The 111700-nt window shown below is 65.3% G+C and carries 106 protein-coding genes, 4 tRNA genes and 2 pseudogenes (2 of these 112 cut by a window edge); 46 read left to right on the top strand and 66 right to left on the bottom strand.

What is annotated here, in order from left to right; translation table 11 throughout:
* Both HEQ16_13895 and HEQ16_13890 read right to left on the bottom strand, forming a co-directional pair.
* Positions 1-688, bottom strand: the 5' portion of a protein-coding gene (locus tag HEQ16_13895; GenBank protein ID MCO4055108.1) for an MBL fold metallo-hydrolase. 287 nt of this gene lie to the left of the window's left edge; only the first 688 of its 975 coding nucleotides appear in the window; the start codon lies at positions 686-688; its stop codon lies off the left edge, out of view.
* 147 nt (positions 689-835) lie between these two features.
* The gene (locus HEQ16_13890) at positions 836-2083 is read right to left on the bottom strand and encodes an FAD-binding oxidoreductase (protein ID MCO4055107.1); all 1248 of its coding nucleotides are present in this window, start codon (positions 2081-2083) and stop codon (positions 836-838) included.
* A gap of 190 nt (positions 2084-2273) precedes the next feature.
* Here HEQ16_13890 and HEQ16_13885 point away from each other — a divergent pair, with 190 nt between their 5' ends.
* From HEQ16_13885 to HEQ16_13870, 4 genes are all read left to right on the top strand, one after another.
* Positions 2274-3266, top strand: coding sequence for a hypothetical protein (locus HEQ16_13885; GenBank protein ID MCO4055106.1), 993 nt, complete (start codon positions 2274-2276; stop codon positions 3264-3266).
* A 76-nt stretch (positions 3267-3342) separates the two neighbouring features.
* Positions 3343-4026 carry a ribulose-phosphate 3-epimerase gene (locus HEQ16_13880; protein ID MCO4055105.1) on the top strand — a complete coding sequence of 228 codons (684 nt, stop codon included), beginning with the start codon at positions 3343-3345 and terminating at the stop codon, positions 4024-4026.
* Between the two features lie 103 nt (positions 4027-4129).
* Positions 4130-5437 carry an adenylosuccinate lyase gene (locus tag HEQ16_13875; protein MCO4055104.1) on the top strand — a complete coding sequence of 436 codons (1308 nt, stop codon included), beginning with the start codon at positions 4130-4132 and terminating at the stop codon, positions 5435-5437.
* Positions 5438-5442: 5 nt separating this feature from the next.
* Positions 5443-5997: an alpha/beta hydrolase gene (locus HEQ16_13870; protein ID MCO4055103.1), complete on the top strand. Its 555-nt coding sequence runs from the start codon at positions 5443-5445 to the stop codon at positions 5995-5997.
* Between the two features lie 103 nt (positions 5998-6100).
* Here the strand turns inward: HEQ16_13870 and HEQ16_13865 are convergent, their stop codons facing one another.
* A complete protein-coding gene (locus HEQ16_13865) occupies positions 6101-6430 on the bottom strand; it encodes a hypothetical protein (protein MCO4055102.1) in 330 nt (109 codons plus the stop codon).
* 138 nt (positions 6431-6568) lie between these two features.
* Between HEQ16_13865 and HEQ16_13860 the strand changes: the two genes are divergently transcribed.
* Positions 6569-7279 (top strand): hypothetical protein, encoded by a 711-nt coding sequence (locus HEQ16_13860; protein MCO4055101.1) that lies wholly within the window; start codon positions 6569-6571, stop codon positions 7277-7279.
* Between the two features lie 15 nt (positions 7280-7294).
* Here HEQ16_13860 and HEQ16_13855 read toward each other — a convergent pair whose 3' ends face one another.
* Positions 7295-7507 carry a DUF3126 family protein gene (locus tag HEQ16_13855; GenBank protein MCO4055100.1) on the bottom strand — a complete coding sequence of 71 codons (213 nt, stop codon included), beginning with the start codon at positions 7505-7507 and terminating at the stop codon, positions 7295-7297.
* Between the two features lie 107 nt (positions 7508-7614).
* The gene (gene cysE, locus HEQ16_13850; GenBank protein ID MCO4055099.1) at positions 7615-8451 is read right to left on the bottom strand and encodes a serine O-acetyltransferase; all 837 of its coding nucleotides are present in this window, start codon (positions 8449-8451) and stop codon (positions 7615-7617) included.
* A gap of 175 nt (positions 8452-8626) precedes the next feature.
* Here cysE and HEQ16_13845 point away from each other — a divergent pair, with 175 nt between their 5' ends.
* Positions 8627-9361 carry a cytochrome c biogenesis protein CcdA gene (locus HEQ16_13845; GenBank protein ID MCO4055098.1) on the top strand — a complete coding sequence of 245 codons (735 nt, stop codon included), beginning with the start codon at positions 8627-8629 and terminating at the stop codon, positions 9359-9361.
* Between the two features lie 288 nt (positions 9362-9649).
* Here HEQ16_13845 and HEQ16_13840 read toward each other — a convergent pair whose 3' ends face one another.
* From HEQ16_13840 to HEQ16_13805, 8 genes are all read right to left on the bottom strand, one after another.
* Positions 9650-10765, bottom strand: a complete 1116-nt coding sequence (locus tag HEQ16_13840; protein MCO4055097.1) for a branched-chain amino acid ABC transporter substrate-binding protein — start codon at positions 10763-10765, stop codon at positions 9650-9652.
* 176 nt (positions 10766-10941) lie between these two features.
* A complete protein-coding gene (locus HEQ16_13835) occupies positions 10942-11292 on the bottom strand; it encodes a hypothetical protein (protein MCO4055096.1) in 351 nt (116 codons plus the stop codon).
* A gap of 76 nt (positions 11293-11368) precedes the next feature.
* Positions 11369-12121, bottom strand: coding sequence for an ABC transporter ATP-binding protein (locus HEQ16_13830; GenBank protein MCO4055095.1), 753 nt, complete (start codon positions 12119-12121; stop codon positions 11369-11371).
* Between the two features lie 14 nt (positions 12122-12135).
* Positions 12136-12972: an ABC transporter ATP-binding protein gene (locus tag HEQ16_13825; protein ID MCO4055094.1), complete on the bottom strand. Its 837-nt coding sequence runs from the start codon at positions 12970-12972 to the stop codon at positions 12136-12138.
* Positions 12972-14393: a high-affinity branched-chain amino acid ABC transporter permease LivM gene (livM, locus tag HEQ16_13820; GenBank protein MCO4055093.1), complete on the bottom strand. Its 1422-nt coding sequence runs from the start codon at positions 14391-14393 to the stop codon at positions 12972-12974. The genes HEQ16_13825 and livM overlap by 1 nt, the downstream gene beginning before the upstream one ends.
* Positions 14393-15310, bottom strand: coding sequence for a branched-chain amino acid ABC transporter permease LivH (locus HEQ16_13815; protein ID MCO4055092.1), 918 nt, complete (start codon positions 15308-15310; stop codon positions 14393-14395). Before HEQ16_13815 ends, livM begins: the two co-directional genes overlap by 1 nt.
* Positions 15311-15710: 400 nt before the next feature.
* Positions 15711-16715 carry a 4-hydroxyproline epimerase gene (locus HEQ16_13810; protein MCO4055091.1) on the bottom strand — a complete coding sequence of 335 codons (1005 nt, stop codon included), beginning with the start codon at positions 16713-16715 and terminating at the stop codon, positions 15711-15713.
* A gap of 87 nt (positions 16716-16802) precedes the next feature.
* Positions 16803-18044 carry an FAD-binding oxidoreductase gene (locus HEQ16_13805; GenBank protein MCO4055090.1) on the bottom strand — a complete coding sequence of 414 codons (1242 nt, stop codon included), beginning with the start codon at positions 18042-18044 and terminating at the stop codon, positions 16803-16805.
* Between the two features lie 218 nt (positions 18045-18262).
* Here HEQ16_13805 and HEQ16_13800 point away from each other — a divergent pair, with 218 nt between their 5' ends.
* Positions 18263-18823, top strand: coding sequence for a flavin reductase family protein (locus HEQ16_13800; protein MCO4055089.1), 561 nt, complete (start codon positions 18263-18265; stop codon positions 18821-18823).
* A gap of 15 nt (positions 18824-18838) precedes the next feature.
* Here the strand turns inward: HEQ16_13800 and HEQ16_13795 are convergent, their stop codons facing one another.
* From HEQ16_13795 to pcaB, 3 genes are read right to left on the bottom strand one after another with little or no spacing between them, the layout of a single operon-like run.
* Complete coding sequence (locus tag HEQ16_13795) at positions 18839-19261, bottom strand: DUF126 domain-containing protein (protein ID MCO4055088.1); 423 nt, start codon at positions 19259-19261, stop codon at positions 18839-18841.
* The gene (locus tag HEQ16_13790; GenBank protein ID MCO4055087.1) at positions 19258-20511 is read right to left on the bottom strand and encodes a DUF521 domain-containing protein; all 1254 of its coding nucleotides are present in this window, start codon (positions 20509-20511) and stop codon (positions 19258-19260) included. The genes HEQ16_13795 and HEQ16_13790 overlap by 4 nt, the downstream gene beginning before the upstream one ends.
* Entirely contained in the window at positions 20508-21851 is a 1344-nt protein-coding gene (gene pcaB, locus HEQ16_13785; protein ID MCO4055086.1) for a 3-carboxy-cis,cis-muconate cycloisomerase, read from the bottom strand. The genes HEQ16_13790 and pcaB overlap by 4 nt, the downstream gene beginning before the upstream one ends.
* Positions 21852-22003: 152 nt before the next feature.
* Between pcaB and HEQ16_13780 the strand changes: the two genes are divergently transcribed.
* Positions 22004-22453 (top strand): carbon monoxide dehydrogenase subunit G, encoded by a 450-nt coding sequence (locus tag HEQ16_13780; protein ID MCO4055085.1) that lies wholly within the window; start codon positions 22004-22006, stop codon positions 22451-22453.
* On the opposite strand, the gene HEQ16_13775 is transcribed toward HEQ16_13780, so the two are convergent.
* Together HEQ16_13775 and HEQ16_13770 are read right to left on the bottom strand one after the other, a co-directional pair.
* A complete protein-coding gene (locus HEQ16_13775) occupies positions 22450-23667 on the bottom strand; it encodes a VWA domain-containing protein (GenBank protein MCO4055084.1) in 1218 nt (405 codons plus the stop codon). The genes HEQ16_13780 and HEQ16_13775 overlap by 4 nt on opposite strands.
* Positions 23667-24563 (bottom strand): MoxR family ATPase, encoded by an 897-nt coding sequence (locus HEQ16_13770; GenBank protein ID MCO4055083.1) that lies wholly within the window; start codon positions 24561-24563, stop codon positions 23667-23669. Before HEQ16_13770 ends, HEQ16_13775 begins: the two co-directional genes overlap by 1 nt.
* 134 nt (positions 24564-24697) lie before the next feature.
* Between HEQ16_13770 and HEQ16_13765 the strand changes: the two genes are divergently transcribed.
* Positions 24698-25051, top strand: a complete 354-nt coding sequence (locus HEQ16_13765) for a nuclear transport factor 2 family protein (GenBank protein MCO4055082.1) — start codon at positions 24698-24700, stop codon at positions 25049-25051.
* A 97-nt stretch (positions 25052-25148) separates the two neighbouring features.
* Here the strand turns inward: HEQ16_13765 and HEQ16_13760 are convergent, their stop codons facing one another.
* The 5 genes from HEQ16_13760 to HEQ16_13740 form a co-directional block, all read right to left on the bottom strand.
* Positions 25149-25952, bottom strand: coding sequence for a xanthine dehydrogenase family protein subunit M (locus tag HEQ16_13760; GenBank protein MCO4055081.1), 804 nt, complete (start codon positions 25950-25952; stop codon positions 25149-25151).
* A 162-nt stretch (positions 25953-26114) separates the two neighbouring features.
* The gene (locus HEQ16_13755) at positions 26115-28478 is read right to left on the bottom strand and encodes a xanthine dehydrogenase family protein molybdopterin-binding subunit (protein MCO4055080.1); all 2364 of its coding nucleotides are present in this window, start codon (positions 28476-28478) and stop codon (positions 26115-26117) included.
* 185 nt (positions 28479-28663) lie between these two features.
* Positions 28664-29161, bottom strand: coding sequence for a (2Fe-2S)-binding protein (locus tag HEQ16_13750; GenBank protein MCO4055079.1), 498 nt, complete (start codon positions 29159-29161; stop codon positions 28664-28666).
* 311 nt (positions 29162-29472) lie between these two features.
* Entirely contained in the window at positions 29473-29649 is a 177-nt protein-coding gene (locus HEQ16_13745; GenBank protein ID MCO4055078.1) for a hypothetical protein, read from the bottom strand.
* Positions 29650-29973: 324 nt separating this feature from the next.
* On the bottom strand, positions 29974-32322 hold the full coding sequence (locus HEQ16_13740) for a bifunctional salicylyl-CoA 5-hydroxylase/oxidoreductase (GenBank protein ID MCO4055077.1): 2349 nt from the start codon (positions 32320-32322) through the stop codon (positions 29974-29976).
* A gap of 243 nt (positions 32323-32565) precedes the next feature.
* Here HEQ16_13740 and HEQ16_13735 point away from each other — a divergent pair, with 243 nt between their 5' ends.
* Together HEQ16_13735 and HEQ16_13730 are read left to right on the top strand one after the other, a co-directional pair.
* Positions 32566-34713: an EAL domain-containing protein gene (locus HEQ16_13735; protein MCO4055076.1), complete on the top strand. Its 2148-nt coding sequence runs from the start codon at positions 32566-32568 to the stop codon at positions 34711-34713.
* 44 nt (positions 34714-34757) lie between these two features.
* Positions 34758-37322: a response regulator gene (locus tag HEQ16_13730; protein MCO4055075.1), complete on the top strand. Its 2565-nt coding sequence runs from the start codon at positions 34758-34760 to the stop codon at positions 37320-37322.
* A gap of 6 nt (positions 37323-37328) precedes the next feature.
* Here the strand turns inward: HEQ16_13730 and HEQ16_13725 are convergent, their stop codons facing one another.
* Entirely contained in the window at positions 37329-38252 is a 924-nt protein-coding gene (locus HEQ16_13725) for an enoyl-CoA hydratase (GenBank protein ID MCO4055074.1), read from the bottom strand.
* 288 nt (positions 38253-38540) lie between these two features.
* Between HEQ16_13725 and ugpC the strand changes: the two genes are divergently transcribed.
* Complete coding sequence (gene ugpC / locus HEQ16_13720; protein ID MCO4055073.1) at positions 38541-39599, top strand: sn-glycerol-3-phosphate ABC transporter ATP-binding protein UgpC; 1059 nt, start codon at positions 38541-38543, stop codon at positions 39597-39599.
* 180 nt (positions 39600-39779) lie between these two features.
* Positions 39780-39856 (top strand) — tRNA-Arg (locus HEQ16_13715).
* 68 nt (positions 39857-39924) lie between these two features.
* On the opposite strand, the gene HEQ16_13710 is transcribed toward HEQ16_13715, so the two are convergent.
* Genes HEQ16_13710 through HEQ16_13700 form a run of 3 tightly spaced genes read right to left on the bottom strand, consistent with a single transcriptional unit; the run spans position 39925 to position 43044 of the window.
* Entirely contained in the window at positions 39925-41079 is a 1155-nt protein-coding gene (locus HEQ16_13710) for a glycosyltransferase family 4 protein (GenBank protein MCO4055072.1), read from the bottom strand.
* Positions 41060-42079 carry a glycosyl transferase gene (locus HEQ16_13705; protein ID MCO4055071.1) on the bottom strand — a complete coding sequence of 340 codons (1020 nt, stop codon included), beginning with the start codon at positions 42077-42079 and terminating at the stop codon, positions 41060-41062. The genes HEQ16_13710 and HEQ16_13705 overlap by 20 nt, the downstream gene beginning before the upstream one ends.
* Positions 42070-43044, bottom strand: coding sequence for a polysaccharide biosynthesis protein (locus HEQ16_13700; protein MCO4055070.1), 975 nt, complete (start codon positions 43042-43044; stop codon positions 42070-42072). Before HEQ16_13700 ends, HEQ16_13705 begins: the two co-directional genes overlap by 10 nt.
* Positions 43045-44279: 1235 nt before the next feature.
* Here HEQ16_13700 and HEQ16_13695 point away from each other — a divergent pair.
* The 7 genes and pseudogenes from HEQ16_13695 to HEQ16_13665 all read left to right on the top strand — a co-directional run bounded on the left by HEQ16_13695 (position 44280) and on the right by HEQ16_13665 (position 49321).
* Positions 44280-44672: a hypothetical protein gene (locus HEQ16_13695; protein ID MCO4055069.1), complete on the top strand. Its 393-nt coding sequence runs from the start codon at positions 44280-44282 to the stop codon at positions 44670-44672.
* Entirely contained in the window at positions 44669-45943 is a 1275-nt protein-coding gene (locus HEQ16_13690) for an O-antigen ligase family protein (protein ID MCO4055068.1), read from the top strand. The genes HEQ16_13695 and HEQ16_13690 overlap by 4 nt, the downstream gene beginning before the upstream one ends.
* A 376-nt stretch (positions 45944-46319) precedes the next feature.
* Positions 46320-46466 (top strand): annotated as a pseudogene (locus tag HEQ16_13685) (IS256 family transposase).
* Positions 46467-46568: 102 nt separating this feature from the next.
* Positions 46569-46982, top strand: a complete 414-nt coding sequence (locus HEQ16_13680; protein ID MCO4055067.1) for a transposase — start codon at positions 46569-46571, stop codon at positions 46980-46982.
* Positions 46979-47341, top strand: a complete 363-nt coding sequence (tnpB, locus tag HEQ16_13675; GenBank protein ID MCO4055066.1) for an IS66 family insertion sequence element accessory protein TnpB — start codon at positions 46979-46981, stop codon at positions 47339-47341. Before HEQ16_13680 ends, tnpB begins: the two co-directional genes overlap by 4 nt.
* Positions 47342-47415: 74 nt before the next feature.
* Positions 47416-49020 carry an IS66 family transposase gene (locus tag HEQ16_13670; protein ID MCO4055065.1) on the top strand — a complete coding sequence of 535 codons (1605 nt, stop codon included), beginning with the start codon at positions 47416-47418 and terminating at the stop codon, positions 49018-49020.
* A 148-nt stretch (positions 49021-49168) separates the two neighbouring features.
* Positions 49169-49321: pseudogene (locus HEQ16_13665) on the top strand (IS110 family transposase).
* Positions 49322-49440: 119 nt separating this feature from the next.
* On the opposite strand, the gene HEQ16_13660 reads toward HEQ16_13665, so the two are convergent.
* The 18 genes from HEQ16_13660 to HEQ16_13575 all read right to left on the bottom strand — a co-directional run bounded on the left by HEQ16_13660 (position 49441) and on the right by HEQ16_13575 (position 71828).
* A complete protein-coding gene (locus tag HEQ16_13660) occupies positions 49441-50247 on the bottom strand; it encodes a phosphate/phosphite/phosphonate ABC transporter substrate-binding protein (GenBank protein ID MCO4055064.1) in 807 nt (268 codons plus the stop codon).
* Positions 50244-51245 carry an ornithine cyclodeaminase family protein gene (locus HEQ16_13655; protein MCO4055063.1) on the bottom strand — a complete coding sequence of 334 codons (1002 nt, stop codon included), beginning with the start codon at positions 51243-51245 and terminating at the stop codon, positions 50244-50246. Before HEQ16_13655 ends, HEQ16_13660 begins: the two co-directional genes overlap by 4 nt.
* Before the next feature lie 24 nt (positions 51246-51269).
* Complete coding sequence (locus tag HEQ16_13650) at positions 51270-52454, bottom strand: mandelate racemase/muconate lactonizing enzyme family protein (protein ID MCO4055062.1); 1185 nt, start codon at positions 52452-52454, stop codon at positions 51270-51272.
* A 63-nt stretch (positions 52455-52517) separates the two neighbouring features.
* A complete protein-coding gene (locus HEQ16_13645; GenBank protein ID MCO4055061.1) occupies positions 52518-53504 on the bottom strand; it encodes an Ldh family oxidoreductase in 987 nt (328 codons plus the stop codon).
* 5 nt (positions 53505-53509) lie between these two features.
* Positions 53510-54481 carry an ATP-binding cassette domain-containing protein gene (locus HEQ16_13640; protein ID MCO4055060.1) on the bottom strand — a complete coding sequence of 324 codons (972 nt, stop codon included), beginning with the start codon at positions 54479-54481 and terminating at the stop codon, positions 53510-53512.
* A complete protein-coding gene (locus tag HEQ16_13635) occupies positions 54478-55500 on the bottom strand; it encodes an ABC transporter ATP-binding protein (protein ID MCO4055059.1) in 1023 nt (340 codons plus the stop codon). The genes HEQ16_13640 and HEQ16_13635 overlap by 4 nt, the downstream gene beginning before the upstream one ends.
* Positions 55466-56341 carry an ABC transporter permease gene (locus HEQ16_13630; protein ID MCO4055058.1) on the bottom strand — a complete coding sequence of 292 codons (876 nt, stop codon included), beginning with the start codon at positions 56339-56341 and terminating at the stop codon, positions 55466-55468. The genes HEQ16_13635 and HEQ16_13630 overlap by 35 nt, the downstream gene beginning before the upstream one ends.
* A complete protein-coding gene (locus HEQ16_13625; protein MCO4055057.1) occupies positions 56338-57246 on the bottom strand; it encodes an ABC transporter permease in 909 nt (302 codons plus the stop codon). The genes HEQ16_13630 and HEQ16_13625 overlap by 4 nt, the downstream gene beginning before the upstream one ends.
* 91 nt (positions 57247-57337) lie before the next feature.
* The gene (locus HEQ16_13620; GenBank protein ID MCO4055056.1) at positions 57338-58885 is read right to left on the bottom strand and encodes an ABC transporter substrate-binding protein; all 1548 of its coding nucleotides are present in this window, start codon (positions 58883-58885) and stop codon (positions 57338-57340) included.
* Positions 58886-59028: 143 nt separating this feature from the next.
* Positions 59029-60507, bottom strand: coding sequence for a histidine ammonia-lyase (locus tag HEQ16_13615; protein ID MCO4055055.1), 1479 nt, complete (start codon positions 60505-60507; stop codon positions 59029-59031).
* A 62-nt stretch (positions 60508-60569) separates the two neighbouring features.
* Complete coding sequence (gene bmt, locus HEQ16_13610; protein ID MCO4055054.1) at positions 60570-63107, bottom strand: betaine--homocysteine S-methyltransferase; 2538 nt, start codon at positions 63105-63107, stop codon at positions 60570-60572.
* Entirely contained in the window at positions 63104-63319 is a 216-nt protein-coding gene (locus HEQ16_13605; GenBank protein MCO4055053.1) for a DUF1289 domain-containing protein, read from the bottom strand. The genes bmt and HEQ16_13605 overlap by 4 nt, the downstream gene beginning before the upstream one ends.
* Positions 63316-65730: an FAD-dependent oxidoreductase gene (locus HEQ16_13600; protein MCO4055052.1), complete on the bottom strand. Its 2415-nt coding sequence runs from the start codon at positions 65728-65730 to the stop codon at positions 63316-63318. Before HEQ16_13600 ends, HEQ16_13605 begins: the two co-directional genes overlap by 4 nt.
* Position 65731: 1 nt before the next feature.
* The gene (locus tag HEQ16_13595) at positions 65732-66340 is read right to left on the bottom strand and encodes a hypothetical protein (protein MCO4055051.1); all 609 of its coding nucleotides are present in this window, start codon (positions 66338-66340) and stop codon (positions 65732-65734) included.
* Positions 66327-69239: a sarcosine oxidase subunit alpha family protein gene (locus HEQ16_13590; GenBank protein ID MCO4055050.1), complete on the bottom strand. Its 2913-nt coding sequence runs from the start codon at positions 69237-69239 to the stop codon at positions 66327-66329. The genes HEQ16_13595 and HEQ16_13590 overlap by 14 nt, the downstream gene beginning before the upstream one ends.
* Positions 69236-69520: a sarcosine oxidase subunit delta gene (locus tag HEQ16_13585; protein ID MCO4055049.1), complete on the bottom strand. Its 285-nt coding sequence runs from the start codon at positions 69518-69520 to the stop codon at positions 69236-69238. The genes HEQ16_13590 and HEQ16_13585 overlap by 4 nt, the downstream gene beginning before the upstream one ends.
* A gap of 9 nt (positions 69521-69529) precedes the next feature.
* Positions 69530-70783 carry a sarcosine oxidase subunit beta family protein gene (locus tag HEQ16_13580; protein MCO4055048.1) on the bottom strand — a complete coding sequence of 418 codons (1254 nt, stop codon included), beginning with the start codon at positions 70781-70783 and terminating at the stop codon, positions 69530-69532.
* 91 nt (positions 70784-70874) lie between these two features.
* On the bottom strand, positions 70875-71828 hold the full coding sequence (locus tag HEQ16_13575) for a fatty acid desaturase (GenBank protein MCO4055047.1): 954 nt from the start codon (positions 71826-71828) through the stop codon (positions 70875-70877).
* A gap of 166 nt (positions 71829-71994) precedes the next feature.
* Here HEQ16_13575 and HEQ16_13570 point away from each other — a divergent pair, with 166 nt between their 5' ends.
* From HEQ16_13570 to HEQ16_13555, 4 genes are read left to right on the top strand one after another with little or no spacing between them, the layout of a single operon-like run.
* Positions 71995-72681: a cobalamin-binding protein gene (locus HEQ16_13570; GenBank protein ID MCO4055046.1), complete on the top strand. Its 687-nt coding sequence runs from the start codon at positions 71995-71997 to the stop codon at positions 72679-72681.
* Between the two features lie 59 nt (positions 72682-72740).
* Positions 72741-73265 (top strand): DUF1638 domain-containing protein, encoded by a 525-nt coding sequence (locus HEQ16_13565; protein ID MCO4055045.1) that lies wholly within the window; start codon positions 72741-72743, stop codon positions 73263-73265.
* Positions 73266-73268: 3 nt separating this feature from the next.
* Positions 73269-73574, top strand: coding sequence for a hypothetical protein (locus HEQ16_13560; GenBank protein ID MCO4055044.1), 306 nt, complete (start codon positions 73269-73271; stop codon positions 73572-73574).
* Entirely contained in the window at positions 73571-75568 is a 1998-nt protein-coding gene (locus HEQ16_13555) for a DUF4445 domain-containing protein (protein MCO4055043.1), read from the top strand. Before HEQ16_13560 ends, HEQ16_13555 begins: the two co-directional genes overlap by 4 nt.
* Before the next feature lie 378 nt (positions 75569-75946).
* Here HEQ16_13555 and HEQ16_13550 read toward each other — a convergent pair whose 3' ends face one another.
* Positions 75947-76888 (bottom strand): dihydrodipicolinate synthase family protein, encoded by a 942-nt coding sequence (locus HEQ16_13550; protein MCO4055042.1) that lies wholly within the window; start codon positions 76886-76888, stop codon positions 75947-75949.
* 141 nt (positions 76889-77029) lie between these two features.
* On the opposite strand from HEQ16_13550, the gene HEQ16_13545 reads away from it, so the two are divergent.
* The 3 genes from HEQ16_13545 (at position 77030) to HEQ16_13535 (ending at position 79065) form a co-directional block, all read left to right on the top strand.
* Positions 77030-77698 carry a GntR family transcriptional regulator gene (locus tag HEQ16_13545; protein MCO4055041.1) on the top strand — a complete coding sequence of 223 codons (669 nt, stop codon included), beginning with the start codon at positions 77030-77032 and terminating at the stop codon, positions 77696-77698.
* A 12-nt stretch (positions 77699-77710) separates the two neighbouring features.
* Positions 77711-77935, top strand: a complete 225-nt coding sequence (locus HEQ16_13540; protein ID MCO4055040.1) for an ATP-binding cassette domain-containing protein — start codon at positions 77711-77713, stop codon at positions 77933-77935.
* An 89-nt stretch (positions 77936-78024) separates the two neighbouring features.
* On the top strand, positions 78025-79065 hold the full coding sequence (locus tag HEQ16_13535) for an ArsJ-associated glyceraldehyde-3-phosphate dehydrogenase (protein MCO4055039.1): 1041 nt from the start codon (positions 78025-78027) through the stop codon (positions 79063-79065).
* 38 nt (positions 79066-79103) lie between these two features.
* Here HEQ16_13535 and HEQ16_13530 read toward each other — a convergent pair whose 3' ends face one another.
* Positions 79104-79271: a hypothetical protein gene (locus tag HEQ16_13530; GenBank protein ID MCO4055038.1), complete on the bottom strand. Its 168-nt coding sequence runs from the start codon at positions 79269-79271 to the stop codon at positions 79104-79106.
* 27 nt (positions 79272-79298) lie between these two features.
* Between HEQ16_13530 and HEQ16_13525 the strand changes: the two genes are divergently transcribed.
* Complete coding sequence (locus HEQ16_13525; GenBank protein ID MCO4055037.1) at positions 79299-79694, top strand: hypothetical protein; 396 nt, start codon at positions 79299-79301, stop codon at positions 79692-79694.
* A 15-nt stretch (positions 79695-79709) separates the two neighbouring features.
* Here the strand turns inward: HEQ16_13525 and HEQ16_13520 are convergent, their stop codons facing one another.
* The 4 genes from HEQ16_13520 to HEQ16_13505 are packed head-to-tail and all read right to left on the bottom strand — an operon-like array spanning position 79710 to position 84073.
* Entirely contained in the window at positions 79710-80465 is a 756-nt protein-coding gene (locus HEQ16_13520) for an SDR family oxidoreductase (GenBank protein ID MCO4055036.1), read from the bottom strand.
* The gene (locus tag HEQ16_13515) at positions 80449-81495 is read right to left on the bottom strand and encodes a ketopantoate reductase family protein (GenBank protein ID MCO4055035.1); all 1047 of its coding nucleotides are present in this window, start codon (positions 81493-81495) and stop codon (positions 80449-80451) included. Before HEQ16_13515 ends, HEQ16_13520 begins: the two co-directional genes overlap by 17 nt.
* The gene (locus HEQ16_13510) at positions 81492-82448 is read right to left on the bottom strand and encodes an isoaspartyl peptidase/L-asparaginase (protein MCO4055034.1); all 957 of its coding nucleotides are present in this window, start codon (positions 82446-82448) and stop codon (positions 81492-81494) included. Before HEQ16_13510 ends, HEQ16_13515 begins: the two co-directional genes overlap by 4 nt.
* Positions 82449-82453: 5 nt before the next feature.
* On the bottom strand, positions 82454-84073 hold the full coding sequence (locus tag HEQ16_13505) for an ABC transporter substrate-binding protein (GenBank protein ID MCO4055033.1): 1620 nt from the start codon (positions 84071-84073) through the stop codon (positions 82454-82456).
* A gap of 142 nt (positions 84074-84215) precedes the next feature.
* Between HEQ16_13505 and HEQ16_13500 the strand changes: the two genes are divergently transcribed.
* From HEQ16_13500 to HEQ16_13470, 7 genes are read left to right on the top strand one after another with little or no spacing between them, the layout of a single operon-like run.
* Entirely contained in the window at positions 84216-84791 is a 576-nt protein-coding gene (locus HEQ16_13500; protein MCO4055032.1) for a MarR family transcriptional regulator, read from the top strand.
* A 16-nt stretch (positions 84792-84807) separates the two neighbouring features.
* On the top strand, positions 84808-85509 hold the full coding sequence (locus HEQ16_13495) for a creatininase family protein (protein MCO4055031.1): 702 nt from the start codon (positions 84808-84810) through the stop codon (positions 85507-85509).
* A gap of 19 nt (positions 85510-85528) precedes the next feature.
* Positions 85529-86503 (top strand): ABC transporter permease, encoded by a 975-nt coding sequence (locus tag HEQ16_13490; GenBank protein ID MCO4055030.1) that lies wholly within the window; start codon positions 85529-85531, stop codon positions 86501-86503.
* Positions 86500-87381 (top strand): ABC transporter permease, encoded by an 882-nt coding sequence (locus HEQ16_13485; protein MCO4055029.1) that lies wholly within the window; start codon positions 86500-86502, stop codon positions 87379-87381. The genes HEQ16_13490 and HEQ16_13485 overlap by 4 nt, the downstream gene beginning before the upstream one ends.
* Positions 87378-88358, top strand: a complete 981-nt coding sequence (locus tag HEQ16_13480) for an ABC transporter ATP-binding protein (protein MCO4055028.1) — start codon at positions 87378-87380, stop codon at positions 88356-88358. The genes HEQ16_13485 and HEQ16_13480 overlap by 4 nt, the downstream gene beginning before the upstream one ends.
* Positions 88355-89371 carry an ABC transporter ATP-binding protein gene (locus HEQ16_13475; GenBank protein ID MCO4055027.1) on the top strand — a complete coding sequence of 339 codons (1017 nt, stop codon included), beginning with the start codon at positions 88355-88357 and terminating at the stop codon, positions 89369-89371. Before HEQ16_13480 ends, HEQ16_13475 begins: the two co-directional genes overlap by 4 nt.
* Entirely contained in the window at positions 89368-90282 is a 915-nt protein-coding gene (locus HEQ16_13470; GenBank protein ID MCO4055026.1) for a polysaccharide deacetylase, read from the top strand. Before HEQ16_13475 ends, HEQ16_13470 begins: the two co-directional genes overlap by 4 nt.
* Before the next feature lie 20 nt (positions 90283-90302).
* Here the strand turns inward: HEQ16_13470 and HEQ16_13465 are convergent.
* Together HEQ16_13465 and HEQ16_13460 are read right to left on the bottom strand one after the other, a co-directional pair.
* Positions 90303-90377, bottom strand: a tRNA-Thr gene (locus HEQ16_13465).
* A 131-nt stretch (positions 90378-90508) separates the two neighbouring features.
* Positions 90509-92167, bottom strand: coding sequence for an MHS family MFS transporter (locus HEQ16_13460; protein MCO4055025.1), 1659 nt, complete (start codon positions 92165-92167; stop codon positions 90509-90511).
* Between the two features lie 595 nt (positions 92168-92762).
* On the opposite strand from HEQ16_13460, the gene HEQ16_13455 reads away from it, so the two are divergent.
* Entirely contained in the window at positions 92763-92957 is a 195-nt protein-coding gene (locus HEQ16_13455; GenBank protein MCO4055024.1) for a hypothetical protein, read from the top strand.
* Positions 92958-92994: 37 nt separating this feature from the next.
* On the opposite strand, the gene HEQ16_13450 is transcribed toward HEQ16_13455, so the two are convergent.
* Positions 92995-93864: an RNA methyltransferase gene (locus HEQ16_13450; protein MCO4055023.1), complete on the bottom strand. Its 870-nt coding sequence runs from the start codon at positions 93862-93864 to the stop codon at positions 92995-92997.
* 187 nt (positions 93865-94051) lie between these two features.
* Between HEQ16_13450 and HEQ16_13445 the strand changes: the two genes are divergently transcribed.
* From HEQ16_13445 to HEQ16_13435, 3 genes are all read left to right on the top strand, one after another.
* A tRNA-Tyr gene (locus HEQ16_13445) sits at positions 94052-94136 on the top strand.
* A gap of 99 nt (positions 94137-94235) precedes the next feature.
* Positions 94236-94309, top strand: a tRNA-Gly gene (locus HEQ16_13440).
* Positions 94310-94546: 237 nt separating this feature from the next.
* Positions 94547-94768 carry a hypothetical protein gene (locus HEQ16_13435; protein MCO4055022.1) on the top strand — a complete coding sequence of 74 codons (222 nt, stop codon included), beginning with the start codon at positions 94547-94549 and terminating at the stop codon, positions 94766-94768.
* A 31-nt stretch (positions 94769-94799) separates the two neighbouring features.
* Here HEQ16_13435 and HEQ16_13430 read toward each other — a convergent pair whose 3' ends face one another.
* The gene (locus HEQ16_13430; GenBank protein ID MCO4055021.1) at positions 94800-95558 is read right to left on the bottom strand and encodes an SDR family oxidoreductase; all 759 of its coding nucleotides are present in this window, start codon (positions 95556-95558) and stop codon (positions 94800-94802) included.
* A gap of 21 nt (positions 95559-95579) precedes the next feature.
* Here HEQ16_13430 and HEQ16_13425 point away from each other — a divergent pair, with 21 nt between their 5' ends.
* Complete coding sequence (locus HEQ16_13425; protein ID MCO4055020.1) at positions 95580-96311, top strand: hypothetical protein; 732 nt, start codon at positions 95580-95582, stop codon at positions 96309-96311.
* Between the two features lie 5 nt (positions 96312-96316).
* Here the strand turns inward: HEQ16_13425 and HEQ16_13420 are convergent, their stop codons facing one another.
* Positions 96317-96982: a hypothetical protein gene (locus HEQ16_13420; protein MCO4055019.1), complete on the bottom strand. Its 666-nt coding sequence runs from the start codon at positions 96980-96982 to the stop codon at positions 96317-96319.
* Between the two features lie 12 nt (positions 96983-96994).
* A complete protein-coding gene (locus HEQ16_13415) occupies positions 96995-98614 on the bottom strand; it encodes an NAD(P)-binding protein (GenBank protein ID MCO4055018.1) in 1620 nt (539 codons plus the stop codon).
* Positions 98615-98740: 126 nt separating this feature from the next.
* Here HEQ16_13415 and HEQ16_13410 point away from each other — a divergent pair, with 126 nt between their 5' ends.
* From HEQ16_13410 to HEQ16_13400, 3 genes are read left to right on the top strand one after another with little or no spacing between them, the layout of a single operon-like run.
* Positions 98741-99802, top strand: a complete 1062-nt coding sequence (locus tag HEQ16_13410; protein ID MCO4055017.1) for an ABC transporter substrate-binding protein — start codon at positions 98741-98743, stop codon at positions 99800-99802.
* Between the two features lie 12 nt (positions 99803-99814).
* On the top strand, positions 99815-100591 hold the full coding sequence (locus tag HEQ16_13405; GenBank protein MCO4055016.1) for an ABC transporter ATP-binding protein: 777 nt from the start codon (positions 99815-99817) through the stop codon (positions 100589-100591).
* Complete coding sequence (locus HEQ16_13400) at positions 100591-101427, top strand: ABC transporter permease (protein ID MCO4055015.1); 837 nt, start codon at positions 100591-100593, stop codon at positions 101425-101427. The genes HEQ16_13405 and HEQ16_13400 overlap by 1 nt, the downstream gene beginning before the upstream one ends.
* 122 nt (positions 101428-101549) lie before the next feature.
* Here the strand turns inward: HEQ16_13400 and HEQ16_13395 are convergent, their stop codons facing one another.
* The 5 genes from HEQ16_13395 to HEQ16_13375 form a co-directional block, all read right to left on the bottom strand.
* The gene (locus HEQ16_13395; GenBank protein ID MCO4055014.1) at positions 101550-102239 is read right to left on the bottom strand and encodes a GntR family transcriptional regulator; all 690 of its coding nucleotides are present in this window, start codon (positions 102237-102239) and stop codon (positions 101550-101552) included.
* 11 nt (positions 102240-102250) lie between these two features.
* Complete coding sequence (locus HEQ16_13390; GenBank protein MCO4055013.1) at positions 102251-102541, bottom strand: hypothetical protein; 291 nt, start codon at positions 102539-102541, stop codon at positions 102251-102253.
* Positions 102542-102625: 84 nt separating this feature from the next.
* A complete protein-coding gene (locus HEQ16_13385) occupies positions 102626-102889 on the bottom strand; it encodes a hypothetical protein (protein ID MCO4055012.1) in 264 nt (87 codons plus the stop codon).
* 151 nt (positions 102890-103040) lie between these two features.
* Positions 103041-103736: a Crp/Fnr family transcriptional regulator gene (locus tag HEQ16_13380; protein ID MCO4055011.1), complete on the bottom strand. Its 696-nt coding sequence runs from the start codon at positions 103734-103736 to the stop codon at positions 103041-103043.
* Between the two features lie 95 nt (positions 103737-103831).
* Positions 103832-104542, bottom strand: a complete 711-nt coding sequence (locus HEQ16_13375) for a trypsin-like peptidase domain-containing protein (GenBank protein ID MCO4055010.1) — start codon at positions 104540-104542, stop codon at positions 103832-103834.
* Between the two features lie 275 nt (positions 104543-104817).
* On the opposite strand from HEQ16_13375, the gene HEQ16_13370 reads away from it, so the two are divergent.
* Together HEQ16_13370 and HEQ16_13365 are read left to right on the top strand one after the other, a co-directional pair.
* Positions 104818-105069: a hypothetical protein gene (locus tag HEQ16_13370; protein ID MCO4055009.1), complete on the top strand. Its 252-nt coding sequence runs from the start codon at positions 104818-104820 to the stop codon at positions 105067-105069.
* Positions 105070-105336: 267 nt separating this feature from the next.
* Positions 105337-107130 (top strand): hypothetical protein, encoded by a 1794-nt coding sequence (locus tag HEQ16_13365; GenBank protein ID MCO4055008.1) that lies wholly within the window; start codon positions 105337-105339, stop codon positions 107128-107130.
* Here HEQ16_13365 and HEQ16_13360 read toward each other — a convergent pair.
* On the bottom strand, positions 107034-107927 hold the full coding sequence (locus tag HEQ16_13360; GenBank protein MCO4055007.1) for an MBL fold metallo-hydrolase: 894 nt from the start codon (positions 107925-107927) through the stop codon (positions 107034-107036). The two genes, HEQ16_13365 and HEQ16_13360, sit on opposite strands and share 97 nt — an antisense overlap.
* A 184-nt stretch (positions 107928-108111) precedes the next feature.
* Positions 108112-108621, bottom strand: a complete 510-nt coding sequence (gene bfr, locus HEQ16_13355) for a bacterioferritin (protein ID MCO4055006.1) — start codon at positions 108619-108621, stop codon at positions 108112-108114.
* 204 nt (positions 108622-108825) lie between these two features.
* On the opposite strand from bfr, the gene HEQ16_13350 reads away from it, so the two are divergent.
* The gene (locus tag HEQ16_13350) at positions 108826-109794 is read left to right on the top strand and encodes an NAD(P)-dependent oxidoreductase (protein ID MCO4055005.1); all 969 of its coding nucleotides are present in this window, start codon (positions 108826-108828) and stop codon (positions 109792-109794) included.
* Positions 109795-110057: 263 nt separating this feature from the next.
* Here HEQ16_13350 and ccoS read toward each other — a convergent pair whose 3' ends face one another.
* Complete coding sequence (ccoS, locus tag HEQ16_13345) at positions 110058-110198, bottom strand: cbb3-type cytochrome oxidase assembly protein CcoS (protein ID MCO4055004.1); 141 nt, start codon at positions 110196-110198, stop codon at positions 110058-110060.
* Between the two features lie 39 nt (positions 110199-110237).
* A protein-coding gene (gene cadA, locus HEQ16_13340; protein ID MCO4055003.1) for a cadmium-translocating P-type ATPase crosses the window boundary here: on the bottom strand, positions 110238-111700 show its 3' portion. It continues 709 nt past the right edge of the window; the window shows 1463 of its 2172 coding nt (coding positions 710-2172); the start codon falls outside the window, past its right edge; the stop codon is at positions 110238-110240.

Genomic DNA, 111700 nt, shown 5'->3' with positions numbered 1-111700 from the left:
TATGGCCGAAGGCGGCGACCGAGGTGATCCCGGGGGCGACTTCCGCGCCGGGCTCGAAGCGCTTCACATTGGCGGCCACGGGCGCAAACACGCGCCGCACGTTCTGGAACGCGCCGCGCATGGCTTCCGGCGCGGAGCCCATGCGGGCGTCATCCATCCAGAAGGTCCATTCCGGCGCCGGCACGACCAGCTCGGCATTGGGGAACACCAGCGCGCCATCCTTCAGGCGCAGGCCGTTGATGTGGTCGCCATGGAAGTGGCTGAACACGACGCGGGTGACCTGTTCGGGCGTGAAGCCGGCCGCACGGAAATTGCGCATCCACACGGCCGAGGTCGGCGCGCCGCTGTCGCCGTTGCCGGTGTCGAGCAGCGTGAGCTGGGCGCCGTTCTGCACCACCAGCGTGGTGAAGCTGATCGGCAGCGCATCGGAGGGCAGGAAGGCGGCGGCCATGGCCGACTGCACGGCGGACAGCTCGGCATTGCGCACGAAGCCTTCGAGCGGCCGGCGGGCGAAGCCGTCATTGATGGCCGTGACCATCATGTCGCCGACCTTGTAGCGGTAGAACCCCGGCGCCTGAGACGTGGCGGCGGCCTGCGCGGCTGCGGGCTGGGACATGGCAGCGCCTCCGGATGCAAGGGTGACGGCGGCAGCGGTCATGAAGGCCTCGCGGCGTGACAGATCGATCATGGGGGAAGTTCCTCCTGTTATGTGAAACAGATGCTTCGGACAGGAGGGTAGGGCTGGCGGAGACGAATTCAACGCGCAGCCGTTGCGCTTTGGTCACGGCTTCGCGAGGCGCCGCGCATGATCCGACTTGCGCCCATGCAAATTCTCTCAGAACCGCGCCGGGCTGAACGGCGCCGGATCGACAAAGGGCGTCTCGTGGGTGACGATCTCGCCAACCATGCGGCCTGTCACAGCCGCCAGCGTCAGCCCGTGATGGGCGTGGCCGAAGGCAAAGGTGAGGTTCCTGTGTTTGGGCGCCCGGCCGATGATCGGCATCATGTCGGGCGTGCAGGGGCGGTTGCCGAGCCAGGGCTCCGGGTCCAGCCGCTCCGCGAGCGGGAAGAAGCTGCGCGCGATCGGCTCGGCGCGGGCCAGTTGCACCGGCGTCTTCGGCGCGTCGCGCAGCGCGAACTCCGCGCCCGTGGTCAGGCGGATGCCCTTGAGCATCGGAGCGAGGAAATAGCCGCGCTCGGAATCAAGGACCGGGTGGTTGAGCACGGCGTTGCCGGCGGCCCTGTAGTGCATGTGATAGCCGCGCTTGACCGCCAGCGGGAAGCGATAGCCCAGGTTCCTCGTCACGAGGTCTGACCATGGCCCAAGGCTCACCACGGCCTCGCTGGCCGAAACGATGGCGCCGTCGAAGCCCAGCGCCGTCCACGAACCGTCCTTGCCCTCGGCAAGCGTCGTCGCATCGCCGAGCATGAATTGCCCCCCCAGCGCCTTGAAGCGATCGAGATAGGCGATGCCCAGACCGTGCGGATCGCTGACCGACACCGGATCCGTCCAGTGCAGGCCGCCAATCAGGTCCGGTGTGATGTGGGGCTCGGTCTCGCGCAGCTCGGGCACGGAGAGCTTGCGGTGGTTGAGGCCGAATTCACGGTTCCAGCGATCGGCCTCCGCAAAGCGCAGGTCGCGTTCCGCCGCCGTTCGGAAAACCTTGATCCAGCCCTTGCGGCGCAGCAGATGCGTCGCGCCCGATTCTGCGGCGAGCGCCTCATGTTCCGTCACGCAATGCTCGATCAGCTTCGCATATTGCCGCGCGATCGCCTCGTGGCGGGACTGGCGTGAGTGCATCCAGTAGGACCACAGAAACGGCGCAAGCCTTGGCAAGGCGCTCAGGTGATAATGCGCGTCGATGGTGTTGTTCATGGCGTAACGCACGAGCGCGCCGAAATCATGCGGGAAGCCGTAAGGATAGACGCCCTCGCGCTGGATCAGGCCAGCATTGCCGAAGGAGGTCTCCTCCGCAACGCCGCGCCTGTCGAGCAGCACCGTGGATCGTCCACGCTTCTGCAGATGAACCGCGATGGATACGCCGACGATGCCGCCGCCCAAGACGATGCAATCCACGCGCATTGAACCTGTTCCCCATCTGAACTGTCAGGATAAGTGGATATGTTCGCAATGACCTGCCTAATTGTCTCATGCAATCGCAATAAAATATCAACAGCGGCCCGCTCGCGTTGGGCTCGCGCAACATGGAGCGTCTGCACGGCCGCCGGTTGCCGCCGCGTGGCAATCTGCTAGGGCTCGGATCGTCCGATCCATGCCGACGGCAAGCGCGCCGTCCGGCCTCGGCTGGAAGCCATCTGCCGTGAGCCTTGTCCTGTCAGCCTTGTCCCTGCTTGGCCGTTACGGCACGCAAGGATTTGCCGCGTCGATCTTCCTGGGCCTGGCGCTGCCGCAATTTGCCGCCGCGGCGCGGCCGCTCCTGCCGGTCACCATCTTCCTGTTCGTGGCCATGTCCTTCGCGCGGGCGGACTGGCCGGCGTTGAAGGCCGCCCTGCGCAAGCCTGCGGCGCTGCTCATCGGCGTGGCCTGGCTCTCGCTCGCCCCTGCGGCCATGGTGCTCACCGTGCTCGCCATATTCGGCCGAGAGGCGCTCGATCCGGGCCTGCTGCTCGGGCTGGTGATTGTGGCCGCTGCGCCGCCGATCATGTCGGGCCCGGCAGTGGCGATGATGCTCAACATCGAGCCGACGGTGCTGCTGGCAGCCACCATCATCACCACCACGGCCGCGCCCTTCGTGGCGCCGCCGCTGGCTGATTTCGTGCTGGGAGGCCACGTCCCGCTAGACCGGTCGGTGCTGATGCTGAGGCTGTTCGGCCTTGTCTTCGGGGCCATCGTGCTGGCGGGGCTGTTCCGCTGGCTTGTGGGCTATGCGCGGCTTGTGAAGCACAAGGCCTCTCTCGATGGCTTCGGAGTGATCATGTACTTCCTGTTCGCCATCGCCGCGATGGATGGCGTCACCAACGCCTTCCTCGAACGTCCGCGCACGGTGCTGCTGTTCCTGGCGATCGCGACTGCGATCGCGCTGATGGGCTTCGTGCTGGCCTGGGTGCTGCTCAGGCCCTTCGTCAAGCCAGGGGATCGTTTCCTGCTCGGCTATGGCACGGGACAGCGCAACATGGGCGTGTTGATCGCAGCGCTCGGCGCTGCGACGCCGGAGACGACCTTCCTGTTCTTCGCGCTGGCGCAGTTCCCGATCTACCTGATGCCCCAGATCATCAAGCCGCTGGCCAGGCGATTCGCGGCCTGAGCGGCGCGGCGCGCGCGATGGGGACAGCGTGCGCGCCGCGATTGCCCGGCGGGCGGCGGGGTGCTAACCCGCCCCCATGACGCGTCCGCTCATCATTTCGCCATCGATCCTGTCCGCCGATTTCGCGCGCCTCGGCGCCGAGGTCGCAGCCATAGACCGGGCCGGAGCGGACTGGATCCATTGCGACGTGATGGACGGGCGTTTCGTGCCGAACATCAGCTTCGGCCCCGACGTGCTGAAGGCGATCCGGCCGCACACGAATAAGCTCCTCGACGTGCACCTGATGATCGAGCCGGTGGACCCCTTCATCGAGGCCTTCGCCAAGGCTGGCGCGGACCTCATCTCCTTCCATGTCGAGGCGGGTCCGCACGCCCACCGCACGCTCAGGCTGATCCGCTCACTCGGCAAGAAGAGCGGCATCGTGCTGACGCCGCAGACACCTGCGAGCGCGGTGGAGCACCTCATCGACGAGGTCGACCTCGTGCTCGTGATGACGGTGAACCCTGGCTTTGGCGGTCAGTCCTTCATCGCCGGCATGATGCCCAAGGTCGAGCGCTTGCGCGCGCTGATCGGCGGCCGGCCCATCGACATCGAGATCGACGGCGGCGTCACGGCCGAGACGGCGCCCCTCTGCATCAGGGCCGGCGCCAATGTGCTCGTGGCCGGCTCCGCCGTGTTCAAGGGCGGCGAGGGCGCCTATGGCCCAAACATCGCCGGCATCCGCAATGCGGCTGAAGCCGCGCGGGGGGAACGGGCTTGAGAAGCCGCGCTTGCTTTGCGGTGTCATGTCCGGCGGCCCGCAGGGCCCGGAAGGGGATCCGCATAGGTGCGGCGATGTTCTGCGAACGCTCAATGAGGTCCACATGATCCCACGCTATTCCCGCCCGGACATGGTTGCGATCTGGGAGCCGCAGGCGCGCTTCCGCATCTGGTTCGAGATCGAGGCCCACGCCACCGACAAGCTGGCCGAACTCGGCGTGGTGCCCAGGGAGGCGGCGGCGACGATCTGGGCCAAGGCGAAGGATGCGACCTTCGATGTGGCGCGCATCGACGAGATCGAGCGCGTCACCAAGCATGACGTCATCGCCTTCCTGACCCATCTGGCCGAGATCGTCGGGTCCGAGGCGCGGTTCGTGCATCAGGGCATGACATCGTCGGATGTGCTGGACACGACGCTGGCCGTGCAACTGGCGCGCGCGGCGGACATCCTGATCGCCGATGTGGACGCGCTGCTTGCCGCTTTGAAGCGCCGGGCGATGGAGCACAAGTTCACGCCCACCATCGGCCGCTCCCACGGCATCCATGCCGAGCCGGTGACATTCGGCCTCAAGCTTGCGCAGGCCTATGCCGAGTTCTCGCGCTGCCGCGCCCGGCTGGTGACGGCGAGGGCAGAGGTGGCGACCTGCGCGATTTCGGGGGCTGTCGGCACCTTCGCCAACATCGACCCGGCGGTCGAGGCCCATGTGGCGGCGAAAATGGGCCTTGAGGTGGAGCCGATCTCGACGCAGGTGATCCCGCGCGACCGGCACGCCATGTTCTTCGCCACACTGGGCGTGGTGGCCTCCTGCGTCGAGCGTCTTGCCACCGAGATCAGGCATCTGCAGCGGACTGAAGTCTATGAAGCGGAGGAGTATTTCTCCCCCGGGCAGAAGGGCTCGTCGGCCATGCCGCACAAGCGCAACCCTGTGCTCACGGAAAACCTCACTGGCCTGGCCCGCCTCGTGCGCGGCATGGCGCTTCCCGCCATGGAAAATGTCGCGCTCTGGCACGAGCGGGACATCTCGCACTCCTCGGTAGAGCGCATGATCGGCCCCGATGCCACGATCACGCTCGATTTCGCGCTGGTGCGGCTCACCGGCGTGGTCGACAAGCTGCTGATCTATCCCGCCAACATGCGCAGGAACCTCGACCGGCTGGGCGGGCTTCACAACTCGCAGCGCGTGCTGCTGGCGCTGACGCAGGCCGGCGCGAGCCGCGAGGAGAGCTACAGCCTCGTGCAGCGCAACGCGATGCGCACATGGGAGCATGGCGAGGATTTCCTCACCAACCTCAGTGCCGATGCAGAGGTCAGCGCGCGGCTGTCGCGCGCCGAACTCGAGGCGATGTTCGACGAGGGCTATCACTTCAAGCATGTCGACACGATCTTCGCCCGCGTCTTTGGCGAGGGCTGAAGCCGATGCGGACCTCCGACGTCGACATTCTCATCATACCGGGCTGGGGCGGCTCGGGCCCCGAACACTGGCAGACGCGCTGGGAGGGCAAGCTCTCGACCGCACGCCGCATCATCCAGCCGGACTGGAACAAGCCTGACCGGCAGATCTGGGCTGCCAATATCGTGGCCGCCGTGCAGGCCGCGTCCCGCCCTGTCGTTCTGGTGGCGCACAGCGCCGGGAATTCATCTGTCGGCCATGCTGCCGCCGGGCTTGGCCACGGCAAGGTGGCCGGGGCCTTCCTGGTCGCGCCGGCTTCGGAGAAGGCGCTGCATGCCATCCCCGCCGTGCCCGCCGACTTCGCCCGGCATAGTCGCGCCAAGCTGCCGTTCAGGGCCGTGCTCGCGGCCAGCACGAGCGATCCTTATTGCACCGTGGACGAGGCGCAGGAGCTGGCGGGAGCCTGGGGCGCGGAGTTCTCCGATGCGGGCGACGCCGGCCACATCAACGTGGCATCGGGGCATGGGCCCTGGCCGGAGGGGTTGATGCGCTTTGCCGGGTTCCTGCGCTCGCTGGGCTGATCGGCGCCGGACCTTGGCTCGAAGCGCCTGCGAAACCGATTCAACGACCTCGCAAACTGAGTCCGCTTATCGTTTCAGGTAACTGGGATTGCAGGATATCGCCTCAGATGCCGAAGATGGGCGCTGCGAACTTCAGCACGACCTGGCCGCATGCCAGGCTCCAGAAGCCGGCGATGATGGTGGCGATCATCACAAAGGGGAAGGGCCTGCCTTCGATGGCGCTGCCGAGAACCGTGTTGCGCAGGATGATGAACGGCGCGGAGAAGACGACAACCGGGACGCTGGCCATCGCCAGCATGCCGCCGGTCTGCAGCAGGGTGAAGCTGGCCTTGCGCTGGGTGAACAGCTCGAAGGCGCTCGCTACGAGGCCCGCGAACGCGAAGCCGATGAAGAGGGCCTGGAAAGCCTGAATGGATTCGGGATCGAGCTGCACTCTCAGCGCCCCTTTTTCATCCGCGCCATCGTTAATGATCCGTTATCCGCCATCCTTAAGCAGGCGTTAAGCGCTTCATGCTGACATGATTAACGGCGCAGCCGCGCCTTCCTGCGCAATCCCGCTTACGGCCTGACCATGACGGCATACCAGATCATCAGCAGCGGCCGCGCCGCCGCAAACATGACGCGCAGCCGAAAGGCTGTCCCGGTTCGGCCCGTGCCGCGCGCCGATGGCATGATCTGGACCTTTGTCGCGCTGCTGCTGCTGATGGCCGGCGGCTGCCTCGCTGCCGGGCTGTGGTGGATCAACAGGCCCGCGCAGCCGCCCCAACTGCTCGACATGCGGATCGGCGGCGAGCGGCTCGTGATCCCCTCGAACTACAAGGGACCGCGCACCGCCGACATGGGGCGCGAGGTGGGCATGACGCGCCTGCGCGTGACGTGGCCCGGACTGCTCGCCGCGACGGCGGAGGAGGTGGCGCAGGTCCATATCACGCTGGGACCTTCCGACGCCTCAACGGATCCGGCGGCCCAATTCGCCACACTGGCGCGGTTCCTCACGCCCGGCGCATGGTCCAATCCGGGCGGGCTCGTGGTGCGGAACTTCAAGAAGGGTTCACCCTTCGAGAGCGAGGAGCTCTACATGTCACTGCCTGATGGCGCGGAGTTCTTCGCCCGCTGCACGGCGGATCTCGCCCGCATCGGTTTCGACGAGGGCTGCCGCGCCGTGATCAAGCATACCGGCATCGACATAAGGCTGCGCTTCCCGCGCGAGGCGCTGGCGGAGTGGCGCGCGCTTTCGGATGCGGTGAAGCAACTGGTCGACGGCTTCCGCCGGCCCGAGTGAGGGCAAGGCGCTCGATCAGTCCTCGAGATCGACGTCGAGGATTGCCATGGTGAAGTTGAACGAGCGGTCGCCGTCCTCGTCATCGACATGCAGGATGCCGATGTATTCGTCGCCGATATAGACCTCGGCGGAATCGTTCTTCTTGGGGCGTGCCTTCACGGCAATGCCGTGGTTCGAGAAGGTGCGGCGCAAGAAGCGCTCCAGCTTGGCGAGTTCGGTCTTGTCCACGGGTCAAATCCAGCGATGGAGGAGGGGTCGATTCAGAGCTGAGCGATGCCATGGCAGGCGCGCTAGGGCAAGGCAAGATAGCCCTTTGGAAAGCGCGAGGCCCGGGTTCAGCCCAGATCAGCGAGCAATTGGTCCATGGCCCTGGCAGGCTCGGCGCAGCCGGCCTCGCCGACCACGCGGGCCGGAACGCCGGCCACAGTGCTGTTGCGCGGCACGTTCGCCAGCACGACGGAACCAGCAGCCACGCGCGCGCACTCGCCGACCTCGATGTTGCCCAGGATCTTTGCGCCGGCGCCGATCAGCACGCCCGACCGGACCTTGGGGTGCCGGTCGCCTTTCTCCTTGCCGGTGCCGCCCAGGGTCACGTCCTGCAGCATCGAGACATTGTCGCCGATGATGGCGGTGGAGCCCACGACCAGCCCGGTGGCGTGATCGAGGAAGACGCCGCGGCCGATGCGGGCGGCAGGATGGATGTCGGTCTGGAACACCTCGGAGGATCGGCTCTGCAGGTAGAGCGCAAGGTCGACGCGGCCGCGGCTCCAGAGCCAGTGGGCGAGCCGGTGCGTCTGGATGGCATGGAAGCCCTTGAAGTAGAGCACAGGCTCGACCAGCCGGGTGCAGGCCGGATCACGATCCACCACAGCCACCATGTCGGCGCGGAACGCCTCGCGGATGCCGGGATCGGCGGCCAGCGCCTCGTCGAAACTCTGGGCGATGAGATCGGCCGGGACGACAGGATGGCCGAGCCGCGCGGCGACGCGGTGGGTTATGGCGGCATCGAGCGAAGGCTGGTTGATGATGGTGGACAGAACCAAGCCCGCCAGCGTCGGCTCCGTCTCCACGACGCGCTGCGCCTCCTGCCGCAAGCGCGCCCAGGCCGGATCGAAGTTGTCGACCTGGTTTGGGGTCCGTCCGATATGGGCCGCATTGCCGTGAGTTGTCATGTTCACCCGTCCATGTCGGATCGATCGGGGCCGAATCTAGCATGAGGGCAGCCCCATCGGCCAGACAGCAAGCGGCCCTGCGCGCTTGAAGAGCTCAGCATCGTGGCCAAAAGCGTGAAGCGCTGTGTGAGAGCGCACTAGGATTCATCCACAAACTCGCGCTATCAGCGCGAGCATGGCTGATGTCGGTTTTCTTGCGGCGCTGATCGCGGGCGTGCTCTCGTTCCTGAGCCCCTGCGTGCTGCCGCTCGTGCCTCCCTATCTGTGCTATCTGGCGGGCACCACTGTCGAGGAGATGCGGGAGGAGGGCGCGAACCGCATCGCGGCCCGCCGTGACGTGATGTTGGCTGCGTTCTCCTTCGTCGCGGGCTTCAGCACTGTCTTCGTGCTGCTGGGCGCCACGGCCAGCGCGCTGGGCCAGGTGCTGCGCGATTACATGTGGGCGCTGTCATGGGCCGCCGGCGCCGCCATCATCGTCATGGGTCTGCATTTCCTCGGAGTGTTCCGCCTTGCAATGCTCTACCGGGAAAAGCGGCTCGATGTCGCGACACCGGCCGGGCCGGGCGGGGCCTATCTCATGGGCCTTGCCTTCGCCTTCGGCTGGACGCCCTGCATCGGCCCGATCCTTGCCGCGATCCTGGCCGTGGCCGGCTCCACCGAGACCTTGTATCGCGGCATGTCGCTGTTGGCGGTCTATTCGCTGGGGCTTGGCATCCCCTTCATCATCGCCGCCTTCGGCATCGAGCGCTTCATCGGGGCGATGGCGGGCGTGAAGCCCCATTTCCGCAAGATCGAACTCGCCATGGGCGGGCTGCTGGTGGTGACAGGCGTGGCATTCCTCACGGGCGGAATGGAGCGCACGGCGTTCTGGCTGCTGGAAACCTTCCCGCAGCTCGCCACGCTGGGATAAGCGCTGCTCCGGTTCCTGACCCTTGGTTGCGGCTTGCGGCTCCGGTCAAGCCTTGCAGTGATGTCCGTAGCAAATGCGATTAGCCGACACCTTGAAAGGTGATGATTGATCCGAACCAAATGCGCTGGCGCTCACGGCCAGCCCCGACATGGTGCGCGGCGCCATGTGCCGCGTGATCGGCGCTGCCCGCGGCTGAACCGGATCAGGCCATGAAAAAACCCGCCCGGAATGAACCGGGCGGGTCAAGCCATGAGCCCGGGCGCATGGCCCGGGCCAAGCCTCCGGCGATCAATTCTCGATGTAAGTGATCTTGCCGTCAGCGCCTTTCTTCCAAGTGTACATGGTGTAGTCCGGACGGGTGATGTCACCCTTCTTGTCGAAGGAGAGTTCGCCGATCACGGTCTTGAACTTCGCGCCGGTCTTCATGAACTCGGCCATCTTCTTCGGATCGAGCGACTTCGCGCCTTCCGCAGCCTGCTTCATGACCTCGACAGCGGCATAGCTGTAGAGTGTGTAGGATTCGGGGTTGAAACGCTTGGATTCAAAGCGCTTCACCACGGCCGCCGCTTCCGGGCGCTTGCGCGGATCGGGCGGGAAGGTCATCAGCGTGCCTTCGACACCAGGACCGCCGATCGCGGCGAACTCGTCGGAGGTGATGCCGTCGCCCGACATCATGATGGTCTTGAGGCCCTGGTCGCGCATCTGCCGCACGATCAGACCGCCTTCGGTGTGCAGGCCGCCCCAGTACAGCACGTCCGCGCCGGAGGCCTTGATCTTGGAGACGAGCGCCGAGAAATCCTTCTCGCCGGCGTTCACGCCTTCATAGAGCACGTCGTTGACGCCAGCCGCGCGCATCGCCTTGCGGGTTTCGTCGGCAAGGCCCTGACCATAGGTGGTCTTGTCATGGGCGACGGCGATCTTCTTGCCCTTCAGATTCTTCGCGATGAAGTCGGCAGCCACCGCGCCCTGCTGGTCGTCACGGCCGCAGGTGCGGAACGCATTCCAAAGACCACGCTCGGTGATGCGCGGGTTGGTCGCCGAGGGCGAGATCATCAGGATGCCGTTCTCGGCGTAGACTTCCGAGGCCGGCATGACGACGCCGGAGTTGAAGTGCCCGACGACGAACTTGATGCCGTCAGCGGAGAACTTGTTGGCGACCGAGACGCCTTCCTTCGGGTCCGAGCGATCGTCTCCGATGGAGAGCGTGATGCGCTGGCCAAGGATGCCGCCAGCGGCGTTGATGTCTTCGACGGCCTGTTCGGTGCCGTTCTTGAGCTGTGCGCCGAAGGCGGCGTTGGGGCCGGTGATGGGGCCTGCGACGCCCATCTTGATCTGCGCCTGCGCGGCACCGGAAAACGCGATCATCGCACCAAGTGCAATGCCGCTCAACATGGTCTTCTTCATGGATACCTTCTCCCTCGTTTTTGACACGGTCCGCTCGCCATGAGGCGTGGCCCGTCCCGGCGCGTGAAACCACCGTGAGCCGCAGTCTTGCGCGTTTTCATGGGGATGTCACCCGTCAAGCTCGTGCAATGTGAACCTTTTTCTGGTTCCGGCCCGACCTGCCGTTGCGTTCTGCCTCAGCCGCCGCGTGGGGACCAGTTGAAGGGACCCTTGCGCTCGTAAAGCCAGCGATACTGCGTCGTCATCTGCGTGGTGCGGGTGTAGCGATAGCCCGCCAGCGCGAAGACAACCAGAAAGGCGGTGTCGATCATGTAGTAGTAGGTCGTCAGCAAGGTGCCGTGGAACAGCGCAAAGTGGATGAACCTGACGAACAACCCGAGGACGAGGATGTAGAGCGGCAGTTGCCAGAGCGGACGCCAGGTCAGCGCGATGGCGCGGCCCGTCATCCAGGCCGTCCAGCCGCCGATGATCAGGGTGACGAGCGCGAACAGCCAGACAGACTGTTCCTCATAAAGGATGCCCTGCATCACTCGGCTCCTTTGCTGCCGCTGGACGCGCCTGCCTTGCTGCGCGGGCGCTGCGGTGTTGTTGCGGTGCGCGTCATCAATGCCGTCCGCCTTCGAGATAGGCCGCGCGGACCTGCGGATTGGCGAGCAGTTCCTGGCCCGTCCCGCTCATGGTGACGACGCCGTTGACCATGACATAGCCGCGATGGGCGAGCTTGAGCGCATGGAAGGCGTTCTGCTCGACAAGGAAAACCGTCAGGCCTTCGGTGCGGTTGAGGTCGCGGATGGCGTCGAAGATCAGCTTGACGATGAGCGGGGCGAGGCCCAGCGAAGGCTCGTCCAGCAACAGCAGCCTGGGCCGGCTCATCAGCGCGCGGGCGATCGCCAGCATCTGCTGCTCGCCGCCCGAGAGCGTGCCGCCGCGCTGCTGCAGTCGCTCCTTTAGCCGGGGGAACAGCGTGCACACCCGCTCCAGATCCTGCTCGAAATGCGCGTAACCATCCACCGCCGCGCCCATCTGGAGATTCTCATGGACGGTCATGCGCGGGAAGATGCGCCGGCCCTCTGGCGACTGGGCGATGCCCAGGCGCGCGATCTCATGGGTGGGCATGGCGGTGATGTCCCGCCCGCCATAGGTGATGGAGCCTTCCCGCGCGCGGGGATTGCCGAAGATGGTCATCATCAGCGTTGACTTGCCCGCGCCGTTGGCGCCGATCAGCGTGACGATCTCGCCCTGGTTCACGTCGATGTCGACGCCCTTGAGCGCGATGATCGCGCCGTAATAGGTCTTGACGCCACGGACCTGGAGCATGGGCTGCACGGCGGCCTGGCTCAGGGGCGCGCCCGTCATGTCGGTGATCGTGTTCACAGGCCCACCTCGGCTTCCACGGCCTCGACCTCTTCATCCTCGACGCCGAGATACGCGGCGATGACCTTCGGGTCGTTCTGCACATGGGCAGGCGTCCCGTCGGAAATCTTGGTGCCGTAGTCGAGCACCACGACATGGTCGGAGATTTCCATCACGACGCTCATGTCATGCTCGATCAGCAGGATCGAGACGCCGTCATCCTTGCGGATCGAGCGAAGGAGGTTGTTCAGCTCAAGGCTTTCGCGCGGGTTGAGGCCCGCGGCCGGCTCGTCGAGGCAGAGCAGGATCGGATCGGTGCACATGGCGCGCGCGATCTCGAGGCGGCGCTGGTCGCCATAGGGCAGATCGCCGGCCGGATCGTCGGCGCGCTCGGTGAGGCGCGTCTTGTCCAGCCAGTACTTCGCCTTTTCGATCGAAGCGCGGGAGGCGGCCTTGTAGCCGCCGATCCCGAGCAGGCCCAGAATGGTATAGCCGGAGGCCTTCATCAGGACATTGTGCTGCGCGACAAGCAGGTTCTCCAGCACGGTCATGCCGGTGAACAGGCGGATGTTCTGGAAGGTGCGGGCCACGCGGGCTTCCGCCGCGATCCTGAAATCGGGCAGGCGCTCCAGCAGCAGTTGCCGCCCATCGTCGAAGCTGAGCGTCATCATGCCTTCGGTCGGCTTGTAAAAGCCCGTGATGCAGTTGAACACCGTGGTCTTGCCAGCGCCATTGGGGCCGATCAGGGCGGTGATGTCGCCCTTGTGGACATCGAAGGACAGGTCGTTGACGGCCACGAGGCCGCCAAAGCGCATGGTGAGATGCTCGACCCTGAGGAGGGGGGGCGTATCCATCAGCCGTGCCCCTCCTTGACGTGCGAACCCGAGACGGCCTTGCTTTGCTTCAGGAAGGCAGTCGGCTCGCGGGTCGAAATCAGCCCGCGCGGCTTCCAGATCATGATGACGACCATGGCGAGGCCGAACAGCAGCATGCGATATTGCGTGGGGTCGAACTCCGGCCCGAAGATCTGCTTGGTGAATTCCATCTCGCGCATCAGTTCGGGGCCGCCCGTCATGACGGCCGCCGCGATGGCGACACCCCAGAGCGAGCCCATGCCGCCGAGCACGACGATGGCCAGGATCACCGCCGATTCCATGAAGGTGAAGCTCTCGGGACTGATGAAGCCCTGCTTGGCCGCAAAGAAGGCGCCGGCGATCCCGCCAAAGCCCGCGCCCAGCGAAAAGGCGGTGAGCTTGGTGGTGGTGGTGTTGATGCCCAGCGAACGGCAGGCGATCTCATCTTCGCGAAGGGCTTCCCAGGCGCGGCCAACCGGCATGCGGCGCAGGCGGATGGTGACGAAGGCGGTGAGCAGCGCGAGCACCAGGATCACGTAATACAGGAAGATGGTGCGGTAGAGCGGCGTGAACTCAAGCCCGAAGGTCGCAGCAAAGCCTTTGTCGCTGGCGTTGAACGGAATGCCGAAGAAGCTCGGGCGCGGAATGCCGGAGATGCCCGCATAGCCGCCCGAGAAATCCACCCAGTTTATCAGCACGAGGCGGATCATCTCGCCAAAGGCAAGCGTGACGATGGCTAGGTAATCGCCCCGCAGGCGCAGCACGGGAAAGCCCAGCAATATGCCCCAGAAGGCCGCCAGGATGCCTGCAACGGGCAGACAGATCCAGAAGGCCCAGACGCCGAGCGCAGGGTAGGTCGCGGGAATGACGCTGGTGGCGAAGAGCGCATAGGAATAGGCGCCGACCGCGTAGAAAGCGACATAGCCCAGGTCCAGAAGGCCGGCGAGGCCCACCACGATGTTCAGACCCCAGCCGAGCATGACGTAGATCAGGATCTGCACACCGAAATTGTCGATCCACTTGGTCGAGCCCTGCCAACCCGAAAGCATGATGGAGATCACCGGGAAGGCGAAGAGAAAGCCGATGGCGATGGGGGCCAGCACAGGCGAGAGCCGGGCGAGGAAGGGCTTCACGGCTTGCGGCACGCGCATGATCGCCGCGCCGCCAGCCGCCCGGCGCTGGGTGTTCAGCGTCACCAGCAGGCGGCCTATGAACACGATGGCCACGGCCCAGGCGACCGCATCCCAGCGCGCGTCGAGGATGAGCCTGTTGTTGAGGTCCTGCCGGGTGCCGTAGGCGATGATGGGAATGCACAGCCCGAAGGTGATGAGCCCCGCGAAGGCCGCCTCCTTCAGCGCCGGGGCCAGGCCCGTCTTCACCGGCTTGCCCTGGTCCACGAGTTGTCCGCCAGCCTTGGCCATCACACCTTCTCCACTTCAGGCCGGCCAAGGATGCCGGAGGGCAGGAAGATGAGGGTGATCGCGAGGATCGAGAAGGCTGCCACGTCCTTGTAGTCAATCGAGAAGTAGGCTGACCAGAACACTTCGATCAGCCCGATGATGAGCCCGCCCAGAACCGCTCCGGGCAGCGAGCCGATGCCTCCAAGCACGGCGGCGGTGAAGGCCTTGACGCCCGGGATGAAGCCATCGGTGAAGCTGATAACGCCATATTGCAGCAGGTACATCACGCCCGCCACGGCCGCGAGCGCCGCGCCGATGACGAAGGTGATCGAGATCGTGCGGTCAACGTCGATGCCGAGCAGCGCGGCCATCTTGCGGTCCTGCTCGCAGGCGCGCTGGGCGCGGCCGAGCGAGGTCTTCTGCACGAGATACCAGAAGCCAAGCAGCAGCACTGCGGTCACGGCCATGATGACGATCTGCTTGTAGGCGAGGCGCACGGGGTAATCGCTCAGGGCGAAGAAGACGAAGCCGCCGTCGACGATGGGCGGGATCGACTTGTTGCGCGGGCCCTGCACGAGCTGGACGAAGTTCATCAGGAAGATCGACATGCCGATCGCCGAGATCAGCGGCGCGAGGCGGAAGGAGCCGCGCAGCGGGCGATAGGCCACGCGCTCGATCGTCCAGCTCCAGAGCGAGGTCAGCGCCATGCCGATGACCAGCACCAGCAGAAGCGCGACCACCACCATGCCGGCGCCCAGGGCCGCCGAGATCAGCATGAAAATGATGAGCGCGATGAAGCACGAGAGCATGAACACGTCGCCATGGGCGAAGTTCACCATCCCGATGATGCCGAAGACCATCGTGTAGCCAATGGCGATGAGGCCGTAGATCGACCCCAGGGTCAGCCCGTTGATGAGCTGCTGGAGAAAGATTTCCATGTAGACGCGCAACCCCTCTGTGGCTTGGCCCTGGCGGGTTCTTCTCGGCGCGGAATGCGCGCCGTTCGCCGCCCTGCGACCATGCCGACCATTGCTAGCAACGGCGCGGAACGCGAACAAGCCTTTCCGCAGGCGGGGCGTGAATAAGTGCCCACAAACTGTGCATATGGGCCGGCCGCTGCCGTGAAGCCTGCGCCAGCGAGCGCAGCCGCGCCCGCTCACTCGTTGTCATGCGGGATGATTCAAGGTGGACCAATTTGATGGGGTGGAACAGTTTTATGCTATCATGATAATCGATTGAGTGATGCAGGGGCGGCCTTGTTTGTGCCGGATTTCATTGCGGCACTCCGCCAGGCGCGTCCTGATCATGAAATGAGCAAGCAAGTGAAGTTGACCCCGCTCAGTCCCGCAGCTGGAAGCCGTGGGCGAGCGGATCGCGATCGTCGATGAGAATCGTGTTGTAGCCGGTGAGGCGCGCCCAACCCTCTATGGAGGGGATGATGGCGTCGAAGGCGCCGACCTTGGCAGCCGCCTCGACGCGGCCGCGGAACAGCGTGCCGATGATGCTTTCATGCACGAAATCATCGCCGACCTTCAGCTTTCCCTGCGCGGCCCATTGCGCCATGCGCGCGGAGGTGCCGGTGCCGCAGGGGCTGCGGTCGATGGCCTTGTCGCCATAGAACACGGCGTTGCGCGCATGGGCTTCGGGGTGCTGCGGCCGGCCGGTCCATTGCACATGGCTCAGACCGTTGATGGCCGGGTTCTCGGGATGGACGAAGCTGTAGCGGGCGCGGAAGGCCTCGCGGACCTTCGGGCTCCAGCGCAGCAGATCCGATGGCGTGACGTCGGCAATGTCGCAGAAGGCGGATTGCGGGTCGATGATCGCGTAAAAGTTGCCGCCATAGGCCACATCGGCCGTGATCTCGCCCAGCCCCTCCACATGCGCGGTGAGGCCGCTTGCGTGCAGGTAGGACGCGACATTGGTGATGCGCACGGAACTCACGTAAGGGCCGTCCTGGACGTAGGTGGCGGTGACGAGGCCCGCGGGCGTGTCGATCTTCAGAATGCCGGGGGTGCGGGGCGTCACCAGCCCGCGCTCGAGGGCCATGGTCACGGTGCCGATGGTGCCATGCCCGCACATGGGCAGGCAGCCCGACGTCTCGATGAAGAGGAAGGCGATGTCCGCATCGGGCCGCGTCGGCGGATAGAGGATCGCGCCCGACATCATGTCGTGGCCGCGCGGCTCGAACATCAGGCCTGTGCGGATCCAGTCGAACTCGGCGAGGAAATGGGCGCGTTTCTCGACCATGCTGGCGCCGTGCAGGTTCGGCCCGCCGCCCGCCACAAGGCGCACGGGGTTGCCGCAGGTGTGGCCGTCAAGGCAGAAGAAGGTGTGTGAGGTCATGGGGTTGGCCCGGATTGCGGCGAAATCGATTCCGGTCGTTATCGCAATGATTCAACCGCAAGGCGAGGCCCTGTCGGCGCAATGCTGTCAGAAACGCTGCGCGCGGAAGGGCGAGATGTCGAAGCCGCTCGGCCGGCCGGCGATGAGGTCGGCCACCATTGATGCAGTGACCTGGCTCTGGGTCATGCCCAGATGGCCATGGCCGAAGGCGTAGATGATCCGCGGCGAGGCCCGCGAGGGGCCGATCACCGGCACAGAGTCAGGAAGCGAGGGCCGAAAGCCCATCCAGACCTCGCCGCTCCCGAAGGAGGGCAGGCCCTCGATGAAGCCGTCGCACCTGTCGTAGAGCGCCTTTGTGCGGGCATGGTTGGGCTTGGCCTTCACGCCGCCGAACTCGACCGCTCCGCCGATCCGCACGCCTGAATCGAGCGCGTTGATGATGAAGCCGTGGTCCTTGAAGGCGATGGGGCGCGAAACAAGGTCCGTCACGCCCTTGAAGCTGACATTGTAGCCGCGCTCCGTGTCGAGCGGGATCTTGTCGCCGAGGCCTGCGGCGAGGGGGCGCGACCAGATGCCGGCGGCGAGCACGATGGCGTCGGCCTCCATCACGCCGCCGTCGGTGAGGGCGGCAGGCTTGCCGTCGGCCGAAAGCGCGCGGACGCTCGCGCGCCGGGTGACCGCGCCGCGCGCCAGCGCCGCATCGTGCAGGGCGGTGGTCAGCCACAGCGGATCGGAAATATGGGCGGAATCCGCGTGGAACAGCGCGCCGGCGAAGACCTCTCGCAGGGCCGGTTCAAGCTGTTTCGCCTCGTTGAAGCTGATGACGTCGACCTCGATGCCGAAATCGCGCTGCTGCAATGTTTCGAGCTTCGCCTTCGTCACGCTGGCCGGCGTGTCGAGCATGTAGAGCCCGCCCTTGCGGTGAATGTGCCGCTCGAGCCCCAGGGCCTTGGCGCGGGCGAGCCAGCCGGGCAGCGCCCGGCTCTGCAGATCGACCAGAGCCCGTGTCGAGGCCTCGACGGCGGAGGGACGTGAAGCGCTCAGGAATCGGGCGAACCATGGCAGCAGCCAGGGCAGATAGGATGGCCTGATGGCCAGCGGCCCAAGCGGATCGAACAACATGCGCGGCGCTTCCCGCAGGATCTTCGGATGGGCCAGCGGCAGGATGTCGGCATGGGCGATCCACCCTGCGTTCCCGGCCGAGGGTGCGCCGGAGCTTCGCCGGGCGCTGCCGTCGGGGTCGAGCAGCGTCACGCTGTGGCCCTCGTCCAGCAGGGCATGGGCGCAGGCGGTCCCGGTGATGCCGGCGCCGACAATCAGCACATGCATGTCAGGACCTTCCGGGCTTGGCGTGGAGCATGGCGGGAGTCTTCCGATTGGGGCTGAACAGGGCAGGAGACACGGCAGATAGGACAGGCAGGGCGCTTCTGCCAATGGCGTGCAGGTCACGCCGCCTTGCGCGCAGCGCCGGGAGGGGGCAATTCGGCGCGGTCCTGCTGCTGCGACGCTGGCTTTCACCGCGCCAGCGACCTACATGGATTAGACAGATGCAGCAGCCACGCTGCCAACTCCGGGCGATGATGACCGCAAGACCGATCTTTCCCGCGCCCGGAGCCATTACGCCCGCGCCGGTTCCTTCAGCGGCCTTCCGCCAGGCGATGGCGCAGGTCACGGCCTCTGTGCATGTCATCACCACAGCCTCGGGCGAACATCGCGCCGGGCTCACCGCCAGCGCCGTCACCTCGCTGTCCGATGCGCCGCCCATGATGCTGGCCTGCATCCATTCCGACAGCAACACGCTCGCGCAGATCGAGGCAAACGGCGTGTTCTGCATCAACACCCTGTCCGGCGAGGACCAGGCGGTGGCGGAAGTGTTCGCGGGGCGCAAGGGGCTGGAGGGCGAGGCGCGCTTCACGGTGGGCGCCTGGACACGGCTGGTCACGGGTTCGCCCGTGCTGGGAAACTCGCTGAATTGCTTCGACTGCCGCCTCGTCGATGTGCGCACCATGGCCACGCACCGCATCGTGGTCGGCGAGGTGCTGGCTCTGGGCGGGCGTCAGCAGGGCCCGGGGCTTATCTACCGCAACCGGCTGTTCGGGACCTTCTAGAGGCAGCGATTCTCGTCAGGGCGTGCAACTGATGGCGCCCGCCTCGTCGACGCTGGCGCTGCCGCACAGGGCGTGCTGGCTCTCGCGGGCAAGCCTCAGCGCGATCGGTGTGCGCCAGCCCATCTCGCGCGCCACGATGATGCCAAGCAGCAGGATGGCGTCAGGCTCGTGCAGGATGATGGCGGCCGGGGCACGGCCCGCGCGCACCAGTTCGAGCAGCACGGCCGAGGCCGATGACGAGCCGATGGTGCCCGGCAGGGCCAGCACCGTGCCCGCGATGTTGCGTCCGCGATCGGGGTGGCGCGCATCGATGATGGCCGCCGTGGCAGGATCGACCCCGCCCCAGAAGCTGATCGGCGCCGACAGCGCGAGGACGGGGCCGCACGCCGCTGGGCCTGGCAGAAGCACTTCGGCCTGAATGGCAAGGCTTGCGGTCATGGCGAAGCCCCGCTTTCGGCAAGGAGCGCGCGGCCGGCCACCGCGCTCTCGATGCAATCGGCCATGGAGCCATAGACCACGCCGTAGCCGGTGTTGCCGGGCGCATAATGGGCGAACTTGCCGGAATTGGTCATGAGCACGCCGTCGATGGCAGGCAGGATCGGGGTGACGACCACGCAAGTGTCCGCCACGACCACGACATTGAGTCTTTCCAGCGATTTGCGCAGACCTGTTCGATCGATCTCTCGCAAGACATGCCGGCCCGTGCAGGCATAGATAGGCGCCTGCGCCCGCCGTCCCCCCAGCAATCTCGCCAGGCCCTCCAGCTCGTCGAGCGAGAGGTGGGGACTGCCCACCGCCACGGCGTCGATCGCGCCCGCGCCATGGACGGTGGACAGCCCGGCCTGCGCGTCCCGCACCATCTCGCGCGTGAGGACCATGGTCTCGGCTGGCGCGACCCCGCCGAGCGCCGCATCAATGCCTGGCGCCTCGGGCGTGACGCCTGCGATGTGGAACAGGCCGACCCCGCCGGCGGAGGCCGCCGCAGCGCCGAAGGCCTTCAGCCTGTCCTCGCTGACCGCCACGCCGACACCGCCGAGCACGCCGATGGCTGTGCCTACCTTGCGGCCGAACACTGTCCCCAGCACGGGCCAGATCCAGTCGCTCGCCAGCAGGGCAGGGGGCAGCGCGCTGGCGTCGAGCAGGACGGTGGCGCGGCGGTTCTCGGGCCTGTGAAGCCCGCAATCTGGCGCGCGGCCGGTTATGGCGCAGGCAATGTCGAGATAATCGCCATAGCGGTTGGTGCGGGCGCCGAGCACGGAATTGCAGAAAGCGACGGCGTTGCTCTCGCCCCATGCGACATCGCTGCCGCGGGCCGGGCGGTGACCGGCCTGATAGGGCGCGCAAGTCCAGGTGCGCTCGCAGCCCATGGCCTCGTAGGCCAGCATCAGGCGCCTGGCCATGTCACGTGTCGCCCCTGCCAGGCGGCTCTTCGAGCAGCCGGTGAGATCGAGCGCGCCGACGTTCAGCGTGGCGCGCACAGCAACACTGGCTCCGCGCCTCACCAGTTCCTCCGCGAAAAGGGTGCCGGCGTCGCCATGGTAGAGCGCGCCATCGATATGGGCCGAGGCGACGGGGATGAGCCGCGGCGCGCCAAGGAGCCGCGCGCTTTCCGCTACGATGCGCATCGCCATGGCCGTGCCGTCATCGCCGGCCGCGATGGCCCGTTCCTCTTCGCTCAACACGCTCATGGCAGGGCCTCATTCGGCAAGGCGGCATGAGCCGAAAGTGCGGCATCCATGAAGGCATCGGCGGAACCCAGATAGGCGCGGGGTTCGAAAAGCCCCGCCAGCGCCTGAGGATCGAGCTGCGCCGTCACCGCCTGCTCCTCCGACAGAACCTCGCGCAGATGCCGCCCTTCCGCGATGGCGCGGCGGCAGGCGCCATCGACGAGATGATGCGCTTCGAGCCGGCCCATAGCGTCGGCCAGCGCCATCATGACCGCCTCCGCCATGACCAGCCCTTGCGTCACATCGAGATTGGCGCGCATCCGCCTGGCGTTTATCTGGAGTCCCTCGATCAGCGTCACGGCGGCCGCGAGCGAGCCGGTGGTGATCCGCAGGAGTTCAGGCAGCGTCCGCCATTCGGCATGGGCGGGGCCAGCCGCCCGCTCATGCTCTTGCATCTGCGCGGCGAGGATCGTGGCTACCAGCCCGGGCGCGGATGTGGCGGCCCCGATCATGACGGCGCTGAGAACGGGGTTGCGCTTGTGCGGCATGGTGGAGGAGCTGCCACGCCCCGGCGCAGCGGGCTCCACAGCCTCGGCCACGTCGGTCTGCATCATCAGCGCCACGTCGCGCCCGATCTTGCCGAGGCTGCCGCACAGCAGGCCGCAATAGGCCGCAGTTTCGCCGATGCGGTCGCGGGCGCCATGCCAGGGCGTCGCCGGCCAGGACAGGCCAAGCTCTCCGGCGAGCAAGGACCCGACCTCCGCGCCCTTGCCGCCCAGCGAGGCGAGCGTGCCGGCGGCGCCGCCGAACTGGAGGGCGAGTATGCGCGGGCCGATTTCGCCAAGGCGCTGGCGATGCCGCGTGACCATGTCGAGCCAGCCGGCGGCCTTCAGCCCGAAAGTGGTCGGCAGGGCGTGCTGGAGCACGGTGCGGGCCACCATCGGCGTGCTGCGATGACTGCGCGCCTGCCCGGCCAGCGCCGCCCCCAGTGCGGCCAGGCCATCGTCGACAAGCGTAACGATGCCCCGCAACTGAAGCGTCAGTGCGGTGTCCATCACATCCTGCGTCGTCGCGCCCCAATGCACATAGGGTTGGCCCGCTGCGTCTGTCCGCGCGGTCAGCAGTTTCACGAAGGGGATGACAGGTGTGCCGGCCCTCGCCGTGCCTTCGGCTATGGCAGCCGCCATGGCGTCGATCTCATCGGCATGGACCGTGTCCACGGCGCGCGTGATCGCCTCGGCGGCCTCGGAAGGGATGAGCCCGACCGAGGCCTCGGCCCGGGCCAGCGCTGCCTCGAAGCGCATCATGCAGCGCACATAGGAAACATCCGAGAGCAGCGCGGCAGCGCGGTCATCCACCATCAGCGCATCGAACAGGCGCGCGGCGTGATGCGCGTGGCTCTGGCTCCCGGACATGGTAAGTTCCTTTCGCCCTCTTGCGCGTGCACGAATTTTAGCTTCGATAGCGGGGTCTGCGTCGCGGCTGCAAGCAATAACCACATGAGGAGGCTGTAATGGCAATGAAGATGAGCGGCGAGGTGACGCTTCCCGCCAGCCGCGAGGTGGTTTGGGCCAAGCTCAACGATCCGGAGGTGCTGAAAGCGTGCATTCCGGGCTGCGAGGCGCTCAACAAGGATGACGACACGCATTTCTCGGCCGTGGCCAAGATCAAGCTCGGTCCCGTGAAGGCCACGTTCAAGGGCAAGGTCGAGCTGCGTGACCTCGACCCGCCCAATGGCTACACGATCAGCGGCGAAGGCGAGGGCGGCATCGCAGGCTTCGCCAAGGGCGGCGCCAAGGTGGCGCTGAGCGACGCCGAAGGCGGGGGCACCTTGCTGAGCTATGACGTTGACGCACAGGTGGGCGGCAAGATCATGCAGCTAGGCTCGCGCCTGATCGACTCGGTGGCCAAGAAATATGCCGACGAGTTCTTCGCCAGGTTCGCTGTAGCCGTGGCGGCCTAGGCCGCGGCGCTGAGCCAGGCCCGCGGATCAACGCCGCGGCCGGCGCCTGCCGGGCCGAGCGCTGCAATCAGCCCTTCCATCGCCCTGAGGTTGTGGATGGTGCGGAATTCGTCGACATGGGGCAGGAGCGCCCTGATCCCGCCGGCGCGCGCCTCGAATGCGTCGAAGCGCAGCAGGGGATTGAGCCAGATCAGCCGCCGGCAGGAACGGTGAAGCCGATCCGCCTCGAAGGCAAGCTGGTCGAGCCCCTGCCGTTCCAGCCCGTCGGTGAACAGCAGCACGACAGCTCCCCCCGACAGGACGCGGCGCGACCAGAGCCGGTTGAAATCGTGCAGCGCCTGGCCGATGCGCGTGCCGCCCTCCCAGTCCGGCGCGGCCCGGCCGCAAAGGGCAAGCGCCTCGTCCGGGTCGCGCGTGCGCAGCAGGCGCGAGACATTGGTGAGCCGGGTCCCGAAGGTGAAGCTGTGGACGCTGCGCCGGCTTGCCGTCAGCGTGTGCAGGAAATGCAGGAGGATGCGGCTGTATTCCGCCATCGAGCCGGAGATGTCGACCAGCGCCACGACGGGCGGCTGGCGTTCATCCCGCTCGCGGAAAGCAAGCTCGATGCCGGCCCCGCCGCCGCGCATCGACCGGCGCAAGGTGCGGCGCAGGTCTATGCGGCGGCCGTTCGCGATGGGGCGGAAACGGCGGGTTGGCACACGATCATCGGGCAGGCGCATCGCGGCGATCATGCGGCGCGCATTGTCGATCTCGGCGGCCGTCATCTGCGCGAAATCCCGCGCCTTCAAGGTTTCCTTGTCCGAGATGGTCAGACGGCCCGTAAGCTCCTTCAATTCCTGAACCACATCCTCGTCGCGCTGGCGCGGCGGGTTGAAGGCATCCTGCACCCGCAGCGCGCCGGCCTCCGGGCGGCCTTCGGGCCTGGGCGGAGCCAGCGCCTCGGGCGAGAGCATGGCCATCATCTTTTCGATGAGGGCGCGGCGGCGCCAGAACAGCGCGAATGCCTGGGCAAACACGCCCATATCCTCGCGCCGCTTCACGAAGACGGCATGAAGCGTCCAGAACACGTCCTCCCGCCCGCCCAGCGCGCCGCTCTCCAGCGCCCGCACAGCCTCAAGCACGGCGCCGGGGCCGACCTTGAGGCCAGCGCCGCGCAGGGCGCGGGCGAAATAGGCGACATTGTCGGCGATGACGCCGGGCGGCGCATCATCCATCAGCGCCGCGCCTCGTCGAGCAGCTTCTTGACCGCGCTGCCCTGCATCTTCTGGATGTCGTCCTGATACTTCAGCAGGGCGCCGATGGTGTCGGAGACCAGCGCGGGGTCGAGCGCCACCGCGTCAAGCTCGACAAGGGCGGTCGCCCAATCGATCGTCTCGGCCACGCCCGGGGCCTTGAACAGCTCTTCCTTGCGGATGGCCTGCACGAAGGCGACGATCTGGCGTGAGAGCCTCGCCGGGGCCTGCGGCGCGCGCGCCTTCAGGATGGCCAGCTCGCGCTCGGAATCCGGATAATCGACCCAGTGATAGAGGCAGCGCCGCTTCAGCGCGTCGTGGATTTCGCGCGTGCGGTTCGACGTCACGATCACAATCGGCGGCTGCGCCGCGCGGATGGTGCCCAGCTCGGGAATGGTGACCTGCGCATCGGACAGCACTTCGAGCAGGAAGGCCTCGAAGGCTTCGTCCGTGCGGTCAAGCTCGTCGATCAGCAGGATGGGCGGGCCGGCGGCATCGGGCTCCAGCGCCTGCAGAAGCGGGCGGCGGATGAGATAGCGCTCGGAGAACAGTTCGCTCTCCAACCGGCCGCGATCGACATTGCCGCCCGCTTCCGCGAGGCGGATCGCCATCATCTGCTGGGCATAGTTCCACTCATAGACGGCGGAGGAGATATCGAGCCCCTCATAGCATTGCAGGCGGATCAGCCGCCGTCCAAGCGTCGCGCTCAGGACCTTGGCGATCTCGGTCTTGCCGACGCCGGCCTCGCCCTCCAGCAGGAGGGGGCGGCCCATGCGCAAGGCCAGGAACAGCACGGTCGCCAGCGCCCGATCGGCGACGTAGCCGCCCGACTTGAGCAGCGCGGCAGTGGCATCGATGGAGGTGGGAAGCGCGATCATCAGGCAAGCCGGGACAGAGGGCGGATGTCGTTGGTTATGGCCCATGCCGGCGATGGCGTCACCACGTTGACATGACACGGGGGCATGACATAGCTTCCAATATCATGAACAAATCGGAAACAACAGGTCCCATCATGTCTGTTGCCGACATCGCCCAAGCCTTCACCGCGCTGCTCAAGGCCGGTGATCATCATGCCGCAGGCATGCAGTTCAACGCCCCCGACATTGTCAGCATCGAGGCCATGGAGGGTCCGATGGCGCGGCTGGAAGGGGCGGAGGCGGTCGCCGCCAAGGTTCAGTGGTGGTTTGAGAACCATGAGGTCCACGCCATGACGACGGAGGGGCCGTTCGTGAATGGCGACCAGTTCGCGGTGGTGTTCGATACGGACTTCACGGTCAAGGCGACCGGCGTGCGCCGCCATTCGCGCGACGTTGGGCTTTACACGGTCAGGGACAGCAAGATCGCCGTGGAACGCTTCTTCTGCTGAGCCTGCGAACCGTTGCGACCGCCCCGTCGGGTGACGGGACAGTCGCAAGTGCGTCATGCTGAGCCCCTTACATGCATGATGACCACATGCGGGACATTCACTTGCCGAGCGAAGCATCCACCGCGCGGCGGGCCATGACGCCAATCAGATGGGCGCGGTATTCCGCATCCGCATGGATGTCGGAGTTCAGGTTCTCGGCGCTGGCCTGAAGGCCGATCAGCGACTTGGAAGAGTAGCGCTGGTCCAGAGCCAGTTCCGCCGCTGTCCAGCGGAACACGCCCGAAGCGCCCGCGCCGGTGACCGCGACGCGAACCTCGCCGCCACGCTTGGCCACGAACACGCCCACCAGCGCATAGCGCGAGGCCGGATTGGCGAACTTGGCGTAGGCCGCCCGCGAGGGCACGGGAAAGATCACCTTCGTGATGATCTCGCCATCCTCGAGGGCGGTGCCGAACATGCCCTGGAAGAACTCATCGGCCGGAATGCGCCGCTTGCTGGTGACGATCGTAGCGCCCAGCGCGATGCAGGCTGAGGGGTAGCACGCCGCCGGGTCGTTGTTGGCTACGGAGCCGCCTATGGTGCCGCGATGGCGCACATGCGGGTCGCCAATGTTGCCGGCGAGGTCGGCGAGGCCCGGTATGGCCTCGCGCATCACGGGGCTTGCGGCCACCTCCGCGTGGGTGGTCATCGCGCCCACGACGACGGCGCGGCCCTTGCGCTCGATCCCCTTGAGCTCGGCGACGCCGCCAAGGTCGATCAGGCTGGCCGGGGAGGCGAGCCGCTGCTTCATGGTGGGCAGCAGCGTGTGGCCGCCGGCCAGAAGCTTGGCGTCCTCCTTGCGGGCAACAAGGCCGGCCGCCTGCCGAACGGTATCGGGGCGATGATAGGTGAATGCGTACATGATGTGTCCTCCGCTCTGTTCCCTCTGCCCGACGGAAGAGGGTTAGGGAGAGGGACCATGCGGCCAATGCCGCCGCCCCTCGGGATGAAATCGAAACCGGGAAGAGTAGTGAAACGCCTCCCCGGCCCTCTCCCGCAGGGGGAGAGGGAGCAAAAGCGCGGCTTACTCGGCAGCCATCTTCTTCATGGCTTTCTGCGCCGCGCGCCACACAACCTTCGGCGTGGCAGGCATGGTGACATCTTCATGGCCGACCGCATCGGTGATGGCGTTGATCAGCGCGGGCGGGGCGGCGATCGCCCCGGCCTCGCCGCAGCCCTTGATGCCGAGCGGATTGGACGGGCATGCGGTCACCGTCATGCCAACCGAGAAGGAAGGCAGGTCGTCGGCGCGCGGCATGCAGTAGTCCATGTAGCTCGCGGTCATGAGCTGGCCGTCGGCATTGTAGACGACGCCCTCCAGCATGGCCTGGCCGATGCCCTGGGCGATGCCGCCATGCACCTGGCCCTCGACGATCATCGGATTGATGACGACGCCGAAATCATCCACGGCCGTCCAGTTCACCACCTTCGTCACGCCCGTCTCGGGGTCGATCTCGACCTCGGCGATGTGCACGCCGGCAGGGAAGGTGAAGTTTGTCGGGTCATAGAAGGCGCCTTCCTTCATGCCGGGCTCAAGGTCCTGCCCGTTGAACTTGTGCGCGATGTAGGCCTGAAGGGCGCAGGCGCCGAAATCCAGCGTCTTGTCGGTGCCCCGCACGCTGAACTTGCCATCCTTGAAGTCGATGTCCTGTTCGGACGCCTCAAGGACATAGGCGGCGACCTTCTTGCCCTTGGCGATCACCTTGTCGAGAGCCTTGGCAATGGCGGACATGCCGACCGCGCCAGAGCGCGATCCATAGGTGCCCATGCCCATCTGCACCTTGTCGGTGTCGCCATGGATGATGGAGACGGCCTCGAGCGGCACACCGAGCCTGTCGCAGACGAGCTGGGCGAAGGTGGTTTCGTGGCCCTGGCCGTGGCTGTGCGAGCCGGTCAGGATCTCCACCGTACCGATCGGGTTGACGCGCACCTCGGCCGATTCCCACAGGCCCACGCCTGCGCCGAGCGAACCCACCGCCGCTGACGGGGCGATGCCGCAGGCCTCGATGTAGGAGGAGAAGCCGATGCCGCGCAGCTTGCCGCGCTTTTCGGCCTCCTTGCGGCGCTTGCCGAAGCCCTTGTAGTCAGCCGCTTCCAGCGCCTTTTTCATCGAGGCGTTATAGTTGCCCGCGTCGTAGCACATGATCACCGGCGTCTGGTGCGGGAACTTGGTGATGTAGTTCATCTCGCGGAACTTGGCCGGGTCGATGCCAAGCTGGCGCGCGGCCACCTCGACAAGGCGCTCGACCACGAAGGTCGCCTCCGGCCGGCCCGCCCCGCGATAGGCGTCGACGGGAGCGGTGGTGGTGTAGACCGCATCCACCTCGGCATAGATGGCCGGGATGTTGTACTGGCCACTGAGCAGCGGCGCGTAGAGATAGGTCGGCACAGAGGACGAGAAGGTCGAGAGATAGGCGCCGAGGTTCGCGATGGTGTGGACCTTGAGGCCCGTGATCCTGCCATTGGCGTCGACCGCCATCTGGGCCTCCGTGACATGGTCGCGGCCATGGGCGTCGCAGAGGAAGGCCTCGGTGCGGTCAGAGTTCCACTTCACCGGCCGGCCGACCTTCTTCGAGGCCCAGACGCAGACCGTCTCCTCGGCATAGATGAAGATCTTCGAGCCGAAGCCGCCGCCGACATCGGGGGCGATGACCCGAAGCTTGTTCTCCGGCGCGATGCCGATGAAGGCGGAGAGCACGAGGCGCGCGACATGCGGGTTCTGGCTCGTGGTGTAGAGCGTGTAGTGATCCTCGGCCTTTTCATAGACCCCGATCGCGGCGCGCGGCTCCATCGGGTTCGGCGCGAGGCGGTTGTTGACGATGTTCATCCTGACGACGTGCTTCGCCGCCGCAAAGGCCGCATCCGTCTCGGCCTTGTTGCCGAGGTGCCAGTTATAGACGGTGTTGTCGGGAGCGACGTCATGGATCGTGACACCGGCGCGCGTCGCGCCCGCAGTGTCCACCACCGCCGGCAGCACGCCGTAGTCCACGATGACGGCCTCGGCGGCGTCGCGCGCCTGCGCCAGGGTGTCCGCCACGACGACGGCGACATGATCGCCGACATAGCGCACCTTGCCCTGGGCGAGGGCAGGGTGGGCGCCGGCCTTCATCGGCGTGCCATCCTTGTTGTGGATCATCCAGCCGCAGATCAGGCCGCCGATCTTGTCGGCCGCGAGATCCTCGCCCGTCAGCACCGCCAGCACACCCGGCATCGCCCTGGCGGCCGAGGCGTCGATGCCCTTGATGGTGGCGTGCGCGTGAGGCGAACGCAGGAAATAGGCATGGGCCTGGCCGGGCCGGTTGATGTCGTCGGTGTAGCGGCCTGCGCCGGTGATGAAGCGGTGATCTTCCTTGCGCTTGACCGAAGCGCCTATGCCCGTGGCTGTCATGGTGAGGCTCCTCCCGGAGATGATGGATCCTGTGGCGTTGTCCGCCGTCTTTGTCGGGACTGGTCCGGAGCACGGGTGGATGACCCGATCATTGACGCCCGTTCGAGAGGCTCCGGCTGGTTCATGGGCCGCATGGTTGCGGCAGGCCGACAGCGCGCCGACCCGTGGCGCAGCTCAGGCGCGGTTCACTCGGCCGCCTGGCGCAGGGATGCGCCCGCCATCGCCCGCGCGCCGGCATCCACAGCCCTGACGATGTTGTGGTAGCCGGTGCAGCGGCAGATGTTGCCTTCGAGCTCCTCGCGGATGGTGTGCTCGTCGAGGTCGTTGCCCTTGCGGTTCACGATGTCGATCGCGGACATGATCATGCCGGGCGTGCAGAAGCCGCACTGGAGGCCGTGATGCTCGCGGAAGGCCTCCTGCATAGGGTGCAGCGTGCCATCGGGCGCGGCGATGCCCTCGATGGTGACGACGCTGGCGCCCTGGCACTGGACGGCGAGGATGGTGCAGGACTTCACGGCCTTGCCGTCGATGTGCACCACGCAGGCGCCGCACTGGCTGGTGTCGCAACCGACATGGGTGCCCGTGAGGCGCTGGTGATCGCGGATGAACTGGACCAGCAGCGTTCGGGGGTCGATGTCGCCCGAAACGGGGTTGCCATTCACCATCATGGACACGGTCGCCATGTCATACCTCCTTCGAATTGCCGCGTCGTCGCGGGATAGCGCGCACGGTCCTTTGATCTTGGCAGCTCCCGCCAGCCGCGCCGGGTGCGCCTTCGGCAGCGCCGCCAGTGTGACCCGGGCGGCAGGTTTGAACTGCTCCAAATCCATATTCAACCCGCTTGATTCAAGCGTCAAGCCAGAGCCAGAAAATATCTGATGCCGAAACGCGCAGGTTTTCGTGCAGTTTCGCGAGATGCCGCTGAATGCGCGGCTGCGGCCGGAAGGCGTCATTCGACTGTGCAAAAGGCGGATCACGGCGAGCCGCAACAACCTCAGGTCCGGCAAATCGCGATGCGGTCCCGGGCAGCGGCCTCTTGCAGGCTCAGCGCTGCGCCCGCCCCGCCCATGTTGAAATGGACTGAGTCCATGAAGATCCGGGCCTTGCCCCCCGGCTCGTTGGCCGTTCTGATGATCGGCAAGCTGTGCCTCCGCCAGACCAGGCCGGCCACGCCGCCTGCGCCTTCGCCGGTCCTGACGCTGCCCTGATTGGCTGCGCGGGCCTGTGACTCCCGCTGGAGCGGCTTGTTCTGTGCGCGCTCCGACGGTCATGGCGATTGCAAGGGCGTGGTGTCAGCCTGGCGCTGCCTGGCCAGCCGCTTGTGGTGATGTCGAGCCGCGCAAGCGCCGACGCCGTGAAGGCGGGAGGGCCTGATGTCAGCCTCCCGCCGCGCAAGGTTTCGCCGACCAATGCCCGGGGCGCCCATCAGAACAACCGCGAAGAGAAGGCAAGCACGCAGTTCAGCCGCAACTGAGGTTGGGCCGCCGCCTGGAGATCACTGCGCCGCGAGGCTGGGCAGCGTGTCCTCCATGGCGGGTGCGTGGCTGGTGGGCCGGGCCTTGAGTCTGAGTTCGGCGAGGTCGGTCCGCTCCTTCTCAAGCTGGCGATAGAGCGCGTCGCGGCCGGGGCCATACTGGCGCGGCGAAACATGGTCGGCATCGCCATACCAGGCCGCCGCGCGCAGGGTGAAGGCTGGATCGGCCAGATGCGGACGGCCTAGCGCCACCAGATCAGCGCGGCCGGCCGCGATGATCGTGTTGATCTGATCGGCGCCCGTGATCGAGCCCACGGCCATGGTGGCCACCTTGGCCTCGTTGCGGATCTGGTCCGAGAAGGGCGTCTGGAACATGCGCCCGTATTGCGGCCGCGATTGAGGCGCGGTCTGCCCCGAGGACACGTCGATGAGGTCTGCGCCTGCGCGGCCGAAGGCTTTGGAAACCTCTACCGCCTCGTCAGCCGTGAGGCCGCCCGCCATCCAGTCGGAGGCGGAAATGCGCACGGACATCGGCTTGTGCGCCGGCCACGCCGCCCGCATCGCCTCGAAGACACGTAGCGGGAAACGCAGCCGGTTTTCCAGAGCGCCGCCATGGTCATCGGTGCGGTGGTTGGTCACCGGCGAGATGAACGAAGCCAAGAGGTAGCCATGTGCGCAATGCAGCTCCAGCATGTCGAAGCCGGCCTCCTCCGCGCGGCGCACGGCCCCCACGAAATCCGCCGTCACCCGCGCCATGTCCTGCTCGTCCATTGCGCGCGGCGTCTGGCTTTCCGGATAGTACGGCAGCGCAGATGGGGCGATGAGGGGCCAGCCACCCTCGGCGAGGGGGCGGTCCATGCCGTCCCACATCAGTTTTGACGCGCCCTTGCGGCCGGCATGGCCGAGCTGGAGGCAGATGCGGCTGTCGCCATTGGCATGCACGAAGTCGACGATGCGCTTCCACGCCAGCGTCTGGGCCTCGTTCCACAGGCCGGTGCAGCCGGGCGTGATCCGGGCTTCCGGCGAAGGGCATGTCATCTCGGTGAAGATCAGCCCTGCGCCGCCCATGGCGCGCGCGCCGTAATGCACGAGGTGGAAGTCGCCGGGCCTGCCATCCTTGGCGGAGTACATGCACATCGGCGACACCACAACGCGGTTGGCCAAAGCCATGTCGCGCAGGCGATAGGGCTGGAACATGGGCGCCACGGCCGTGTGCGGCTCGGCGGTGATGCCGCGGGCCGCGACATCCCGCGCCATCATGTCATCGACCGCCGCAACGAATTGCGGAGCGCGCAGCCTGAGGTTGTCGTAGGTGATGGCCTTGGCGCGCGTCATCAGGCCGAAGGCGAACTGGGTCGGGTCCATGTCCCAGAAGCGCTCCACCTCCTCGAACCAGACAAGCGAGGTGTCGGCCGCGTGCTGGGTCCGCTCGACCTCGTTGCGGCGGGTGGTCTCGAAGTGGGCCAGCGCCTCCGACACGCTGCCCGTCGCCAGCAGCGACTTGTGCAGGGCGATTGCATCCTCCATCGCCAGCTTGGTTCCCGAGCCGATCGAGTAATGCGCGGTGGCCTTGGCGTCGCCGATCAGGACCATGTTGTCCTTCACCCAGCGCTCGTTGCGCAGCATGGGGAAGGAGCGCCAGATCGACCGGTTGGTCTGAAGGCGGTGGCCCTGAAGCTCGGCCGCGAAGACGCCCTCCATGTAGCGGGCGCTCTCTTGCTCATCCATGATGTCGAGGCCGGCGCGGGCCCAGGTCTCGGGCGTCGTCTCGAGCACCCAGGTCGAGGCATTGGCCTCATACTGGTAGCAATGGGCGATGAAGACGCCGGCTTCCGTCTCGCGGAAGAAGTAGTTGAAGGCGTCGAAGGGGCGGGTCGAGCCCATCCAGGAGAACTTGTTGGGCCTGAGATCGACCTTCGTGCCGAAATGCTCGCGGTGGCGCTCGCGCAGGCGCGAGTTCAGCCCGTCGGCGATGACGATAAGGTCGGCATCCAGACCTGTATCGTCTGCGATCTCGACGCCGAACTCCATCGCCACGCCGAGCTGGCGCGCTCGCTGCTGGAGCAAAAGCAGCAAGGTGCGGCGTGAGCAGCCGCAGAAGCCGTTGCCGCCGATGCGGTGCACCGTGTCCTTGAAGTGCACCTCTATGTCGTCCCAGTAGGCGAAGGACCGGCGGATCGCCTCGTAGCTCTCCAGATCATGCGCCTTGAAGGTGTCCAGCGTCTGGTCCGAAAACACGACGCCAAAGCCGAACGTGTCGTCCGCCTGGTTGCGCTCATGGATGGTGATGGCCGCATCGGGCCGCGACTGCCTGAGCAGGATCGAGAAATAGAGGCCCGCAGGACCGCCGCCGATCACCGCAATCTTCATGGCCCGCTCCCTCGCTGCCGATCCCGGCGCCTGACGAACCATTAATATTTTAAGCTTAAAACATTTTGGTGCAAGGCCTGAAACCCGCTTGCGCCCGAGCCGGACATGCGCGGCCGGCCGGGTCGGGCGCTCTCGAACGCATCGTTAACCAAAGTCTGTGAAAATGCAGGGGTCCGCATACCGGGGCCGCATTGATCCGTCAGCTTTTCGCGCGTCGTCACGTGCAACAAAGATCTAACCCCCATGCCGTTAGTCGCCATTCTCGACGATCAGTACACGAACCGCCAGATCTTCGCGCGGCTCGCGAAGTCGATTGCCGATGACATTACGGTCGAGACGTTTCCGGACCCGCTGGCCGCGTTGGCCTCGCTGGCCGGACGGCAGGTCGATCTGGTCATCACTGACTTCAAGATGCCCCATATGGACGGCGCCGATTTCGTGCGTCAGTTCCGCGAGTTGCCCGGCGCGGCGGATGTGCCTGTGGTGGTCCTGACGGTCTATGAGGAGCGCAGCCTCAGGCTGCGCGCGCTCGAATGCGGCGCCACCGACTTCCTGCAGAGCCCGGTCGATCATCAGGAGTTCGTCACCCGGGCGCGCAACCTGCTCCGGCTGCGCCGGCAGCAGCTGCTGCTTGCCGAGCGCGCCGATCATCTGCGCGCCGAACTGATCGAGAGCGAGCGCACGCATGAGTCAGCCATGCGTGATTCCCGCGAGCGCCTCGCGCAGGTGATCGACAGCATTCCGGCGGTCGTCCGCTGCGCCGATTTCGACGGCAAGGTGCTGTTCGCCAACGCGTTCCAGGCTGATCTGCTTGGCAAGAGCGCGACCGAGGTCGTCGGCCAGCCCGTTGCGGGCCTCATCGGAGAAGAGCAGGGCGCGCGCTCGAAAGCGCTCGATCGCATGGTCTGGGAAACCGGCCGCGCCGCCAACTCCTATGAAGAGGATCTGACCGACCAGGCCGGGACCAAGCGGGTCCTCCTGTCGTCGAAGACCCCGTTGATGGACGCCAATGGACACGTCTGCGGCGTCCTCACCACTTCGATCGACATTTCCGAGCGCAAGGCGGCCGAAAACTACCTGCGCCACATGGCGCATCATGATGCGCTGACGGGACTGCCGAACAGGACCTTGCTGCATCAGCGCGTCAATCGCGAAATCGCCCGCGCCCGGCGCGGCGACCGCGCCTTCGCGCTGCATCTGATCGATCTCGACGACTTCAAGGCGATCAACGATGTGCATGGCCATGGCGTCGGCGATTCCTACATCGCCGCCATCGGGCAGCGTCTCTCTGACATCGCACGCAGGCAGGACACGGTCGCGCGCATCGGCGGCGACGAATTCGCCGTGCTGCAGACCGCTGTCGCAAAGCCCGAGGATGTACGCCAGTTCTCCGACCTGATGCTGCAGGTCATCGCGCAGCCTTTCGTGGGTGATTCAGGCCTTGTGGCCTCCACAGGCAGCATCGGCGTAACGATGCATCCGGCCGATGCCGCCGACGGAGCGACGCTGCTCAAGCACGCCGACACGGCCATGTACCGTGCCAAATCCGATGGCGGCAACCGCATGGCGTTCTACGCCTCGGACATGCAGAGCGCAGCGCTCGGCAACGCCACGCTCGACACCGAGCTGAAGCTCGCGCTTGAGCGGGGCGAGTTCGTGCTGCACTACCAGCCGCAGATCGAGGCCGCCACGGGGCGGCTGACGGGCGGGGAGGCGTTGATCCGCTGGAACCGGCCGGGCCATGGCCTGCAAAGCCCAGCCGCCTTCCTGCCGCGCGCCGAAGCCACCGGCTTCATCGTCCAGATCAATGAATGGGTGGTGATGGAGGCCTGCCGCGCCGGCCGCCTGTGGCAGCAGCTTGGCATGACGGGGGTGCGCGTGGGCGTGAACCTCTCGCCGCTGCAGTTCACGCGGAACAACGTGCCGCTGCTGGTCACGCGGGCGCTGGGCCAGAGCGGGCTCGATCCGCATCTGCTCGATCTCGAGCTGACGGAAAGCTCGGTGCTGGAGGACAGCGAGACGCTCGTGGGGGAGCTTGCGCAGATCCGCGCGCTGGGCTGCGAGATTTCGATCGACGATTTCGGCACGGGATATTCCTCGCTGCGCTATGTGAAGCGCTTCCCCGTGGATCGGCTGAAGATCGACCAGTCCTTCATCCGCAACCTGCCGCACGATCCCAACGACGTCGCGATCGTGCGCACGGTGATGGCGCTTGGCCACAGCCTTGATTTGTCCATCATTGCAGAGGGCGTGGAGACCGAAGCGCAGCGCGACTTCCTTGCCAGCGAAGGCTGCGACGAGTTCCAGGGCTACCTGTTCAGCAAGCCGCTGCCCTTCGACGCCTTCGTGGAATTCGCCCTGGGACGCGCCGGTCTGGCCCGCAAGGCATGAACGCTCCCACGAACCCCGCGCGCAGGCCCGGAAGGCTTCGCCGCATGATGTCGGCGGTGCGCAGGCGGCTGAAGGGCCGCCCCGACAGCGAACACGAGATGACGATCAACCGCATCGTGCTCTCCACGGTGGTGCTGGCTTATCTCGTCATCGCACAGTCCAAGGGGCATGACGCCGCGCAGGATGTGTTCCACGACGCGCTCGTGCTGTTCGGCATCTACTACGCCGCTTCGCTCGTTCTTTTCGTGCATATCCTTGCGAAGCCGGGCGTCTCGCACGGCCGGCGCATCCTCGCCATCAGCCTCGACATCGGCATGCTGACCTATGGCATGCACATGGGCGAGAGCGCTTTCGCCATCGGCTATCCGCTTTATCTCTGGATCATCTTCGGCAATGGCTTCCGCTTTGGCGTGAAGTATCTGCTCGGAGCCGCGATCAGCGCCATCATCGCCTTCGCCCTCCTCATCCTGACAACGCCGCCCTGGCACAACAATCTCGAGATGTCCTTCGGGCTGATGGCCGGGCTTTTCCTCCTGCCGGCCTATGTCTCCGCGCTGATCCGCAAGCTGTCGGAGGCCAAGCAGCAGGCTGAGGAGGCTTCCAAGGCCAAGAGCCTGTTCCTTGCCAGCGTCAGCCATGAGTTGAGGACGCCGCTCAACGCCATCATCACGCTGAGCGACCTGCTGCGCGGCTCGGCCATTCCGCGTGAGCAGCGCGAGATGAGCGAGACGATCGGCATGTCCGGCCGTTCCCTGCTCAAGCTCATCAACTCCATCCTCGATCTGTCGCGGATGGAAGCCAATGCCGACCGCATGCAGACCGCGCCGCTGTCCGTTCTCGAGACGGTGCTGGGCGTGCGCCGCGTGCTGGCCGTTTCGGCGGAGGCGAAGGGGCTCTATCTCAGCGTCGAAATCGGCGCAGGCATGCCGTCCAGCATCATCGGCAACCGTCAGAAACTGGAGGAGATCCTCACCAACCTGATCGGCAACGCCACCAAATTCACCAGCAGCGGCGGCATCCGCGTGTTGGTCGATGTTGCGGAGATCGGGCCAGACAATGCGACGCTCCGCTTCAGCGTGCATGACACCGGCATTGGCATCCATAAATCGGCGCAGGCCAGCATCTTCGAGCAGTTCACGCAGGCCGACCACACGATCATGGACCGGTTCGGCGGCACCGGCCTTGGCCTCGCCATCGTCAAGCAGCTGGTCGAGCGGCAGGGCGGGCAGGTCGGCGTGATAAGCGTGCCGGGCATGGGCAGCGAGTTCTGGTTCACCCTGCCTGTCGCGCTGGCACCGGCCCCGGATGAGACGCCTGCTGCGGCGCGCCACCCGGTGGTGCTTCTGTCGCACGACTTCGCGCTCTACACACGCTTGTCCAGCAGCGGCCGCCAGGTCCTTCGCGTCACCGATGGCGCGGCGGCGCTGGCCGAGCTGAGGGCCACCATGGAAAGCGGCTGCCGCGGGTTGCTGCTGATCGATGCGGACACCATGCCCGAGTCGGTCTGCACCGGGCTGATGGCGATGGACCGCGACTTTGGCGCCCTGCGCCGCAGCGTCATCGGCCTGATGCGGGGGCCGGACAGCCGCATTGAGGAGGCGCCGATGCCGCTGCTCGTGCATCTGTCGCGACCGGTGAAGCCGGCGGAGCTCACGCAGCTGGCCATGCTGGCGGCAGGCGGCGGTGAAATCGTTGGCAAGGGTCCCGCCGGCGATGCCGACCTGGCGGCTGACCCCAGGCAGGCGATTCCCGACCTGCGCATCCTCGTCGCCGAAGACAACACCACGAACCAGATCGTCATCCGTAAGCTGCTGGAGCGCGATGGCCACTCGGTCACCATCGTGTCGAATGGCGAGGATGCCGTCGAAGCGCTGGTCAAGCAGAGCTTCGATATCGTGCTCATGGACATCAACATGCCTGTGATGAACGGGCTGGAGGCCACAAAACTGGCCCGCTTCGCGATGCTGGGCGGCATCCGCATCCCCATCTACGCGCTCACCGCCGATGTCACCGAAGACACCCGCAAGCGCTGCCTTGACGCGGGTATGGAAGGGTGCCTGCACAAGCCGATCGAGCAGGGCGAACTGGCCGATGCGCTGCGGATGAGCACGCGCCGCAACTCCGCGCCGCCCCAGGAGGCGGACCGCGGGCCGGTTGCTGATGGCGCTCCCGCGCTCGGCGCCGTGCCCATGATCGGTCCTGGGACCGCTGCGCCCGGGCCGCTCATCGTCGATCTTGAAGCGATTCCGGTCGTAGATGAGGTCGCGCTGTCGAACCTGCTGCAGCTGGGCGATCTCGGCTTCATGGGCGAACTCATCGAGGAGTTCCTGTCGAGCTCGACACAGACGCTCAACCGCATGGAAGCCGCCGCCGAGCGGCTCGATGCGGCCGCATTCCAGGATATCCTTCACGCCCTGCGCAGCAGCGCGGCCAACATCGGCGCCAGACGGCTGTTCACGCTGGCGCTTGAATGGCGCCAATGCAGCCAGGATGATCTCGCCCGCTCGGGCGACCAGCGCCTGGCGTTGCTGCGCGACAGCTTCGCCGAGGCTGATGCAGCGCTGCGGGCCTGGCTGCGGGGGCAGCGCCACCTGCGCATGGTGAGCTGAAGCGTTTCAGCTCACCATACGCAGGCGGCCTTGGGCGGAACGAAGGCGTTCCATGCGGCGCAGGCTGGATTCATCGAGCCGCATGGCCTCATCGACCCAGCGATCCGTGATGTCGTAGAGCTCCTGCAACGTCAGCCCGCCGACGCGGCGGCGCACGTCGTGCAGCGCGGTCAGGACGCTGTGCCGTTTCTGGTTCTGCGAAATCCAGCGACGCACGGCCTGCGGGCCTTCGCCATCCTCCGCCAGCACATCGACAAGGCCGAGGGCGTGAAGCTCCTGGGCAGAGTAAATCCGCCCGCTGGCGATCATCTCCTCGGCCTTGATCGCGCCCACGCGCCGCGAGAGCAGGCTGTAGGCACCCATGCCGGGAAAGAGATTGAACATGATCTCGGGCAGGCCGAAGCGCGCGCGCTTCTCGGCCACCAGGACATTGCAGGACAGCGCCGATTCGAAGCCGCCGCCGAGAGCATCCCCCTCGATCAGGCCCACCACGATGAGCGGCAGGCCAAAGCCGGAGTAGACGTTGAAGATCATCTCGCAGCATTCTCGGGCGTAGCCGCTGAGCGCAGCGCGATTGCCGGCGCGGATCGCCTCTGCAAAGTAGGTGAGGTCGCCGCCAAGATTGTAGACGCCCTGGAGGGCGGAATGGCCGACCACAAAGCGCAGCGGCGCCTCCTGAGCGGGCGCGGCGCCGAACGCCGCCTCGACAGCGCTCTTGAAACGCAGCATGTCGCGCAGGAGCGGCCGGGTGAAGCTCGGTGCGCCCTTGGGGTTGAACTGGCACCAGGCCGCGCGCTCGTTCGGATCGAACTGCACCTTCATCTCGTCATAGGCGAGCGCCGGGAAGGTCAGCTCGATGGGAAGATCGGTCAGGCTCGCATTCTGCGCGGATGGCGTCGGCAGGGTCTGCTTCGGGGCGACGAGCAACATGGGAAACACCGGTTCGATGGGGCTGTTCTGGCTTGGTCCGACACCGAAATTGGCCCAGATTCCGGTGCTTTTCAACTAAAGCATTAAGAAATGGTTAACCATGGCGTCCGCCAGCCACGGCTGGGCCGCCCGTTGGATGGCGGTCGATGGCGCTGAAGGGGCAACCCCGTCCGGAATGGCCGCCGGGGCGCGCGACGTCCGGCCGGGCTCGCCAGCCTCCCGGTTCGCGATTGCGCGGGCGTGCCGGTTGAACCAGAATGCCGTCCGTCCGCGACACAGGAACCCAGCATGGCATCGGTCGAGATCCGCAGCGTCCGCAAATCCTTCGGCTCGACGCCCATCCTGCACGGCGTCGACATCACGATCGAGGATGGCGAGTTCGTGATTCTGGTGGGGCCTTCGGGATGCGGAAAGTCGACGCTGCTGCGCATGATCGCAGGTCTGGAGGGCATCACCGCAGGCGACATCGTCATCGGCGGGACGGTGGTCAACACGGTGCCGCCCAAGGACCGGGACATTGCCATGGTGTTCCAGAACTACGCGCTCTATCCGCACATGACCGTGGCGGACAACATGGGCTTCTCCATGAAGCTGCGCGGCGAGCCGCGGGACGCTATCAGGGCGCGGGTCGACAAGGCGGCTGCGATCCTTTCGCTGTCTTCGCTGCTTGGGCGCTATCCACGCCAGCTCTCGGGCGGCCAGCGCCAGCGCGTGGCCATGGGCCGGGCCATCGTGCGCGATCCGCAGGTGTTCCTCTTCGACGAGCCGCTCTCCAACCTCGACGCCAAGCTGCGCGTGCAGATGCGCACCGAGATCAAGGAGCTGCACCAGCGGCTGAGGACCACCACCATCTATGTCACCCATGACCAGATCGAGGCCATGACCATGGCCGACAAGATCGTGGTGATGCACGAGGGCTCGGTGGAGCAGATCGGCGCGCCGCTCGAGCTTTATGACCGTCCGGCGAACCTGTTCGTGGCCGGGTTCATCGGCTCGCCGGCCATGAACTTCATCAGGGGGACAATCGGGGAGGGCGGCTTCATGGCCGAGGGCGGTTTACTGCTGCCGCTGGGGGATGCGCCATCTGCCTCGGGCGACAGGCCGGCGGTTTATGGCCTCAGGCCCGAGCATGTGCGGCTTGACGGGGCGGGCCTCGAGGCGCGCGTCCATGTCGTCGAACCCATGGGATCGGAAACCCAGGTCGTGGCCGAGATCGCCGGCCAGCCCTTCACCTGCCTCTTCCGCGAGCGAATCGCAGCAAGGCCGGGCGAGGTGATCCGCATCACGCCGGACCGGATGAGCACGCATCTGTTCGATGCCGGCAGCGGCAAGCGCCTCGCCGCCTGATCTGTCGTGGTCCATATCCGGCTGGTCGCCGCCCTGTCTTTCCTTGGTCCTGGAAGCGTCGATGGGGGCGGGGGGAGGCCTTCGGCAGAACGGCTCCCTCGCGCTTCAAAAGAGGGTTGCCAAGGTCGCAGCGACCCGGTAGACACTCGCCAACTCAGCGGTCGACGCCGCATTGAGAACGCGCCCGTAGCTCAGCTGGATAGAGCATCAGACTACGAATCTGAGGGTCAGAGGTTCGAATCCTTTCGGGCGCGCCATTTTATCAAGCACTTGGCATCAGGCTGCTCAGCTTTCCGGGATGCGGGGGTGCGCCGGGACCGATCAGCTAGGCCCTGTAGAGTGCCAGAGTAGTGATGGCTACGTCTCGCTGCGAAAAGCGGCCTTCGCTCACCCGCGCCGACGCGCCTGCGGCGAGCTTCTCGATAAGCGTCCTGTCGCTGGCGAGCTGGATCACTGCCGCGGCAAGCGCATCGGCGGTGAGGCTTTCAAGGACAAGCCCGCTTTGACCATCCTCGACGAAAGCCTTGCAGCCCTCATTGTCCGAGACGATGGCCGGCCGGCCCACGGCCCCTGCCTCGATCAGGATGCGGGGCACGCCCTCCTGATAACTGGTGGGGAGCACAACAACATGTGCCCTGGCGAGCAGATCCGGTATCTGCTGGATGGGAACCGGGCCCAGCAACTCCACATGCGGATCACGTGCGAGCGCGGCCAATTCCGCGCCGTCGAGCCCGTCTGGATCGCCCGCCTGCGCGCCGCCAGCAATGACGAAGTGGATGTCATGGCGTGTGGCCGCCACCTGCCGGGCAGCCTCGGTAACGACAAGCACGCCCTTGGCACGCAGCAGGCGCCCTGCGAAAAGCACCGTGAAGCGACCTTCCGGGAGCGGCGCCCGCCTAAAGGCGCCCGGGTCCACTCCCGCCCCCGCGATATGGAAGGCCTGGTTGGGCGGCGCCACGCCAAGGCCGACCAGCGTCGCCCGGTCAGCCTCCGTCTCGAACACCGCCTTCACGCGAGATGGGGCAAGCCCGAGCTTGAGCCCGAGCAGCACGAGCCTGCGCCGCAGCCGCGCCTTGGCGCTGTCGTCGGCAGGGTCGAACAGACGGCCCAGACCGGGAAAGGTCGCGACCACGCGCCGTACGGATGGCACAAGCCATAGCGCGAGGAGCCCCACCAGCACGGGCTTGATGGTGATGAGATGAACGACATCAGCCTTCGTGCTGCGTACGGCCCTCAGGATGGCCAAGGCAAGCGCGAGGTCGCCCGGGACGGACAGGCTGTGCCGCTCCACCTGCAGCGGAAAGTCCACGGGTCCGAGGCTCTCGTCATCCGTGCGGACATGGCCGCAGGCCACGCTCACCGCCATGCCCTGCCGCCGGGCCTCCTCGGCCAGCCAGCGCCGGTGCGCCTCGAAATAGGCATGGTCGTTGCAGACATAGAGCACATTCATGGCCAGGCAATCATCGCCGGAAGCGCTCATGGTGCAGCAGGTAGTGGTAGAGCATGCCGCTCAGGCCATACGCGACCACGACCGCCATCAGCGGCGCAGCAGCAGATGCCAGGGCAAGACTGACGAGAGCGGCCTTCAGCATGGCGATCCGAATGCAGACATCGGCATGGGTGAGCCCCTTCTGGGTGGCCCGTTGGTAGGCATGCGTCCGGTGGGCCTCGGTCAGCTTTTCACCTCTCACGATCCGCCGGGCAAGGGTGATGGTGGCATCGGTGACATGATAGGCCGGCAGGATCATCGCGGCGGCCACATGTCCCGCGCTCGCAAGGGCGATCAGCAGGGCGCCAGCCAGAAAGCCCAGCGGAATGCTGCCGACATCGCCCAGGAACACACGGGCCACCGCCCAGTTTGCCGTAAGGAACCCTGCCGCCGCGGCGGCGAGCATGAGGCCTGAAACACAGACAGCCCCCGCCAGGGCCGAATCTGCGGCGGTCAAGCCTTGGCCCAGCACGACCGCAGCAGCGCCCAGCCCGATCCCGATCAGCGCCACGCCGCTGATGCCGTCGATCCCGTCCATGAAATTGAACAGGTTCATGAACCACAGCCAGGCGATGCCAAGCAGCACGAGCACGATCCATCCCGGCGCCAGGCCCGGCAGGATCGGCGGCCAGTGCATGACCGCCGCCGCAAGGCCGAAGGCAACAGCGCCGCCATGCGTGGCGAGCCGCGGGACGATGCCAACAGAGCGGCGGTCATCGACCAGCGAGAGCCCAGCCAGAACCAAAGCCGCGCCGAGGAGCGCCGGCAGCCCTGCGATCTGCGCGTCGATCGAAAGCCCCAGCCCGGCGACGATCAGCAGCCCGACGGGGGCGATGCCGCCCCCGCGTGGCGTCGGCCTATCGTGGCTCGAGCGGGCGTTGGGCATGTCGAGCATCTGCCAGCGCCGCAACACGGGCACAAGCGCATGGCTTGCGGCGGCCGTCGCCACGAACATCAGCGCCGTTGCGGTCAGAAGCCAGGTCAGCGACATGCCCTGATCCCCGCATCGATCACAAGCGCCTTGTTTCGCCCGCTCATATCGCGCGGCGTGGCAATCTGAAGGCAGTTGTCGGCAGTGGCTTGCGCCAAGTCGGATGCGGCCGGGCGCTCCACATGGAGCTTCTCGTCAGGCCCCAGACCGATGTAGCGGATGGGGATCACGATTTCGGGCCGCAGGCCGGCAAGCCGGATAATGCGGGTGGCGATGTCGACGACCCTTGCCTGCGTGCAAATGTGCGGCACCATGATCCTTCCGCGCTCGGTGGGGTTCGCCACGCCCTTGGCGCAGGTTGCAAGCACGCGCCTCACGACCTCCTTCATCGACATGAAATAGCGCTTCATCCCGGGATGGGTGCTGGTGACCGGACCGTCAGCCTCGATCTGCCGCGAGAAAAGCGGCATCGCCGAGCCCGACGAGTCCAGCGCATTGCCGAAGCGGACAGTCATGAAGCGCGTGGAGTGATCGGGCCGGCGATCCGGCAACTTGCAGTAGGCTTCCGCAAAACGCCTGGTCGCATCCATCATATTGGTGAGGTTCACGACCTTGTCCGTCGAGATCATCACCATTTCGCTGAAGCCGATCACCGGCACGCGTCCGCCGCGATCATGCGCGCGGAGCAGGCGGTGGCAATTCCGCTCCTTGAGCGCGCGGTAGGACAGCCGCAACGCCCCCATCAGCAGGATCAGGCGCTCGCGGGCGATGGCCGGCGCCGCACGCGGTATGGCTTCAAGCCTGGAGACAGAGAAGATGACGATCACCGTCAGCGGGACCGCAAGCACAGACATCTCGATGATTCCCGGCAGGTTGTCGATCAAGGCATAGCACCAGGAGCCCTGATTGAGCCCGATCAGGAAGGAAAAGATGCAGACGCAAACCACAGGCGTTCCCTGCATCATGAGGACAGCGGTCGCCAGTTCGGGCAGTTCGCCTGTACGGATCACGATCGCGAGCTGCAAAATCAATGCTCCGCACAGGAGGTGATGGACAGCCCAGAGCGCGCGGGTCGTAGGCACGCGATGCCAGAAACCTGCCAACATCAACACTTCCTTGCTAGTGCCTGAAAGCACGGAAACCCGATATCAAACGACGGACCCGGGAGGCTCGCCTGGATCAAGGGGGCTCCCCCTGACCCACCCCCTTGCGCCTTGATGTCAAGCGCGTCGCGTGCCCTAACGTCAAGGGTTAAAACGCCTGCAGGTTCGGCACAGGATAAGGTCGTGATGCAACTGCTTGATAGCATGCACCCGGCAGGCGCTGAAAGAAATCCTGCCTTGGCGCGGTGAACTGATCGGCTCCAGCCTTCAGGCGCGGCACTGTCATGTTGGCGTGCCGAGATCGAAAATGGCATCACGACGTGCGCTACATCCCGCTCGGCCGGCAACAGCGGCCAGATTTGCCCAGACGCTCATGGCTTCAGTCCGAAGGGCTCGATAGTCAGCGGCAGTCATGCTGTTGCGGGGAAAATGAAGCAGGTTGGAAATCGGGTCGGGGATCGAGACGAAGTGCTGGAGATGGCGAGCTGACTCGAGGCGCTTCAGGATCCTTTCTCCTTGCCGGGTCGGCTGATGCGGGTTTCGGCATGTTTGTTCAGCCCTTGGTGACGGTCGAGTAGCCAGGTCGCGTGTCATGCCTTCGAGAGGCGACTGATGACGTCACGGTTGGATGAAGGCTGGATGAATTACGCCGTCTGGCGGCAAACGTTCCTTGCGGGACGATGGGTGGAGTGATTTCGCTTTGGGTCTTGTGCCGCCAGGGTCTGCAGCAGCCCTCCGGACAGGCCGCGAGTCAGATTGCGCAGCTCCATTCACGAATGCCATGCCGGGAGAGCCCGAGGCCGATCCCGAAGAGAGGCGTGAGCCCGCGAGAGATCATCACTGCGCCATACGGCCGAGCAAAACCGACTTGACCACAAGAGACCCGATAGAGACCATCCCGGATTGCACGCTGATTTAGGTCTGGCTTCCTACGGCTGCAAAAGAGACGTAAAGGATCGTAACGTCAGTCATGGCGGGCGCGGCTCGGGAGATGGCGTGGTCCGGATTGGTGTGAGCAGCCAAATCCTTCATGATGTTATGCTCTTACTCTACGTCTTACCCGGAATGGCCCGTGATGAATAAGATGGGCCAGGACTTTGCCGTGGCTCTCAACGCCGCAGGATGAAAACTTGGTGGCCGCTCATGAGGCAATGGGAATGATGCACGAAGACTCCGCGCCAACCATGGCACTCCTCGCATGCATGAGCGGGATTGCATTGCATACACAATCGCAGAATGCAGTCGGCCTGGGCAACGGGGAGGGTGCCGGAATCCGCCCATCACATGCCTTCGCGGGCTTTGGCTGCGCCGTGACGCTCTGCTCGCCGACCGAGAGTGAAAGCGCCGCCGGCGCCGTGCAGCGCGCCGGGCTCGAAGTCGCGGCTCAGTGCCGGTCACGCTTCGACATCTCTTTCAAAGGGCCATGCTGGCTCGGTGCGCTGCCGGATGACACGCAGGTCCACACGCTCGACACGCAGGCCTGTCGGATGGCGCCGGTAACGAGAGCGCGGAACGATGAGGTCAAGACCATCTCGAGGCACCTGGCATGAAATTCCTTCGCTGGTTCCTGAGCATATGCCCGACTGATCCGCAGGTCGTTCCCCGGCGGGCCTTCTGGGTGATGACGGTCTTCGTCCTCTTCATCTTCTTCGGCGCGAGGGGCACGCCCGCGACCATTGTCATGGGCTTCCTGGTGGTATGCGCGACCATGGCATTCCTCGACGGGTTGGGGCGCACTCTGCTCCACAATTTGCCTGAAAACTCGACCGTTCCATGGCGGCCGGTCCTGCATGTCGGGCTGGCCGCCTGCCTGGGCTGGCAACTTCTGGGATGGCTTGCGATGCGCCCTGCCGATGTCGCCTCCATGCAGGTGCTTGGCAGCACGCTTGCCATCATCGCCGTGGTGATTCTGGCTCAATCGGCGATGAGCGACCGAAGCGGCGTTGTCCTGCCACGGCTGATCGCCATGATCTTTTGGGTCGGCGCCCTGTCCGCCTTGTTGTCTCTTGCGCTGCACGTTCATGATCTGTGGACGCAAGGGAGCTTGACCCTGCCCAGGCTCCTCACCACGCGCCTTTTGCCCATTGGTCGCGCGACGCACGAGATCGGCAGCGCGGCGGGGTTCGCCGTGTCTCTGTTGGCAGGCTTGCTTCTTTGGCAATCCATGGGCGCGCGGCTGCGCATGCTCGCTTCCGGCGCAATTGTCATCCTCATCGCGTCCATAGCCCTGACCCAGAGCCGCGGCGTCATGCTTGCCATGGTCGTGGCGTTCTTCGGCATGTGGCTGATCCCGAGGCTCCGCGCGCCTGGGTCGCGGGCGCTCGGGGCGGTGGCGCTGGCGGCCCTGGGCTTCGCTCTGCCCATGCTGCTGATCCTGTTCGAGGACGTGTTGAAGCAAGCCATCTGCACCGACAGGGCCGTCCTGTGCCGCGACAGCCTGCGTCTCGACATCTGGGCCCGCTCGGTCGTACTCGTGCTTGGCGATCCCTTGTTCGGCCTGGGACCAAGCGCCCGGCTCGATGGGCCGCACACTTTTCATCCCCATAACGCCATGATCGGCTCTGTGGTGTTTTTCGGCATCCCGATCCTTTTGCCGATCTTGGTGCTGCTGGGAGGGGCAGTCTCGGCAGCTGCGCGGAGCGTTCAGCAGCTGGGGGGACGTTTTGCCTTGTCGTGCCTGTTCTTCGCAGTCGTCAGCCTTGCCACGGACAGGTCCAACATCTTCGGCGACCTGAACACCCATTTTCTCTATCTTTGGCTTCCCGTCGGGCTCGCCTTCAGCTTGGAGGGCGCGAGGAGCGCAAAGCCGCCCGAAGCTTGATCCAGCAACGCCGAACTCTGCCAGTGTCACGCCGCTTTCAGGTTCCGCCCTATTTGCAGAGCGCCCATGTGAATCGGCGCGCCATTTGACCCCGGATCGGTGTCGAAGCGCGCCCGCGCCGAATGCCCCTTATGTATTTGACAGACCTGATAATACAATTCGGCATCAGATTACAAATAAACCAAATAACTGAAACCAAATGAAACCGTTGGCGTATAGTATTCCAGCATGAACGAGCTTGGGAATAGGTACGCGCTGGCAGCGGTCCGTGAGCGGCGGGCGGGGCTGTCAGGATTTGCCTGTGCGGGCGTCCATAATGGATCCGATGGAGGTTCCCGGCGGCACGACGCAAAGCTCCCGGATGTCTGGCGCGCCTATGGACCAGCTTTTGTCTGTAGCCGACCCCAATACGGCCTTCGATCCGAACGGGCTGCTCGACGATCTGAAGAAGGCCTTCGCCGAGCGGGCTCTGAACGCCGGGATGGATCATCATCTTGCAGGTGACGAGGCCGGCAACAGCCGTAAGCGTTCTGCCATGGCTGCCTTGCGCGGGGGCGGGTCCGGCATCGTATGAGCATGGTCTGGACGGTTGTTGTCGTCCTTAAGCCTATGCGCAAGGACGGCTATGGACACCCGGACGGAGATTATCAGCCAGGTTGAGCGCCGTCGTCGCTGGAGCGTCGAGGAGAAGGTGCGGCTTCTGGAGGCGACGATGCAGCCGGGCGCTTCTGTGGCGGCGGTTGCGGATCGGCATGGGGTGAGCCGGAGCCTGCTGTTTTACTGGCGCAAGCAGGCGAAGGCGGGGCTGATGCCGGGCGTGACGCCGCTGGCCTCGCTGGAGGCTCCGGTCTTCGCGCCTGTTGTCATCGCAGCCGAAGCGCAGCCGGGACAGAAGCCTTCACCAAAGCCCCCGCGCAAGATGGCTCCGCGTGCCGACTGCACGGTGGAGGTCAGCTTGAGCAACGGCCGGGTGCTGAAGGCGGATGAGGGTATCGCGCCTGAGCGGCTTTCGGCTCTTGTCGCAGCGCTCGACCGATGACGCCACAAACCCTGACCTCGCCTTTGGCGGGCGCGCGCATCTACATGGCGCTGGCACCTGTGGATATGAGGAAGGGCTTCGACGGGCTGTCGATGGTGGTGCAGGATCTTTTGAAGAAGGATCCGTTCCGCGGCCACCTGTTCATTTTCCGGGGCAAGCGCGCTGATCTGGTGAAGATTCTGATGTGGGACGGCACGGGGCTTTGCCTGTTCGCCAAGCGGCTGGAGCGTGGCCGCTTCGTCTGGGCAGTGACGCAGGATGGCGAGGTTGTACTGACGCCCGCACAGCTGTCGATGCTGCTCGAAGGCATCGACTGGCGCTCGCCGTTACGCACGGATCAGCCACGACGTGCGGGGTGAAGTGCTTCGCGCAAAAGGTCAAGATCGACATTGATTCAATAGCTTGACCCCATCTGCCCTGGTATCTTCACCTCATGATCGAAGCAGCGGGACAAGATAGTGACGAGGTGGCGCGGCTTCGCGCGCTCGTCGCTGCGCAGGCTGCAGCGCTGAAGACGGCGCAGGCCGAAGCTGCCGCCGCCAAGGCCGGTCTTCTTGTCAAGAGCCTGGAGATCGAGAAGCTCAAGATCCAGATCGCGCGGCTCAGGCGCATGCAATTTGGCCGCTCCTCGGAGAAGCTCTCCCATGAGATCGAGCAACTGGAACTGCGGCTCGAGGAACTGGAGATGGTCGAGGCGGCGAACAATGCAGCCATCGACGAGATAGCTCCTGCCGCTGATGCAGCAACAGCCAAGCCGAAGGCCACGCGCCGCCCTTTGCCTGAGCATCTGCCGCGCATCGAGATCGTACACACGCCTGCCATCGTGAACGACCCTGCCTGTGCTTGTCCATCCTGCGGAACGGCAGGCAAGTGGCGCAAGGTGGATGAGGATGTCCGTGAAGTCCTGGAGTATGTGCCGGGCCGCTTCGAGGTTATCCGCCATGTGCGTCCCGCCTTCTCGTGCCGCACCTGCGAGAGCATGGCGCAAGCTCCGATGCCGAGCATGCCGATCGAGCGCGGCATGGCCGGACCGGGCCTGATCGCCCAGGTTCTGGTTGGCAAATACTGTGATCATCTCCCGCTTTATCGCCAGGCAGAGATCTTTGCCCGCGAGGGCGTCGAGATCGAGCGCTCGGTGATGGCCGGCTGGGTTGCCAAGGCCGCAGAGCTTGTCGCGCCACTGGTCGAGGCGGTCGGTGCCCATGTGATGCGGGCTGAGCGGCTGCATGCCGACGACACGCCCGTGCCAGTGCTGGCGCCGGGCCTCGGGCGCACGAAGACAGGGCGGCTCTGGGTGTATCTGCGCGATGAGCGACCCCGTGGCGGTCAAGACCCGCCCGCCGCGCTGTATCGCTACACGCCCGACCGCAAGGGAGAGCGACCGCGCGAGCACCTCAAGGCCTTTGCAGGATTCCTGCAGGCGGATGCCTATGCCGGATTCAACGAACTCTATGCGACGAGTGCCACGCGTTCAGCCGCCGCAACCGAGGTTGCCTGCTGGGCGCACGTCAGGCGCAACTTCCACGACGTTCACGCCGGGACAGGCTCGCCCCTGGCACTGGAGGCGATGACCCGCATTGGCAAGCTGTTCGAGGTTGAGCGCCTCATTCACGGCCAGCAGCCCGAGGATCGGCGCAAGGCTCGTCAGGATCTGGCGCTGCCCGTCATGACCGAACTCGCCAGCTTCCTCGACCATTCCCTCGCCCAGATCTCCGGCAAGAGCGACCTGGCCAAGGCCATTCGCTATGCCCGATCGCGCTGGGCAGCACTCACCCGCTATCTCGACGACGGCACCCTCGATATCTCCAACAACGCCGCAGAACGCGCCATCAGGCCTCTCAAGCTCGGCGCCAAGAACTGGTTGTTCGCAGGGTCCGACGCAGGCGGCGAGCGCGCCGCCGCCATCTACACGCTCACCGAAACCGCAAAGCTCAACGGGCGAGACCCAGCGGGATATCTGCGAGCAGTCATCACCAGGATCGCCGATCACCCCATCAACAAAATCGCCGACCTGTTGCCGTGGAACCTTATGCCGTAGCCGTCAGAGGACGCTTACCAACAGCCGCAACGGCTAAGGCCGCAAGATAGCGACGACCGGGACCGGCCGCTTCGAGCTGGAGGTTCCGCGCGATCGCCAGGCGACGTTCGATCCGCAACCGATCGCCAGGCATCAGCGCCGCTTCGCCGGCATCTCGAAGCAGGGAGATCGCCATCTCCGCCGATTGCTCGTCGTCGGCGCCACCGCTGTCATCCGACACACCAAGGACAAGCCGACGCCCATGGCGGCATGGATCAGCCCGACGAAAAAAGTCGTTGCCATAGGGGGCGTCCACGTATGATTGCCCAAAAATGGCAATCCCGATTCCGTCAAATCGCGCAATGCTCTAGCGAATTCGGTCCACTGCCGGCGTCAGGATTGGAAGCGGAAAACGGGCAAGCTGCCACGCTTGTTAACGCGTTACCGGACAGTCGGATAATGACGGGCCTTTGCGTCCTGGTCCCAAGAGAGCGTCAGAGCGTAGTCAGCATGATTCATGGGCTGAAAGCCAGTGATGAGAAGCTTTTCGGCCAGCGACGGGAACCATTCTTGCCGGTGTGCAAGGGCGAAGGCTTCACGCAACCGGTCAACCACGACGGGATCCGCATCTTTCGAGGTCACAAATGATGGCATGGGAGCCACGTCTGTCGATTCGATGACGCGTATCCCCTGGGTTAGTTCGGGCCTGTGACGGGCAATCAGACTGTGCCAGTAACTATCGAGCGGGCCAACATCGATGCCGCCAGCCAGAACCTCGTCGAGGATACGGCGCGCCGTCACCAGATGGCCCGATACGGAACCGTATACGGACGGTCTCCCCGGCTTCCGATATTGCAGGAGGTGATGCCTGAGGGCATTGAAGCCTGAATGGGAGTGCTCGACTGTCCAGCCCACCCGGCCATGAAACGTGTCCGCAAGGTTCCGGTATGCAGACTCCTCGCGCACGATCAGGTCCGATCGGTAGACCGCTTTTCCCGCCGCCCATGGCGCATCCGGAATGGGCGCTGCGAGCGGCGTCACATCGGCGATTTTCAGAGCAATCGGATAGCCGCACATGAAGACGCACCCCAGATCCGGCCTCCGCCAGAGGTCCTCGAGCGGCAGCGGCGCGGGATAGGGCACGTAGGTGAAGGATACGCCGGCGTCGGCGGCGACATGGCCGATAAGAGCCTGCCAGGCGAGTTCGGCCTCGGGCGTCACGGCGTACATCCGGGCATTGGCGATCATGCGAAGCGCAGCCTTTGTCCGATCCCGAGCCGGTTGCCCTTTTCGAGCATCATGTGACCCAGGGCGATGTCAGACAATGACAGGCCGCGGTGCCAGAACAGGATTGTTTCGTCATCGCGCTCGCGACCGGGCTTCAGTCCCGCCACGATCTGCCCCATCTCGGCGTGCAACGTCTTCTCGGACAGCTTGCCGGCCTCGACATGGGCGCGCAGAGAGCCGAATTTCCCAGTTTTGCACTGGCCCCAATCATCCACAACCAGCTTGGACATGATGTCGGTGAGGGACAGTTCAACCGCACTCATGGTGCCATAAGGCACCACTAAGGCGCCAGGCTTGATCCATTCCGTTCGCAGCATCGGAGCGGGCTCGGGCAACCGTGACGCCTCGACAACGATATCCGCGCCCTCGACGCATGACCGCCAGTCACCTGTTGCAATGACAGGTTTGCCAAGATCGCGCGCGAGCCGCTCCGCAAAGGCGTTCTGGCTTTCGGGCCGGCGCGAGTGAACCCGGATCTCGTCAAAATCGAAGAGATGATCCATCAGCCGTACGTTCCAGTAGGCGGTGCCGCGCGCTCCGATGTGGCCCAGTATCTTCGAGCCCTTGCGCGCGAGGTGCTTGGCGCCAATGGCTGTCACGGCTCCCGTGCGCATGTCCGTTATCCCTGAGGCGTCCAGGATCGCCTTGGGGCGTCCGTCGAAGCGATCAAACAGGGTCAAGATGGCGAGTTCTGACGGCAGGTTCTTCTGGTAGTTATCCACAAAATCACCAACGACCTTCACGCCTGCGGAATCGATGTCGCCTCCCAGCGATCCGCGCAAGACGTTGAAATGGCCGCGCGCGACGCCGGGTTCGAGATGCATCCGCGGCTCGATCACGGCTTCGCCATGCCCTTGGGTTGCGAGGGAACTTTCGATGGCGGACAGAATCTCTTCATCCGTGATCTTCAACGCCTCAATGTCGAGCCGGTTGAGATAGCTGACGTAGATCGGAGGCATTCCATCAGGGACCATGGTGCATCTTCATGAAAGCGGCATGCGGCGATGAACGCCGGGCCGTTCTGGGTTGTGAAACTTGTTGTAAGGCCCTTCATCGAGAAAGAGCCAGTGGCAGAAGGCGAGCTTGTCACGGTCGAGGGTCACGCCGATGCCAGGCCCGGTGGGCACGGGCAGCATATTGTTCTTCGGGCGGAAGGGACCTTCCGCGATCACGTCGAAGGGTTGCATGTGAAACAGTGACTGGGACGGCTCACGGATGTGCGCGTGGGCCGCAGCAAGATGCAGGTACACCGCGCTCGCGACGCCACTGTCGCCGGAGTAACACCAGAAGTCGAGACCCATTTGCTCGCACGCCGCGATGAACTTCAGCGCACGTCCGATGCCGCCATGGACGTTCACGTCCGTGCAGAAGGCGTCCGGCACGCCGAGGGCGACGGCCTGACGCAGGTTGGGCGTATGGACTGAAAACGGAATGGTCGTATGCAGGCGCAGCTTGGCCATTTCCTCGAATGTCGCGACGGGATCTTCCCAGCACCGGATGTCCAGCGGCTCGAGGCGTTTGGCGATGCGCCGTGCCTGCGACAGAGAATAGGCCTTGTTGGAATCAACCCGCAAGAGGGCGGACGGACCAAGCGCCTCCCGCAGCAGCTCGACGCATCGGATCGCGGGCTCGGGATCGGCCGTCGAGAGTTTGCCCTCGAACATGGTGGCGCCAAAACGTTCGCGTTGGCCCAGGGCATAGTCGAGAACGGCTTCCGGCGTCGTCTCCCCGCCGATGCCGTTCCTGGTTTCGCGAAACGAGAAATAGTCCGTGAATTGGATGCTCGTTCGGTGCGCGCCTCCGAAGAGGTCATAAAGCGGCCTTCCCCAGGCCTTTCCGCGAATGTCCCAAAGCGCCATCTCGACAGCACCGAAAGCCCGGATGAGGGCGAAATCCACATCGGTGTAGATGCCGCGCCACGACGGAAGGCACAGCTCCTCCAGAGCCGTGATGTCGATGGGGTCGCGGCCCACGAGGCGTGGTGCGAAAACAGTTCCGATCGTTGTTGCATTGGCCGGGGAGGGACCCTCTCCAAGTCCCACAATGCCGTCGGAGGTTTCAACCTCGACGATGGTCTTCGAAAAGCCCGCCAGTGAGCCGTAAGACCAGAGGTAAGGCGCCTCCAGCGGAATGTTGACGGGCGTCGCACGGACTGCTGTGATCTTCATGGTGACAATCCGGCATCGCGCATGTGCTCTTGCGCTGACAAAGTTGGTCTCGCTGAACTCAGCCTACCCATGAATGAGCCCAAGCAAGATATCATCGACATCGATCCCGTAGCGTTCGTTCCGCGCCCTGGCCTGCAGCCGGCGGTCACCGGGAAGTCGCGCGCCTTTCTGGGCCAGCACCGCGCCGGACAAATCAGCAATGCGGTCCGCGAAGCCGGGTGCAAATGCCTCGGGATCGAACGCCATGAAGAATTGACCGACACCAGGCGGCGGACCTTCGGCTTTCGCATAAGGTGACGCATCCTTCGAGAAGTTGGCGCCTGTCAGGCCGGCTGCCAGCAGATCGATGATCAGGGCCAGTCCTGCACCCTTGGCGCCACCAAACCCCTGCATCGAGCCCATCAGGGCGGCCTGCGAATCCGTTGTCGGCCGTCCTTCAGAATCCAGCGCCCAGGTGGACGGGATGGGCCCGCCGGCCCTTGCGGCGGCGACGAGCGACACTTTTGTGACAGTGCTCGTGGCCTGATCGATGACCAGTGGCGGAAGGCCTGGTCGCGGGGCGGCAAAGGCCATCGGGTTTGTGCCGAACAAGGGCTGTGCGCCACCCCAAGGTGCAATGTTTGGCGGCGAGTTGCTCACGGCCAGCGCCAGAAGCCCGGCGCGCGCGATGTCTTCGACCGGATGACCAAGCACGCCAATCGAATATGAGCGGGTGATGGCCATGGTCGCAGAACCGTTCGTGCGCGCGGCGGCGATCAGTTGAGGCAACCCCGCGTCGAAGGCGGGATGGGCGAAGCCATGGGCGGCATCGACGGTCACAGCGCCCGGACGCGGCGTGCGCACCATGGGCTCGGCGCTCCCCTTGACCTTTCCACTTGTCAGATGGCCGAGATAGGTCGGCAGGTAGCCAAGACCCACGCTACGGATGTCGTCGGCCTCTGCCCTGCGGACCGAGGTTGCGACGGGTCGAGCCTGGGCGGCGCTGGCGCCGAGCGCCAGCATTGCGCCAAAGGCCAGGTCTTCGATCTGTGTGAGCGACAGGCGGGGCAATGCGTTCAGGCCACTGTTTGACCGGCGTTCGCCAGCGTGGTGGCCAGTGGAAAATGGCAGCGCACCTTTCGGCCGCCGCTCGCCTCCCGCAACTGCGGAACATCAGTTGCGCAGCGAGCCGCCATATGCGGGCAGCGGGTGTGGAAGCGGCAGCCGGATGGCGGTGTGACCACACTCGGGATTTCTCCGTGCAGAATGATGCGGGCCTTGCGCCGCGCCGGATCAACCGATGGGTTGGTGGACAGCAAGGCGGCGCTGTAGGGGTGTGCCGGCGCTGCGAAGAGCGCCGCCGTCGGCGCCTCCTCGACGATCTGGCCGAGATACATCACCACGGTTCGCGCCGTGACGCGGCGGATGATGTTCAGGTTGTGGCTTACGATCAGATAGGTCAGCCCGAACTCTCCGTGCAGATCGAGCATCAGGTTGAGAAGGTCACCCTGCACCGAAACATCGAGCCCTGCCGTTGGTTCGTCCGCGATGACAATCTGTGGTTGCAGCACGAGCGCACGCAGGATCGCCACCCGGCGCGCCTGCCCGCCCGAGATCTGGTGAGGGTATTTCTCCAGCGTGTTCTGTGGCAAGCCCAGTCGCCTGAGCAGCGTGTCGATGCGCTCCCGACCCTCCGCCATGGGAAGTCCGTGGATGCGCAGCGGCTCTTCCGCCAGGGTCCGGATTCTCATTCGCGGAGAGAGCGAAGCAACGGCATCCTGCAGCAACATCTGGGTCCTGCGGCGGAAAGCGAGGCTGTCTTTTGCGAAGATATCGGTCAGGGTTTTGCCTTCGATGGCAATCCGTCCCGCGGTTGGGCGGGCCAGTCCCGTCAGTACCTTGCAAAGCGTGGTCTTGCCTGAGCCCGATTCACCCACAAGCCCGACAATCTCGCCCTTGCCGATGGAAAGGTTGATGCCTGTCAGGGCCCGCACCGTGCCGCCAAACACGACGTCAACGTCCTGCATCTCGATCAAGGCAGCCGTCATGGCAGCACCTCGGCAGCACGCAGGCAAGCACTCATCCGGTTGGACGCAACCTGCGTCAGTGCGGGTTGTCCGACCCTGCAGATTTCGGCCACATGGATGCATCTGGGTGCAAAGACACAGGCCCTCAGCTCTGCAACCGGATCAGGCACTTCGCCCTGGATCGACACGAGGCGGCCTTCGCCTGCGTCATCAATCTCGCAATCGAGCAAGGCGCGGGTATACGGATGCTTCGGTGCAGCGAGCACGTCTCCGACAGGCCCGCTTTCAATGATGACGCCGCCGTACATCACCACCAGATCATCACACAGTTCGGCCACGAGCCCCAGATGGTGCGAGATGAACACGATGGAACCCGAAAACTCATGGCGCAGCTTGTCGAACAATTCCACAATCTGCGCTTCGATGGTGGCATCAAGCGCCGTCGTCGGCTCGTCAGCAAGGAGAAGATCCGGCTGAACAAGGAGCGCCATGGCAATCATGACCCGCTGGCGCATGCCGCCTGACAACTGGTGAGGATAGGCAGCGAGGCGCAATGCAGGATCCGGTATGCCGACGGTGGTCAGCATGGCCTCGGCCTTTCTCAGCGCCGCCTTGCGATCGATGCCGGGCTCGCGGCGGCGCAATACATCCACGAGCAGCGTTCCAACGGTGAACAGCGGGTTGAGCGCGGTCATCGGATCCTGGAAGATCATCGCGATGCGGGTGCCGCGAAAATCATTCATGGCGGCGGCATCAAGCTTGAGCAGGTCGGTGCCGTCGAACAACACTTCGCCTTCCAGCCGGTTGATGTTGGCGGGCAGCAGGCGCAGCAGTGCCGATGCCAAAGTGGACTTGCCCGAGCCCGACTCGCCCACGACGCCAAGAATGCGTCCGCGTCCGATGTCGAGCGTAATGTTGCGAAGAAGGTGGGCATCCCCGCGCGATGTCGATGCGTCGAGGACGAGATTGCGGATTCTGACAAGCGGTGTCGGTTCGGCCTGCATCTCAGCGATCTTTGTTGAGCCGCGGGTCAACAGCATCGCGCAAGGCTTCGCCGAACAGCGTAAAGCCGAGCGTTGCAAGCCCCAGCGCGCAGGAGGCGACAACCACAGGAACATAGCTGTCGGACAGATAGGCGTAGCCGTCGTAAATCAGTGTGCCCCAGCTTGCGAGCGGCGGGCGTACGCCAAGCCCGATAAAGGACAGCCCCGCTTCGATGGTGATGACAACCGGAATCTCCATCGAAGCAAGCACCACCAGCGGTCCGGCGATGTTGGGCAGAAGATGCGACAGTACGATGCGGGTGTGCGAGGCGCCGAGCAGACGTTCCGCTTCAATGAAGGGCGCATTGTTGATGGTGAGGACCTGGGCCCGCGCCACACGCCCGAAGACCGGGATTAGCGTCACCGCGACGATGAGAACCACCAGTGCAGTTGATGGACCAAACACGGCTACAACAGCCAGCGCCAACACCAGCGACGGAAATGATGCGATGATGTCAAACACGATCAACACCGGCCGCTCGCTGCGGGCTGGCAGCGAGGCGGCGAGGATGCCCAGCAATGTCCCGATGACAAGCGCGATCAGGATTGCTGACATGGCAACCATCATGGCCACCCGCGACCCATAGACGAGCCGGCTGTAAAGATCCCGACCCAGATGATCCGTGCCGAGCCAGTTGGCCCAGGACAAACCTCCGAAGCGGTTCATCACGTTGATCGCATCCGGATCGTGCGTGGCGACCCATGGCGCGAAAAGGGCAGTCGAAAGCACAGCCGCCACGATCACGAGGCCGACAGCGCCGGTCAGGGTTCCTGCCACGCGGCGCAGCACCTCGACGAATCCAGGGGCATTGCTGGCTGAAATGGCGGAGCCTGTCATCGCGGCATGGCCTCGCGGCCCCCACCGCGCCTGATGCGTGGATCGACGGCCGAGTAACTCAGATCGACAAGCAGATTGGTGATCACGAAAATCAGCACGACGACGAAGACAGCCCCTTGCAGGACAGGGTAGTTGCGCGTCGAGATGGCGTCCAAGATCATTCGCCCAAGACCCGGGCGCGAAAACACGATCTCGACGAGCACCGCTCCGCCAAGCAGCCGTCCGATTCCCATTCCGAGAATGGCGATGGTCGGAATGCAGGCATTCTTGAGTGCATATTTGTAGGTCACCAGTCGCTCGGAGAGGCCATAGGCGCGCGATGTGCGAATGTAATTCTCCCCCATAACTTCGAGCATGGAGGTGCGCACCAGCCGCGCGATGAAGCCTATCCATCCGACGGACAGCGCCACGGTCGGCAGGATCAGGCGTTGGAACTGGTCCCACCAATCCCCGGGCTTTCCGGCGCCCAGAACCGGCAACCAGTTGAGCCACATTGAGAAGATGAGCAGCAGAAAGATCGCGATCACGAATGACGGAATGGCGATGAACGCCACCGAGACAAACGCCAGCACATTGTCGAACGCCGAACCGCGCCGGATCGCGGCGTAGCAGCCGAGCGGCACGCCGATCAGCACGGCGAGGCCGATCGATGTGAACGTCAGGATGAATGTGTAGGGCAGGACCGACCAGATCATGCCTGCCACCGGCCGACCGGACAGGATGTCGACGCCCAGATTGCCGGTCAGCATGTTGCGGAAGAAGACGAACAGCCGCTCCAGCAAGGGCCGATCAAGGCCCATGTCCCGGATGAACTGGGCCCGCACGGCTGGCGTGGCCTGCGGACCCAGAAGCGCCGAAGCCGGGTCACCGGGCACGATGACCGACAGGCTGAACAACAGAAGCATAGCCCCGAAAACAATCAGGGCGGTCGTTGCGATTCGGCTCGCCAGATACTGTGCTGAGCCGGTCATAAGGTCATGGTCCGAACTGGAACGCTCAGGACGAGACCACCGCGAAACGGTCAAGCTGCCAGTCGATCGCACCGGGGAGGAAGGCGGGTTTGACGTTCGCCCGACGCGCCATATAGGCCACGTCGTTCGTCAGCCAGACGAAGGCTGCCGACTTGTCCATTTCCTTCTGGGCGTTGATCACAAGCGTGGCCCGTTTGGCGGGGTCCAGTTCCACGATCGCATCGGCGGCGAGTTTGTCGAATTCCGGGCTGTCGAAGCGCTGCCAGTTGTAAACCCCGATCTGGGCGCGTGTGAACCACTGTAGCAGGAAGCTCGGATCATGCTTGCCGTTGAAGCGTGTCATATACATGTCGAGGTTCTTGCCGGCCTCGCCATCGCCCGACTTCCAGAATGCGCCGCCATCGAGCGCTTCGATCTGCATGTCGATCCCGACCTCGCGAAGCTGGGCCTGCATGACCAGCGCCATGGTCTGGAAAATCGGCTGGTTCAGAATTGTGACACGTGTCTTGAAGCTGGACTGACCGGCTGCTGCGAGCAGTGCCTTCGCTTCGGCAACGTTGCGCTTGTAGACCGGAGCATCGCTCCAATGGCCCAGGATGGGCTGCATGATCACCGAGTTAAGGCGTGGCGCCTTGCCGTTGAACGCGGCAAGCAGCATCTGGTCGACATCGACAGCCAGCCGGATGGCCTGACGCACGCGGATGTCTGTGAACGGGGCCTTTTGCGTATTGATGCCGAGCCAGAGGTAGGCAAGCCCGGGGAAGGTATCGACTGCGATTCCCGCTGCGCCGCGCAGCGGTTCGGCGATGTTGGGCGGCAGGATGGCGAAGTCGAGTTCGCCCGAGCGCAGCGCCAGCTCTGCTGTCTTGGGGTCCTGGATGAACCGGACATTGATCTCTTCAAAAGCCGGGGCGGGCCCGGAATAGGTCGGATTTCGCCTGAGAAGGGCGCCGCGCTGCCTTTCGACCGAGACCACCTGGTATGGACCCGAGCCGACAGGCTTGAGGGCGTGCTCCGCCCCGCGCGCGGCCATGGCCTTCTGGCTCACGATGCAGCCCGATCCATCACCAAGCGCAATGGCGAAAAGACCGGCATTTGCCTGGGAAAGGTTGATGCGGCCTGTGTACTTTCCCGTTACCTCGACACCCGTCAACCCGGACCAATCCGCCTTGTAAGGGCTCTCCTTGCCGTCAGCGCCCGGCTTCAGGAAACGTTCGAACGAGAACTTCACATCCTCTGCGGTCATTTCGCCGAAGCCGTCAGTAAACATCTGGTTCGGCTTGAGCGTGAAGTCGATCTGCGTCGGGGACGTCTGTTTGACTTCGGATGCCGCGTCGAGTTCCATTTCGGTCGAGTTGGCCTTTTGCATGATGAGGCGCTGATAGACCGACTTGAAGATATTTGCGTCCTGCGGGCCGGTCCGGAACGCCGGATCAAGGGATCCGATATCCCTCTCGATGCGGATTGAGAGACTGGTCTTGGACTGGGCCCTGGCGGACAATCCGCCGAGACTTGCAAGGCCCAGCGCCGACGTGCCGGCCATCACGCCCCGGCGCGAAAATCGAATGGTCATGTCTTCCTCCACAACTGCCGGCCATGCCCTCACCGGCGCGACCCCATCTTGAGGGGCATTCTCCACCACATTCGCACGAAAGGTAAAGAGGTCCCCGACAAAATAGCCGCCAACTCTTGCTGCGGAGCGGGGGTGTGAAGTAGTCAACCGACGATTGGCAACCCGAGGCCATCCGCGCGCCCCCGGAATACGGCAATGAGCTGCGGATCAGCCAGAATGTCGTGAACCGTCATGGCATCTGGGCCGTTTTCGCGGTCGGCATCGAGCGGCGGAACAAGTGCGCGGATCGCCTTGTGCAGGGTCTCTGTCGCCGGGCTGATAGCCAGGCCCGCCCGCAGATCGACGGCCTGTGCAGCGACCAGCGCCTCGATCGCCACGAGCAAGCGGAATGGCGCCAACTGGGCGGCCAGTTTCTTGATCGTCAGCATGGTCTGGGGGGCATGGTCCTCGACCGTATCGGACACGGCGAGGGCGTCGAGGCTGCCCGGCGTGGCGTATTGCCGGATCTCCGCATGCAGGGAAGCCACCGTCTTTTGCATGGGCACGAAACCGGCCGAGGCGCCGCCCACAGGGGAGAGATATTTCGGCAAGCCGGACAGGACCGGATTCATCAGCTTCATGATGCGGTAGGCGCTGGCTGTCGCGAGATGGGTCAAGGCAATCGCGAGCGCGTCGAACGCCAGGGCGATGCCGGAGGTTTCGAAATTGGGCGAGGACAGCATCAGTCCCGCGTCGAGCAGGACCAACGGTGTATCGGAAACCCCGTTGATCTCATCTTCCACGGCAGAGCGCGTCAACCGGAAGGCTTCAAAGGCCGCGCCCATGACCGGCGCGACGGTCCGGTACGACACGGCATCCTGAATGTTGCGCGGATCGGCATGGATCGAGCTCCCGTCCAGAAGCCGACGGAACAGCGCCGCCGCCTCCTGTTGCCCGGGCGTGGCGCGTGCCGCATGCAGGCGGGCGTCGAAAATGCGCGGATTTGCGCCGTAACCCTGATAGGCCAGTGCGGCCGCCGCAGATCCGACAAGAAGCGTGTCTGCAAGCGTGCCGAGCGTCACAACCGCATGTCCCATGCTCGGCGCAGAGGCGTTGCACAGCCCCAGACCGTCCTTCGGCTCGAGTGCGATGGCCCGGAGTCCTGCGCGGCGCAGGGCTTGCGCCCCGTCCATCTCCTCGCCGCCGAGCCAGGCGCGGCCGCGGCCCACCAGGACGGCCCCCATATGCGCCGAAAGCACCAGGTCTGCCGCGCTGATGGATCCGTAGGAGGGTATGGCCGGCGACACGCCTGCATTGAAGAGGGCCATCAGCTGATCGATTGTTGGGCGCGACAGGCCCGGGCTTCCCTTGGAAGCACTGATGATGCGCGCGAGCAGGGCCACGCGGCAGACGGCCTCCGGGAGCGAGGTGCCCACCCCGGCATTGCGCCCGCGCACCAGTTGTTCCTGAAAGGCGACGATGTCGCCGCGGTCGATGCGGTGTCCAAGATTGCCGCCAAGCCCGGTGTTGAGACCATAGATCGGCTCGTCTCCGGCAGCGTATTGCGCCACAATCTCCCGCGACCGCGCGATCCTCGCCTCAGCTGCGGCTGTGAGGCCGATCTTGGTGTTGCCGGTCGCCAATCTCCGAACATCAAGGATCGAATGGCGGGCATCCCCGATCGGAGTCATGGTGTCTGTCATGCCTAGAAACCCAATTCCGCCTTGCGCCGCGCCACATACGCATCAAGAGCGTCTCCTGCTGCCGGATCAAGGAAAGGAGGGACATAGCTGTCCCTGAGCTTCTTCCATATCTCACTTGCCCGTGTGGTGGCATTCTTCGCGCCGGCGTCGGTCCAGTTCTCAAAATTCGTCCAGTCCGAGAGGATCGGTCGATAAAAGGCGTTCTCGTAGCGTTGAATAGTGTGGGGAGCGCCAAAGAAGTGGCCGCCCGCAGCCACGCCCTTGATGGCGTCGATGCCAATGTCGTCGTCGCTGAAATCGACCGGCTTCAGGATTTCAGCCCAGCCGCGCAGCATCTCGGCGTCGACAATGATCTTTTCCAGCGACGCGGACAGTCCGCCTTCGAGCCAGCCGGCCGTGTGCGTGATCAGATTGGAGTGTCCCATGATGGAGGCCCACAGCGAAAACGCGGTTTCGTAGGTCGATTGGGCATCGACGACGGGCGAGGCGTTGGCAGCGCTGGTCCGGCTTGGCAGTTTCAGTCGCCGCGCGATCTGCGTGGAGGCAAGGATCGCATTCACGAACTCGGGTGTGCCGAAGGCTGGCGACCCTGTCTTCATGTCGACATTCGAGGTGAAGGCCCCCATGACGCAAGGAGCACCCGGCCTGACCATCTGGCACAAGGTGATGATGGCAAGGGCTTCGGCCGTCTGCTGGGTCAGGGCCCCCGCGAGGGTGACCGGCGCCATGGCGCCCATGAGCGTGAAAGGCGTGATCACCGTGCACTGGCCATGGGCGGCCATGGTCATGATGTTGTCGAGAATCTCCTCGTCCACCCGTCGCGGTGAATTGACGTTGGTCACTGTCATCAGGGTCGGCCGCGCCGCCAGCGCCTCCACGGAACAGCCGTGTTCGATGGCTGACATGGCAATCGCATCTTCGGCGTTTACGCCCCCGACGCCGCGTGCGGCCCAGACCAGATCCGAGTGCTCGATATGGGCCTTGTACATGGCGAGCTGGCGCAGCGGCACCGGCAATTCCACCGGCTCAACCAGAACCCCACCTTGCCAGTGCTGCGTCCCGACCCCCTGCATCACCTTCAGCATGTCGCAGAAGGCCTCCATGTCCCCGTAGCGCCGGCCGCGATCAAGATCGGTGATATGGGGCGCGCCGCTGACAGGACCGAAATTGACGATATTGCCGCCAACGTGAAGGTGCCGTTCCGCGTTGCGCGCATGCAGCACGAAGCGCTCCGGGGCATGGGCAAGATGCGCCTCAACGACCTCTCGGCCCAGCCACACCATCTGCGATTCATCGTCGACGACAGCGCCGCCCTTGCGGTAGATGTCGCGCGCACGCTGGCTCCGGATTTCAAGCCCCGCCTCGGCCAGGATCACATAAGCGGCGTTGATGATGCGCTCCAGCTGCGACGACGACAGGACCTCAAGCGGGGACCACCGATTTTCGAGGCGCGGCGCGATGGGCTCGATCACGACAATCGACGAGCGTTGCGCCTTGCCCCGGCGGCGGGCCACCGGCGCGGATCCTCCGTCCGGGACGGCATCCGGGGTTTCGGACCGCGTCCTGCGCGCGGTCGCCGTTTCCTTCGGGGGCGGGGAGACCAGCGCGCCGAGGATAGAGGTCACCTTTGGCAGATCCGGCCTCACCCCCCCATGGTGGGCATCGAGGGCCTTGCGCATGGCGGCAAGGTGGGCCGGTGAGGTTCCGCAACAGCCGCCAACGATCCTTGCGCCGGCATCCGCCGCGAGATGGATGTATTCCGCCATCAGTTCGGGTGATCCGGAATAGTGCACATGGTCGCCGTGGACCGTCGGCACCCCGGCATTGGCCTTGGCAATGACCGGAATGCCAGGGGTGCTTTCGGTCATGCCCAGCACAGACATGACGAGATCGGATGCACCGACGCCGCAATTGGCTCCAAAGGCGAGGGGAGGCGGTGTCAATGCCGAGACGAAATCGACCAGCGCCTTCGGGGAAATCCCCATCATCGTGCGGCCTGCGGTGTCGAAGCTGGCGGTGATGGTATAGGGCATTTCGGTCCTTGCGGCCGCCAAAGCTGCCGCGCGCATCTCTTCCAGCGCGGACATGGTCTCGATCCAGATGACATCAGCGCCACCCGCTTTCAGGCCCTCGATCTGTTCGATGAAAACGGCGACAGCCTCGTCCTCCGTTAGGACACCCAGGGGGGCGAACAGGTCGCCCGTCGGACCAACCGAACCAGCCACCACGACCGGCCGACTGGATGCATCGGCCACGCGGCGCGCAATCTCGGCGCCCTTCCTGTTCAGTTCATGGGTCCGGCTCTGCGCGTTGTGCAGCATCAGCCGGCGCGCGTTGCAGCCGAATGTGTTGGTCAGGATGATATCTGCGCCGGCATCCACAAAACTTTGGTGAAGTGCGGCAATACGGTCCGGATGCTCGTCGTTCCAGATCTCAGGTGAATCACCGGACATCAGGCCCATGTCGAACAGGTTTGTGCCCGTTGCCCCGTCGGCCAGCAGGACGCGCCTTTCGGCCAGACGCTCAGCGAGCAGGTTCATGTCGTAGACTCCCGGCGTTGACGGACGCTGCGCGCTGCGCGCGACACCATGTGTGACATCCGCCCAGAAAGGCTGGTCATGATGCGGCGCCGCTGTCCAACAGTCATGCTGCCCCAACCGGCGATCTCGGACACGGTGCGGCCGCAGCCAATGCAGCAGCCGGTCACGTGGTCGACCACGCAGACCTTGATGCAGGGTGTCTCAACCGTCATCCGCGCAGCCTCAGCCCGTCGGGATCATGAAGGGGTCTTGCCGTGACGACCGCCGGACAATGCTGTCCGAGAACGTCGATGTGGAAGGTCTCGCCGTCGCGCGCCAGATCCGCTTGCACGTAACCTGCTGCAAGACTCTTGCCCACATAATGACCCCACGAGCCCGAAGTACAGTAGCCCACGGGCTCATTGTCTTTCAGCACCACCTCATAGCCGATGACATCGGCATGCGGCGCGTCGACAACGAAGGTCACAAACCTGCGCCTGGGCCCCAGTTCCCTTTCGGCGACGGCTGCCTGCTTTCCGGTGAAATCCGCCTTGTTGAAATCAACAAAGGCGTCGAGACCGGTCTCGCCTGCCGTGTAGTCCGGCCGGAAGTCCTTGTTGAAGGACCCATAGTTCTTCTCAAGCCGGAGCGACGACAGCGCCCTGCCGCCGAAGAGCCGGATACCAAACTCGGCGCCCGCCGCCATCACGTCGTCGTACAGCGTTTCCTGATAGTCAGGCGTGACCCAGAATTCGTAACCGAGTTCACCGGTGAAACCCGCACGGCAGACGATCGCCGGCGTCATCCCAAGAGCCATTTCCCTCACCGCGAAGAAGCGGAAGGCCTCGTTGCCCATGTCCTGGTGCGTCAGCTTCTGCAGCACGGCCCGCGCATGCGGGCCTGCGATCGAGAAACCGGTCAGCGTCGATGAGGCAGCGCGGATGAACACGTCGTCCGGAGGATTGCTGGCCCAGAACCACCGCATGTGGAAGGCTTCCGCAAACCCCGAGCCGATGATCAGATAACGGTCCTCGGCAAGGCATGCGATCGAAAGATCCCCGATGATGCGGCCCCGCGCGTTCAGCATCGGTGCGATGCCCATGCGGCCAGGCTTGGGGATGCGGCAGGCAAACACGCGGTCGAGCCATTGCCGGGCGCCGCGTCCGGTCACTTCGTACTTGCCGTAATTGGAGCTTTCATAGAGGCCGACAGCATTGCGCACGGCCAGACATTCCTCGCGGACATGCGGCATGGCGTTGGAACGGCGATATGTCGGGGTCTCGACCGGCTCAACGCCGCTTGGCGCGAACCAAAGCGCATTTTCAAGGCCAAAATTCGCCCCGAAAACAGCGCCCCGTGCCTTGAGCCGCTCATAAATCGGTGTTCTGCGCAGCGGCCGGGCGGCGGGCATTTCCTCGTTGGGGAACGCAAGGCGAAAGCGCCGCCTGTAGTTCTCGTCGACCTTGATCGCGGTGTAGCGCGGTGTCGCAAAATGCCCATACCTGGCCACATCCATGGCCAGCACATCCTGGCCGGGATCGCCCTCCGTCATCCAGCGCGACAGCACGAGGCCGACCCCGCCTCCCTGGCTGAAACCTGCCATGACCGCGCACGCGACCCAGAAATTGCGCAGCCCCTTGACCGGACCCACCAGCGGGTTGCCATCCGGCGAAAAGGTGAAGGGCCCGTTGACCGCCTTCTTGATGCCAACCTTCGCCAGAGCCGGAAAATGCCGGAAGCCGCGTTCCAGTTCCGGCGAAATGCGTTCGAGCGCATCCGGCAGGAGTTGGGTGTGGAAATCATCCGGCGTGGTGACCGGTGACCATGGACGGCAATCCTGCTCATAGGTGCCAAGCAGAACGCCTTGGCCTTCCTGACGCAGGTAGATCTCACCCGTGAAGTCGCTGGTGTTGATGATCTCCTTGTCGAGCCCGTTCAACTCCGGCACGGCGTCCGTGACGATGTAGTGATGCTCCATTGCCAGAACCGGCAATTCCAGTCCCACCATGCGGCCGATCTCGCGCGCCCAGAGGCCGCCGGCATTGACCACATGCTCGGCATGGATGCTGCCTTTGTCAGTGGTCACGTCCCATGAACCGTCAGGCCGCTGTTTCAGCGCTGTCACCTTTGTGAAGCGATTGATTTCCGCGCCAAGTGTCCTGGCTGCGGCCGCATAGGCCTGGGTCACGAGCCAGGGGTCGACATAGCCGCCATCTTCACGCCAGAGCGCACCTTTGAAGAACTTCTCCTCGATCAGCACATTGCGCTTCTTCGCCTCGGCGACGGAGATCAGTTGGGTATCCATCTTCAGGGTGCGCGCGCGGCTGTGGATGAGCTTCAGGAAGTCCATCTGCCCGTCATCTGTCGCCAGATAGATGCCGCCGTTGTGGTGGATGCCGCAGGACAGACCGGTCGCGGTCTCAAGTTCCCGGTAAAGATCAAACGTGTACTTCTGCAGTCGCGAGACATTGGCATCACTGTTGAGGGTCGTGACGCCGCCGGCGGCATGCCAGGTCGATCCCGAGGTGAGTTCGTTCTTCTCAAGCAGCACCACGTCCGTCATGCCGGCCCTGGCGAGATGGTAGAGCACGGACACGCCGACTACGCCGCCGCCGATCACGACGGCCTGGGTATGGGTCTTCATTTCAATCCTCAGACAAGGGCAGGATTTCGCAGCCGTTTTCCGACGACGCCGCAAGAATAAAGTGGGCAAAACTGTGGGCGAAAGTCACTGGCAGGGCAAGTCCGAACGTCCAGTTCTCATGATGACGCCAGATCGCGCAAGGGATCTGTGCGATGATCGTGCGGGCAGCATGACCCGGCTTGAAGACGCCAGGGTGGAGATCAAGACGGCAGCCTTTGGCCAGAACATGGCGGGCATGGACCCCGGACATCGTGAGGAACACGAGTCCATGGCCCGTATCGACCACGCTCGCCGTGTCACCGAAAGCGACGGCGAGTCTCCTGCGCAGCGTATCCGGCGCGCCGGCCCTGGCAATGACTGACCAGACCGCTGGGCCGAAACCGCAAGACAGATAAGGGCCGCTTTCCAAGCATTGTCCCATTGCAGGCAAATCGAGTTGCAGTGTCGTGCGGGCCGCCATCAGCGCCGACGTCTGCCCAGTCGGCCGCGCCGTCACTTCGACCGTGTCCCGGATCAATTCGCGGATCTGGACGGGGTCCGACCCTGCCTTGCCGTGTCGGCCCACGGCAAGGCATGCGCCGAGAACCGATGTCCGTTCAGGCTTTGACACGGGTGTTCTCCGGATCAAGCCGATGATGGCTGACAATCGAAACCTCGACGTCTTCACCTTGTATCGGCGACGTGGCAATCATGGTCTCGCCGATGCGGCTATGGCCCCGCTCCAGAAGCCCCAGACCGATCCAGCTCTGCGGCCCTTCGGAGGTCATGCACGCCGCGGTCAGGTAGCCCTGGCTGCGTTTTGGGTCATCCCGGCTCACCAGATGCGCGCCATTACGCAGGCGTTGCGTGGGGTCGCATGGATGAAGGCCCACAAGCGACAGCCGCGCCGGGTCTGTCAGGCCCGACCGTTGCGCCATGACCCTGCCGATGAAATCGCCATTCTTCTTCAACATCTTGCCGAGGCCAAGATCACCTGCCGTGGTTTGGCCATTCAGTTCCGAGCCAGCCACGTGGCCCTTTTCGATGCGCATGACATTCAGCGCATCGAGGCCGTAGGGCCGTATGCCATATCGGCCCCCGGCAGCGAGGATGGCGCTCCAGACATGAGAGGCATATCCTGCAGGAACAGAGACCTCATAGGCAAGTTCGCCAGAGAAACTGATCCGAAAGAGCCGACACGGCACGCCGGCAACCTCGGCCTCGCCTGCTGCCATGAACGGAAAAGCGTCATTGGACAGGTCGCGATCCGTCACGATCCTCTGCAGGACTGCGCGTGCCTGCGGCCCCGCCACGGCAAACTGGGCCCATTGATCGGCGACATTCGTGATCTGCACATCGAGATGGCGCCAGACCGTCTGCAAATGGAACTCCATGTGCTCCAGCACGGCCTGCGCTTGACCCGTCGTGGTGGTGACAAAGAAATGAGTGTTGCCGAGCCTCGATGTGGTGCCGTCATCGAGTACGATGCCGTCCTCACGCAGCATCAAGCCATAGCGAGCCTTGCCAACGGGAAGGCTGGAGAAGGTGTTGGCATAGATCCGGTCAAGGAAGAAGGCTGCGTCGTTGCCCTGCACGTCAATCTTGCCGAGTGATGAGGCATCGGTGATGCCTACCGAACGACGCACGCAGCGGGCCTCTTCAAGCACCGGCCCCCAGCTCGTGTCGCCGGAATGCGCGTAAACCAGTGGCCGCATCCAAAGTCCAATGCGCACGAAGACCGCCCCGTTTTCCTTGTGCCAGTCGTGCAAGGGCAGGCGCCGTTCGGGTTTGAAGTGAGGGCCGACTTCAGCTCCCGCCAGGGCGCCCCAACTCACCGGTGTCACGAACGGGCGAGGCTTCGAGAGACCGACCGCGGAGATCGGCTGACCGCGCGCCTGGGCAAGCACGGCCGACCCGACAAGACCACCCGTCTTGCCTTGATCGGTCCCCATTCCGTGGGTTGTATAACGCTTGGCATGTTCGACCGCGCTGTAGCCTTCGCGGTGCGCGAGGCGCAGGTCTTCCGTGGTCACGTCGTGCTGCAGATCGACGAACGCCTTGCCCTTCCCTCGGATTTCCCAGACCGGGTGAACCGGCCCATCGCGACGGGCCGCGACCGGAGGCAGGTGGCGTGCCTCACCGCCCGCGACAATCGCCCCGTCTCGTGCGGCTTCCAGCCGCCCAAAGATACCCGCCGCCGCTCCCACCGGGAACAGTCCGTTCCTGGGGCCACAGGTGGTGAAGCCTGCGATCTGATCGCGCCATTCGATCTGGATGCCCGCCTGGGTCGCAAGTTGAGTCTGCGGATTATAGCCGCCGGACAGGCACAGAAGGTCACAGGCCGCCGTGTGCATCCGCCTGGTGGCGAGGTCGCGGATCTGTACGCCCGTCACGCTTCGGGAACCCCGCACGTCGCAGACTTCATGCTGGTTGAGCACGGGTGCCCCGCCGCTTCGGGCTTCCGCCGAAATCGCCGTGGGTTCACGTGGATCCACGATCGCAACCAGGTTGGCGCCGGCCGCCTGCAGATCCCGGATTGCGGCATAGGCCTCGTCATTGTTGACGAAGGCAACGATCTCCTTCCCCGCCAAGACGCCATGCCGATTGGCATAAGCCCGAGCCGCGGTTGCCAGCATGACACCTGGCCGGTCATTGTTCGCAAGCGCAATCAGCCTCTCGATGGCGCCGGTCGCGAGGATTGTCCTTCCGGTACGGATAATGTGGAGGCGTTGACGCGGCATGAAGGGCGCTGGTTCCGCCAGATGGTCGCTGACCCGTTCGACCGCCGCCACAACGCCTGAATCATAGCTTCCAACGCCCGTGGTGCGCGTCAGCAGAACCATATCCGTGAATGAACCCAGCGCCGACAGCATCTCCTCCCGCCAGGCAGCCAGCGCGGGATCGACGAGCGTGCCGCCGCCCAACATGCGGTCTTGCTCGAGCAGGAGCACCCTTGCGCCGGATTCAGCCGCGGCGCGGGCCGCTGACAGTCCGGCAACGCCCGAACCGATGACCAGGACGTCGCAATGCTGATGATGGATGTCGTAGCGATCCGGATCCGTTTGATCACCCGCCTTGCCGAGGCCGGCAGCGCGGCGGATCAGCGGCTCGTAGACCTTTTCCCAAAAGGCCTTCGGTCGCATGAAGGTCTTGTAGTAAAAGCCTGCCGCGAGCACCGGCGCAATCAAACTGTTGACGGCCATGAGATCGACGGCCAGCGACGGCCAGCGGTTTTGGCTTTCCGCCACGAGGCCATCATGCAGTTCCACCATCGTTGCCGGGACATTGGGTTCCCGCCGGCGCCCGACGCGTAACGTCACCAAGGCGGACGGTTCCTCCGGTCCGGCTGTCAGCACGCCCCGTGGCCGGTGATACTTGAAGGATCGACCAAACAGCATCACCCCGTTCGCCAGCAGAGCGGAAGCCAGCGTGTCGCCCGCAAAACCTTCGTATGGTCTGCCATCAAAGGTGAAGCGCATCACCTGGCTGCGGTCGATCTCTCCGCCTGCGGGGAGCCTGCAGCCGGTCATGGCTGATCTCCGGCATTGGGCGGGCTGAGGTGATCATCGACCATGCCGACCGCAGCGATGTCATGGGTTGCGGTGTGACGCAGAACCTTCAGAACCTGCCGACAACCGCCGACATGCAGCCACCATTCGCCATGCCAACCCTGCGGATTCGTGCGCTCGTAGACATAGGCGGTGAATGCATCGGCTCCAGCATCGCCATCTGGCCGCGAAACGCTGGCATCACCACGGTAGCGAAACTCGCTCTCGTCGCGCAGGCCGCAATGGGGGCAGGCAATTCTCAGCATCGCCGCTCAATGCAGGTACGGGAAGGGGCCGACGCCACGTTCATCAATGATCCGCCCGCTTCCGAAGCGGTCCAGGCCAAAATGGGCGGCAAGATGGTGAGGCTGCCCCGTCGCGGCAAGATGGGCAAGACACTGACCGCCGGCGGGGATCGCCTTGAATCCGCCGTAACACCAGCCGGTTGAGATTGTGATGTTCTCAACAGGCGTCGTTGAAATGATCGGATTTCCATCCATGCTCATGTCCATGACGCCGCTCCACTGGCGCAGGACACGCAGCCGCGACAGGGCCGGCATCAAGGTCACGCCGGCCGCGTGCACATCCTCCAGCATCGGAAGGCTGCCACGTTGCGCATAGGAGTTCCAGCCGTCGGTCGCGCCCCCGAACACAAGGCCGCCCTTGTCCGACTGGCTGACATAGAAATGCCCAGCGCCATATGTGACCACGATGTCGACTAGCGGCTTTACGCTTTCGGTCACGAATGCCTGAAGGGCATGGGTTTCAAGCGGCAGGCGGAAGCCGGCCATCGCCGCGAGGCGCGAGGAATGTCCGGCAACGGCGAAGACGACTTTTCTGGCCCCGATGAAGCCGCGCGTCGTTTCAGCGCCAACGGCGCGGCCACCTTCGCGCCGGATGCCAGTCACCTCGCAGTTTTCGACAATGTCGACGCCCGCCGCGCTCGCCGCGCGCGCATAGCCCCAGGCGACCGCGTCGTGCCGCACGGTCCCGCCGCGCCTTTGCAGAAAGCCGCCGACCACAGGGAAACGGCCGCCATCAAGATCGATCAATGGACAGAGCGACCTGATCTCTTCGCGCCCGACCATGTCGATATCGACGCCCTCCAGACGCATGGCGTTGGCGCGGCGCGCAAAGAGGTCACGCTGTCCGTCCGTGTGGGCAATGTTCAGCGTGCCGCGCTGACTGACCATGACGTTGAAATTGAGTTCCTGTTCCAGGTTTTCCCACAGCTTCAGCGACTGGTCGTAGAACCGGATGTTGGGCGCCGTGAAATAGTTGGAGCGGATGATCGTCGTGTTCCTGCCAACATTGCCCAGGCCGATCGCACCGCGCTCAATAACCGCCACGTCGGTGATGCCATGCTCCTTCGCCAGATAATAGGCGGTCGCAAGGCCGTGGCCGCCACCGCCGACGATCAAGATCTCATAGGCTGATTTGGGTTCGGCCTTGCGCCATGCAGGCTTCCAGCCCCTCTGACCGCGAACCGCTTCCAGCGCCAGGCGAAGCGCAGAGTAGACCTGCATTCTGCAACAATCCGAATTCCCGACGCGACAACCATACGCACACTAGGAAAGGATGCTGTTCCAGCCAAGCCTGATCTGCAGACCACCACCACTATTTGCCGCTCTGTGCGTCTACCGTCTCGATCCGGCCTGGCGCACGGCCAAGCGGATGCACGGGCGCATCATGCGGGCGCATGAGGAAACGCCTGAAGATGTCGCGATAACCGGCATAAACCAGCCCGCCATTCTCCCTGAGCAAGGCCTCACGGTTCTGGGCATAAAGCTTCGGAAGCCGGTACCACGGAACGGTTGGCCACTTGTGATGCGCGAGATGCAGGTTGTTGTAGAGAAAGAGAAGGCCGAAAACCGCCGAATTTTCGACGATCGCGGTCCGTTTCTCGACCTCCCGATCGGCCTTGTGCTCGGCAAAGGACCGTATCAGCGCCATCGCGGTTCCCAGGTAAACGAACCCGAGAAGATACTGCCAGAGCGGCACGCCGGCCACGCCCACAACAAAGGTGAGCAAAACCGCGACCCAGAGTGCATGCCATAGCCAGATCCGAAGACGTGCCCGGTCACCGCGGCGCAATGCCATGGCTTCCTCGACAAAGAACATGCCAATAGACCAGACAGGGCCGATCACGAGGCGACCCAGCAGGGTTGTCTGGGCCCGAACAAGGGCCTGCCCGATGGGCCCGAGCTCGCGCCAGCCGTCCGGGCACTGGTAGCGACTTTCCGGATCGTCGAGCGGATCCGTCAGTCTCTCATCGCGATGGTGCGTCAAATGTGTTTGGCGATACCGCTCGAAGGGTATCCAGAGCCAGATCGGTGGCGTGGCCAGCGCCGTGTTCAGCCAGCGATGTCGGGTCGGGTGACCATGGAGCGCCTCATGCTGGGCAGACCCCCACCAGGCGGCCGTCCAGGCCGCGAGCGGCAGCCAGAGCCAGATCGGAATCAGCGCATAAAACCAGATCAGGGCCAGCCACGACCCATAAATCACGCAGAAGAGCGCCAGGGTCGGCCACTCGATGGCTTCGTTGCGTTCGAGCTGAACAGGCGACGTCATCTTCTCCATCCCGGGGCACATGAATCACTCGGTGGTCCACGCGATCGCAGCTTTGAAGGCGACAACATATGGTGCGACCATAGAAGATCAACGCTTCATTGATTTTCAGCCTCATTCTCTGCTTTAATCCGGATCAGGTTTATGGCTGCGCGAGAATCATCGATACATGCCCAATGACGACATTGATCTGACCGCATTGCCTGACGCAGAACTTGTCAAGCAGGTCAATCTTGACCTTTACGACGGCCTCCGGGACGAAGTGGTTGATGCCGTTCGTATTTTTCTGAAGCGCGGCTGGGCGCCCTATGACATTCTGACTCAGGCGCTCGTCGAGGGCATGCGCATCGTCGGGGTTGATTTTCGGGACGGTATCCTGTTCGTCCCGGAAGTCCTGATGGCTGCCAACGCGATGAAGGCCGGCATGGCGGTGCTGAAACCTCTGCTGGCGGAAACCGGTGCGCCGAAGGTCGGCAAGATGGTCATCGGCACGGTCAAGGGCGATATCCATGACATCGGCAAGAATCTGGTCTGCATGATGATGGAGGGCGCCGGCTTCGAAGTGATCGACCTTGGCATCAACACTTCGATGGAGACGTTTCTCGATGCGCTCGAGGCCCACCGCCCTGACATCATCGGAATGTCCGCTTTGCTGACCACGACGATGCCCTACATGAGGACCGTCATCGAGGGCATGAAGGCCAAGGGCATTCGCAATGATTACCTCGTTTTCGTCGGAGGCGCTCCGGTCAACGAACAGTTTGCCGAAGCGATCGGTGCTGACGCATATTGTCGTGACGCGTCCGTGACGGTGGAAACCGCAAAACGCATGCTGCACCAGCGGTCGGCTGCTTGAAGAAGACCCTGATCATCGCTTGCGGCGCGCTCAGCCGGGAATTGCTCGCGGTGAAGGCAATGAACCGGCTGGATCATCTTGATATCACCTGCCTTCCAGCCATCCTGCACAACCGGCCGCAAGACATAGCGCCAGCGGTTAGGCGCAAGATTGACGCGGCGCGGGGACGATATGACGAAATTCTGTGCCTCTATGGCGATTGTGGCACTGGCGGTGCGCTCGACGCCGTTCTTGAGGCGGAAGGCGTGTCGCGGATCGAGGGGCCGCATTGCTACGCGTTCTATGCAGGAGACGCGGTCTTTGATCGGTTGATGGACGACGAAATCGGCAGCTTTTTCCTGACGGACTATCTGGCCCGTCATTTCGAGCGCCTTGTCTGGACCGGCCTGGGACTGGATCGGTTCCCGGAGCTTCGTGATGCCTACTTCCGGCATTATCGGCGCGTTGTGCATCTGGTGCAGATCCCCGATCCAGCCATTGCGACCAAGGCCGCCGCGGCCGCAAAACGTCTGGAACTGCCGCTTGAAACGCGCTTTACGGGGTTCGGGCTGATGGAGCCGTTCCTCGGCCAGAGAAGCGCTTGAGCCATGGCTTCGCTGACGATCCTGTATTGGCGCGATATTCCGGCCCAGATCCTCGCCAGGGAGGGGCGCCAAAGCGCCAGACGGGAGCTGTCGCTGCGGTTCACGGAGGCGATCGACATGGCGGCCATGCGAAGCGGCACCATGGAGAGCGAAGCCTATCTCGCCGAATGGCGCCGTGGCGTTCCCGAGCCCTGCGAGGACAATCTTGAGGAAGCGGCCGATCGGCTCATGAGCGAGATCGAGGCTGCCTATCCGGACGCACGCCTTGCCGTGCTGGCGAACGCGGGCGGGCGGGAGACGGCCGCGTGAGCGCCGCTGATCACCTTGTCGTTTTTGCGCCATCCGGCAAACGCGGCCGGTTTTCTGCCGGGACCGACATCCTGTCGGCGGCCAGAAGCCTTGGCGTCGATCTTGACAGTGTCTGTGGTGGAAGAGGCCTCTGCGGTCGGTGCCAGGTCAGCATTTCCGAAGGGCATCACGCCAAACTTGGCATCTTTTCGCAGGCGAGGCATGTGAACCCGCCCGGCGATGTCGAAGCTCGCCACGAGCGTCTGCGTGGAGCGCTCAAGCCCCACCGTCGTTTGGGTTGCCAGGCGCGGATCTGTGGCGACGTCGTCGTCGACGTGCCTGAAGACAGCCAGTTGCACCGCCAGATCGTCCGCAAGTCTGCAAGCGAACGCGCGGTCACCATTGATCCCGTCATCACGCTCCACGCCGTTCAGGTCGCCGTCGCGGACATGAATCATCCGGCCAGCGATGGGGCCCGGTTGTTGGACGCGCTCGCAGGGCAGTGGGGGCTGCGAGGTCTCTGCCTTGGGCTTCCTGTGCTCAGGGGCCTTCAGAAGACACTTCGCGCTCGGGCCCATCTCGTGACAGCGGCTGTCCGCCACAGACAAGAGATCGTCGCCGTTCTCCCAGGGATTGTGACGACGCCCACGGGTTTGGCCATTGACATCGGTTCCACGACCATTGCGGCACAGCTGTGCGATCTGGCAACCGGCGAGGTGCTGGCGGCTGCCGGAAGCATGAATCCGCAGATCCGGTTTGGCGAAGATCTGATGAGCCGTGTTTCATTCACGATGCTGAATGAAGGCGGAGCGGACGCGCTGACCGATGCGGTCCGGATCGCCATCAATGATCTGGCCGGCGCTGTGGCGGCGCAGGCCGGCCTCGAACGTGGCGACATCATGGAAGCCGTGGTCGTCGGCAATCCGGTGATGCACCACCTGTTCTTCGGGATCGATCCCATCGAACTTGGCCAGGCGCCATTTGCCCTTGCCTGGGATGGGCCGCTGGATATCCCCGCGCACGAACTTGGCTTGGCCATCGCGCCAGGCGCGAGGGTGCATGGGCTGCCCTGCATTGCCGGCCATGTCGGCTCTGATGCGGCGGCAGTCGTGCTTGCCGAAGCGCCGCATCTGTCGGACGATCTCGTTCTCATCGCCGATATCGGCACGAACGCCGAAATCATTCTCGGCAACCGGCATGGGCTTCTGGCCTGTTCTTCTCCGACGGGTCCAGCCTTTGAGGGGGCCCAATTGACGGCTGGCCAGCGGGCGGCGCCCGGCGCGATCGAGAAGCTGCGGATCGACCCCGTGTCGCTTGAGCCGCGCTACAAGGTCATCGGCTCGGACCTGTGGTCCGATGATCCGGGCTTTGCAGCTGATGTTGCGGCGACCGGCGTCACCGGTCTGTGTGGTTCGGGGATCATTGATGCATTGGCAGAGATGTATCTTGCGGGAATTCTCAAATCTGATGGTGGGATTGACGGCTCTCTTGCGGAGCGCACGCCGCGTATCCGTGAAGAGTATCGCAGCTTCACGTATCTGATCAGCGAGAGCGGCCCACGCCTGGCGATAACGCAGCACGATATCCGCGCCATCCAGCTTGCCAAGGCCGCTTTGCATGCGGGCTGCAAGCTCCTGATGCACCGGCTTGGCGTGACCGAGATTCCCGCAGTGAAACTGGCCGGCGCGTTTGGCAACCATATCGATCCCCTGCGCGCGCTCGTCCTGGGGCTGGTCCCGGACTGCAGGGTGGATGCTGTGATGTCGATCGGCAATGCGGCTGGCGACGGTGCTCGAATTGCGCTCCTTAACGCCGAGGCAAGACGCAGCATCGTCGACCTGGTCCGAACGATTGAGAAAGTTGAAACCGCCATCGAACCGGGTTTCCAGACTGAGTTTGTGGCAGCCATGGGCTTTCCGCATGGTCAGGACGACTATGGACGGCTCGGTCTGGACGTGCAGTTGCCGGCCCGCTCTCATGTTCAGCGCGTGCGTCGTCGCGCCTCCGGCACTTGACTGACCGGCGCCATCACGTCCGTCGCCATGCGCGATCGGGGCACACATAGGTCAGTGGTGACGGCCGATGCGATGAATTGCAGATGCAGTCGTTGCTTGTGAGGCGCAGCACCTGCGGGTGTGTCGGGAAGACAATTCTGCAGGCCATCAGCCAGAAAATCGGTGCGAACTGGCCAGAGACCAAGCAGCAGCGGCGGCCAGCCTCCTGATGGAACTGGGCTGCAAGACATGGGGCGCCATCCTTTCGGGCGCGCCATTTCCGGCCCCCTGTCGGCAGCGGCCGCCATCATGTCCCGGTTGTCGATCACAGCAGTCAGCGGGCCGTTCCATCCCGCGTCGTACGGTCGAGTTTGCGTGATGGCGCGAGAGCGCTTGCGCTCAGCGGTGGTCGTTCGACCACGCTGCATACCAGCGCTTGAACAGCGCAAGCTGGGTTCCGGCGAAGGTCTTCTGGCTCGGCGAGAGCGCGTCGGTGGGGTTGATATGGAGGCTGTAGGCCTCGTGCCCTTCGAGCACCATCAGATGCTTGTAGTACAGGACCAGATCCGGGCCTTCATCGAAGGTGGACAGGACCATCAGCGCCTTTTCGAGCTCCGCCGCCTTTCGCCGCGCGGCGACATCGCCAGCGGCAGCCTCTTCGCACAGGGCGACCAGATGCAGCACTTCCCTGGGCAGCACGTTGCCGATGCCTGTGATGGCGCCTTTCGCGCCGCAGTTCACGAAGCCGTGGAAGACCTGCGTGTCCACGCCGACCATCAATGTCAGTGAGGGGTCGCGCCCGGTGATCGTCTCGGCCGCATAGGAGAGCGCGGCGGCGCCGCCGAATTCCTTGAAGCCGACAAGATGCGGAAAGCGCGCGTTGAGCCGGAAGAAAAGCTCGGCCTTGGTCTCGAAGCCGTAATAGGGGCTATTGTAGATCACGGCCGGCAGGTCCACGGCCGCGTCAAGGATGCCTGCGAAATGCGCTTCCTGCGCGACCGGGGATGAGCCGCGCGACAGCACGCGCGGGATAACCATCAGCCCATGCGCGCCGGCCTTTTTGGCATGCGCCGCCAGCGCGGCTGCCCGCGCCGGATTCTGCGCGCCGGTGCCGACGATGACGGGCACGCCAGCCTTCAGCAGCGCCTCGACGCCCTCGATGCGCTGTTCGTCGGTGAGCAGCGGCCAGTCTCCCATAGAGCCGCAATAGACCACGGCCGACATGCCGGCGTCGCACAGGCGGCGGCCCTCCCTCGCCAGCATGGGGAAATCCGGCGTGCGGTCAGGCTTGCACGGCGTCATGAGGGCAGGGATCGTTCCGCTGAAGATGCTGGCGGTCATGTCAGTGTCCTGTGCTTCCGGCGCGCACCGAGCGGCGCGTGCTGGCCCGGTTCAAGGCTTGCCAAGATCGGGCTTGCAAGCCTCATTTTGTACATTGTATAAAATTGGCAAGTCAAGATGCGCCCTCGCAGACCTGCCAGCATGATCCTCGCCCTGAAACACCGCACGATCGCCTCGGCCATCAGCACGCAGTTGCGCGATGACGTGCTGAGCGGCGCGCAGCCCTCGGGCGCGCAGCTTCGGCAGGATGCGCTGGCGGCGCAGTTCGGGGTGAGCCGCATCCCAGTGCGCGAGGCGCTGCTGCAACTCGAGGCCGAGGGGCTGGTGCGCATCATTCCGCACAAGGGCGCGGTCGTGACGGGGCTTTCCCAGGCGGAAGTGGACGACATCTTCACCTTGAGGGGGTTGCTCGAGACGCGCCTGCTGCGGCATTCGGGGCCCCATCTGACAGATGAGGACTTCAGCGATCTCAAGCGCATCCAGGATCAGTTCGGCGCCGCCATCCGCAGCGGCGATGCTGCGCAATGGGGCCTGCTGAACGCCGAACTGCACATGGCGCTCTATCGCCATGCCGGCCTGCCGCGCACCGCTTCGATCGTTGCCAATCTTCTCACGGCGAGCGAGCGCTACACCCGGCTCCAGCTTGCGGGAGAGGCCCAGTGGCGCCGCGCCGAGGTCGAGCATGGCGATCTGATCGCGCTTTGCCGCATGCGCGATCACGAATCTGCCTGCGCCGTGCTGGAGCGGCACATCGCGCAGGTTCACGCCGACCTGTCGGCCATGATGGGCCGGCGGTCGGCGGCGACATAGGCGAGTGAATTCATGGTCGCGATCGTGATCGCGAATCTTGGCGTGGCCTATGGCGGCAATCGCGTCGTCGACGGGTTCTCGCTCGCGATCGGGAATGGCAGCTTCTTCACGCTGCCGGGCCCATCCGGGTGCGGCAGGACAACCTTGCTGCGCGCTATTGCGGGCTTTCCGCCGATCTCGGGCGGGCGCATCCTGTTCGGGGGACAGGGATGTGAGCCATATCACGCCGCCCTCTGAAGGCGTCCCTCACAGGCTTGCGTCCTTCTTTGTCATGAACCTGTCACAACCTGGCAGGATGAGAGGGCGTCAGGCGGGGAGGCAGTGCGATGAGGGTCGGGATCAACGGCATGGGCCGCATCGGCCGCCTGGCGTTCAGGGCGGGACTTGGCGGCGTGCCGCGCGTGGAGGGCGACCCTCGCGCGGCCAACCGGCTCGATATCGTCCACGTCAACGAGATCAAGGGCGGCGCGGCCGCGACGGCGCATCTGCTCGAATTCGACTCCATCCAGGGGCGCTGGCATGGCCGCTTGAATTCGGGCGAGGGCCATGTCGCGGTGGACGGACGCAAGGTCGGCTTCTCCGAGCATAAGGCCAGCGCCGACATTCCGTGGGGCGATCTCGGCGTTGATGTGGTCCTGGAATGCACCGGCAAGTTTCTCGACCGCGCGACTATCGAGGGCCACCTGCGGGGCGGCGCGAAGCGCGTCATCGTCGCGGCGCCGGTCAAGGTGGATGGCGTGCTGAACATCGTGGTCGGTGTGAACGAGCAGCTTTACGAGCCCGCCCGCCATGACATCGTGACGGCCGCCTCCTGCACCACCAACTGCCTCGCTCCCGTGGTCAAGGTGCTGCACGAGGCCATAGGCATCCGTCATGGGCAGATCACCACCATCCATGACCCGACCAACACCAATGTCGTGGTCGATGCGCCGCACAAGGATCTGCGCCGGGCCCGCTCGGCCATGCTTTCGCTGCAGCCGACAACGACCGGCAGCGCCACGGCCATCGGGCTGATCTATCCCGAGCTCAAGGGCAAGCTGAACGGCCATGCCGTGCGCGCGCCGGTGCTGAACGCCTCGCTCACCGACTGCGTGTTCGAGATGGCCCGCGCCGTCACGGCGGATGAGGTGAACGCGCTTTTCCGCCAGGCCGAGGCCGGGCCGCTGGCCGGAATCCTCGGCTTCGAGCCGCGGCCGCTGGTGTCGGTGGACTATCGGGGCGACAGCCGCTCGGCCATCGTGGACGGTCTCTCGACCCTCGTCACCGACGGCACCATGCTCAAGGTCTATGCCTGGTATGATAACGAGATGGGTTATGCCTGCCGCATGGTGGACCTTGCCTGCCATATCGAGGTGCAAGGCCTCTGAGGCGTGGCGCGCGGTGGCGCCGTCCGCGCAGGCGCGGGTCACGCGGGCCGGGCGCAGGAGCGGCGGATCACGAGCTCCACCGGCAACTCGGTGTGCATCTCGCAGGCTTCGCCCCGCACCTGCGCGATGAGCTTGAGCGCTGCGGCCTGGCCGATCCGCTTGTCGTCGATCCGTCCTGCCCCTTTGCGCTGGAGGGGCGCTGGCATCTTTCGCCCACGCGGCAGATCCTCTCCATGCCGCCCCGGCCGGGCGCCTTCGCCGGGCTGGTGCGCGTGCCCGGACGCAATGCTGTGTCGATTCCCGATGACATGCCATTTGAACATGCTGCGCTGGCAGAGCCGGTCGTGGTGTCCTGGCATGCGGTCCGCAGCGTGATCGTGCATCTGGGCCTGCTGCCGGGTGCGGACGGTCTGGATGTGCGCAAGCTCACGCTCCAGGAAATCACCTTCACCGGGTCTTGCTGCTACACGCCGGCGGACTTTCAGCAGACGGTCGATGCGCTCGCCCGGCGGCAGCTCGGCGCGCTTGGCTGGACCGAGCAGCGCCCGCTGTCGCAAGGGGCCGCAGCCTTCGCCGCGATCGACGCGGGGATAATGCCCGCCGCCAAGATCGTGCTGCGCCCGGAGTGAACCGGTTCCTCTTCCTCAGGAGCGCCCGCCATCCACCGACAGGATCTGGCCGCTGATCCAGCCAGCCTGTTCGCTGGCGAGGAACAGCACCGCGTTGGCGATGTCCTCCGCCGTGCCGAGGCGTCTGGTATGGATGCCGGCGATCAGCCGCGCCTGACCATCCTCACCATAGGATTGCCATTGGCGTTCGGTGGTCGGGTTCGAGCGCACGAAGCCGGGGGCGACGGCATTGCAGGTGATGCCCAATGGTCCGAGATCCTGGCTGAGCTGCCGCGTCAGGCCGACCAGCGCATGCTTGGCGGCGGTGTAGGCCTGGATGCCTGTAAGGCTTGGTCGCAGCCCGGCGCCTGATGCGATGTTGACGATACGGCCCCAGCCGCTGGCCTGCATCGGCGCGCTGGCGGCCTGCGCAAGCCACATGGCGCCGTCGACATTGGCCTCGAAGATGGCGCGCCAGCCATCCTCCGTCACGGCGGAGACCGGACCGCCCGTCTGTCCGCGCACGCCGCCGGCGGCATTGACGAGGATGTCGAGCCGGCCTGCCTGCGACAGCAGCGCCGCAATCGCGTCCTGACAAGCGGTGCGGCGGCCAATGTCGAGCGCCAGCGCCTCCAGCCCGTTGGCGTCGGTGAAGGCCTCCAGCCGGGTCTTGTCGAGATCGGCCGCGAACACGCGCGCGCCAGCCTCCCTCAACGCGAGCGCGATGGCCTGTCCGATGCCTTGCGCGGCTCCGGTGACGAGGGCTGTGCGCCCCTCAAAGCGGATGTGCATGGCGGGCTGCCTCGCAGGTTTCGATCAGCTTTGCGAAGGTCTCGAACGCCATCGGCGCACGGCCATCCTCGATGTCATGGATCAGCGCCACGAGATGCGCGATTCCCGGCGTCGCGACGCCGGCCTCGCGGCCCAGTTCGGCAATGATCCCGATCTGGGGATCGACCTCGGTCTTGCGCTTCCTGATCGCGAGGTCGCGGTAGATGCCTGTGTGGGTCTTGGCGGTGTGGCGGTTGAATTCAGCCAGCGCCGCGATGGAGGCGCGCGAGCCCTCGGCTGACGCACCGCGCGCGAAGCAGGCTGGATCGAAGCCGTTGAAGCCGATCGGCGTCACCCCGCGCGCGGCCGCCACGGCCATAACCTCGCGGCCAAGCCTGTCAAAGACGATAGTGCGGCGCGGGTCCTCGAAGTTGGCCGTCATGGAATCGGTGGTGAGGGCTGTGGCGAACAGCATGGCTCCATAGGCAAGCTTGCCCCACAGATAGCCCCAGATGTTGTCGGTCAGGACCGCGGCCGGCTCGAAGATCTGCAGCTTGCGATGCATCTCGACCGTCCGTTCACGTGGTGCTCCGTCAATCTCGCCGACGACCACGGCGCCGCGATTGCCGAACAGGATTTCGCCCGGCCCCAGCCAGTCGGCGCCGAAGTTCACGAAGCAGCCCATGGTGCGCTCGGGCCCCACGATGCGCGAGATCGCGATTTCGTTGAGGCCGTTCTGGGCCGACAGCACGAAGCCTCCGGGCGCCAGATGAGGAGCAAGCTGGCGGGCCGCCGCTTCCGTCGCCTGCGCCTTTACTGCGAGGACGATGACATCGAAGGTGCCCGTGAGCTGGTCCGGCGTCACCGTGGGGACGATCTGGGTGAAGCTCTCGACCGGCCCGCTGATGGCGAGGCCCCGTGTGCTGCACGCTTGCGCATGCTCGGCCACGATGTCGACCATGAGGACGGATGCGCCCGCGCGCGCCCAGCAGGCGCCGAGCGTGCCGCCGATGGCGCCGGCTCCCCAGATGAGAACAGGCTTGTCAGTCATGCCGCGCGTCCTTGCCAGTGCAGTTCCTGGTGGGTTGCAACCACCATCTCGCCATCGGCGCCGACCCAGCCGCGATACATGCCGAGCGTGTTGAATGGTGCGATGGGATCGCCTGTCGCGCCCAGCACGATCATGCCTGCCCCGATGCCGTGGCTGGCGATGACCTCGTGGACGAGCTTGCCGGCCGCACTGGCGACGCTCGCGCCGCCATACATGATCCGCGCGGCGACATCATAGGCCGCCACGTTGCGGATGAAGTACTCGCCCATGCCCGTGCAGGATACGGCGCAGACGCCGTTGCGGGCATAGGTGCCCGCGCCGATGATGGGCGAGTCGCCCACCCGGCCCACCGGCTTGTTGTTGAAGCCGCCGGTCGAGGTGCCGGCCGCGAGGTTGCCGTTCGCATCACGCGCCACGGCGCCGACCGTGCCGTGCTTCTCGGCCTCCGACGCCCTGGCCGCAGTGCCTTCGGCGGCGCGGCGCTTGAGCGTGGCGAGCGTTTCCACGCGCCGCGCTGTCGTGAAGTAGGAAGGCTCGACGATTGTCAGCCCGACCGTTTCGGCAAAGTGATCGGCCGCCGGGCCTGCCAGCAGCAGAACCTGCCCCCGGTCCAGCAGCGCCCGCGCCGCGGCGATCGGGTTGCGGATGCGTGTGGTGGCGCATACGGCGCCAGCCGCCAGCGTCGCCCCATCCATGATCGAGGCGTCAAGCTCGTGGGTCGACGCCTCGGTCAGGGCCGCGCCATGGCCTGCATTGAAATGCGGGCTGTCTTCCAGAACCATGATCGTGGCCTGGACCGCGTCGAGGGAGTGGCCGCCCGCCGCCAGCACGCGCCAGCCGGCACGCAGGGCGGCTGCGATATGCTCGCGGCTTTCGGTCCATTCGGCCTCGCTCATGAGGCTGCGGTCGAGTGTCCCGCAGCCTCCATGCAGGCCCAGCGCCAATCCGGACATTGCGCTCAGCGCGCCGGCTTGATGTTCATGGCCAGCGTGTCCTCGTCCACGCGCGCCTTGATCGTGACCTTGTCCTTCTGCATCGCCCAGGCGGAGCCCACGGCGACGATGGGAAGGCGCTGGCGGTCCTTTTCCAGCAGAGCGTTGGCGTCCTCGAGATATTTGCGGCGCTTGGCCTCATCCATCTCGATGGCGGCGTCCTGCAACAGCTTGTCCATGGCCGGGTTGTTGTAGCCCAGCACGTTGAATGCGCCCATGCGGCGATCCTTGTCGTTGGAGTGCGCGAGCGAAGACAAGGTGTAGTGCGCCTCGCCCGTGAGCGTGCCCCAGCCCGACATTGAGAAGGAGAACTCGCCGCGCGTGCGGGCCGGGAAGAAAACCGCCGCCGGCTGCGCATTGGCCTGCACGTCGATGCCGATCGCCGCCAGCATCTGCGCGATGCCGGTGCCGACCTGCCGGTCGCCCGGAAGGCGATCCTGCGTGAAGGAGAACTGCGTCCGGAAGCCGTTGGGGTAGCCGGCATCGGCCAGCAGTTTGCGGGCGGCGGCCGGATCGAACTTCCGGGGGCCAAGCGCCTTGTTGTAGCCGAAGATCGAGGGCGTCACCATCTGGCTGACTGGCGCGCCAAGACCTTCCATCGCGACTTCCGCGAGGGCCTTGCGGTCGATGGCGAGATCGATGGCCTCGCGCACGCGAACATCCTGGAAGGGGTTCCTGGCAAGCGCGGAGCCATCCTTGGCGGTGGTGTTCAACGCCTTCTCGCGCATGTCGAGCTCGACGTTGAAGACATAGACCGTGTCGATGGTCTCCACCTTCAGCTTGGCGTCCCGCTTGAGCGAGGCGACGTCCGTGGCCGGGACGCGCGTGATCAGGTCGAGCTGGCCGGCCTTTAGCTGCGCGACGCGGGCCGCGTCATTGGCGATCTCCTTGCGGACATGGCGCGCCCATGGCTCCCTGGGACCCCAGTAGCCATCGAAGCGGTCCAGCACCAGGTCGCCCTTGGGCTGCCAGGAGACGTAGCGATAGGGGCCGGTGCCGATGGCGGCCTTGCCGGAATTGAAGGCCTCGTTCGCGGTTTCCTTGGTGAGGCCGGCGGCTGCCTTGTGCGAGACGATGAACAGGCGGATGAAATCGTTCGGAAGGATCGGCGCGGGCCCGTCGGTGACGATGTGGACCGTGTGCGGGTCGACGATCTTCACCTCGCGGACGCGGCGCGTGTAGATCGTGGTCGGGTTCGGGCCCGAGACGGTAGGGATGCGCTCGATCGAGAACTTGACGTCTTCGGCGGTGAAATCCGAACCGTCATGGAATTTGACACCGCGGCGGAGCTTGAACTCCCAGGTGTTCTCGTTGATCGGCTTCCAGCTTTCCGCCAGGCGCGGCTCGATCTCGAGGCCGTCGCCGGACCAGGTGAGCGTGTCGAAGACATGCTTGAGCGCCTCGGCATGGGTGCCGCTGGCGGTGAAGTGCGGGTCGATCGAGTCAGGGCCGCCACGCACGCCGATGGTCAGCGTCTGGGCGACGGCAGGGCTCGCGACAGCGAGGGCGAGGGGGCCGGCCAGCGCCGTGGCGCAGACCAGGCCAAGAGCGAAGGATCGACGTGAAGACCAGACGGACAAGCGCATGTGAACCTCCCAAATCAGATCGCCCGACGCCATCGCGGCACAAGGCTGCAGCCGCATTCAATTCCGAAGATTGGCGACAGTCAATTCCTTGTGGAACTAATTTCCCGGGCTATACTACCGTATCGATCTCGAAAGGTTCGACATGGAACAGCTTCAAGCCCGCGTTACGCTGGCGGGCACGCCTGCTCCGCCTGATGGCGTGGGCGCCGAGTTGCTGGCGCGCCAGAGGCTCGACGCCTTCACCCATACGCGGCTGTGGCGCAATCCGTGCGGGTTCGCGGCGCGCTTCAACTATCTGGCGCTGCGCTACAACCAGCCGCTCTATGGCTGGGTGCTCGAGCGCTTCGGGCTGGCCCGTGTGGAGTTCGTTGTGATCTACTCGCTGGCCCTGCAGGACGGCGCCACCGCGAGCGAGATCGCCTCCTCGACCGCCTTCCCCAAGAATACGCTCAGCCGGGCGGTGAACAAGCTCATCAAGCTGGGCCTGATCGGCCGCCGCACGGATGATGGCGACCGCAGGCAGCAGTTCCTTTCCCTGACGCCCGCTGGCCGTACGATCTTCGATGAAGCCTTGCCCCGTTTCGTGGCGCTGGAGGAAGAGATGCTCTCCTCGCTCAGCCTCGTCGAACGCGAGACGCTCTCGGCCCTGATGGCCAAGGTCGTGCTGGCCATGTTCCATGCCGAGACGACGCCGACCGGCGCCGATGCCGGCGATTGAGGGAGGAAGTACGCGCATGCGCATCGCCGAAATGAACTGGATGCAGGTCGAGGCGCATGCCGCGCGCGATGACCGCGCCGTGCTGCCCGTGGGCTCCACCGAACAGCATGCCTATCTGAGCCTGTGCGTCGATGCGATCCTTGCCGAGCGCGTGGCGCTCGATGCCGTCGAGGGCCTCAATATCCCGGTGTTTCCGGTCATCAATTACGGGCTCACGCCCAGCTTCGTGGATTATCCCGGCACGGTGACGCTGAAGCTGTCGACACTGTGCGCGGTGCTGACCGATGTGCTCGACGGCATGGTGCGCTCGGGCTTCCGGCGCATTGCCATCGTCAACGGCCATGGCGGCAATTCGCCGGCCCATGGCGCCGTGCTGGAATGGCTGGACCGCAATCGCGGCGTGCAGGTCAAGTGGCATAACTGGTGGGCCGCGCCCAAGACGATGGCTTATGTCCAGTCCATCGATCCGGTCGCGTCGCACGCTTCCTGGATGGAAAACTTCCCGTGGACGCGGCTGGGCAACATCGCCATGCCGACGGACCAGAAGCCGATGCTGGAGGTGTCGCGCTTCCTCCAGCTCGATCCGGGCGCCAAGAAGGCGATGCTCGGCGACGGCAATTATGGCGGCTTCTACCAGCGCTCCGACGAGGAGATGCTTGCGATCTGGAAGACCGCGATCGCCGAGACGCGCGACGTGATCGCGGACGGCTGGGCATGAGCGCAGGGGCGGGCGCGCCATGCTAGGCTTCGCGATCCAGCGCGTGTTGCAGGCGTGCGTGGTCATGCTGGTGATATCGGCGCTCGTGTTCACGGGCGTCTACGCGGTGGGCAATCCGATCGACGTGCTGATCTCGCCCGATGCGACGCAACTGATCCGCGAGCAGACGATCCGTGCGTACGGGCTCGACCAGCCCTTGTGGAAGCAATACGCCGATTTCCTCGGCCGCCTGCTCAGAGGGGATTTCGGCCGATCCTTCGTCTACAACATGCCGGTCCTGGACCTGATCTTCTCGCGGCTGCCGGCCACGCTGGAACTCACGCTCGCCGCCGTGCTGGGCGCGACGATCACCGGCGTGCCGCTGGGCATGTATGCCGGCTACAAGCCCGACAGCTCGCTCTCCAGGATCATCATGGCGCTGTCCATCTTCGGCTTCTCCGTGCCGACCTTCTGGATCGGCCTCGTGCTCATCTTCACCTTCGCGGTGAGCCTGGGCTGGCTGCCGGCAGGCAATCGCGGCGACACGGCCACGCTGTTCGGCGTGGAATGGAGCTTCCTGACCTGGAACGGGCTGACCCATCTGTTCTTGCCAGCGCTCAATCTCTCGCTGTTCAAGTTCGCCATGATGGTGAGGCTGGCGCGAGCGGGCACGCGGGAGATCATGCTGACCGATACGGTGAAGTTCGCGCGCGCCGCGGGGATCAGCGAATGGACGATCCTGCATCGGCATGTGCTGCGCCTGATCGCCATCCCCATCGTCACGGTTTTCGGGCTTGAATTCGGATCGACGCTGGCCTTCGCGGTGGTGACCGAGACGATCTTCTCGTGGCCCGGGGTCGGCAAGCTGATCATCGACTCCATCTCCACGCTCGATCGTCCGGTGATGGTCGCCTACCTGATGCTGGTCGCCTTCTTCTTCATCATGATCAACCTGAGCGTGGATCTCGCTTATGCCGCACTCGATCCGCGCCTGCGGACCCGGAGGGCCGCATGAGCGAAGCCGCGACGCCCCTGGCCCGTTTCTGGGATGATTTCCGGCGCAACCGCATCGCTGTCGCCGCGCTGTGCGTGGTTGCGCTGATCGGGGCGGTGGCGATCGCTGCGCCGATCATCTCGCCGCAGAACCCCTACGACCTCGCCAATCTCGTGCTGATGGATGCGCGACGCCCGCCCGGCTTCGTCGGCTCCAAGGGCTTCACCCACTGGCTCGGCACCGATGCGCAGGGGCGGGATCTGCTCTCCGCCATCCTCTACGGGCTACGCATCTCGATCCAGATCGGCCTGATCGCAGGCGCCATCGCCTTCGCTCTGGGGGCTACGCTCGGCGCCTTCGCCGCCTTCTTCGGCGGGCGCAGCGAGGCTCTCATCATGCGTATCGTGGATCTGCAGCTTTCCTTCCCCGCAATCCTGCTCGCGCTCGTGCTTGCGGCGCTGCTGGGGCAGGGCAAGTGGCCGCTCATCACGGCGCTGGTGACGGCGCAATATGCCTATTTCGCCCGGACAGCCCATGGCGCGGCCTCCACCGAGCGCTCCAAGGATTATGTGGACGCGGCTCTTTCGACCCCGCTCAAGGCGAGCCGGGTCGTGTTCCGCCATATCCTGCCCAACTGCCTGCCGCCGCTCATCGTCGTGGCGACGGTGCAGGTGGCCAATTCCATCGCGCTTGAGGCCACCTTGTCCTTCCTCGGTCTGGGGCTGCCGGTGACCGAACCGTCGCTGGGCATGCTCATCGCCAATGGCTTCCAGTACATGCTGTCGGGCCGCTACTGGATCTCGATCTATCCCGGCGTGGCGCTCATCGTGCTCATCGTGGCGATCAACCTCGTCGGCGACCAGGTGCGCGACCAGCTCAACCCGAGGCTGAGGCGATGAGCGCGCTGCTCGAGGTTCAGGGGCTCACTACCCATTTCGCGACGCGGGGCGGCGTGCTCAGGGCGGTGGAGGATGTGTCCTTCAGCGTGGGCGAGGGCGAAATCGTTGGCCTCGTGGGCGAGTCAGGTTCTGGCAAGAGCGTCACGGGCTTTTCCATTCTCGGCCTCATCGATCCGCCGGGCCAGATTGTCTCCGGCTCCGTGAAGCTCAACGGGCGCGAATTGGTCGGCCTTGGCCATGGCGCGCTGCGCCCGATTCGCGGGCGCGAGATCGCCATGGTCTTCCAGGACCCCTCCGCCACGCTCAATCCGGTGCTCACCATAGGGGACCAGATGCGGCTCGCGATCGCGGCGCATGAAAGCCTGAGCGCAGCGGCGGCAACCGCCCGCTGCGTGGATGCGCTCAACGTCGTGGGCATTCCCGATGCCGCGCGCCGCATCGAGGCCTATCCGCACCAGTTCTCGGGCGGCATGCGCCAGCGCGTCGCCATCGCCATTGCACTGCTCAACCGGCCGAAGCTCATCATCTGCGACGAGCCGACGACGGCGCTGGATGTCTCCATCCAGGCCCAGATCCTGACCGAGATGAAGTCGCTCGCCGCAAGGCTCGGCACCGCGATGATCTGGATCAGCCATGACCTTGCCACCGTCTCGTCGGTCGCCTCGCGCATTCTCGTCATGTATGCGGGCCGCCTGATCGAAGCGGGCCCGATCGCCGGGGTGCTGCGCGCGCCGCGCCACCCCTACACGCAGGGCCTGCTCAACTCGCTGCCGGGCATCGCCGTGCCGGGCCAGGACCTCGTGCAGATACCGGGCTCGATGCCATCGCTGATCGCCTTGCCGGAGGGCTGCGCCTTCCGGCCCCGCTGCACCTTCGCCCAGGGCGACTGCGCCGTGATGCCGCCGCTTGCGCAGGAGGGCGCGCGCAGCCACCGCTGCCGCCACCCGCTTGCCGCCGTGCTCGAGTCCGCGCCATGAGCCAGTTGCAACCGCTGGTCCGGGTCGCTGCGGTGTCCAAGCGCTTCACGCCGCGCATCAGCCTTGGCGACCGACTTGCAGGCCTGCTGGGTAGCCCGGTCGAGACGCGCACCGTCCATGCGGTGGATGCCGTGTCGTTCGATATCCGGAGGGGCGAGGTGCTCGGCCTTGTGGGCGAGTCGGGCTGCGGCAAGTCCACGCTCGGACGCGTCATCGCAGGCATTCATCCGCCCAGCCAGGGCAGGGCGCTGATCGACGGCCTCGCCGTGATGGGCGCCGGGCGCAAGCCGCTGAAGACCACGACGCGCATCCAGATGGTGTTCCAGGACCCTTTCGCCTCACTCGATCCGCGCGTGCGCATCGGCGAGACGATCGCGGAGGGGCCGATCGCGCATGGCATCATCGCCAAGGCCGAGGCGGCCGCTTATGTGGCGCGGTGGCTGAAGGCGGTGGGCCTGCCGACAGAAGCGGCGACACGCTTTCCGCATCAGTTCTCCGGCGGGCAGCGCCAGCGCGTCGCGATCGCGCGGGCGCTGGCGATGAAGCCGGATGTGCTGGTCTGCGACGAGCCCGTGGCGTCGCTCGATGTGTCGATCCAGGCGCAGATCATAAACCTGTTCCTCAAGCTCAGGCGCGAGCTTGACGTGACGATGCTGTTCATCAGCCACGATCTCGGCGTGGTGCGGCACATCACCGACCGCGTGGCGATCATGTATCTGGGGCGGATCGTTGAAATCGGGCGGACGGCCGACATCTTCGCTCATCCGCGCCACCCCTACACCCGCGCCCTTCTCGATTCTGTGCCGAAGCTGGTCACGGGCCAGGATGAAATGGTCACGTTCCGGCCGATCCAGGGCGAGCTGCCGTCGCCGCTTTCGCCGCCGCCGGGATGCCATTTCCACCTGCGCTGCCCCTTCGCGCAGGCGCGCTGCCGCGTCGATCCGCCCGAGCTCGATGCCGCCCCACAGGCTGCGGCCTGCCATTACCCGCTTTCACCGGAGGATGCCGCATGAGCGCGCCGGAGCCGTGGCAATGGCCCGAGGAGGAATGGCGCCGCAGGGTGGCGCAGGTCCGCGCGGGCCGATCGCTCAAACCCGCAAGCTGGCCCGGAGGCGCGCGCTGTGCCGTGGCGCTCTCCTTCGACAGCGACCATGACACCAACGAGCTGCGCGATGGCGGCGTTTCGATCGGGCGCCTGAGCTGGGGCCAGTACGGCACGCGGGTCGGTGTGCCGCGCATCCTGGAAATCCTGCGCCGCGAAGCGATCCCGGCTTCCTTCTTCGTTCCCGCCGTGGCGGCCAAACTCTACCCCGACGAGCAGCGCCGCGTCATGGCGGAAGGCCACGAGATCGGACTGCATGGCTGGATTCACGAGGTGAATTCCAGCCTCGCTCCCGAGATCGAGCGCGACCTGCATCTGCGCTCCGCCGACGCGCTGGAGGCCATCACCGGGGTGCGGCCTGTCGGCATGCGCACGCCCTCGTGGGATTTCTCGCCCGCCACGCTGAGCATCCAGCGCGAGCTCGGGTTGCTCTATGATTCCTCGCTGATGGCCGACGACGATCCATACGAGCTGGTCGAGGCGGGCGAGCCCACCGGCATCGTCGAGCTTCCGGTGGAATGGATCCGGGATGATGCGCCCTATTTCAACATGAACCGTTTCCAGGCGCTGAGGCCCTATACCCCGCCGCCCGCAGTGCTGGACATCTTCATCCGGGAGTTCGACCGAGCTTATGCCGACGGCGGGCTGTTCCTGCTGACCATGCATCCGCATGTCATCACCTATCGCTCCCGCATCTTCATCCTCGAAGAGCTGATCCGGCACATCAAGGGCAAGGGTGTGGGGGCTGGCGGCGTATGGTTCGCCACCCATGCCGACATCGCGCGCCATTGCGCCGCCGAGGCAGGGATGAAGGTGGCCTGAGGCGATCTGGACGATCCGATTGGTGCCGGCGGAGAGGATTGAACTCCCGACCTTCGGTTTACAAAACCGCTGCACTACCGCTGTGCTACGCCGGCATCCGGGCCGTTGAATAGCCGCGCCGGAGCGCTTGCGCAAGCGTTGCAGCCTTGCAATTCCGTCCAAACAGAAAAGCCCCGCCATGGCTGGCGGGGCTTCGCGCTTCCCAGGCCTCAGGCCTCAAGAGGCCTTACTGCACGGTGTCGAGGTCGCGGTCCTTGGTTTCCTTCACGAACAGCACGCCGATCACGAAGGTCATCAGGGCGAAGCCGACCGGATACCAGAGGCCCGAATAGATGTCCCCTGTGGAGGCAACGATGGCGAAGGAGGTCGCCGGCAGCAAGCCGCCGAACCAGCCATTGCCGATGTGATAGGGCAGCGACATGGCGGTGTAGCGGATGCGGGTCGGGAAGAACTCGACCAGAGCGGCGGCGATCGGGCCATAGACCATGGTGACATAGATCACCATCAGGGTTAGCAGCGCGATGATCCAGAGCGCCTGTCCGTTGCCGAGGGCGGAGAAGAAGCCATCGACCTTGACCTTGGCGGGGTCGTTCGCGGCTGGGTATCCGGCTGCGACGGCCTCGGCCGTCAGCGCCGGCGTGAACGCCGCGGCCGTCGTGAAGGGCACTTCCTTGTTGTTGACCGTGACCTTCATGGCCGAGCCTGCGGGGGCCTCCACGAGGCTGTAGCGGAAGGCCTGCTGGGACAAAGCGCGGCGCGCCACGTCGCAGGGCTCGGTGAACTGGCGGATGCCGACCGGATCGAACAGCGAACCGCACGTGGCGGGGTCAGCCGCGACCTGGATGATCACGCTCGACAGCGCCTTGTCATAGTTCGGGTTGGCCGCTTTGGTGAGTGCCCCGAAGATGGGGAAGTAGGTGATGGCGGCGATCAGGCAGCCGGCGAGGATCACCGGCTTGCGGCCGATGCGATCCGAGAGCGAGCCGAACACGATGAACCCGCCGGTGCCAAGGATGAGCGACCAGGCGATCAGCACGTTGGCGGTCAGAAGGTCGATCTTGAGGATCGCCTGCAGGAAGAACAGGGCGTAGAACTGGCCCGTGTACCACACGACCGCCTGGCCCACGACGAGGCCGAACAAGGCGATGATGACGATCTTGGCGTTCTTCCACTGGCCGAAGGCTTCGGAGAGCGGCGCCTTGGAGTGGGTGCCTTCTTCCTTCATCTTCTTGAAGGAGGGCGATTCCTGCATCTGCAGGCGAATCCAGACCGAAATCCCGAGCAGGATGATCGAGCCAAGGAAGGGGATGCGCCAGCCGCCCTTGAGGCCGAGGAACAGGGGCAGGTCGGTCTGGAAGTTCGCTTCGCCCATCTGCAGGCGCAGGCCCACGATGACGAAGAGCGAGAGCAGCAGGCCCAGCGTGGCCGTGGTCTGGATCCACGAGGTGTAGAAGCCGCGGCGGCCGACCGGCGCGTGCTCGGCGACATAAACAGCAGCCCCGCCATATTCGCCGCCGAGCGCAAGGCCCTGCAGCATGCGCAGGGCGATCAGCGCCACCGGCGCAATCCAGCCGATCTGGGCATAGGACGGCAGCAGCCCGACCAGGAAGGTCGATGCGCCCATGATCAGGATGGTGACGAGGAAGGTGTATTTGCGACCGACGAGATCGCCCAGGCGGCCGAAGACCAGCGCGCCGAAAGGGCGGACCAGAAAGCCCGCCGCGAAGGCCAGAAGCGCGAAGATGTTGCGGGTGTTGACGTCGAACGCCGAAAAGAACTGCGCGCCGATGATCGCCGCCAGCGAGCCGTAAAGATAGAAATCGTACCACTCGAAGATGGTCCCGAGCGATGAGGCCAGAATGACCTTCTTCTCGCCTGCCGACATCGGACGCACCGCGTGCGCCGACCCTGTTGCCGCCATGGTCATGGTCAGCCTCCCTTGTTGTGTTTCCCGGCGGAGGGTGACAACCCCGAATGAAACGCGGGCGATCCGGATGCGGTTCGCGCGGGCGATGGCGGTTGTTCAGCCTCCGTTGAACAAATTGGTAACCAACACCTGGCCGGGAATAAATCTACCAAATCGTCGTGTGACTTAAGGCATACAACTAATGGACTAGGTAATTTTACAGGGCGTCATGGGGTGGCTGGCCAAGCCGTCAGGATTTCGTTAACCTGTGCACGGATGCGCGGGCACCACCCCAATCAAGGAGAGCGCGATGCCGCTCCAGTTGCGTTTACCATTCGCCGCCCTTGTCGTGATCGCCGGGTGCGTCATGGCTCCGTTCACCGCAGCCTCGGCAGGGCAGGGCGCGCGCCAGACCCAGGCGCTTGCGCCGGCGATGCCTTCAGTCCATGGCGCGGCGAGGGCGCACCACACCCGCCATGTCGCGCGCCATGGAGACGTGGCCCTGCATCACCACGGGCAGCGCCTTCAAGGTGAGCCGCGCCTGTCACACCACAGCAGGAGCCATGTCCGCGCCTTGACGTATCCAGGCAGCGTCGGTGGATTGCCCTGGGTTCAACCTTATGGGCTGAGCCGCCAGTTTGTCGTGGTCGAAAAAATCTTGCGCGAGCCGGAGCATCCACGCCGTTTCCCAGACGTGACGGAACTGCCTGTCCTGATCGGCATCAGAGCCGCGCCGCAATCGGCGCCGGCGGTCATCATCGTCCGCTGATCGCGGCTCACAGCGCCGTGGGGTGCTGTGTCATGGCTCAGGGCATCTTCAGGCGCTGGGTCGCAGCATAGAGCGCAATGGCCGTGGCGTTCGAGACATTAAGGCTCCTGATCGTGCCGGGCATATCGAGGCGCGCCACGGCATCGCACAGGCCCAGCGTTCGCTGGCGCAGGCCCTTGCCCTCCGCGCCCATCACAAGCGCGAGCGGCCGGGCGAGCTTGATGGCTTCATAAGGATGCTCGGCTTCCGAATCGAAGCCGATGCGCAGGAACCCGGCCTTGCCCAGTTCCAGCAGCGCGTCGCCGAGGTTTCGCACAGGGATGATCGGCACATGCTCCAGCGCGCCCGAGGCGCTCTTGGCCAGCACGCCGGTGGCGTCAGGCGAATGGCGCACGGTGACGATCACCGCATCGACGCCGAAGGCGGCGGCCGAGCGCAGCATGGCGCCGACATTGTGGGGGTCGGTGATCTGATCGAGCACGAGCACCAGGGCATCCCGCCCAAGCGAATCGAGGCCAGGTGGTTCCAGCGGATCGCATTCCAGATAGAGCCCCTGATGCACGGCATCGGGGGTTAGCAGCCGGTCGATCTCGCCGGGCCTGACAAGCTCGACCGGGCAGGGCGGCTCGCCGATCTCCTCGCGCACGCGGATCATCGCGTTTTCGGTGGCCATCAGGCGGCGGTGATGCCGGTCTGGGTTCCTGAGCGCCTCCGCCACCGGATGCCAGCCATAGAGAACCGTGACATCGAGCGGCATGGGCGGGCGCGGCCCGCGCGGGCCTTGGCCCCGGAATGGCTTGCCGCCACCTGGCGCGCCCCCGCCTGGCGCGCCGCGGCGCTGGCCTGGGCCATCGGGGCGTTTTCTGAAGGGTTTGCGCGGGCCAAAGGGCCGTCCGCCGTCGCTCATCGTCGCGCTCCGGGTTTCGTCGCCGCGTTATGGACCAGCCTCGTGCGCCGCGCCATCCCGGGGCGCGCACAAACCGCACCGCGCAGGCGCGGTTTCGGTTGACATCACGGCTGGCTGGCCCGTAGAAACGCGCCGCTCCCGGCCCCGGCCGGTTGGCGCCCGCCGAACCATCGGCAGGCGATCAAGTGGGGGAATGTCCCGAGCGGCAAAGGGGGCGGACTGTAAATCCGCTGGCTAAGCCTTCGCAGGTTCGAGTCCTGCTTCCCCCACCAAGCCGCTTGCCTGAAGCGGCCCGGCCAGCAGCATTGCCCGCCGTTCACGGCTCGGCTAATGTCAGGGCGGAAATCTTGCAACGCGCTTCATCAATCGGCGCGGGTGTAGCTCAATGGTAGAGCAGCAGCCTTCCAAGCTGAATACGAGGGTTCGATTCCCTTCACCCGCTCCAATGATTTCTCTGTATTCATCAATGTTTTTTGGTTGCATCGGCTGGGTCGCTATCTGTCCGTGATCGCCCTGGTCCCGCTGTGCTTCCAAGTGCAGCAGTCGAAATGGGAATCAAACCCATGGCAGATCGGGGCATAGGACCATGTTTATGGTCCGCCTCCAGTGCTTGATGCTGGTTGACGTGGCCACCAGGTTTTGTCCAGTTTTGCGTTCAATCTGAGGGTTGGATTGTGGGTTTTTGGCGCTCGACACAGGCATTCTGCTGGGGCTTGCCCGGCTGGATGCAAGGCGAGGCTATGTCCTTTTTCCCTGCCCGGTCGATCAGAGTTCAACTGACGTGCTCCGGGCCGTTGTGGATGCGAATGGCAAGGGGCTGACCGCGCCATTCGATAATCCGGTCCAGCGTCCGGGCTGCGCGCTGATCTGCGGCGCGGGCGTGGATGGGCTGGCTGCTGCCTGACCCGAGCCTGCTCCGTGCGGTCCCGGGCCGCTCAGCTGGCCGTCACGCCGCCATCGACCACGAGCACATGGCCGGTGACGAAGCTCGCTGCCGGCGAGAGCAGGAAGCGGATGACGCTCGCGACCTCGTGCGCCTCGCCGAATCGGCCAAGCGGAATCGAGGCGATCATGCGCGCATGGCGGTCCACGTCGGCGCGCGCGACCGCGGTCATCGGCGTGGCGATGGGGCCCGGCGCGACCGCGTTGACCCTGATGCCGTCGGGCGCGAGCTCCAGCGCCAACGCCTTGGCCAGACCATTGAGGCCGGCCTTCGAGGCGGCATAGGCCGCGGCGCGGGGGTGGCCGATCAGTCCGATCTGGCTGGACACCAGCACCAGCGAGCCGCTGCCTGGAGCGCGGGCGGCGGCGAGCATCGCCCCTGCGGCATCGCGTGCGAGGATGAAGCCGGCAGACAGGTTGAGGTCCAGGGTGCGGTCCCAGGCATCGCGGCTCGTCTCCAGGCCGGGCAGATGCTCGAAGATGCCGGCGCAGCCCGCGAATCCGTCGAGCCCGCCGAGGATATCGGCCGCTTCGGCGACGATGCCTTCCGGGCCTGCCCCAAGAAGATCTCGCACAAGCACATGACGGCTCGGCAGGAGCGCTTGCAGCGAGGCGGCTTCCGCTGCATCACGGGCCAGGGCGACGAGCCCTGCGCCGTCCGCGACGGCCTGTTCGACCAGTGCGCGACCGATGCCCGATGCGGCTCCGGTCACGAACAGGCGCAGGCCGGAGAGATCGGAGCGGGGCATCATGGCAGGATCCGGGAGCAGAGCATGGAGGACCGCAAGGATGGCACAGGGACCACGCGCGACATAGCCACGAAGTTGGCGGCGCTGAAAGCCAAGCGCGGCTACCTGCTGCCGCATCACGGCCTCATGGCTGTCACGTCCGAACGGCTTCTCGAGGCCTATGACGCCACCTACACGGCGCTCGCGCTCGATATGCGTGTGCTGAACGTGCATGACCGCGAGTTTGTCTGGCTTGCTGTCCTGATCGCGACGGATGAGGCGCTGGCGACCCATCATATTCCGAAGTTCCGCAATGCGGGCGGCTCGGACGCCGAGATCGCGGCCATCCTTCGCATCACGGCCTGGGCGGTCGGCGCCCGTGCCTATGCGTTCGTCGGCCGGCACTGGCTGGACCACCTGCCGGGCTTCGATCTCGACGCGGCCTATCGCGCGGCGGTGCCGAAGCTTGCCGGGGATTGCGACATGCGGCTCGCGGTGATGGCGCTGGCTGCCGTCCATGCCGCAAACGGCGATTTCGACCTGCTCGGCCGGGCGATCGTGCTGGCCTACGACGCGGGCGTCCCGGAACCGGAGCTGGCAGAGGCGCTGTCCCTGATGATGTTTCCGGGCAGCGTTCCTTACTTCGTCGAGGCCGCGCGGGTCTGGCTCGACCTGATCCGGGCCGGCAAGGTGTCCCCATCTCCTGACTTCGCCGCCTGGGCGCAGCTGGAAGGGCAGGGCGGCTATGACGAGGCCAGCGGCGTCGCCAGCCGCTGAGGCGGTCAGTAAGGACCCGGCACAAGGCCTTCGCGTGCGGCCTCCTCCCAGAAGGACACGGCCTCGATCAGGGTGTTGCCGCCGCATGGCAGCAGCAGATAGCTCAGGCCTTCGCAAATCTCGCCTGGCGTCGCGCCCGCGTCGATGGCGAGGCGCAGATGCAACGTCATGCCCGCCCGCTCGCGCCGCGCCGCATGGCACACGAGCGCGGTCAGATGAGTGAGCTTGGGCGCAAGATCGCCCCTGATGGCTTCGACGATCGCGAGATAGGAGTTCTCGAGCGCGGCAGGCAGCGTCCACGCGGCCCAGTTCTCGCCGGAGAAGCGCATCGTCGCATAGCTTTCGGTCGCCGCGGCGATGGCGACGGCCCGCACGATGTCGGCTTCCGTGAGCCCGGCCTTCACAGCGCGCTTCATGTGGATGAAGCCATGCACTTCCCGGGCGGCGGCGAGGAGGCCGGCCCAGACGGTCTCGCGCTCGGCCGGCGTGAGCACGCGCGGCGCAAGCGTGAGGGCCTCGTAGAAGGCATCATAGCGCTGGAGCAGCTCAGGCGCCGAATCCGCGAACATGCGGTGATAGGGCAGCAGATAGCCGCGCTTGGCCTCGACGGCGGCGAGGATGGCCGCGGCGTCCGCCGCCAGCGGGCGGGGCGTGATCGGAGGGTTTGCCATGGTCGGTCCCTTTCAGGGCTTGGGGGCGATCATGCCGGCTGCACGCTCGGCAATCATGATGGTGGGAGCGGCGGTGTTGCTCGAGGTGATGCTCGGCATGACGGAGGCGTCGACGATGCGAAGCCCATCGACCCCGCGCACGCGAAGGCTGCCATCGACGACGGCGCCCGGATCTTGGCCGGCGCCCATCCGGCAGGTGCCCACCGGGTGGTAGACGCTTTCGGCCGTCTGCGTGATGAAACGGTCGATCTCGGCATCGCTGCGCAGATGCGGGCCCGGCGCGAGTTCGGCGCCCCGGAAGGTGTCGAAGGGCGCCGTGGCGAAAATCTCCCGCAGGCGCTTCACGCCTTCACGCAGCACGATGCGATCAGGCATGGCCGACAAATAGTTGGGCTGGATGCGCGGCGCCTGTCGGGGATCAGGCGATGCAAGCGTGATCTCGCCCCGGCTCGACGGGCGCATCTGGAAGATGTTCGCGAAGAAGCCCGTACCGGGATCGGTGGTGCGGCTCATGCCCGCGAAGGGCAGGCGAATCGTCGCGCTCGACAGGCCGGGCATGAAGCTGGCCTGCAGGTCGGGCAGGTCGAGTTCTGGCCGGGACCGCAACAGGCCGCCGACCTCGATGGGGAAGCTGGCGGCGGGGCCGGCGCCGAACATCCAGGCCCGCAGGCCCGCCAGCGCCGCGCGATCGAAGCGCCGTAGCCGGTCGATCGTGTCCGGCGCGTCCGTGGCGTGCATCACCCGGATGAGCAGGTGATCCTGAAGGTTCCGCCCGACGCCGGGCAGGTCCGCCACGACCGCAACGCCGTGCTGGCGCAACTGCTCGGCCGGCCCGATGCCCGACAGCAGCAGCATCTGCGGCGAGTTGACAGTCCCGCCGGACAGGATCACCTCACGCCGCGCGCGCACCAGCCGCTCGCGGCCTTGATCCGCCAGCATCACGCCGACGGCCCGCCCGTTCTCGATCGCGACGCGCGTCACGAAAGCGCGGGTGGCGACCTCAAGGTTAGGCCGACCCAGGGCCGGGTCGAGGAAGGCCCGTGCCGTGCTGGCGCGGCGGCCTGCCGCGATGGTGAAGTCATAGGGGCCTGCGCCCTCGGGGGCAGGTCCGTTGAAGTCGTCGGTGCGCGGATGTCCAGCCGCTGAAGCGCCCTCGAGAAAGGCGTTGAACAACGGGTGGCCCAGCGGGCGGCGAGAGACACGGAGCGGACCGCCACGCCCGTGCCATTGCGGGTCGCCCTCAGGGTTGCTCTCGCTGCGCAGGAAGCTCGGCTGCACCGAGGCCCAGTCCCAGCCCTGCAGGCCGGCCTGCGCCCAGCCGTCGAAATCGGAAGGCAATCCGCGCATGTAGACCATGCCGTTGATCGCGGTGGAGCCGCCGAGGCCCTTGCCGCGCGGCCAGCGGATGCGCCTGGCGCCAAGCTGCGCTTGCGGCTCGGTGACGTAGGACCAGTTCGCGATCCTGCTGCGCAGCAGCACGCCTGTCATCAACGGCACCGAGAAGAGCGGCCCTCGCGCCTTGCCTCCCGCCTCAAGCAGCAGGACGGACACATGCGGGTCTTCGGAGAGCCGAGCGGCAAGCACGGCGCCTGCCGCGCCGGCCCCGACAACGATGAAATCCGCTTCGCGCATGAGGCTTGCCTGTCCAGAAACTTGCTATAGGTTCTGTATTACGAGTGATACAAGTTCAAAGTCACATCGGGCAATGTCTGGCCGATCCCGGCAAGGGTCACGGCCATCCTTGGGAGGGGAAGCGTCATGCTGTCACGTCGTAATCTGGTTGTTGCATCAGGGGCCGCGCTGCTCGCTCCGGCCTTTTCCCATCGCGTATTCGCCCAGACGGCCATTCCCGATTTGCAAACGATGCGCTCCACGGCGAAATCCTGGCTCTGGGCTGCGGAAGATTACGCCAGCGCAGGAGGCTTCTTCGAGAAGGCCAGGGTCAAGGTCGTCTCCAACGCCTCAAATCGCGGCACCAACATCGCTGCGCTCGCAGGCAGCGGCGTCGATGTCGTGCTTGGCGATCCTGGCGAGGCCATGCGCGGCAAGGGCTCGGGCATGGCGATCAAGACCTTCATCCAGACGGTCAACAAGTATGCCTCGAATGTCGTGATCAAGAAGTCCGTGCTGGAGCGGCTCGGCGTGAACGAGGCCTCGCCCGTCGAGCGCAAGATCGCGGCGATGAAGGGGCTGCGGCTCGGCACGACCGGTCCCGGCGCAGCGCCTGATTCCCTGTTCCGCTGGCTCGCCGTTTCGGGCGGCATGAACCCCAACACGGACATGCGCCTCGTCACCATCCAGGGTGGCGGGCCGGGCATGCTCGCCGGCCTGCAGCAGGACGTGATCGATGGCTTCTGCCTGTCCTCGCCCACCTCCGACCTCGCCGTGCAGTCCCGTGATTGCGCCTATCTGTTCAACATGGCGCTGAATCCGCCGCCCTACTTCCAGAACTATCTCTACATCTGCGCTTCGACCTCTGAGGCCACGCTGCGCAACGCCGACAAGCGCGAGGCGCTCGTGCGCTACAGCCACGGCATCTCGATGGCGCTGAAGTCGATCAACTCCGAGCGCGCCAAGCTCAAGGAATGGGCTGACAAGTGGTTCGAGGGCCTGCCGCCCGAGATCGCCCAGGTGTCCTTCGACATCAACTCGAAGATATTCTTCACCGATCCAACCCCGCAGTCGACTCTGTTCGCCAACAATGTCGACTTCATCAACACGGTGAACAAGACGATGAGCGCCGACCTCATCCCTGCCTCTCTCACATTCGAGACGCAGTTCGACACGTCTGTGGCGCGAGAGGGCGTGGCGCGCGGCTGAACGAAATTTCCGATGAGCATCGTCATCCGCGGAGCGGCCAAGCGGTACGTGAGCCGCGGACGCGAAGTCCGCGCGCTCGATCCCGTCGATCTGGACATCAAGGCCGGGGAATTCATCGCCTTCGTCGGCCCGTCCGGTTGCGGCAAGTCCACCTTGCTCAACATGGTTGCGGGCATCCTGCCGATGACAGGCGGCACCATCAGCCATGATGGCAAGCCTGTCAGCGGCATCAACCGCGCCGTCGGATACATGACTCAGGTCGACTCGGTGCTGCCCTGGCACACGGTGTTCGACAATGTCGAATTGCCGCTCAAGTTCCGGGGCGTTCCGGCTGCCGAGCGTCGCCGGCGCGTCATGGAGATGCTGGCGCAGGTCAACCTCACGGGCTTCGAGAACAGCTTTCCGATCGAGCTTTCGGGCGGCATGCGCAAGCGCGTCGCACTCGCGCAGGTGCTGGTGTATGATCCCTCGACCTTGCTGATGGATGAGCCGTTTGGCGCGCTTGATGCGCAGCTGAAGCTGATGATGCAGGCGCAGTTGCTCGCGATCTGGCAATCGACCGGCAAGACAGTCGTGTTCGTGACCCATGATCTTGCCGAGGCGGTCACGCTGGCCAGCCGAGTGGTCGTGTTCTCCGGCAGACCCGGCCGGATCAAGGCCATCGAGACAGTGCCGCTCGCCTATCCGCGCGACCCTTTCAAGGTGCGCTTCAATCCCCGGTTCGAGACGGCCTACGGAACGCTCTGGGCAGCGCTCGCGCCCGAGATCGCCAAGGGGGAGGCCATCTGATGGCGGGTCATGCAGACGAGGCCGCAGCGATCGGCGGGGGTAAATCGGCGGCAGTTGCGGCCTGGGATGCGCAGAACAGCGCGCGGCGCCGGTTGATCCTGGTCGGCCGCATCGTGGTGGGCGTCGTCTTCGTCTCCTTCTGGGAGTATGCGTCGGGGCGGCTCATCGACAAGCTGTTCGTGTCATCACCGTCCGCCGTGTCGTCCCGGCTGTGGAAGTGGCTGCTCGAGGGCAGCCTGTGGAACCATCTGTCGATCACGCTCTATGCGACGGCGCTCGGCTTCATCATCGGATCGCTGGTAGGCTTCGTCCTTGGCCTCCTGTTCGGGCGGTTCCAGACAGTGGCCGACATCTTCGACCCCTACATCACGGCGCTCTATTCGATCCCGAAGATCGCTCTTGCGCCCCTGTTCATCATCTGGTTCGGCATCGGCATCGAATCCAAGGTCGCGGTCTCCGCCTCGATCGTGTTCTTCGTGGTGTTCCTCAACACTTATGCCGGCGTGCGCGACGTGAACCCGATCTTCGTGCATGCGACGCGCATCATGGGCGGCAACGAACTGGATGTGCTGCGCCATGTCATGATTCCGTCGGCAGCTTCGTGGGTCATCACCGGGCTGAAGGTCTCGGTGCCTTATGCGCTGGTCGGCACCGTGATCGGCGAGTTCATGTCGTCCAACCGCGGCATCGGCTTCATCATTGCGCAGGCGACCGGGCTTTTCGACACAACCTCGGTCTTCGCGGGGCTTGTGCTCCTTGGCGTCGTGGGCGCGATCATCAATGTCGCGCTGCGTCATGCCGAGACGTGGCTGCTCCGATGGAAGGCTGCGAACTGAGGCGGCAGGTCGTCCATCGCCTCCCGCCGGCAGGGTTCGTCGTTCCAACGCGCCGCAATGGCTGGACAGATCGCTGCGGCAGCCTGGAGCGCATCCACATTCCGGCGTCACGATGTTTCCGCTCAGCGGAACAGGGCGTCGAGATGGGACAGCACGCTCGCCCTGACATTGCCGACATGCGTGCGCATCGCATCTTCCGCTGCGGGCACGTTGCCTGCCAGCACGGCGTCGATGATGGCCAGATGCTCCACCGCTCCGGGGCGCAGACGTTCGGGCACGAGGCGGGTGTCGAAGATGCGGGTCTTGAGCCGCAGGTCGCTGATCAGGCTGGCGAGAAGGCGCGACCCCGCCATCTCGGCGAGCAGGCCATGAAGCCGATCATCGGCTCCGACGTGGTCCTCCACCGCAGGCGGCGGGCCATCCCGAAAGGCGACGAAGCGTTCACGCAAGGCGGCGAGCCCGGCCGAGCCCCCGCGCGTGGCGGCCATGCCGGCCGCCTCGACCTCGAGCAGGCGGCGCATGTGCAGGATCTCGACGATCTCGTGGATGGAGATGCGGCGAACGGTCGGCGCGCCGCCCGCTTCGCGCGTGATCAGGCCCTCGCTCATCAGGCGGGTCATGGCCTCGCGCACCGGCGTACGCGATACGCCCAGCCGCTCGGCAAGGCGCTTCTCGTTCAGGCCTGAGCCGATGGGAAGCGTGCCGCTGAGGATCATGCCGCGCAGGCGCTCATAGGTTGACTGGCCCAGCAGCGAGGCCGGCGAGCGCGCTGTTGCCAGGGCGGGTTCATGGTCGGGCGTCGCGGCGGACATGGGCGCTTTCCTCACAGCTCCGGCAGCGTGCGCACGTCCAGCACGCCATCGAACCGCATCGCATAGACAGGATGGCTGCCTGCGAGGCCGATGCGGCGGCGGTGGTTGTAGACATAGAGCCAGGGCGGATCCTGCTGGAGCAGGCGATAGGTCTCGCAGCGCAGTGCCCGCCTCGCATTGGCATCGATGGTGCGGCGCGCCTGGTCGAGCAGGGCCTCGACGGCCGGATTCGCATAGCCCTCCCACCACGAGCCCTTCACGCGGGAATCGACCTTCTCATGCAGCACGCGGAAGGCGCTCATGGGGCTGGTTCCGCGATGTGTCGCGACCAAGAAAAAGCCCGACTGTCGCCAGCCGGGCCTGCTCGCCTTGATGGAAAACCGTGCTCAGTTCGGGTTGCGGGCGGGGTCGACCACAATGTCGCCGGCGACGGGTGCGAACTGATAGGCGCGGGCGGCTTCAGCTGCGTTGCGGCCTTCGATCACCACGTTGCGGCTTTCGATCACAGCGTTGCGACCTTCAAGGCTCTGCGCGACAGGACGGTCGCCGATGGTGGCGTAAAGGTCGATGGCGTTGTCGCTCTGGGCGAGGGCGGCGGTCGAGGCGCCGGCGACGAAAGCGGCGGCGAGAAGGGTCTTGATGCTGGTCATGATGATCTCCTGTGCTGGTTGTCGGGTCCGGTATGATCCGGGCTGCGCGGCTGCCGGTCTGGCTGCGTTGCTGCGATGACCCTTTCTACCCCGACGCCTCGCTGCTCACTGTGCGATGCCGCACAGGAGCCCACAGGCGGCGGCTAAAGGCTCAATCCTGCAGTTCCCGCTCGATCGCGTCGCGCAGCCATTGCGGCTTGCGGATCACCAGCGCCGCCGGCGTCCGCTCCAGGATTTCGCGTCGCAGCAGGTCGGCGATTTCCCGCGACACCGCTTCCCGCCGGCCGCCGATGCGCCCGGCGAGAATCTGCTGCGTCGGCGGCGGGCTGATGATGAGTTCGTCACCGCCGCCCTTGCGGGGCTTCGCCTCGCGCAGCAGTTCTGCGAAAAGGCGATAGCGGATGGTGAGCGACGAGTGCTCCACCAGCCGGCCATTGCCGAGGCGCACGCGTTCGGCCAGTATGTGCATCAGCCGCCGGGCGATGATGGGCGAATGGGTGGCCAGTTCCATGAAGGCGGGCCCGGCCATACGGGCAACGCTGGCGCGGTTGAGGACCGATATGCTGGCGGAACGCGGCGCCTCATCGATCGCCGACATCTCGCCGAAGACCTGGCCGGCGCCGAGATCGCCCAAAATCACCTCCCGCCCGCCCGCAGTGCGCACCACGGCACGGACCGCGCCCGTGACGATGAAGAAGACATCGGTCGAGACATCGTCGAAATCGACGACGAGCGAGCCGGGCTCATAGCTGGCCCAGCGCTCGCGGCCGGCATAGCGACGCAGGATGTCCGGCTCCGCATCCTTGAACAGCTGGATGTCATCGAGGTCCGGCGCGCTCGCGGTCATGGTGCGGTCCTTTGGTCCAGGCGGGTGGGATTATCGTGTTCTCACGCCGCGGGCGCTGGCGACATCCCGTTCCTCGCGCCGGTCAAGCCGATGGATCACTGCGACAGTTCCGCCAGCGCCGCCCGCATGGATGCGGAGACCGCCACGGCGAAGTTGTAGTGTTCGGTCGAGAACGACTGACGCAGCTGCGGCGCGGTGCTGCGAAACCCGACATAGACAGCCGTCACGCGGCCGGCCCGGTCGAACAGGGCGGCGCCTGAATCCCCGGCCTGGGCGCTGCAGTCGATCATCACCTCGTTGCCGCCTTCCGCCCGGCGCAGGGCCCGCACCTGGCAGCTCTCGCGCATGACGGAGCCCGTCTGGCCGAGCGTGCGCCCGCTCACCAGCGTCACGCTCTGGCCGGGGCTTGGCATGGCGCCCAGGTTATACGGCGCGACGCCCCGCAACGGCGCCGCCAGCCGCGCCACCGCCCAATCATGCGAGGCGTGCGCCTTGTAGGGGTCCGATGTGCCGGCCCGTACGCGCGTGACATCGATGGGGGCGGTCAGGCGCGCGCCGTCCACGATGATTTCGAAGCGGCAATTGCGCGAATCCGCCCTCAGGCCATTGCGCCCGAACAGGACATGCGCCGCAGTCACGATGGTGCCGCCCGAGCCGACAAGCTGCGCCGTGCCGGAGCCCGACCCGCAGGAGACATGGCCTGTGGCGCTATGAAGCCCGGAGCTTTCCACGCGCCGGTCCGGCTCCATCAGCACGGCCCGGGCGGGCGACGCTCCAAGGGATGCGGCAGCCGCCAGCAGGGCCATGCAGGCCGCTCCCGCCCGGCTCGGAGAGCAAGGGCGGGCAGGCCTGATCGTGAACGGCAACGGGTTCGTCATGATGGCATTGACTGTGCCTGCGGCATGGGCCTCTGTCCAGAACAAGCCAGCGCGGCGGCGGGCTGGTATAGGCGACGCATTGTGCGCCCTCGCACAGCGCCCGGCGCCCGCGATCGGGCAGGTGTGGATGCATGAACAGTGCATCGTCCCGGACCTCACCGCTGTCTTGCTGTCCCGTTCACCGTGCTGGGCGGGCAACGCCATTGCAGATCGCTGTCCGGCTTGGCGTCGTGGCTGCTGCGGCGGTGCTTGCGGCCGGGCTCGCCAGCGTGCCGGCGGGTTCGAACGAGAACGGGGCGTCCGCCTTCGACATCCTGCCAGATGCTCCGGCCCGGCTGCTGATCGAGGGGCGCTATGCTGAGGACATGCCGTTCCGCATCGTTCCGATCGAGGACTTCGTGGTCACGCCGCCGCGTCATGCCGGCAGCATGGATTTGGGTTCACCCAGCCATTGAGGCGTCACGGCGAACCATAATGACAGCGATGTGATCGTGCCTGTGGCGCAAGCGCTGCCGCGAGCAGGGCCCGGGGGTTGCCGCACTGCCTCGCAGACGCGATAACCTTTGGGCCCGGCGCCCGGTGCCCGGCGTGCGCGGGCCAAGCCCCCAGTTCCCTGCAAGGCCGATCCATTGCCCGACCGTCGCTTGCGCGCCATCCGCAAAACCAGAGGTGAAGGAGCCTACTCCCTTCAGAAGCTCCTGCCGGCCGGGCTCGGCCTGCTCATGCTACTCGCTCTGCTTCCCGTGATGGCGGCCGGGTTTCTCGGCGCGCGGGACAACACGACGCGGCTCCTGCGCGCATCCAGCGATGCGGTGGTGGACGGGCTTGAGGAGCAGCTTCGCGCGACGCTCGATCCTGTCTCTCTCCAGATGGCGACGGTCGCCCGCTACATCGGTTCGGGCCGCATCGATCCGCAAAGCCGCGAGGAATTCCGCCGCTTCATGATCGGCGTGGTGACGGGCCAGAGCCATATCGTCGGCATCGCCTTTCTCGAGGCTGAAGGCCCGTTTCGCCGATGGAGCCGCGATCGAGCCGAGGAGACGATCGAGCCGCGAAAGACCGCTCCTGGCGCCGAGGAGATCTGGACCTCTGCTGTGACAGGGGAGGGTCCGGTCTGGCATCGGCCTTTCGTCAGCGAGATCACACAGACGCCGGTCATCCTGCATCGTCAGCCCGTGCTGCGCGAGGGGCGCCTGCTCGGCGTCCTGATGACGGCGCTGACGTCCGACTCGATCTCCGACTTCGTGATGAACATGAATTCGGGGATCACACCCTTCGTGCTCGTGGATCGCGACACGGTGATCGTGCATCCGAACATCCGCAACGCGATGATCCAGGGCAAGGGTCTGCCGGGCATCGCGGCCGTGAGCGATCCGGCGCTTGCAGCCATCTGGACCGATCCGCGCCGGCCAACCCTGCGCGATCCCCATGCCCGCGCCCAGACCCACTGGAGTTGGGTGGGTGCCGGCTATTCGGCCTATCAATATCATTACCGCGAGATCGCCGGCTATGGGCCCTATCCGTGGATCGTGGGCTTTCACCAGAACTCCCTCGCCACCTTCCGCGAGCGCTTGGTGGTGGAGGCGCTGTTCTATGGCTCGGGGCTGGTCCTGCTCGTTGTCATGGCGCTGGCCTGGTTCATGGGCCGCCTTGCCGCAAGGCCGGCGGAAGGCATCGCCAGGGCTGCGCGCGCGCTGGAGGGTCTGGAGTTCGATGCAGTCCGCAGGCCGGAGCTGGAAGCGAGCCGCGTGGCGGAGGTTCGCGACACCGCCCATGCGTTGAGCCGCGCCGCGCTCGCGCTCAAGCGCTTTCAAACCTATGTGCCGCGCGTGCTGATCCAGCAATTGATGACACTGGGCCATGACCGCACACTGGCGCAGGACCGGGATGTGACCATCCTCTTTCTTGACCTGGCCGGCTACACCGCCTTCGCCAATGGCCGCAGCGCCGAAGCGGTCGCGAGCTATCTCAACGGGATCTTCGCACAAGTTGGCCCGATCATCGAGCAGGGCGGCGGCACGATCGACAAGTATACTGGCGACGGGCTGCTGGCTGTCTGGGGCGCGCTGACCGAGGACCCTGACCATGCGGAGAGGGCCTGGGGCGCGGCGCTGTCGATCCGCGAGGCCATGGCGCCGGAGATGGACCGCATGCTGGCTGCCGACCCGCGCAACTGCCGCATGCGCATCGGCCTCCATTCAGGCCGTGTGCTGGCGGGCGACCTCGGCTTCAAAGGCCGCATGGATTACACGGTGGTCGGCCGGACCGTGAACCTCGCCCAGCGGACGCAGGCTGCGCTGAAGTCGATGATGGGAACGGACAGCGTGGTGCTGGGGCTCACAGAGACGACGCGGCGGCGCCTGTCGCTGCCGCTCGAAGGGCTGGCGCGCCTCCAGGAGGCGCCGGGCGGGGAAATCCTTTACCGGGTGACGACCGCAGCGCCGTCCACGGCGGAGGGGGCGCAGACCAGCCTCAGCCCCTCTCGCGCCATCAGCGACCCGGCGCGGGCCTCCTGAAGGTGACGCTCCCGGCGGGTCATGGCCGTGTCGCAATGGCCGGGCGAATGATGGAAGCCCACAAGGCGCCGAGCGCCGGCGGCGTCCGCCAGAGCGATGGCGGCCTCTGCGGTCGAATGGCCCCAGCCCTTGCACGCGCCATAATCGCAGGCCTCCAGCATCATGTCGTAGACGAGCGTGTCCACACCCTCGCACAGCCCCACAACATCCGGCGCGGGGCCGCCTGCGTGGTGCTCGATGTCGGTAATGATCGCTGCGGAGCCGCCAGGGCCGTCGAAGCGATAGCCGGTGGCGCCGGAGGGGTGATCGAGCAGCGCAGTTCGGATGCGCTCGGAGCCGATCTCCAGAGTTTCGCCGGCGCGGAATCCGTGGAAGAGGATGCGCGCCGGTGCATCGGTCAGGCGCAAGGGGAAGAGCGGGGGCGCGAACATGCGTTCGAGCATTCCGGCCGGATCGTCGCCGTCGAGGTTGCCGCACCAGAGATGGATCTCGCGATCCTTCCGATAAGCCGGCGCGAAGAAGGGCAGGCCCTGCACGTGGTCGTGGTGCAGGTGGGTCAGCAGGATATGGATCGGCTCGTCGCCGGCCCAGCCGCCCTGCTTGCCCAGCGCAACGATTCCCGTGCCGGCATCGACGATGAGCCGGCTGTTCGCGTTGATGACTTCGATGCAGGCGGTGTTGCCGCCATAGACCACCGTGTCTGGCCCCGGCACGGCGACGGAGCCGCGCACGCCCCAGAACACAAGTTCCGGCGCGCTGAGCTGTCCTTCGCCGGGGAACGCTGCGTGATGGGTCACGGGTCGGGTCCACTCGTCCTGCGCTGCGAACCGGCCCCTCCGGCGCCCGCCTTCGCATGGCGGCGCTTCAGGAGCCTGTCCGATCCTCGCGCCGATCATGACAGCCGGCGCGCAACGGGTCTGTGTGATTCAACACACGGATCCGTGATCGACAAGCCCGGCCTGTGCCTCCTGGTTCGAGGCGTCAGCCTTCTGCGCGCAGGCCGGGCGTGCCGCCTTCGCCAAGGCCGCCCAGATGCGCCTGCATGTAAAGCGGCTCGCCAAGCCTTTTCACCAGTTCGAGCTGCGTCTCGAGAAAATCGATATGCCCTTCCTCGTCCGCCATCAGTTCCTCGAACAGCTTCTTTGACGGGTGGTCATTGATCGACTGGCAATAGGCTGCGGCCTCCTGATAAAGCGCGCGCGCCTCGACCTCGGCCCTGAGATCCGCCTCCAGCACTTCGGTGACGTTCTGGCCAATTCGCAGCGGGTCCAGCACCTGCATGTTGGGGTGCCCCTCCAGAAAGAGGATGCGATCCACGAAGCGGTCGGCATGCTGCATTTCCTCGACGGATTCCTCGCGCCATTTCCTGGCGAGCGTGCCGAGGCCCCAATTGTCCAGCAGCCGGTAATGCAGCCAGTACTGGCTAATGGCGGTGAGTTCGCTGCGCAAGCCGCGGTTGAGATACTCGATGACCTTGCTGTCGCCCTTCATGGCGGCTCCTTCGTGATGTGCCCGGACCGGGCCTGCGTTGTTTAGAATAATTCCAGACTATGCGCTCCCGGTCAAGTGTTCGCCGCTGCGGCATTGCGCCGTTGCGCCGGGCTTGCGGTTCTGTCACAGCGGAGTTGCCGCGCCGCTGCCAGACTGGTTCCTGCGCAAGCGGCGTGTGACCGGCGCAGCCTGGAGGCCCCCATCATGCGCATCCTTCTCACGGGGTCATCCGGCTGGCTGGGGCGACATCTCGCCATCCGCCTTCGGGAATGTGGCCATGATGTGGTCGGCCTCGACATCGCGCCGGGGCGGGACACCAGTGCTGTCGGCAGCGTGGCGGACGGGGGCTTCGTGCGGCGCGTCATCGCCACCAATGACATCGAGGCGGTGATCCACGCTGGCGCGTTGCACAAGCCCGACATCGCCCGCCACAGCACGCAGGCCTTCATCGACGTCAACGTGACAGGCACGCTCAACCTGCTGGAGGCGGCGGCCGATGCTGGTCATGAGCGTTTCATCTTCACCTCCACGACCTCTGTGATGATCTCCCGCGCGATCCGGGACGAGGTGTCTGACCGGGCAGCGTGGCTCGATGAGCGTTCCGGGCCGCTTGCGCCGCGCAACATCTATGGCGTGACCAAGCTTGCGGCCGAAGGGCTCTGCCGGGTGCACCACGCCGAGCGAGGCCTCAACATCATCGTGCTCAGGACTGCCCGCTTCTTTCCCGAGGATGACGACACGCATCGCGCGCTCTCCGGCGAGAACCTGAAGGCCAACGAATTCCTGAACCGGCGGCTGACCGTGGCGGATGCTGCCGAGGCCCATGTCGCGGCGCTGGAGCGGGCGACGGCCATCGGCTTCGGCATCTTCATCATATCGGCGCCGCCACCCTTCGCGCCGGAGCAGGCTGTCGCGCTGAAGCGTGATGCGCCGGCGGTGCTGCGCGAGATCTACCCTGATGTGGCTCAGCTTTACGCGCGGCGCGGATGGGCTCTGCCCCGAAGCATCGGGCGGGTCTATGATCCAGGTGACGCCGAAGCGGCGCTGGGCTTCAGGTGCCGCACCGATTTCGCTGCGGTGCTGGACGCGATCAGGCAGGGCAGGCCGCTGCCTTTCGAGCATGACCCTGCATATGTGTCACCGGCGCTCTCATCAGCTCGAACCGGCGCCTGAGCGGCGAACGTGCCTGATTTCCGTGGCCTGCATGGCCAGTCCGCTCAAGTCCTGCGGGAGCGCCAACTCCAGCTGCCCATCCTTGCAGGGGGCGAGTGAATCAGGGCTTGATCGACGGATGCCATCACGGTCCCGTCAAACTGAATAAAGGGTCATCGCTCTGAATTAAGAAGGCTTTATCTGGGGCTCTCGTCAGAAACAGGGTTAGTCTGCGCTTAAGGAAACTGTTTGTGGGAGATTGCGGAACCTCTCATCCCGAAGGTTCATTCATCGTCGGCGATGCCTCGCCAGGCGGCGCCTTCCAGATCGTCGAACTGCCGGTTGCGCAAGGACCACAGAAAGGCGAGGAGCCCGAGAAGGCCCATTGCGATCGCCAGGGGCATCAGCACGATCAGCACATCCATGGTCTGTCTCCGCGTTGGGGGGAAGGCTCAGGCTCAGGCTCAGGCGCGGGCGCGCAGGGCGTTGAGCGTGACAAGGATCGACGAACCTGACATGGCGAGCGCCGCGACGAGGGGCGTGGCATAGCCGGCGACCGCGATGGGGACCGCAATCGCATTGTAGGCAACTGCAAGCCACAGGTTCTCGACCATGATGCGCCGGGCCCGCCGCGCGATCACCAGGGCCTCGATCACGGGCGCCAGCCTGTCGCCGAGAAACACCGCATCGGCGGCCGTCTGGGTCAACTGCGCCGCGCTCGCCGGCGACATCGAGACGTTGGCGGCGGCCAGGGCGGGGGCGTCATTGATGCCGTCGCCGACCATCAGAACGTTCCGGCCCTCAGCGCGCATCGCCTCGATGGCTGCGATCTTGTCAGCGGGCTTCAGGCTCGCAACGCTGGATCTGACGCTGAGCGCACGCGCCACGCGGGCCACGGGCTCCGCCCGGTCACCGGACAGGATCGCGATCTGTGCGCCAAGCCCCCGCAGTTTCCCGGCCACGGCGACCGCATCGGGGCGCAGCGCCTGCGCCACCGCGAAGATCACGCTGCGCTTGCCCTTCGCGAATGCGATGAACGAGGCGTCGGGAAAGCGCTCGGCCAGAGCCGCAGCGTCTGCCTCGCAGCTGCAATGCTGCGGGCTGCCAAGGCGCAGCTTCTCACCGCCATGGTCGGCCTCGAGGCCGAAACCCGGCTTCTCGCGCACGCCATCCAGCGGCTTGTCGGCGCCGGCCGCGCGGGCCAGCACCATCGCCAGCGGATGAGTGCTTGACAGGGCGAGCCGCCCGGCCAGGGCCAGGTCCGCAGGGTCGACCTCGTCGGCGTTGGCGAGCGAGGCGTTGGGCATTGTCAGCGTGCCGGTCTTGTCGAAGACGACCATGTCGACAGCCGCGAGCCGTTCAAGCGCATCGCCCGAGGCCAGCAGTATGCCCCGCCGGAAGAGGGACCCTGCGGCCACGACCTGCACGGCGGGAATGGCAAGGCCGAGCGCGCAAGGACAGGTGATGATCAGCACCGTGATGGCAATGACGAGAGCCGGCTGCCAGGACAGCCCCATCAGCATCCAGCCAAGGAAGGTGGCAAGCGAAACGGCATGGACCACCGGCGCGTAAAGCCTGGCTGCCCGGTCAGCCAGCTTGACATAGGCAGAGCGGCTTTCCGTGGCGCGGGCGAGGAGCTTCTCGACCTCGTCGAGCAACGTGCCTTCGGCCGCCTTGCTGACGCGGATGCGCAGGGCCCCGGTCATGTTCATGGTGCCGGCATAGACGGGCGAGCCTGAATCGACCGTGACGGGGCGCGTTTCGCCCGTGACCAGGCTCTGGTCGATGTCGGAGCGGCCGGATTCGACCACGCCGTCCACCGAGACCCGCTGGCCCGGCCGCACGAGCACGAGATCGCCAGCCTGCACCGCCGCGATCGGCACCTCGCACAGCTCCTGACCTGACATGAATCTGACTGCGGTTTCCG

Origin of the sequence: Bosea sp. (in: a-proteobacteria) (genome assembly GCA_023910605.1) — a bacterium.
In the GTDB taxonomy this organism is placed as follows: Bacteria; Pseudomonadota; Alphaproteobacteria; order Rhizobiales; family Beijerinckiaceae; genus Allobosea.
The sequence above is the reverse complement of the archived record's forward strand: the minus strand, read 5'-3'. Positions and strand labels throughout refer to the sequence as shown.

Excerpts from the sequence above, each read along its gene's own strand:
- HEQ16_13385 (MCO4055012.1), bottom strand. The coding sequence starts at position 102,889 with ATGACCAGCATCAAGACCCTTCTCGCCGCCGCTTTCGTCGCCGGCGCC.
- HEQ16_13625 (MCO4055057.1), bottom strand. The coding sequence starts at position 57,246 with ATGCTTCTGTTGTTCAGCCTGTCGGTCATCGTGCCCGGTGACCCGGCT.
- HEQ16_13475 (MCO4055027.1), top strand. The coding sequence starts at position 88,355 with ATGAGCCAGTTGCAACCGCTGGTCCGGGTCGCTGCGGTGTCCAAGCGC.
- HEQ16_13505 (MCO4055033.1), bottom strand. The coding sequence starts at position 84,073 with ATGCGCTTGTCCGTCTGGTCTTCACGTCGATCCTTCGCTCTTGGCCTG.
- bmt (MCO4055054.1), bottom strand. The coding sequence starts at position 63,107 with ATGAACCTGCTCGCTGAGCGTCTGGCCGAAAGGCGCGTCCTGCTGGCC.
- HEQ16_13680 (MCO4055067.1), top strand. The coding sequence starts at position 46,569 with ATGGACACCCGGACGGAGATTATCAGCCAGGTTGAGCGCCGTCGTCGC.
- HEQ16_13560 (MCO4055044.1), top strand. The coding sequence starts at position 73,269 with ATGGCTTCGCTGACGATCCTGTATTGGCGCGATATTCCGGCCCAGATC.
- HEQ16_13770 (MCO4055083.1), bottom strand. The coding sequence starts at position 24,563 with ATGATCGCGCTTCCCACCTCCATCGATGCCACTGCCGCGCTGCTCAAG.
- HEQ16_13750 (MCO4055079.1), bottom strand. The coding sequence starts at position 29,161 with ATGGCGACCGTGTCCATGATGGTGAATGGCAACCCCGTTTCGGGCGAC.
- HEQ16_13705 (MCO4055071.1), bottom strand. The coding sequence starts at position 42,079 with ATGTCGCTGACCTGGCTTCTGACCGCAACGGCGCTGATGTTCGTGGCG.
- HEQ16_13565 (MCO4055045.1), top strand. The coding sequence starts at position 72,741 with ATGAACCGGCTGGATCATCTTGATATCACCTGCCTTCCAGCCATCCTG.
- ugpC (MCO4055073.1), top strand. The coding sequence starts at position 38,541 with ATGGCATCGGTCGAGATCCGCAGCGTCCGCAAATCCTTCGGCTCGACG.
- HEQ16_13890 (MCO4055107.1), bottom strand. The coding sequence starts at position 2,083 with ATGCGCGTGGATTGCATCGTCTTGGGCGGCGGCATCGTCGGCGTATCC.
- livM (MCO4055093.1), bottom strand. The coding sequence starts at position 14,393 with ATGGCCAAGGCTGGCGGACAACTCGTGGACCAGGGCAAGCCGGTGAAG.
- HEQ16_13650 (MCO4055062.1), bottom strand. The coding sequence starts at position 52,454 with ATGAAGATCACAGCAGTCCGTGCGACGCCCGTCAACATTCCGCTGGAG.
- HEQ16_13580 (MCO4055048.1), bottom strand. The coding sequence starts at position 70,783 with ATGCAGGTCTACTCTGCGCTTCGCCTGGCGCTGGAAGCGGTTCGCGGT.
- HEQ16_13760 (MCO4055081.1), bottom strand. The coding sequence starts at position 25,952 with ATGTACGCATTCACCTATCATCGCCCCGATACCGTTCGGCAGGCGGCC.
- HEQ16_13655 (MCO4055063.1), bottom strand. The coding sequence starts at position 51,245 with ATGCCTCCGATCTACGTCAGCTATCTCAACCGGCTCGACATTGAGGCG.
- HEQ16_13875 (MCO4055104.1), top strand. The coding sequence starts at position 4,130 with ATGATCCCACGCTATTCCCGCCCGGACATGGTTGCGATCTGGGAGCCG.
- HEQ16_13695 (MCO4055069.1), top strand. The coding sequence starts at position 44,280 with ATGATGCACGAAGACTCCGCGCCAACCATGGCACTCCTCGCATGCATG.
- HEQ16_13775 (MCO4055084.1), bottom strand. The coding sequence starts at position 23,667 with ATGGATGATGCGCCGCCCGGCGTCATCGCCGACAATGTCGCCTATTTC.
- HEQ16_13805 (MCO4055090.1), bottom strand. The coding sequence starts at position 18,044 with ATGCATGTGCTGATTGTCGGCGCCGGCATCACCGGGACCGCCTGCGCC.
- HEQ16_13885 (MCO4055106.1), top strand. The coding sequence starts at position 2,274 with ATGCCGACGGCAAGCGCGCCGTCCGGCCTCGGCTGGAAGCCATCTGCC.
- HEQ16_13470 (MCO4055026.1), top strand. The coding sequence starts at position 89,368 with ATGAGCGCGCCGGAGCCGTGGCAATGGCCCGAGGAGGAATGGCGCCGC.
- HEQ16_13880 (MCO4055105.1), top strand. The coding sequence starts at position 3,343 with ATGACGCGTCCGCTCATCATTTCGCCATCGATCCTGTCCGCCGATTTC.
- HEQ16_13630 (MCO4055058.1), bottom strand. The coding sequence starts at position 56,341 with ATGACAGGCTCCGCCATTTCAGCCAGCAATGCCCCTGGATTCGTCGAG.
- HEQ16_13515 (MCO4055035.1), bottom strand. The coding sequence starts at position 81,495 with ATGACTGACAAGCCTGTTCTCATCTGGGGAGCCGGCGCCATCGGCGGC.
- HEQ16_13660 (MCO4055064.1), bottom strand. The coding sequence starts at position 50,247 with ATGATCGCCAATGCCCGGATGTACGCCGTGACGCCCGAGGCCGAACTC.
- HEQ16_13790 (MCO4055087.1), bottom strand. The coding sequence starts at position 20,511 with ATGAGCGTGTTGAGCGAAGAGGAACGGGCCATCGCGGCCGGCGATGAC.
- HEQ16_13380 (MCO4055011.1), bottom strand. The coding sequence starts at position 103,736 with ATGACCGCGAGCGCGCCGGACCTCGATGACATCCAGCTGTTCAAGGAT.
- tnpB (MCO4055066.1), top strand. The coding sequence starts at position 46,979 with ATGACGCCACAAACCCTGACCTCGCCTTTGGCGGGCGCGCGCATCTAC.
- HEQ16_13830 (MCO4055095.1), bottom strand. The coding sequence starts at position 12,121 with ATGACGGGCGCGCCCCTGAGCCAGGCCGCCGTGCAGCCCATGCTCCAG.
- HEQ16_13430 (MCO4055021.1), bottom strand. The coding sequence starts at position 95,558 with ATGATGCCCCGCTCCGATCTCTCCGGCCTGCGCCTGTTCGTGACCGGA.
- HEQ16_13365 (MCO4055008.1), top strand. The coding sequence starts at position 105,337 with ATGCTACTCGCTCTGCTTCCCGTGATGGCGGCCGGGTTTCTCGGCGCG.
- HEQ16_13395 (MCO4055014.1), bottom strand. The coding sequence starts at position 102,239 with ATGTCCGCCGCGACGCCCGACCATGAACCCGCCCTGGCAACAGCGCGC.
- HEQ16_13495 (MCO4055031.1), top strand. The coding sequence starts at position 84,808 with ATGCGCATCGCCGAAATGAACTGGATGCAGGTCGAGGCGCATGCCGCG.
- HEQ16_13800 (MCO4055089.1), top strand. The coding sequence starts at position 18,263 with ATGCAGCAGCCACGCTGCCAACTCCGGGCGATGATGACCGCAAGACCG.
- HEQ16_13520 (MCO4055036.1), bottom strand. The coding sequence starts at position 80,465 with ATGCACATCCGCTTTGAGGGGCGCACAGCCCTCGTCACCGGAGCCGCG.
- HEQ16_13425 (MCO4055020.1), top strand. The coding sequence starts at position 95,580 with ATGGAGGACCGCAAGGATGGCACAGGGACCACGCGCGACATAGCCACG.
- HEQ16_13420 (MCO4055019.1), bottom strand. The coding sequence starts at position 96,982 with ATGGCAAACCCTCCGATCACGCCCCGCCCGCTGGCGGCGGACGCCGCG.
- HEQ16_13825 (MCO4055094.1), bottom strand. The coding sequence starts at position 12,972 with ATGGATACGCCCCCCCTCCTCAGGGTCGAGCATCTCACCATGCGCTTT.
- HEQ16_13480 (MCO4055028.1), top strand. The coding sequence starts at position 87,378 with ATGAGCGCGCTGCTCGAGGTTCAGGGGCTCACTACCCATTTCGCGACG.
- HEQ16_13415 (MCO4055018.1), bottom strand. The coding sequence starts at position 98,614 with ATGCGCGAAGCGGATTTCATCGTTGTCGGGGCCGGCGCGGCAGGCGCC.
- HEQ16_13535 (MCO4055039.1), top strand. The coding sequence starts at position 78,025 with ATGAGGGTCGGGATCAACGGCATGGGCCGCATCGGCCGCCTGGCGTTC.
- cysE (MCO4055099.1), bottom strand. The coding sequence starts at position 8,451 with ATGACAACTCACGGCAATGCGGCCCATATCGGACGGACCCCAAACCAG.
- HEQ16_13730 (MCO4055075.1), top strand. The coding sequence starts at position 34,758 with ATGATGTCGGCGGTGCGCAGGCGGCTGAAGGGCCGCCCCGACAGCGAA.
- HEQ16_13530 (MCO4055038.1), bottom strand. The coding sequence starts at position 79,271 with ATGCCAGCGCCCCTCCAGCGCAAAGGGGCAGGACGGATCGACGACAAG.
- pcaB (MCO4055086.1), bottom strand. The coding sequence starts at position 21,851 with ATGGTGGATGACCGCGCTGCCGCGCTGCTCTCGGATGTTTCCTATGTG.
- ccoS (MCO4055004.1), bottom strand. The coding sequence starts at position 110,198 with ATGGATGTGCTGATCGTGCTGATGCCCCTGGCGATCGCAATGGGCCTT.
- HEQ16_13545 (MCO4055041.1), top strand. The coding sequence starts at position 77,030 with ATGATCCTCGCCCTGAAACACCGCACGATCGCCTCGGCCATCAGCACG.
- HEQ16_13835 (MCO4055096.1), bottom strand. The coding sequence starts at position 11,292 with ATGCAGGGCATCCTTTATGAGGAACAGTCTGTCTGGCTGTTCGCGCTC.
- HEQ16_13600 (MCO4055052.1), bottom strand. The coding sequence starts at position 65,730 with ATGAAGACCCATACCCAGGCCGTCGTGATCGGCGGCGGCGTAGTCGGC.
- HEQ16_13690 (MCO4055068.1), top strand. The coding sequence starts at position 44,669 with ATGAAATTCCTTCGCTGGTTCCTGAGCATATGCCCGACTGATCCGCAG.
- bfr (MCO4055006.1), bottom strand. The coding sequence starts at position 108,621 with ATGAAGGGCGACAGCAAGGTCATCGAGTATCTCAACCGCGGCTTGCGC.
- HEQ16_13490 (MCO4055030.1), top strand. The coding sequence starts at position 85,529 with ATGCTAGGCTTCGCGATCCAGCGCGTGTTGCAGGCGTGCGTGGTCATG.
- HEQ16_13815 (MCO4055092.1), bottom strand. The coding sequence starts at position 15,310 with ATGGAAATCTTTCTCCAGCAGCTCATCAACGGGCTGACCCTGGGGTCG.
- HEQ16_13765 (MCO4055082.1), top strand. The coding sequence starts at position 24,698 with ATGTCTGTTGCCGACATCGCCCAAGCCTTCACCGCGCTGCTCAAGGCC.
- HEQ16_13375 (MCO4055010.1), bottom strand. The coding sequence starts at position 104,542 with ATGGCCCTGCTGGCGGCTGCCGCATCCCTTGGAGCGTCGCCCGCCCGG.
- HEQ16_13620 (MCO4055056.1), bottom strand. The coding sequence starts at position 58,885 with ATGACCATTCGATTTTCGCGCCGGGGCGTGATGGCCGGCACGTCGGCG.
- HEQ16_13485 (MCO4055029.1), top strand. The coding sequence starts at position 86,500 with ATGAGCGAAGCCGCGACGCCCCTGGCCCGTTTCTGGGATGATTTCCGG.
- HEQ16_13410 (MCO4055017.1), top strand. The coding sequence starts at position 98,741 with ATGCTGTCACGTCGTAATCTGGTTGTTGCATCAGGGGCCGCGCTGCTC.
- HEQ16_13870 (MCO4055103.1), top strand. The coding sequence starts at position 5,443 with ATGCGGACCTCCGACGTCGACATTCTCATCATACCGGGCTGGGGCGGC.
- HEQ16_13795 (MCO4055088.1), bottom strand. The coding sequence starts at position 19,261 with ATGACCGCAAGCCTTGCCATTCAGGCCGAAGTGCTTCTGCCAGGCCCA.
- HEQ16_13500 (MCO4055032.1), top strand. The coding sequence starts at position 84,216 with ATGGAACAGCTTCAAGCCCGCGTTACGCTGGCGGGCACGCCTGCTCCG.
- HEQ16_13845 (MCO4055098.1), top strand. The coding sequence starts at position 8,627 with ATGGCTGATGTCGGTTTTCTTGCGGCGCTGATCGCGGGCGTGCTCTCG.
- HEQ16_13735 (MCO4055076.1), top strand. The coding sequence starts at position 32,566 with ATGCCGTTAGTCGCCATTCTCGACGATCAGTACACGAACCGCCAGATC.
- HEQ16_13635 (MCO4055059.1), bottom strand. The coding sequence starts at position 55,500 with ATGCTGTTGACCCGCGGCTCAACAAAGATCGCTGAGATGCAGGCCGAA.
- HEQ16_13740 (MCO4055077.1), bottom strand. The coding sequence starts at position 32,322 with ATGAAGATTGCGGTGATCGGCGGCGGTCCTGCGGGCCTCTATTTCTCG.
- HEQ16_13390 (MCO4055013.1), bottom strand. The coding sequence starts at position 102,541 with ATGAGCGCCTTCCGCGTGCTGCATGAGAAGGTCGATTCCCGCGTGAAG.
- HEQ16_13725 (MCO4055074.1), bottom strand. The coding sequence starts at position 38,252 with ATGTTGCTCGTCGCCCCGAAGCAGACCCTGCCGACGCCATCCGCGCAG.
- HEQ16_13510 (MCO4055034.1), bottom strand. The coding sequence starts at position 82,448 with ATGTCCGGATTGGCGCTGGGCCTGCATGGAGGCTGCGGGACACTCGAC.
- HEQ16_13840 (MCO4055097.1), bottom strand. The coding sequence starts at position 10,765 with ATGAAGAAGACCATGTTGAGCGGCATTGCACTTGGTGCGATGATCGCG.
- HEQ16_13405 (MCO4055016.1), top strand. The coding sequence starts at position 99,815 with ATGAGCATCGTCATCCGCGGAGCGGCCAAGCGGTACGTGAGCCGCGGA.
- HEQ16_13400 (MCO4055015.1), top strand. The coding sequence starts at position 100,591 with ATGGCGGGTCATGCAGACGAGGCCGCAGCGATCGGCGGGGGTAAATCG.
- HEQ16_13590 (MCO4055050.1), bottom strand. The coding sequence starts at position 69,239 with ATGACCGGCTGCAGGCTCCCCGCAGGCGGAGAGATCGACCGCAGCCAG.
- HEQ16_13575 (MCO4055047.1), bottom strand. The coding sequence starts at position 71,828 with ATGACGTCGCCTGTTCAGCTCGAACGCAACGAAGCCATCGAGTGGCCG.
- HEQ16_13780 (MCO4055085.1), top strand. The coding sequence starts at position 22,004 with ATGGCAATGAAGATGAGCGGCGAGGTGACGCTTCCCGCCAGCCGCGAG.
- HEQ16_13540 (MCO4055040.1), top strand. The coding sequence starts at position 77,711 with ATGGTCGCGATCGTGATCGCGAATCTTGGCGTGGCCTATGGCGGCAAT.
- HEQ16_13450 (MCO4055023.1), bottom strand. The coding sequence starts at position 93,864 with ATGAGCGACGGCGGACGGCCCTTTGGCCCGCGCAAACCCTTCAGAAAA.
- HEQ16_13570 (MCO4055046.1), top strand. The coding sequence starts at position 71,995 with ATGCCCAATGACGACATTGATCTGACCGCATTGCCTGACGCAGAACTT.
- HEQ16_13350 (MCO4055005.1), top strand. The coding sequence starts at position 108,826 with ATGCGCATCCTTCTCACGGGGTCATCCGGCTGGCTGGGGCGACATCTC.
- HEQ16_13525 (MCO4055037.1), top strand. The coding sequence starts at position 79,299 with ATGCCGCCCCGGCCGGGCGCCTTCGCCGGGCTGGTGCGCGTGCCCGGA.
- HEQ16_13550 (MCO4055042.1), bottom strand. The coding sequence starts at position 76,888 with ATGACCGCCAGCATCTTCAGCGGAACGATCCCTGCCCTCATGACGCCG.
- HEQ16_13710 (MCO4055072.1), bottom strand. The coding sequence starts at position 41,079 with ATGAGCGCTTCCGGCGATGATTGCCTGGCCATGAATGTGCTCTATGTC.
- HEQ16_13810 (MCO4055091.1), bottom strand. The coding sequence starts at position 16,715 with ATGACCTCACACACCTTCTTCTGCCTTGACGGCCACACCTGCGGCAAC.
- HEQ16_13860 (MCO4055101.1), top strand. The coding sequence starts at position 6,569 with ATGACGGCATACCAGATCATCAGCAGCGGCCGCGCCGCCGCAAACATG.
- HEQ16_13755 (MCO4055080.1), bottom strand. The coding sequence starts at position 28,478 with ATGACAGCCACGGGCATAGGCGCTTCGGTCAAGCGCAAGGAAGATCAC.
- HEQ16_13605 (MCO4055053.1), bottom strand. The coding sequence starts at position 63,319 with ATGACGGTTGAGACACCCTGCATCAAGGTCTGCGTGGTCGACCACGTG.
- HEQ16_13640 (MCO4055060.1), bottom strand. The coding sequence starts at position 54,481 with ATGACGGCTGCCTTGATCGAGATGCAGGACGTTGACGTCGTGTTTGGC.
- HEQ16_13670 (MCO4055065.1), top strand. The coding sequence starts at position 47,416 with ATGATCGAAGCAGCGGGACAAGATAGTGACGAGGTGGCGCGGCTTCGC.
- HEQ16_13460 (MCO4055025.1), bottom strand. The coding sequence starts at position 92,167 with ATGTCGGCAGGCGAGAAGAAGGTCATTCTGGCCTCATCGCTCGGGACC.